The 115343-nt window shown below is 32.7% G+C and carries 85 protein-coding genes and 14 tRNA genes (2 of these 99 only partly in view); 43 read left to right on the top strand and 56 right to left on the bottom strand.

Going from position 1 to position 115343, the window contains the following annotated elements; genetic code table 11:
• From H526_RS0124195 to H526_RS0124165, 7 genes are all read left to right on the top strand, one after another.
• Positions 1–297, top strand: the 3' portion of a protein-coding gene (locus H526_RS0124195) for a hypothetical protein (protein WP_118387456.1). It extends 606 nt beyond the left edge of the window; 297 of the gene's 903 nt are visible here — the last part of the coding sequence; the start codon falls outside the window, past its left edge; its stop codon occupies positions 295–297.
• Between the two features lie 53 nt (positions 298–350).
• On the top strand, positions 351–605 hold the full coding sequence (locus H526_RS0124190) for a hypothetical protein (protein ID WP_155839768.1): 255 nt from the start codon (positions 351–353) through the stop codon (positions 603–605).
• Between the two features lie 136 nt (positions 606–741).
• A complete protein-coding gene (locus H526_RS0124185) occupies positions 742–2124 on the top strand; it encodes a cytochrome-c peroxidase (protein WP_027395308.1) in 1383 nt (460 codons plus the stop codon).
• Between the two features lie 176 nt (positions 2125–2300).
• Positions 2301–3671, top strand: coding sequence for a cytochrome-c peroxidase (locus H526_RS0124180; RefSeq protein WP_027395307.1), 1371 nt, complete (start codon positions 2301–2303; stop codon positions 3669–3671).
• 491 nt (positions 3672–4162) lie between these two features.
• Entirely contained in the window at positions 4163–5047 is an 885-nt protein-coding gene (locus H526_RS0124175; RefSeq protein WP_027395306.1) for a methyltransferase domain-containing protein, read from the top strand.
• A gap of 39 nt (positions 5048–5086) precedes the next feature.
• On the top strand, positions 5087–6391 hold the full coding sequence (locus H526_RS0124170; RefSeq protein ID WP_027395305.1) for a hypothetical protein: 1305 nt from the start codon (positions 5087–5089) through the stop codon (positions 6389–6391).
• A 19-nt stretch (positions 6392–6410) separates the two neighbouring features.
• On the top strand, positions 6411–7715 hold the full coding sequence (locus H526_RS0124165; protein WP_027395304.1) for a hypothetical protein: 1305 nt from the start codon (positions 6411–6413) through the stop codon (positions 7713–7715).
• On the opposite strand, the gene H526_RS0124160 is transcribed toward H526_RS0124165, so the two are convergent.
• The 9 genes from H526_RS0124160 to H526_RS0124120 all read right to left on the bottom strand — a co-directional run bounded on the left by H526_RS0124160 (position 7707) and on the right by H526_RS0124120 (position 18922).
• A complete protein-coding gene (locus tag H526_RS0124160) occupies positions 7707–8615 on the bottom strand; it encodes a 2OG-Fe dioxygenase family protein (RefSeq protein ID WP_027395303.1) in 909 nt (302 codons plus the stop codon). The two genes, H526_RS0124165 and H526_RS0124160, sit on opposite strands and share 9 nt — an antisense overlap.
• On the bottom strand, positions 8612–11329 hold the full coding sequence (locus H526_RS0124155) for a DEAD/DEAH box helicase (RefSeq protein ID WP_027395302.1): 2718 nt from the start codon (positions 11327–11329) through the stop codon (positions 8612–8614). The genes H526_RS0124160 and H526_RS0124155 overlap by 4 nt, the downstream gene beginning before the upstream one ends.
• A 12-nt stretch (positions 11330–11341) precedes the next feature.
• Positions 11342–13246, bottom strand: a complete 1905-nt coding sequence (locus tag H526_RS32245; RefSeq protein ID WP_211237857.1) for an AAA family ATPase — start codon at positions 13244–13246, stop codon at positions 11342–11344.
• A 21-nt stretch (positions 13247–13267) separates the two neighbouring features.
• A complete protein-coding gene (locus H526_RS30060) occupies positions 13268–13798 on the bottom strand; it encodes a hypothetical protein (RefSeq protein WP_035086350.1) in 531 nt (176 codons plus the stop codon).
• Between the two features lie 74 nt (positions 13799–13872).
• Positions 13873–14682, bottom strand: a complete 810-nt coding sequence (locus H526_RS0124140; protein ID WP_027395301.1) for an ABC transporter ATP-binding protein — start codon at positions 14680–14682, stop codon at positions 13873–13875.
• Position 14683: 1 nt separating this feature from the next.
• Positions 14684–15652 carry an ABC transporter permease gene (locus H526_RS0124135; RefSeq protein WP_027395300.1) on the bottom strand — a complete coding sequence of 323 codons (969 nt, stop codon included), beginning with the start codon at positions 15650–15652 and terminating at the stop codon, positions 14684–14686.
• Positions 15652–17205, bottom strand: coding sequence for a phosphate ABC transporter substrate-binding/OmpA family protein (locus tag H526_RS0124130; RefSeq protein ID WP_027395299.1), 1554 nt, complete (start codon positions 17203–17205; stop codon positions 15652–15654). Before H526_RS0124130 ends, H526_RS0124135 begins: the two co-directional genes overlap by 1 nt.
• A gap of 22 nt (positions 17206–17227) precedes the next feature.
• Positions 17228–18241: a hypothetical protein gene (locus tag H526_RS0124125; protein ID WP_027395298.1), complete on the bottom strand. Its 1014-nt coding sequence runs from the start codon at positions 18239–18241 to the stop codon at positions 17228–17230.
• Positions 18242–18922 carry a hypothetical protein gene (locus H526_RS0124120; protein WP_027395297.1) on the bottom strand — a complete coding sequence of 227 codons (681 nt, stop codon included), beginning with the start codon at positions 18920–18922 and terminating at the stop codon, positions 18242–18244. It abuts the gene before it with no gap.
• Between the two features lie 1459 nt (positions 18923–20381).
• Here H526_RS0124120 and H526_RS0124110 point away from each other — a divergent pair.
• From H526_RS0124110 to H526_RS31970, 12 genes are all read left to right on the top strand, one after another.
• Positions 20382–20454, top strand: a tRNA-Lys gene (locus H526_RS0124110).
• A gap of 6 nt (positions 20455–20460) precedes the next feature.
• Positions 20461–20547 (top strand) — tRNA-Ser (locus H526_RS31985).
• A 7-nt stretch (positions 20548–20554) separates the two neighbouring features.
• Positions 20555–20627 (top strand) — tRNA-Asn (locus tag H526_RS0124105).
• A 4-nt stretch (positions 20628–20631) separates the two neighbouring features.
• Positions 20632–20704, top strand: a tRNA-Cys gene (locus H526_RS0124100).
• Between the two features lie 9 nt (positions 20705–20713).
• A tRNA-Tyr gene (locus H526_RS0124095) sits at positions 20714–20796 on the top strand.
• Between the two features lie 16 nt (positions 20797–20812).
• Positions 20813–20886: transfer RNA gene (locus H526_RS0124090), tRNA-Trp, on the top strand.
• A gap of 45 nt (positions 20887–20931) precedes the next feature.
• Positions 20932–21004, top strand: a tRNA-Asp gene (locus H526_RS0124085).
• 73 nt (positions 21005–21077) lie between these two features.
• Positions 21078–21164: transfer RNA gene (locus H526_RS31980), tRNA-Ser, on the top strand.
• Positions 21165–21172: 8 nt separating this feature from the next.
• A tRNA-Pro gene (locus tag H526_RS31975) sits at positions 21173–21246 on the top strand.
• Between the two features lie 250 nt (positions 21247–21496).
• Positions 21497–21569 (top strand) — tRNA-Leu (locus tag H526_RS0124070).
• Positions 21570–21696: 127 nt separating this feature from the next.
• A tRNA-Arg gene (locus H526_RS0124065) sits at positions 21697–21768 on the top strand.
• A 132-nt stretch (positions 21769–21900) separates the two neighbouring features.
• Positions 21901–21972 (top strand) — tRNA-Ile (locus H526_RS31970).
• Positions 21973–22012: 40 nt separating this feature from the next.
• Here H526_RS31970 and H526_RS0124060 read toward each other — a convergent pair.
• Positions 22013–22870: a bile acid:sodium symporter family protein gene (locus H526_RS0124060; RefSeq protein ID WP_027395295.1), complete on the bottom strand. Its 858-nt coding sequence runs from the start codon at positions 22868–22870 to the stop codon at positions 22013–22015.
• A gap of 82 nt (positions 22871–22952) precedes the next feature.
• Here H526_RS0124060 and H526_RS0124055 point away from each other — a divergent pair.
• The 11 genes from H526_RS0124055 to H526_RS0124000 all read left to right on the top strand — a co-directional run bounded on the left by H526_RS0124055 (position 22953) and on the right by H526_RS0124000 (position 33981).
• Positions 22953–23030 (top strand) — tRNA-His (locus H526_RS0124055).
• 3 nt (positions 23031–23033) lie between these two features.
• A tRNA-Phe gene (locus tag H526_RS0124050) sits at positions 23034–23106 on the top strand.
• A 21-nt stretch (positions 23107–23127) separates the two neighbouring features.
• Complete coding sequence (locus H526_RS0124045; protein ID WP_027395294.1) at positions 23128–23448, top strand: hypothetical protein; 321 nt, start codon at positions 23128–23130, stop codon at positions 23446–23448.
• Between the two features lie 27 nt (positions 23449–23475).
• A complete protein-coding gene (locus H526_RS31965; RefSeq protein WP_155839767.1) occupies positions 23476–23640 on the top strand; it encodes a hypothetical protein in 165 nt (54 codons plus the stop codon).
• 159 nt (positions 23641–23799) lie between these two features.
• Complete coding sequence (locus H526_RS0124035; protein ID WP_027395293.1) at positions 23800–24126, top strand: DUF6331 family protein; 327 nt, start codon at positions 23800–23802, stop codon at positions 24124–24126.
• Positions 24127–24815: 689 nt separating this feature from the next.
• Positions 24816–25916: a slipin family protein gene (locus H526_RS0124025; protein WP_027395292.1), complete on the top strand. Its 1101-nt coding sequence runs from the start codon at positions 24816–24818 to the stop codon at positions 25914–25916.
• Positions 25917–26373: 457 nt separating this feature from the next.
• On the top strand, positions 26374–26964 hold the full coding sequence (locus H526_RS0124020) for a DUF3575 domain-containing protein (RefSeq protein ID WP_027395291.1): 591 nt from the start codon (positions 26374–26376) through the stop codon (positions 26962–26964).
• 69 nt (positions 26965–27033) lie between these two features.
• Positions 27034–27546, top strand: coding sequence for an RNA polymerase sigma factor (locus H526_RS0124015; RefSeq protein WP_027395290.1), 513 nt, complete (start codon positions 27034–27036; stop codon positions 27544–27546).
• Positions 27547–27603: 57 nt separating this feature from the next.
• Positions 27604–28512, top strand: coding sequence for a FecR family protein (locus H526_RS0124010; RefSeq protein WP_027395289.1), 909 nt, complete (start codon positions 27604–27606; stop codon positions 28510–28512).
• Positions 28509–31160, top strand: coding sequence for a TonB-dependent receptor (locus tag H526_RS0124005; protein WP_027395288.1), 2652 nt, complete (start codon positions 28509–28511; stop codon positions 31158–31160). Before H526_RS0124010 ends, H526_RS0124005 begins: the two co-directional genes overlap by 4 nt.
• A gap of 187 nt (positions 31161–31347) precedes the next feature.
• Positions 31348–33981, top strand: coding sequence for a TonB-dependent receptor (locus H526_RS0124000; RefSeq protein ID WP_027395287.1), 2634 nt, complete (start codon positions 31348–31350; stop codon positions 33979–33981).
• Positions 33982–34035: 54 nt separating this feature from the next.
• On the opposite strand, the gene H526_RS0123995 is transcribed toward H526_RS0124000, so the two are convergent.
• The 19 genes from H526_RS0123995 to H526_RS0123905 form a co-directional block, all read right to left on the bottom strand.
• Positions 34036–34461, bottom strand: a complete 426-nt coding sequence (locus H526_RS0123995; RefSeq protein WP_027395286.1) for a lipocalin-like domain-containing protein — start codon at positions 34459–34461, stop codon at positions 34036–34038.
• 858 nt (positions 34462–35319) lie between these two features.
• Entirely contained in the window at positions 35320–37398 is a 2079-nt protein-coding gene (locus H526_RS0123990) for an alpha-ketoacid dehydrogenase subunit alpha/beta (RefSeq protein ID WP_035086339.1), read from the bottom strand.
• Between the two features lie 56 nt (positions 37399–37454).
• Entirely contained in the window at positions 37455–38528 is a 1074-nt protein-coding gene (locus tag H526_RS0123985; RefSeq protein WP_035086337.1) for a branched-chain amino acid aminotransferase, read from the bottom strand.
• 74 nt (positions 38529–38602) lie between these two features.
• Positions 38603–39889 (bottom strand): dihydrolipoamide acetyltransferase family protein, encoded by a 1287-nt coding sequence (locus H526_RS0123980; protein ID WP_245591232.1) that lies wholly within the window; start codon positions 39887–39889, stop codon positions 38603–38605.
• A 105-nt stretch (positions 39890–39994) separates the two neighbouring features.
• Positions 39995–40594, bottom strand: a complete 600-nt coding sequence (locus tag H526_RS0123975) for an acyltransferase (RefSeq protein WP_027395282.1) — start codon at positions 40592–40594, stop codon at positions 39995–39997.
• Between the two features lie 46 nt (positions 40595–40640).
• Positions 40641–41393 (bottom strand): enoyl-CoA hydratase/isomerase family protein, encoded by a 753-nt coding sequence (locus H526_RS0123970; protein ID WP_027395281.1) that lies wholly within the window; start codon positions 41391–41393, stop codon positions 40641–40643.
• An 18-nt stretch (positions 41394–41411) separates the two neighbouring features.
• Positions 41412–43907, bottom strand: coding sequence for a phenylacetic acid degradation bifunctional protein PaaZ (gene paaZ / locus H526_RS0123965; RefSeq protein WP_027395280.1), 2496 nt, complete (start codon positions 43905–43907; stop codon positions 41412–41414).
• Positions 43908–43910: 3 nt separating this feature from the next.
• Positions 43911–45122, bottom strand: coding sequence for an acetyl-CoA C-acyltransferase (locus H526_RS0123960; protein ID WP_027395279.1), 1212 nt, complete (start codon positions 45120–45122; stop codon positions 43911–43913).
• 42 nt (positions 45123–45164) lie between these two features.
• Complete coding sequence (locus tag H526_RS0123955; RefSeq protein ID WP_035086335.1) at positions 45165–45713, bottom strand: hypothetical protein; 549 nt, start codon at positions 45711–45713, stop codon at positions 45165–45167.
• A gap of 23 nt (positions 45714–45736) precedes the next feature.
• Positions 45737–46144: a PaaI family thioesterase gene (locus H526_RS0123950; protein WP_027395277.1), complete on the bottom strand. Its 408-nt coding sequence runs from the start codon at positions 46142–46144 to the stop codon at positions 45737–45739.
• Between the two features lie 20 nt (positions 46145–46164).
• On the bottom strand, positions 46165–47367 hold the full coding sequence (locus tag H526_RS0123945) for a 3-hydroxyacyl-CoA dehydrogenase NAD-binding domain-containing protein (protein ID WP_027395276.1): 1203 nt from the start codon (positions 47365–47367) through the stop codon (positions 46165–46167).
• Positions 47368–47370: 3 nt separating this feature from the next.
• Entirely contained in the window at positions 47371–48150 is a 780-nt protein-coding gene (locus H526_RS0123940; RefSeq protein ID WP_027395275.1) for an enoyl-CoA hydratase-related protein, read from the bottom strand.
• A gap of 45 nt (positions 48151–48195) precedes the next feature.
• Positions 48196–48564, bottom strand: a complete 369-nt coding sequence (locus H526_RS0123935; protein ID WP_035086333.1) for a VOC family protein — start codon at positions 48562–48564, stop codon at positions 48196–48198.
• A gap of 1 nt (position 48565) precedes the next feature.
• Positions 48566–49069 (bottom strand): 1,2-phenylacetyl-CoA epoxidase subunit PaaD, encoded by a 504-nt coding sequence (gene paaD / locus H526_RS0123930; RefSeq protein ID WP_027395273.1) that lies wholly within the window; start codon positions 49067–49069, stop codon positions 48566–48568.
• Positions 49070–49138: 69 nt separating this feature from the next.
• A complete protein-coding gene (gene paaC, locus H526_RS0123925; protein WP_027395272.1) occupies positions 49139–49894 on the bottom strand; it encodes a 1,2-phenylacetyl-CoA epoxidase subunit PaaC in 756 nt (251 codons plus the stop codon).
• A gap of 63 nt (positions 49895–49957) precedes the next feature.
• Positions 49958–50242, bottom strand: a complete 285-nt coding sequence (gene paaB / locus H526_RS0123920) for a 1,2-phenylacetyl-CoA epoxidase subunit PaaB (RefSeq protein ID WP_027395271.1) — start codon at positions 50240–50242, stop codon at positions 49958–49960.
• Between the two features lie 64 nt (positions 50243–50306).
• The gene (gene paaA, locus H526_RS0123915) at positions 50307–51263 is read right to left on the bottom strand and encodes a 1,2-phenylacetyl-CoA epoxidase subunit PaaA (protein WP_027395270.1); all 957 of its coding nucleotides are present in this window, start codon (positions 51261–51263) and stop codon (positions 50307–50309) included.
• A 66-nt stretch (positions 51264–51329) separates the two neighbouring features.
• The gene (paaE, locus tag H526_RS0123910) at positions 51330–52403 is read right to left on the bottom strand and encodes a 1,2-phenylacetyl-CoA epoxidase subunit PaaE (protein WP_027395269.1); all 1074 of its coding nucleotides are present in this window, start codon (positions 52401–52403) and stop codon (positions 51330–51332) included.
• Between the two features lie 78 nt (positions 52404–52481).
• Complete coding sequence (locus H526_RS0123905; RefSeq protein WP_027395268.1) at positions 52482–53051, bottom strand: TetR/AcrR family transcriptional regulator; 570 nt, start codon at positions 53049–53051, stop codon at positions 52482–52484.
• Between the two features lie 144 nt (positions 53052–53195).
• Here H526_RS0123905 and H526_RS0123900 point away from each other — a divergent pair, with 144 nt between their 5' ends.
• A complete protein-coding gene (locus H526_RS0123900) occupies positions 53196–53624 on the top strand; it encodes an META domain-containing protein (RefSeq protein ID WP_027395267.1) in 429 nt (142 codons plus the stop codon).
• A 5-nt stretch (positions 53625–53629) separates the two neighbouring features.
• Here H526_RS0123900 and H526_RS30055 read toward each other — a convergent pair whose 3' ends face one another.
• Positions 53630–55294, bottom strand: a complete 1665-nt coding sequence (locus tag H526_RS30055; RefSeq protein WP_051336315.1) for a T9SS type A sorting domain-containing protein — start codon at positions 55292–55294, stop codon at positions 53630–53632.
• A gap of 207 nt (positions 55295–55501) precedes the next feature.
• Here H526_RS30055 and H526_RS0123890 point away from each other — a divergent pair, with 207 nt between their 5' ends.
• A complete protein-coding gene (locus tag H526_RS0123890) occupies positions 55502–57262 on the top strand; it encodes an aromatic amino acid hydroxylase (protein WP_027395266.1) in 1761 nt (586 codons plus the stop codon).
• A gap of 157 nt (positions 57263–57419) precedes the next feature.
• On the opposite strand, the gene H526_RS0123885 is transcribed toward H526_RS0123890, so the two are convergent.
• The 4 genes from H526_RS0123885 to H526_RS31960 form a co-directional block, all read right to left on the bottom strand.
• Positions 57420–57830 (bottom strand): phage holin family protein, encoded by a 411-nt coding sequence (locus H526_RS0123885; RefSeq protein WP_027395265.1) that lies wholly within the window; start codon positions 57828–57830, stop codon positions 57420–57422.
• A complete protein-coding gene (locus tag H526_RS0123880; RefSeq protein WP_027395264.1) occupies positions 57823–58251 on the bottom strand; it encodes a TIGR02594 family protein in 429 nt (142 codons plus the stop codon). Before H526_RS0123880 ends, H526_RS0123885 begins: the two co-directional genes overlap by 8 nt.
• Positions 58252–58674: 423 nt before the next feature.
• Positions 58675–61908 carry a M14 family zinc carboxypeptidase gene (locus H526_RS31235; protein WP_051336314.1) on the bottom strand — a complete coding sequence of 1078 codons (3234 nt, stop codon included), beginning with the start codon at positions 61906–61908 and terminating at the stop codon, positions 58675–58677.
• Positions 61909–62212: 304 nt separating this feature from the next.
• Positions 62213–62368: a hypothetical protein gene (locus tag H526_RS31960; protein WP_155839766.1), complete on the bottom strand. Its 156-nt coding sequence runs from the start codon at positions 62366–62368 to the stop codon at positions 62213–62215.
• A 289-nt stretch (positions 62369–62657) separates the two neighbouring features.
• Between H526_RS31960 and H526_RS0123865 the strand changes: the two genes are divergently transcribed.
• On the top strand, positions 62658–63461 hold the full coding sequence (locus H526_RS0123865) for a S24 family peptidase (RefSeq protein WP_027395263.1): 804 nt from the start codon (positions 62658–62660) through the stop codon (positions 63459–63461).
• A 184-nt stretch (positions 63462–63645) separates the two neighbouring features.
• Entirely contained in the window at positions 63646–64065 is a 420-nt protein-coding gene (locus H526_RS0123860; protein ID WP_027395262.1) for a hypothetical protein, read from the top strand.
• A 34-nt stretch (positions 64066–64099) separates the two neighbouring features.
• Here the strand turns inward: H526_RS0123860 and H526_RS0123855 are convergent, their stop codons facing one another.
• Positions 64100–65047 carry a GSCFA domain-containing protein gene (locus H526_RS0123855; RefSeq protein WP_027395261.1) on the bottom strand — a complete coding sequence of 316 codons (948 nt, stop codon included), beginning with the start codon at positions 65045–65047 and terminating at the stop codon, positions 64100–64102.
• A 50-nt stretch (positions 65048–65097) separates the two neighbouring features.
• A complete protein-coding gene (gene alaS, locus H526_RS0123850; RefSeq protein WP_027395260.1) occupies positions 65098–67728 on the bottom strand; it encodes an alanine--tRNA ligase in 2631 nt (876 codons plus the stop codon).
• Between the two features lie 174 nt (positions 67729–67902).
• On the opposite strand from alaS, the gene H526_RS0123845 reads away from it, so the two are divergent.
• The 3 genes from H526_RS0123845 to H526_RS0123835 are packed head-to-tail and all read left to right on the top strand — an operon-like array spanning position 67903 to position 70336.
• Positions 67903–68880 (top strand): M23 family metallopeptidase, encoded by a 978-nt coding sequence (locus tag H526_RS0123845; protein ID WP_027395259.1) that lies wholly within the window; start codon positions 67903–67905, stop codon positions 68878–68880.
• A gap of 5 nt (positions 68881–68885) precedes the next feature.
• Positions 68886–70004: a CapA family protein gene (locus H526_RS0123840; RefSeq protein ID WP_027395258.1), complete on the top strand. Its 1119-nt coding sequence runs from the start codon at positions 68886–68888 to the stop codon at positions 70002–70004.
• Between the two features lie 2 nt (positions 70005–70006).
• Positions 70007–70336 (top strand): MerR family transcriptional regulator, encoded by a 330-nt coding sequence (locus H526_RS0123835; protein WP_027395257.1) that lies wholly within the window; start codon positions 70007–70009, stop codon positions 70334–70336.
• A gap of 22 nt (positions 70337–70358) precedes the next feature.
• Here H526_RS0123835 and H526_RS0123830 read toward each other — a convergent pair whose 3' ends face one another.
• The 5 genes from H526_RS0123830 to era all read right to left on the bottom strand — a co-directional run bounded on the left by H526_RS0123830 (position 70359) and on the right by era (position 80295).
• Positions 70359–70967 (bottom strand): hypothetical protein, encoded by a 609-nt coding sequence (locus tag H526_RS0123830; protein ID WP_027395256.1) that lies wholly within the window; start codon positions 70965–70967, stop codon positions 70359–70361.
• Between the two features lie 10 nt (positions 70968–70977).
• Complete coding sequence (gene der, locus H526_RS0123825; RefSeq protein ID WP_027395255.1) at positions 70978–72285, bottom strand: ribosome biogenesis GTPase Der; 1308 nt, start codon at positions 72283–72285, stop codon at positions 70978–70980.
• Between the two features lie 248 nt (positions 72286–72533).
• Entirely contained in the window at positions 72534–74060 is a 1527-nt protein-coding gene (locus H526_RS0123820) for a choice-of-anchor I family protein (RefSeq protein WP_027395254.1), read from the bottom strand.
• 155 nt (positions 74061–74215) lie between these two features.
• Complete coding sequence (locus H526_RS0123815; protein WP_027395253.1) at positions 74216–79024, bottom strand: collagen-binding domain-containing protein; 4809 nt, start codon at positions 79022–79024, stop codon at positions 74216–74218.
• 389 nt (positions 79025–79413) lie between these two features.
• On the bottom strand, positions 79414–80295 hold the full coding sequence (era, locus tag H526_RS0123810) for a GTPase Era (RefSeq protein ID WP_027395252.1): 882 nt from the start codon (positions 80293–80295) through the stop codon (positions 79414–79416).
• A gap of 311 nt (positions 80296–80606) precedes the next feature.
• On the opposite strand from era, the gene H526_RS0123805 reads away from it, so the two are divergent.
• Positions 80607–82547 carry an OmpA family protein gene (locus H526_RS0123805; RefSeq protein ID WP_035086326.1) on the top strand — a complete coding sequence of 647 codons (1941 nt, stop codon included), beginning with the start codon at positions 80607–80609 and terminating at the stop codon, positions 82545–82547.
• On the opposite strand, the gene H526_RS0123800 is transcribed toward H526_RS0123805, so the two are convergent.
• Positions 82531–83880, bottom strand: a complete 1350-nt coding sequence (locus tag H526_RS0123800; protein WP_027395250.1) for an alanine/glycine:cation symporter family protein — start codon at positions 83878–83880, stop codon at positions 82531–82533. The two genes, H526_RS0123805 and H526_RS0123800, sit on opposite strands and share 17 nt — an antisense overlap.
• 92 nt (positions 83881–83972) lie before the next feature.
• Entirely contained in the window at positions 83973–84443 is a 471-nt protein-coding gene (locus H526_RS0123795) for an RNA methyltransferase (RefSeq protein WP_027395249.1), read from the bottom strand.
• Positions 84444–84640: 197 nt separating this feature from the next.
• Here H526_RS0123795 and H526_RS0123790 point away from each other — a divergent pair, with 197 nt between their 5' ends.
• The 3 genes from H526_RS0123790 (at position 84641) to H526_RS0123780 (ending at position 89291) form a co-directional block, all read left to right on the top strand.
• Complete coding sequence (locus tag H526_RS0123790; RefSeq protein ID WP_027395248.1) at positions 84641–85207, top strand: hypothetical protein; 567 nt, start codon at positions 84641–84643, stop codon at positions 85205–85207.
• A 282-nt stretch (positions 85208–85489) separates the two neighbouring features.
• Positions 85490–88534: a ligand-binding sensor domain-containing protein gene (locus H526_RS0123785; RefSeq protein WP_027395247.1), complete on the top strand. Its 3045-nt coding sequence runs from the start codon at positions 85490–85492 to the stop codon at positions 88532–88534.
• Between the two features lie 7 nt (positions 88535–88541).
• Entirely contained in the window at positions 88542–89291 is a 750-nt protein-coding gene (locus H526_RS0123780) for a LytR/AlgR family response regulator transcription factor (protein ID WP_027395246.1), read from the top strand.
• A gap of 66 nt (positions 89292–89357) precedes the next feature.
• Here H526_RS0123780 and H526_RS0123775 read toward each other — a convergent pair whose 3' ends face one another.
• The 6 genes from H526_RS0123775 to H526_RS0123750 all read right to left on the bottom strand — a co-directional run bounded on the left by H526_RS0123775 (position 89358) and on the right by H526_RS0123750 (position 100061).
• Positions 89358–89822, bottom strand: coding sequence for a hypothetical protein (locus H526_RS0123775; RefSeq protein WP_027395245.1), 465 nt, complete (start codon positions 89820–89822; stop codon positions 89358–89360).
• A 1014-nt stretch (positions 89823–90836) separates the two neighbouring features.
• Positions 90837–92123, bottom strand: coding sequence for a KamA family radical SAM protein (locus H526_RS30035; protein WP_051336313.1), 1287 nt, complete (start codon positions 92121–92123; stop codon positions 90837–90839).
• A gap of 19 nt (positions 92124–92142) precedes the next feature.
• Entirely contained in the window at positions 92143–94380 is a 2238-nt protein-coding gene (locus H526_RS30030; RefSeq protein WP_051336312.1) for a TOMM precursor leader peptide-binding protein, read from the bottom strand.
• Between the two features lie 9 nt (positions 94381–94389).
• Positions 94390–95025 carry a hypothetical protein gene (locus H526_RS0123760; protein WP_027395244.1) on the bottom strand — a complete coding sequence of 212 codons (636 nt, stop codon included), beginning with the start codon at positions 95023–95025 and terminating at the stop codon, positions 94390–94392.
• A 25-nt stretch (positions 95026–95050) separates the two neighbouring features.
• A complete protein-coding gene (locus H526_RS0123755; RefSeq protein WP_027395243.1) occupies positions 95051–99061 on the bottom strand; it encodes a TOMM system kinase/cyclase fusion protein in 4011 nt (1336 codons plus the stop codon).
• Between the two features lie 40 nt (positions 99062–99101).
• Positions 99102–100061 (bottom strand): FHA domain-containing protein, encoded by a 960-nt coding sequence (locus H526_RS0123750; protein ID WP_027395242.1) that lies wholly within the window; start codon positions 100059–100061, stop codon positions 99102–99104.
• A gap of 1231 nt (positions 100062–101292) precedes the next feature.
• Between H526_RS0123750 and H526_RS30025 the strand changes: the two genes are divergently transcribed.
• Positions 101293–102903, top strand: a complete 1611-nt coding sequence (locus tag H526_RS30025) for an isocitrate lyase (protein ID WP_035086323.1) — start codon at positions 101293–101295, stop codon at positions 102901–102903.
• A gap of 106 nt (positions 102904–103009) precedes the next feature.
• Here H526_RS30025 and H526_RS30020 read toward each other — a convergent pair whose 3' ends face one another.
• The 3 genes from H526_RS30020 to H526_RS0123730 all read right to left on the bottom strand — a co-directional run bounded on the left by H526_RS30020 (position 103010) and on the right by H526_RS0123730 (position 108076).
• Positions 103010–104188, bottom strand: a complete 1179-nt coding sequence (locus tag H526_RS30020) for a PepSY-associated TM helix domain-containing protein (protein ID WP_035086320.1) — start codon at positions 104186–104188, stop codon at positions 103010–103012.
• Between the two features lie 193 nt (positions 104189–104381).
• Positions 104382–105665 (bottom strand): DUF4374 domain-containing protein, encoded by a 1284-nt coding sequence (locus H526_RS0123735; protein ID WP_027395241.1) that lies wholly within the window; start codon positions 105663–105665, stop codon positions 104382–104384.
• A 26-nt stretch (positions 105666–105691) separates the two neighbouring features.
• Positions 105692–108076, bottom strand: coding sequence for a TonB-dependent receptor (locus H526_RS0123730; protein ID WP_051336311.1), 2385 nt, complete (start codon positions 108074–108076; stop codon positions 105692–105694).
• 103 nt (positions 108077–108179) lie between these two features.
• On the opposite strand from H526_RS0123730, the gene H526_RS0123725 reads away from it, so the two are divergent.
• Positions 108180–109190: a helix-turn-helix transcriptional regulator gene (locus H526_RS0123725; protein ID WP_245591231.1), complete on the top strand. Its 1011-nt coding sequence runs from the start codon at positions 108180–108182 to the stop codon at positions 109188–109190.
• 30 nt (positions 109191–109220) lie between these two features.
• Here the strand turns inward: H526_RS0123725 and H526_RS30015 are convergent, their stop codons facing one another.
• The 4 genes in view from H526_RS30015 to H526_RS0123705 are tightly spaced (at most 19 nt apart) and all read right to left on the bottom strand, a layout consistent with a single transcriptional unit that may run on beyond the window.
• Complete coding sequence (locus H526_RS30015) at positions 109221–110321, bottom strand: heparan-alpha-glucosaminide N-acetyltransferase domain-containing protein (RefSeq protein ID WP_051336310.1); 1101 nt, start codon at positions 110319–110321, stop codon at positions 109221–109223.
• 19 nt (positions 110322–110340) lie between these two features.
• Positions 110341–112791: a GNAT family N-acetyltransferase gene (locus H526_RS30010; RefSeq protein ID WP_051336309.1), complete on the bottom strand. Its 2451-nt coding sequence runs from the start codon at positions 112789–112791 to the stop codon at positions 110341–110343.
• A 13-nt stretch (positions 112792–112804) separates the two neighbouring features.
• Positions 112805–115252, bottom strand: coding sequence for a GNAT family N-acetyltransferase (locus H526_RS0123710; protein ID WP_027395238.1), 2448 nt, complete (start codon positions 115250–115252; stop codon positions 112805–112807).
• 10 nt (positions 115253–115262) lie between these two features.
• A protein-coding gene (locus H526_RS0123705; RefSeq protein WP_245591230.1) for an MFS transporter crosses the window boundary here: on the bottom strand, positions 115263–115343 show its 3' portion. The gene runs 1101 nt beyond the window's last position; only the last 81 of its 1182 coding nucleotides appear in the window; its start codon lies off the right edge, out of view; its stop codon occupies positions 115263–115265.

Raw genomic sequence — 115343 nt, 5'->3', positions numbered from 1 at the left:
ACTCTTTTTAGTGCTAAACTTGGATACTATAACAAATGGTTTTATGCACATGCAAAAGTTGGAACTCAGAATTCATTAGATGGATTAGATATAGGAACGCCCGAGTTTGCTGCTGCTGGTGGAGCTGCTGCATTACCAGAAACAGAAGTAGATTACACTAATTTTTATCTTAACCTCTATGTCCCAATATATAAACAAAGTATAGGGATATCTTCTGGATACACAACTAATATGAGTGGAAAAAACTACGATCGAGCTTCAGGTTTCTCTCTAGGATTAGTATACAAAGCAGAGTAAACCCATATTCAATTAATTTATCTTAAAATAACCTATTAATAAAAATTTACCCCGTGAAAAAAATACCCCTACTTATTGCCCTTATGACCTTGATTTCTTGCGAAAAAGATGATTTTATATTACTAGAAAAAGAAATAATTGAGTACAAAACTGATAATGTATCTCAAAATACTGAAATGCTAGCAGAAAATCTTGAAGAACGTTTTAATTATATAGAACCAACTAAAACTGAAATAATCAATCTTGTACCATTTAAAGGAAATAGCTTAAGAGATATCAATGTGTCAATTGATATCTCTACTCCATAAAAAAATAAATACTCTTTCTTGACTAAAGCTCTTATATCAAGAATAAATTTTTGTTGCAACTAGAAAATTATTTCTCAAAATGATTATTCAAGATATAAAACGAAAAAATATAACATTTTAATTTAAACTTATTTTCATGAAAAAGATATACTTACTTATCCTTATTTTGGGACTATTTTCCTGTGAAAAGGATGATTATATATTACTAGACAAAGAAGTAGATCAAACATCATTTTCTAAAGCACCTTTAGGGCCAACTGGATTAGACAAACAAGTCTTAGATCAATTAGAAATCATTTCTGGTGGGATTGGAGCAGCTTATTTTATACTTCCTGATAGTAATCAATTTAATAATATTCCTCAAGACCCATTAAACCCAATAACTCCTGAAAAAGTAGTTTTAGGAAAGCTTCTATTTCATGAAACCGCCACTGGAGGAAATCCTACAACTGCTTCTAATTTATTTACATATTCATGCGCATCTTGTCATCATGCTGCCGCAGGTTTTGCTGCTGGTATTAGACAAGGGATTGGAGAAGCAGGAATAGGTTTTGGAACTAGTGGAGAAGGAAGAACTTTTGATCCTAATATTGCAGTAAGTGATTCCGATATTCAACCAATTAAGTCACCAACTGTATTAAATGTTGCATATCAAGATATCATGTTATGGAATGGGCAATTCGGAGGTTCTGGAACAAATCTTGGTACCGAAGCAAATTGGACAAATATTCCTGAAAATTTTATTGGTTTTGAAGGTGTTGAGGTTCAAGCCATAAAAGGACAAGGAGTACATCGATTATTAGTAGACGATAATTTTGTTTCTAATTTTGGATATCAACAAATGTTTGATGATGCCTTCCCTGGTTCTCCAGTAAATGAAAGATATACTACTACAAATGCAGCACTGGCTATCGCCGCATACGAAAGAACCGTATTACCGAATCAATCTCCTTGGCAAGAGTGGCTTAAAGGAAACTACAGTGCTTTATCTAATGATGAGAAAAAAGGTGCAAAAGCATTCTTTGGTGATGGAAAATGTTATCAATGTCATACTGGACCAGCACTAAATGATAAAAATTTCTATGCCTTTGGTATGGGAGATTTTGATAATACAAGTGATGCGTTTGTTCTCGCAAATGTAAATTTCGAAGATGTTAAAAAAGGAAGAGGTGGTTTTACAAAAGTTGCTGCGGATAACTATAAATTTAAAACCCCTACTTTATATAATCTAACGGATAATGGTATTTACGGACATGGAGGAACTTTTACCTCTATAAAGGAAGTTGTTGAGTATAAAATTGATGGTGTCCCTCAAAGCAATGAAGTCCCATCAGAGAATCTTGCAACACAATTTGGTGATATCAAACTAAATAAAACTGAAATAGATAATCTCGTATCATTCATTGAAAATAGCTTAAGAGATCCCAATCTTACGAGATATGTACCTCAATCTATAAATTCTGGAAATTGTTTCCCTAATAATGATATAGCTTCAAGAGTAGATCTTGGATGCGATTAGAAAATTTTCTTTAAAAAATTAAATACCAAAACATAATATTATTTTACATCATGCTACAGCTCATTGATAACTATTTCCCCGAATAGATTGCTTAAAACATACATCAATGAGCTTATCATGATTATCCTTAATAATTATCCGTTTATCACTAACAATATAATTTGAACTCATTGCAAATGAAAAAAATAGTTTTTTTTATAATTGTCCTCATTTTCTTTTCTTGTGAAAAAGATGAATACTTCCCAATAAATGAATCTATCATTAAAACAACAACCAGTCCTTCTGAACTAGATATAAAACTTTTAACTAAACTAGATAGTGTAACAGATGGCGAAGGAGTTTCTTTTTTTATCCTCCCTGATAGTGACAATTACGAAAACATCCCACAAGACCCTTTAAACCCTATTACTTCGGAAAAGGTCGCTTTAGGAAAACTTCTATTTCATGAAACTGCCACAGGTGGAAATCCAAAAACAGCATCGAATTTATTCACGTATTCCTGTGCTTCATGCCATCATGCTGCTGCAGGTTTTAGTGCGGGCGTTAGACAAGGTATTGGAGAAGGAGGAGTAGGATTTGGATCAAAGGGCGAAAATCGAAGCTTTAATTCGATTATTCCCACCAATGATATCGATATACAACCCATACGTTCTCCTACCATACTAAATGTAGCCTATCAAGATGTAATGCTCTGGAATGGGCAGTTTGGCGGGACAGGAACAAATGAAGGAACCGAAGCTAATTGGACCGGTATACCAGAGAATGCTTTGGGGTTTCAAGGTGTAGAAGTACAAGCTTTAAAAGGACAGGATGTTCATAGATTGTTAGTCAATAAAAAATTTGCCAAAGACTTCAATTACAAAAAGATGTTTAACAAAGCATTTCCGGAAATCCTAAAAGAAGAACGCTATACAAGAGAAACAGCTGGATTAGCTATTGCAGCATATGAAAGAACCGTACTTCCTAATCAATCTCCTTGGCAAAAATGGCTTAAAGGAGATTACAACGCGTTAACAAATAAAGAAAAAAGAGGTGCAAAAATGTTCTTTGGAAAAGCAAAATGTTTTAAATGTCATAACGGACCAGCGCTAAATGACAAAAACTTTTATGCACTTGGCATGGGAGATTTTGATGATACTGATAGTGCTTTGGTACAGGATGACACTAATTTTCCTAATGTAAAAAGAGGAAGAGGAGGGTTTACAAATAAACCAAGAGATTATTATAAGTTCAAAACTCCTACGCTATACAACCTCATAGACAATGGCGTTTTTGGCCATGGAGGAACTTTTACTTCCGTTAGGGATATTGTAGAGTATAAGCTTAAGGGAGTTCCAGAAAACATTGAAGTACCTGAAGAGAGGTTACACAGATTATTTACAAATGTTCAGAGTTTAACAGAAAATCAAATAAATAACTTGGTTTTATTTATAGAGAATGGACTTAGAGATCCAAACCTAATGAGATATGTACCAGATACAATAAACTCCGGAAATTGTTCTCCTAATAATGATGTGGTGTCAAGAATAGATCTTGGCTGTGAATAGAAAATTTATTTTTATCATTTTTTAAAAAACAACACTGAACATTTCACGCAATCGTCATTTTTATATCATGCTCCAGCTCATTGAAGACTATTTCCCAAATAAAATAGCCTAACACAAATTGTACAATGAGCTTTGCATGATTTTTCTTATTCGGTTAGTAACATTATTTTACTATCAACTATATAATATCCGAATACTGATCACCAATATATTTTTTTAGAAAAAACGTCCCCTTTTCATCTAAATCAAAATTTATTAATTGGTGATCAGTTTATAAACAAATATTCATTCCCAATAAATGTATTCTATTTGCATTCGGAATTATGAATTTTACGTTAAGTAATTCGATCATATTAATAGAACGAATCTATAGAAGAACACCCTACCCCTATTTTTTAGATTTTTTAAAGTTTTTTCATTTTTATGTTTTCCAGCTATTCATATCTTTAGATCACTAATTACTATATTTACTAAAAACAATCATTAAAGGAATGAAAGACAAATTATTTGAGGAGGTAATTGATAATTACGATGCGTTAAAATATAGCTTACTAAAAGCGCAAACTTTTGATGAATCTCATTTTGGTTTTCCAGAAATCTATTATAAGATTATGGAAACTGACAAACAGCGAGTAGATGCTTTTCATAAAGCTTTTCAGCTTAATAATAATTTTAAAGACGCTATAGTTTGCGAGATAGGTGTAGGAACATTACCACTTACTAAACTATACATGCCTTTTGTAAAAAAAGCATATCTAATTGAAAACAATCCTGATCTGATTCCTTTTATCAATAAAGAAATTGCCAAATATCCTTGGGCGGATAAAGTAGAAGTAATCTATGCTGATGCGCTAACTGTAGATTTACCTGAAAAAGTAGATTTTGTTGTTGGTGAGTTAATGAGTATTTACTGTGCTAATGAATTTCAAGTACAGATTTTTCAGCATATGCGAGATTTCTTAAAACCTGGAGGAAAATTGTTTCCGAATCGAATTGTAAATTTTGCACGGTTATGCGAAGCTGAGATCGACTCGGATGTGCATCATTACCCGGTTAACTTTACTAGACATCAACCTATGTTTTTAACTCAGCAGTTTTTGGTTAACGAAATTGAATTATTAAAAGAAAAAAAACAAGGTGTAAAACTTAGTTTTTCTGTTCCAGTGTTATTCTCAGGAACTATAAATGCACTGTATTTAGAATCTTATGTAGAAGTGACAGAAGGCTCTAATTTTACAGGTACTGATAGTTTAATGCCTCCGACGGTATTAAAAACCACCAATACTCAAGAAGTAAAAGCAGGAGATTTGGTCCATATAGATTTTAGTTTTGATTATGGTTCTTCTTTGGATGATATTAGTTGTGTATTATCATAAAATTTATCCAAACTTTATTGAATAGTTTAAATAATAATTATGGGTAAAATTCTTTCTTTTCTTTTTGGGATTAAGGAATCTAAGTTTGAGATTACTAAAAAAGAATTAGAAGATATAACTAATAACTCTAGTAATAAAAAAAGTAAGCAAGAAGAAAATACTATTAACGTAGATACTACTCCTTTCTTTAAAGATAGCTTTTCTGCTTTATCAGATACTATTTTTAAAGAAGCTACAGAAAAATTTAAAATCAATAGATATAACTATTGGGCACCAAAATTTACAAGCTTAAAATCTTATAAATTTTTATCGGAACAGCAGGTTTCTTTTAAAAGGGATTTTCTTTATTGGATATCTAATGAAATTATTAAGTTAGAAACAACTCCTGAAGCCTCTGTAGATAGGTTAAAAAGACAGTACCTTGATGAAATGCTAAATCTATTATTAAGATCTAACTTGCATTTTAAGGAAAAAGATTTTAAATATTTTATGAACCTTTGGGTAGAATATCCTACTTATGTTACAATAGGTTCTATAACCTCTAGGTTACGAGCAAAATCTAAAAAGGATGATATCAGTGAAGAGTTTTATAATTATCTAAAAATATTTCTAAAAAGCCCAAGGTTTAACAATCATTTCTATTCCTATTACAAAACTGCTAGAAATACCATACAGAAAATACTCCATACATATACTAACGACAAAGAAGAAAACCACCCTTTATTTTTGTTAGTTTCAGACCCTTTTGCTGATTACATAAATAAATTTCTAAAAAATAGTAATCAAAAAGAACAAGATGCTTATTGCATAATATTCAAAATTTTCGAGACTAATAAAGAATTTTATAATCCATTTAAATTACTCGTTTTAGTTCAAAAACATATAGATGTAATTGGTGAGAATGTTTACAAAAGGCAAATAATAGAATTTATAAAAAAAGCTTCTATCTTTAAACCTAAGATGAGTAATTTAAGAGTCGAAAAAGTTACTTATAATTCTGGTTTAGAAGTTCAATACAATTGTCAATACATAAAAAAAGAAAATATCAGTATTTTAAAAAGTATGATTTTATCACTTGCGACTTTTAATAATAAAAAAAGTCTAATTCCTCATCTCTTAAAAATTATAAATCGTTCTTTTTCTAATGCAAAAGCCCTTAGATTAGGAGAAACTTCTCAATCTTTAGGGAAATTATGTATATACACATTAGCTTTTCAATACGATCAGAAAGGGAAGGAAGAACTGAATAAACTATATCAAGAAACTACCTATAAAGGTATTAAGAATGAAATATTAAAGTATTCGAAAATACTGGAAGAAAGTAATGGAATAGGTCTAATATAAAATAGTTTTACCATCATTAATGCCTAATAATATCAATAAAATACTATCGTTCTTTGGACTAAAAAAACCTCTACAAATAACAGAAGAAGAACTAGTACACATTAACTCTGACACACTAACTGACGAAAAAAGAATTGTAGAAATTATAGATTTGGATAGTATTAACACAGATATATCTCAAATTGAAGAATTATTGTTTGACATCTATGAAGAAGCTAAAATGATCTCTAATTATGAGGATAATGATCTTTATAAAATTGGTTTTAACTCATTAGAACATTATAAAAAATTAATCACATCACACCCAGAAATTAAAAAGCAGTTTTTCTATTTTATCACACCAGAGATATCCCAAAAAGATCGATCAAAACGCATAAGATTTATAGAAACTAAATCAGAGATTCCCGAAAATTTTAAACGCGCTCTTGGTCAACTTGTTCTTAATTCCAAAATGAGATTGAACAATACAGATTTTACGCATTTCTTTCAACTATGGAAAAATACTTATCCCTACTATTATCCGTTACGTCCTTTATTACGCCAACTACAAAAATATTCTTCAGATCATAAAATAAGTCCAGAACTTAATACTTGCTTACATTCTTTTTTACGTTCTAAATCCATACAATACTTACCTATCAAAGAGTATATGGAAGCTAAAAGTACTATTCATAGGATAATTCTAGAAAATAGTAAAATAAGCTTAGTTCCTTCGGCATATGTTTTTCAATTATTACCAGATTCATTCGGAACACATGTAAACAAACTACTTTCTGGCATGAATGAAAAATATCAACATAATTTTTCTAAAATTCTAAAAATTCTTTGCGATACAATCGACCAAAATACACTACAACAAATCAATACGTGTATTGATAATACAGACGAAAATAAATTTGATGTTTTTCTATATAATATCATTCGTAAATCTTCTTATCTAAAACTAAGAAGCGTTACATTAAGAAATAAAGTCTACAATTCTAAGGATGATATATATGGCACTTATGAACAAGTATATATAGAGAATATTGACATAATAAAGGGTTTAGTATCTCTTGCTGGTATTAGAAAACACCAAAAATGTGTCAAATTTATTACAACCATTTTAGAACGCTGTTTTGGTGTAACATTAGGTACTAATTATGGTACTACATCTCGATCATTAGGTATTATATGTATTCAGACACTTGCCAATAAATTCGATGTAGAAGGAAAAAATGAATTACGCAAATTATATCAAAAGACTAGTTTTAAACTTATCAAAAAACAAATAGAAAAAGAATCAAAAATACTAGAAGAGACAACTGGAGAATCGTTACTCTAAAATATCCATATCAAATCCAATAATATCTCGTATTCCAGGTTTTGAAATGTCTTCTGGTTCAATAGGAGTTACGTAATGCCAAAGGTCATTGCCGAAAGTAAATTCCTCTCCTGTATCCGCCTGAAAAATAAACTCTCCGGGATCTAAAACTTTATTATAAATAAGTTCATTGTTACTTGCATCTGTTTTTTCATAAATCTGACTCTCAGCACCTACTATGTTTTGTCTATTAACCACTAAAGCAGACATGATATACTGAGCACCATCTTCATGTACTCCTTCTGGGGAATTTTCCCCTTTTATCTTTTCTTTAGAAATAGTTCTCATAAAATGACTGGTGATCTGGATTTTTCTAACCTCTGGATGAATCTTTTTTACCAAACCAGCCATTCTTTTTAACAATTCAAAAAACAATTTGTTCTCTACAGCATTTCTACTAGCCTGTTTAAAAACACGTTTCCACACTCTAAAATCATCAACATCTTGTTCAAAACCTTGTTCCACTATTCTTTCTACAAAATACTGATCATCCCAAATTTCAATTAAAAAAGTAGCTATATTACGCTGTCTTGTTATTGTAGATAACCGATCAAATTCTTGTTTTTGACCCTCATCGAGTTGCTGTATCCAATATGCTAAAACATCTATCGACTTTGTACCTTCAAAGTAAGGTTTATGAAGTTTCTCAATAGCATCCGAGTCCGAAGAAAAACTTGCCTTCAAAAAAGTGATTTGTTTGCTTCTTACTAAATATACATCATCTTGTAATTGAGAAAAAAATGGTCTAAAAAAATGCAAAAAAGAACTTACATCTATTCTTAAGTCAGCAACACTGCCAACTCGAATAGGTGATTTAATAGTTCTGCCTATTTGCTTTGATATTTCTTTTTCAGTAATCATTTCTTAATTCTAACTTTCTTTGCAATATGACCCAAACATGCCTCCTTATTATGTAACCAGTAAGCATACGGTATCGTTATAATAGGTATTTGTGTTCTAAATAGTGTTTTGTATTGCTCTATGGAAAACGTTTTTTCTAAGGTTCCTGGATATCCAACCAAATCAATACATACCGTTCTTTGGTTAAAAGTTACTAAAATATCCATTATATATCCAGCTAATGAATAATTGACAATAATATCTTGTTCTTGGATTCCTAATTGAATCAATTCCTCGTGTACTTCTGTTGCGAAATTATCAATATATTCTTCCGCTCGATTATGTTGATGATGTATTCTAGTCTCTGATAAGTAATCAATTAATAAATGTTTATTCTTAAAATTCTTAGGATCAAAAGAATAATACAGAAACTGTTTTTGTTTAGCACGGGTTATACTTACATTAAATACATCTTCTCTATCTAAATATTGAAAAACAGAACTGCTTATGTTGTTATCAATGGTAAATGTGATATACATTTGATCACGTTCCTCTCCTTGAAATTCGAAAGGTGTTCCAACGGCTATTTTGTGTTTCTTTATCGCGGCAAGATCATATTCTTCTATCTTATTCTTTAGGTAATTTACCTGATCTCTAAAAGGAGAAAGAATACCTATGGTCGTTGCTACGCCAACCGCAACCTGAATTTCCTGATCAATTATTTGTTGTACATCTTCTAAAATCTTGTCAGCCTCGCTAAGGTTAGTCCCATCTTTTAGTTTTTCGCCTTCACAAAATATCCAATGTATAGCAGAAGATTTATGATGTATTTGTAAATCCGACATTACCTTTAGCTTATCAAAATAAAATCTCTGATTACTATATCGGATAATACTTGGGACACTGCGATAATGTTCATCAAGAAAATGAATATTATTGTTAGAAGGAAGTCGTTCCATGGCATAATCTAAGAAACTCGTTTCCCTGTAATTCATTACATCCTCTCCCTTTATTAGACCGTAATTATTGGCAGTATTTTCCATTACCTGTCTAGATAAAAAAGAAACATGTCTTAGTTGTTTTGGATCACCAACGACTACCACTTTTTTAGCTCTGGCCAATACAGGAATCATTGTCGTAATATCACATTGAGAAGCTTCATCTATAATGGCTACATCAAAAATATCATTTTCTAAAGGAAACACATCACTAACATCTGTTGACTTTGTAATCCAAATAGGTAAGCATTGTAATACTGATATAAAATTAATATCCTGAAATAAGCGATCTCTTTCTACAATATCCTTAGTTTTTACAAGCTTCAATAGTTGAGAAAAAGTTCGATCTTTTTGTAATAAATTAGAAATCTTATCCTGGTATTTTAAAGAAATGATTTCTTTAATCAGCTTATTTCTCTGGTGAATATAATGATCCAACAATTCTATTAGCTGCCAAAAAGGATATTCTTCTAATACTTTTTTAGAAACATATTTTCGCTTCAATCTTTTAAAAAAAGAAGGCTTGTGATCCAAAAACAGCTCAGCATTTTTAATTTCTCTACCCTCTCTTTCTTGTATTTCTTCGCTTATCTCCTTTATTTTATTTTTAGCATAATCAATTTCAGCTTGCTTTTTAGGAATAAAAAAATCTCCTCCAGATTTTCTAAACCTAGTAATTGATTCTATTTTCTTTCTTAAGGTAGCACGGTGACTTCTACCAGAACCTGCTCTAATAGAAAGACCTTTTACTCCTAAATCTTGTATTATTTTATCTTGGAGTACATCTATTGCTTGATCGGATTTAGAACAGATCAATACACTTTTATTATGATATACTTGATCTAGAGCTAATGAAGCAATGGTGTACGATTTACCAGTTCCTGGAGGACCAATTACTACAGTAACATCATTTGATTTTACGGCCTGAATAATATCTAATTGTGACTCACTAAGATTAGAAGGTACATATACAGCTTCTTTCGAATTGGTTTCTTTATCAACTTCTACTTTTCTTCTGGAAAAGAAACTTCTAAGTGTATCATTAAATAAATGTCTTTCCTTTATCTCATCGATTTCATGTAAAACATCTCTGCTGGATTTTGATTTCTCGACAATACCCAAAGCAATTGCGGGAAGTAACTTTAATGAAGGTGATTTTAAATGACTTCTTAATTTCTCTCCCGAAACAAGCTCAGGCAAATCTTCTAGGGCAATTGTATCAATTTTTATATGCTCTCCTAGCTTTCTGGCAACTTTGCGAATATCCTGTTTTTCCGGATCCTGATCATTAATCAATGATTTCATCTCCAAGACAAACGAATCATCAAGATTAAAATTAGATTTTAATAAATTTAGCAAAGCATCATTAGCTCTATTTTCTTCAAAATTATAATTGATATGATATAATGCTTCATTATTAATTTCTAATGACGCAGGAGTAATAATTAAGGGAGCACATATTGTTCTCTTTTTACCTAAAAAAGTTAGCTTTCCGGTAATAAAAAAACTACAGGCAACAAATGTCTTTTCTTTTCTATGGATCTCGAGATACTTATACAACTCTTCTCCAAAATCTGTTTTCATAAAGACGGAATCATCTTCACGATATAACTGATCAATACTACTTAGAAAGAATCGCTTGTGAACTTTTGTTCCTAAAAAATTTAATATATCATTATCTCTAAATTCTTGCTTATAACAATCCTGATAGTATGATAGTACTTTTTCTATATGCATATCCTACTAAAATTAAGCTTCTTCTTCGTCCTTCTGAAATCTTAAATAATCATCTACGGTTTGATTAATCGGTGGAATATCATCCTCTATGATTGTCTTTAATAATTCTTCGGTAAGTGGAGTTATTGATACAATACGATTCGCTTGGTATTCTATAATCTTTTCAAACAAATTTCTAGCAACTCTAGCATTACCAAAACTTTTATGTCTTTTTTCGTATAGTTTATCAAAAATAAACTCTAATTTTTCCTTTGCTTCATCTGCCAATACAAAATCATTCTTGCCACAAAACAATTCAAAAATACCTATGAGTTCTTTTGGCTTATAATGATCAAATGTAAAGTATCTATTAAATCGTGATTGTAATCCAGGGTTCGACTCTATAAATTCTTCCATCTCATCTGGATATCCCGCAGCAATAACAACCAATTGATCTCGATGATCTTCCATCTTTTTTAGCAATACCTCTACAGCTTCATTACCAAAATCCTTTTTATTATCCTTTGCCAGAGAATATGCTTCATCAATAAACAACACTCCATCTAGCGAAGTCTTTACTACCTCTTCTACCTTTAATGCAGTTTGACCTACATATCCAGCTACCATTCCTGTTCTATCTGTTTCTACAAGATGTCCTTTTTCTAAATATCCTAAATGTTTATATATTTTAGACACCAAACGTGCTACTGTTGTTTTACCAGTTCCCGGAGGTCCCATAAAAACCGAATGTAATGAGTTATTTACATTCTTAAGACCCTTTTCTTCTCGTAGCTTTTGTACCTTTAAAAAGTTAGATAATTCTTTTACAGAAGTTTTGATATTGTCTAGACCAATTAACTCATTCAATTCATCCATTACATCATCTAACGTTTCATTTTCATCGATCTCTGTTTGCTTTACTCCTTCTAATTTTTCTTTAGGATGTTGTAATTTACTATTGATCTTCTTCAGTAAGGTTGTCTCTTCCTCAGAAATTGTCCCATCCGCTTTAGTTATCAAAGAAGCTATTCTATATAAAAATGATGCAGAATTAGCAAAATGCTGGCTATCTAATCGTTTTAAAAGTGACGGTAATAAAAATTCATTCTTATATTCATTGCCTAAATCAAAAAGACTAGCCGTTTTAATTACTTCTATGTTTTCATCAAACTTTTCTGATTGAACAAATTTGTTAATCCGTTCTATAGACAAAGAAGCTATAATATCATTTCCCTGAAGCTTCTCGAACATAAATGCTAATAAAAATTTCACCTTAGCATCTGCAACCGTATTTTTTTTATCACTCAACGGATATATCATATTGAATACCCTAATGATATCCTGAAGAATTACATGTTCTGCCTTAAACTCAATAGCATCATCTGTTTTATGAACGATAGCGTTAATTGTATTAGAAAAACGCTTGTTATTATTTAAGTCTTCTGCCAAATTCTGAATCTTCTCTCCTTCGTTTTTTAGAATTTGTAGAAACTCATAATCGATATCAAAATCTTGAGTGGTATCTTCTTTTTGATTTACGAAATCTTTAAACTTATTGGTAAAATCAGAAAGATTTTTTTTCTCATCTTTCTTAGTTAATAACAAATCATCTACAAAATTATTAAGTAACGTAATCTGCTCCTTAGGAAAAGCACTAAACTTGACATCTAGAAACACATCCTTAACTAATGGAATCTTGTTATCCGCAAGATGGATATGTTGTGTAGTAATAATAAAATCTAATTCGTCAATTGAATCTTTTAAAGAATATAACACTAACAGATCTTCATCCTTTATTCTTAGCGTTGGAAATGCAGAAGAAATAGATAATATCTTTAACGGATTAACCGATTTTCCTTTAAAAAAAGAAGCTTTATGTTCCTGAGTTAATTTTGAAAAAAAATGATCTGTGGTTTTATGGTATTTTCTATTGGTCATAATACTCCTACACTATTTAATTTAGGATGATGATAATTGTTGTTCTTTCTTCTTTTTTGATTTTTTCTCGGATTCTATTGCAAATAATATAAAACTAAAAAACAAGGACAATAATGCTATTAAAATTAAAATCCCCCACAATCCATTATTAGGATAAACCGCTAAACCTCTCGGCACGGTAACTTTAGTACTTTTACCAGTATCTACCAATGTTTCTCGTAGTTTTATCAATACATTAGTCCGTTCTAAAGCACTATTAGATTTTAAATTTTGAAGTTCAGCTTGACTGGCTTTTAAATTTCTATACCAAAAACTAATATCTTCATCAGGGGTTTCCCATATCATAGAAGTATATCCACTAGTGATATTATTAGCTTCTAAATAATCAATAACTTTGGTCAGTTCTTCATGAGCAAGTTCAATAGTATTTGCATCTGCTGCTCTCTTTAAATATCCAGAAACATTCTGTTTAAACTGTATCTTTTTAGCGATTCGAACTCCAAAAATTGTAAATGATACTAGAATTAGCACAATACTGATTATATTTCTCATTTCTTCCTTTTTTTCGTTTTTATAATATAGTTTATAGATCACTAAAAACTATAAAGCAATACTAAAATTAAGAATTAACTCCCTGCATCAATCTGCATCATTGCATCTTCTACTTGATGCACCAATTCGTCAAAATGAGCTAATCGCTTCGTTTCTCTATTTCTATTAAACGGTAAATCAACATCTATATGCTTAACAAAATGAGACGGCGCATGTTTCATTATATAAATATCATCTGCTAAGTACACAGCTTCTTGTATATCGTGAGTAACAAATAAAATTGTAGGGCTAAACTTTTCCCAAATACCGATTAGTAAATCTTGCATTTGTAAACGTGTCTTAATATCAAGTGCTCCAAAAGGCTCATCCATCAATAAAATTTCTGGATTAGACATCAAACTACGAGCTATGGCTACACGCTGTAATTGTCCCCCAGATAATGTAGGATATTGTGCATACTTCTTTTGGTGCCCATCCAATCCAACCAGCTGGATCATTTCCATCGCTTTTTCATCACGTTCTTTCTTAGAAACACCTTTAAAACGTAACCCCAAACCAACATTATCCAACACAGTCATCCAAGGCAAAGATGAATATTGCTGAAATACCATGCTTACCCTATTTTCTTTACTTACTGGTTTCCCTTTGACTAACACCGTTCCTGCAGTTGGCTCTTGCAATCCCGCAATATATCTCAGTAAAGTTGACTTACCACATCCGGACATTCCTAAAATGACAGAAAACTGTCCTTGCATTGGTTTGTCCTCTACTAATAAATCTAAGTTTTCTATAATTTTAGTTTTTCCTCCATCGTATGATTGAGAAATCCCTCTAAGTTCTATAACATTAGGAGCCTGAGGAGTATCTGTAAACTGTAATGCCATATTAATGTTTGTTTCCTTTATTTATGTGTTTATATGGAAATAATATTCTATCGATCATTACAAACAATCGATCTTGTAATATCCCTATAACCACTATGATAATTAGTATAGCAAAAGCTTTATCTATTCTACTTTGTCGTTTCGCAGTCCAAATTAATTCTCCTATTCCTCCTCCTTTATTCAACATCTCTACAATAGTGATATATGTCCAAGAGATAGCTGTTAACACCCTAATATCATCAATAATCTTAGAGAATACATATGGAATATATACTGTTCTAATAGTTTGCCAAGATGTAGCTCCTAAGGTAAAAACAGTATTAAGATATACATTCTGGACTTCATCAATCCGCTGGATGACGACAGGTATCAGATATACTATAATACCGAATGCTAGAAAAGATACTTTCATATCACTTCCCAATCCCAGCCACATAATAAAAATCCCGGTCACCGCAGTCAACGGAATAAAACGATAAGAGTTTATAATCTGACTAAATAATCCTCGGAATAACGGAATCAAACCTAATAAAAAACCAATAGGTATAGATACAAGGATTGCTACCAGATATCCTAAAAAGTTTAATTTAATAGAATAAAAAGTATTTCCGATTACATCATCGTTTTTATTCAGATCAGGAAAAGCTTTAATAACCTTAATTGGTGATGGTAGCAAAGGATACACCTTATTTTTCTTTAACCCAAATGATGTCAGTTCTTCAAGACTCATTTGTTCTAAAGTATCGTAACTAGCAACTAAAAGAGAATCATTTTCATAGTACTTACGCTCATTTTGAGCAATCTTAGAAATATCTATCGATTCATCTTGTGTAATTACAGAGGTAGATAAAACTTCTGCTAACAAAAACCATAATCCAATTAGAATCAAAGCACCGATTACAGTAAGTATCGCTTTATCCTTTGATTCTAAGTTTCCCCTAAGTTCAAACAGTCTTTTAATCCCTACCATTAGTCTACTACCAGTTCAAAATCTGTTCTTCTGTTCTTAGACTTACAATCTGCATTTTGATTTCTTTCGCATCCAGGAACTGGTTTATCTGGACCATTTCCTAAAATAATAAATCTGTTCGTTGGCATGCTGTGTTGCTGGATCAAATAATCTGCAACTGATTGCGCTCTTTTCTTAGATAGTGCAACATTAGGACCTCTAGATCCAACATTATCAGTATTTCCTTCAATTCTAATACGTGCGTTCGCAAATGCTTTTGCGATTGGCGTAAACTGAAGATCTATTAATTGTTTAGAATTTTCATCTAATTGAAACTCTCCAGTTCTAAAACTAATACTTACTTTTTTTGACGAAAGCGATTCTTTTTTCTCCAATGTTTTATCAACTGCAGTAAACTGCTTTTGTTGTTCGGCATTATGAGAAGCACCAGATAGCGATGTTTTATTTACTAAATCCTTAGTAGAAAGTAATCTCCAACTTTTTGCACCAGCAGTACTATATCCAAGATTATTATATTTCACTTTCATTTTATTATACAAATCCTCTCCTGTAACACCTGTATAATTTGAGTTCAACCCAAAGAAATCTTTGTTATCTCCATGAGTAGCTAATCGTACATTATTTATAGCGTCATAACAGAAATCTTCTGGCTGCGACAATCCTTCTGCAAGTATCTTCGCCGCTTTTCTCTTATTGCTATCAGAATTGTTTAATTCTGAAGCTCCAATCATCCAACCTTCATATAAATCTTGTAATTGCTCTTTATGTGTTTCTATAAATTCTTTTTTAGAAACAAATACGTCAGCAATAATATGTGTTGCATTCTTAGTGCTTTCTAATACTTTAGAACCTGCTACTTTTGCTACACAATCCGCATCATCCGGACTCCAAACAACAGCGGCATCAACAGTATTACTTTTAAAAGAATCAGCAGCATCAATTGCACTTGGTACTTCTACCAACTGAACATCTTTGGTCGTCATATCACTAGCTTCCAATAACCAAATTAAAAAAGAATGTGATGGTGTCATTGGCGCTACGGCTATTTTCTTACCTCTAAGATCACTGACCTTATTAATTCCTCTTGCTGCTACAATAGCATCTCCTCCACGACTCCAATCTGCCTGGAACACAACTTGTGGTTGGTATTGCGATAACCCTTCTACTTCTGTCGGGAACGCATCAATTGTTGCCCACATTAGATCTATAGAACCATTTTTAAATGCATCTCTAGAAGCATCAAAGTCATCAATAACTTCGAAGTTTACCTTAAATCCATAATCTTTATAGAATCTCGATGCTGTATTGGCTTTAAATCCTTCGTTGAAATACTGTCCTCCAGCATATCCTCCCCAAGTTACTACCCCTACATTAATAACATCTTTATATCCTTCTTTTGTTTCTCCTTTATCAGAAGAAGAAGTTAGTTCTTCTATTTTTTCTTTAGCCTCTGGGTTATTTCTTACAAATTTATTTAGTAAAAAATATAGTCCTCCAATAATGAGCACTACAATTAAAATTTTTGAAAACGGTGTTAATCTTCCTTTTGCCATGATTTTTGATTAGTGTTATTTTTTAATCCTCAAAATTAAATAAGTCTGAGTATTGATTATTTTGGGTTTTAGTTTTAACTATAGGTGCATCCAGATCTACACTATGTTGATCATGCACTAACAGGTCTTTTTGATTTCCAAGAATAAGAGAAACTCCTTCATTCTCCCATTTCTCAAGTAATTCTAAACCTTCTTCTTCGAATATTCCATTCTGTAAATCAATAGAATCCATGAAGTTATTAGACATTTCCATAAAACGCTCCATCTCTCCTATCTTCATACTTACATCATCAGCTATTGCTTCTAATGCGCGATCAAACATTTCCTTCTTGTCATTATTTCCTGCAATAATGTTCATTGCAGATTTCATTGCAGAATGTCCAGCTCTTACTGCTTTTCTTTCTTGCTCCTTAACCATCACTTGATCCTCTATATCTTCCAATAATATCTCTGAATTCTCGTACATCTTAACTAAAACTCTATATAAGATTTCCATCTTCTTATAAAGTTCATCAAGTTTCATATTAGATTCTTTTAATCTACCAGCTTTTCTAGATTTAAGAATCATAATCCCTTTCTTATCTCTTTCTTTTGCAGCACTTGCTAGCTTTAGATTATTATTGATATTCTTCTTATTATCATATATAATGGTTTGCAAACGTTTCATCTGTCCTTTTAGAACAGCAATTTGCTTATTCATCTTCTTTAAGTTACTATGAAGATCATCAATATAACTTTTAAGAATCCCTATCGGATCAATCTGTATAAAAAGACCTGTTAACCAACGCATAAAAGATTTATACATATAGAAAATAAGGTTTCTCATCTTAGGATCTAATACAATATATATTAATGCCCCTAATACAGCTAATAAAACTCCTAGGTATAATGTATTTTCTACAATATTAATTAGAAAGGGAAGTACTTTATACAATCCGTATAATCCACCAGCTCCTAAAAGTCCCATAAATAACATCCCGGTTTTACCTTCGGGTCTTTTCCAAAATGTTTTTGGTTTCAATGAGTTGTTGTCCATTTATTTTAAGTATTTCTGCATTTTAACAATATCTTCTTCGAACTGAGCTTTTAGATGACTGTAAGATACTTTAAAATCATTTTGTGTTTTATTTATCTTACTATTACTCTCTTCTACCTTAGCTTTTAAATCACCAATCTGTTTTTGGTGTTTCGCAATTTCTTCTGTTAGCTTTTTAATTTGCTCTGATTTTTCTTTTATGATTGATTCAAACTGAGCAATCTCTCTTTCTCTACCTGATACCTTGCTGTCAAATTGATTTTTAAAAGCGCCTATAAACTGCTCATTTTCTTTATCTAAAACTCCTATATAAAAATTAGTAGTTTGTAAAAGCTTATCTAAGGTAACTCCCATTGTTGATGCAGTGGCAAATGCAGAACGATATTTCGTCGCTTCATCCATTGGCATTTTCTCCAACGCTTTTAGAGATTTTTTATATTCTAAATAATCAAAACCATCTAGATTATTTTTCTCTATAGCTTGTAATAACTTTTCTACGATTTTAGTGTCCAAAACTCCTTCTGAGGAAGAACTTATTGGATTATTAGGAAGCGGCGGTGGTGTTGAAGCGGCTGGCTTTTTATCCGAACTTACATCAGCTTTTTCAGATGATCCAGAAGTCTCTTTATTCTCTTCTTCAGAATCATCTACTATAAATAAGGACTTTAAATTTTTTAGCATGGTTAGTGAATTTAAACAAATTTAAAAAAATAAGTGTTTTTAGAAGGACCTAAGATAAGTATTTCCTTATATACCTTTATAATATAGGTATCATCTAGCATCAAAATGTTACAATTATTATTTTTTCAATCATTTTACTATACGGTCCCAAGCTATTTTAAGCCCAAATAATAAAGCCAAGAAAAACAACAGTAAATATTGAAACCTTCCTACGAAGAATACACCAAAAAACATTCTCTGTAGGACATATGTTATTATGAACGTTATTATAATAATTATGAATAGTCCTGATAACTTTCCGAAACCAGGAATTCGAGACATAGGGATCGTTTTATTTATAATAACTAAGGCTACAATCATGAATAATAATGGAACAAAGTATGTTACCAAATCAAGTTGTAATAAATTAATTTTTAGAAAGAAAAAACTATAAAGAAGTAAAACCAAAGATAACAAGCCTGGTATTGTTACCGCATAAATTAAAATTCCGTAGAAATAATTAATAGGTGGTTTAAAATTCGACGGCTTTACAAAAAGTAAGCCGATTAAAGTGCACGCTAAAATAATTGCAAAATAACCTAATAATAAATTAGGGTGATTGCTGAACCAATTTAAAAAGTCTTGTACTGTCATTATTGATAAAAATACAAATATAGTTTTATATAATACTTTTTTGCTTTTTAAAGAAAAATCGCTTAAATTCATTCTAAACTAGAGGATTAAATATAAAAAACGCAAATGAAATTTGGTTAATACCTCTAGATTATCCAATATTTGCATAACAAATGACAAGAAATAGAGCACATATCAACCCGAAATCGCTGTTTAGTCAGTGTGATTATCGATGGATAGTAGAATTATCCAATCGAAACCGGACGTTATGTGGCTATTTTAATCCTTAAATTATGAAGTGATTTAGATAAAACCTATATATAATAAAAAGCGTCCAAGAAATTGGACGCTTTTTTTATTAAAAAAAATCAAAAAATGTTTAAAAGTTAATTAGTACATAAAGAATAGCATTTGGAAAGTAAGCATCAGAGAGACAGACGATTGCCAAAATATCCAAAACTTGTTGAAAAACGAGCAGGGATTCCTATACCCAAAACAAACATAACTAACTGATTTTCAGTAAAATAAATTCAAAAAATGTTTGGAGATTTAAAAAAAGTTTTGATCTTTGCATCGTAATCAAAGTGCAACTAAATATCAATATTGATTACATAGTTACTAAAACAAATAAATTAAAATGATACCGAATAAGTTACAACATAGTATTACCCGTCTCTTTAGCAAGCAAGGAGAGTATTGTTCCGATTGGAATATATATGGTGTCTATTATATAGAAAGGAAACGTATGCGATTATAAACCGACATACATCCACAAGATATATAAAGGCGCCCGAATAAGGCGCCTTTTTTTATTTACATAGTTCATTGACATACTGAAAACCAAAATTGACACGTAGCTTAATTGGAAAAGCACTCGACTTTTAATCGAGGTGATGTGGGTTCAAATCCCTCTGTGTCAACTTTAAGGAGGATAGGCAAATATTGGTTTGTTGCGCTTGTCTGCTAAACAAGTCTGTCTAATCACAGTGAAGGTTCAATTCCTTTGTCCTCCGCAATACTGATACTATAGCTTAACTGGTAAAGCTAAGAGCTGTTAACTCTTAAGATGTGGGTTCAAATCCTACTGGTATCGCTAAGACAAGGTGGCTGAATGGTTAAGGCTACGGACTGCAACTCCGTTTTTTACAGGTTCGATTCCTGTTCTTGTCTCTAAAAAATGGAAGTATTGAGCAATTGGTTGGCTCACCAGACTGTAAATCTGGTCTCTTCGGAGCTTGTAGGTTCGAGTCCTACTACTTCCACTAAATATAATAATAAGCCGCTTTTAGTGTAATGGTAGCACAAAGGTCTCCAAAATCTTTAATCTGGGTTCAAATCCGAGTAAGCGCGCTAAATACAAATTATAAAATTAAAGACTCCTATCTATTTAGGAATATAGTATCGTAGCACAGTGGCTAGTGCACCCGACTGTCTCTCGGAAGGTCGCGGGTTCGAATCCCGTCGGTACTGCAAAGCAGGATTCGGGATGAGAAGTTTATCCTGAGCTAGGTGGAAGGGAATCCCGTCGATACTGCTAAAAAACGGAAGAGCAAGCCAATAGGTGGTGGCCGCAGTCTTGAAAACTGTTAGGAGCTAATGACTCGTGTGGGTTCGACTCCCACTTCTTCCGCTATAAATCTGGGAAGATAACGGTGGTTTTGTTTACTCGCCTTGGACGCGAGAGGTCGCAGGTTCGAATCCTGCTTCTCAGACAAATTAACTCATTTTGAAACTAACAATAATGAGTTCAAGCCTAGACTCTCTAAGAAAACAGAGACAACTCTGTTTCTCGGTCTAAAGTTATATCTATGGTGTAATTGGAAGCACAAGGGATTTCTAATCCCTAAGTCTAAGTTCAAGTCTTAGTAGATATACAAATGCTCTGTTCGTATAATGGTTTAGTACACCTCACTTTCTATGAGGAAATAGGAGTTCGATTCTCCTACAGAGTACAATTTTAATGCAGGAATGGCGGAACGGCATACGCGCTTGACTTAGAATCAAGATCTTGAGAGTTCGAATCTCTCTTCCTGTACGAATGCTCCGCTAGCCCAAATGGCAGAGACAGGCGAGAAAAAGCAACGCTTTATCGAAGATTGCGAGCGAAGCTCAGGTTTAAACCCGGTTCAGTCTAAGTTCGAATCTTAGGTGGAGTACAAGAAAGGCTCATGGTGTAAATGGAAGCACCCAAGGTTACGACCCTTGAAGTATAGGTTCGACTCCTATTGAGCTTACAAACTGACCTGTGATGTAACGGCAGCATCCAAGACTTTGACTCTTGGTGTAAAGGTTCGAAATGCCAAGCATTCACAAATACAAAATTATCAAATATTGACCTAATGAGTAATCCTTTCAGGTCATCAAACTAAGGTATAACTCAGTGGCAGAGTGCCGCGGCTATATCGCGGAAGTCTTGGGTTCGATTCCCAATGCCTTAGTTACTATCAATTCATAAAAAGAAGGTCAATATATAGTACTTTATTTTTTACTATTTCGAATACCAAAAAATATTGCGATCCCACCTGTAAAAAACATTAACAGACTATATACGGCTGGAGCAATTGCAAAAGAAGTATTATGAAGTATAGCAATTGCAACGGTTATCGCCAAAGTACCATTTTGAATACCAGATTCTATTCCGATAGATATGGCGCCTTTTTGATGAACACGAAATAGCTTTGCAGAATAATAACCGATAGCCATCGTCAAAATATTCAATAATAAAGCGACAAGACCAGCTTCTTTAAAATAAAAAATGAAATTGTCTTTCTCTTTAATAAGAATACCAACAATAACTAAACCAAGTACCAATGCTGAAGCTATTTTTACCGGTTTAGCCATCTTTAATGCAAAAGACTCATTATACTTTCTTATGATCATGCCAATAGCAACAGGTATAATAATTATAACTAAAATCTGAATAATAGTTTCAATTACATTTAATTGAATAGTTTGATCCTCTGATAAAAAGTAAAGTAACGAAAAATTAACTATGAACGGTATCGTAATTATCGTTATCAAACTACTAAATGCTGTAAGCGTTACAGATAATGCAATGTCTCCTTTAGCTAAATGAGAAATCAAATTAGAAGTCGCTCCACCTGGACAGGCTGCTAATATCATAATTCCAATAGCTATTTCCGGTTTTAGCGATAGCACAGATGCTAACAGAAAACCTACAAGTGGTAAGACTATAAGCTGATTCGCTAAACCAACCAAAATTGCTTTAGGATAAATAAGTATTCTCTTAAAATCATCTATAACAAGAGATAACCCCATACCTAACATTATAATAAATAAGGATGCAGCTAAAACAATGGTCGATATATTATCCATAAAACTTGTTTTCTAATCTTACGGACTAATATAAAGATTTATTTATCAATACTCTGAAAATCAAATACTCTAAAATTAGAAAATGGTGTCTCTAGCTTATCTGGTAAAGCATCTCACTGTGAATGAGAAGAACAGGGTTCAAGTCCCGGAGTACACCCTAAAAGGAATAGTAGCAAAGTTGGTCAATGCGTCGGATTGAAGATCCGAAGATATAGGTTCAAATCCTATCTGTTCCACTAACAATTAAACTTTAAACTATGAAAAACAATCTATTACAAAGGTTTTTATGTAAAACTGAAGACACGGGAAGGTTCATAGTTCAATCCAAAATTACTGGTATTACCTATTTCGTAGAACCAATCGATAATGGCAAACCAGATAAGCTTTGGGGTGATCTAGACCCTGCTACTAAAAAGCTTACTGGTGATTACGGAAATTCTAGAAGAGGAGCTGTTAAAAAAGAAGATTCATTAATTCTGAAAGAAAATGGATTTAAGAACATCTCCATTTTTAAAGGAAGCCCTCTCGGAGAAATAGATAGGCGTGATCACGAATATGAACAATTAAACAATCCATAAATAACAAATGATGTAAAAACTAATATCATGAAAACACAACCAACGATTATCAAAAGAAAGGGAACAAATGGCTTACAACATTTACTTTTAAAATGGGCTACTATGTATATCAATAGTATGACCAAAGCGCTGTATCCTGATACAGATACCCCAAGTAGTAAAAATGATCAAAATCGATTTTTTTACAAATAAATAATTACTACGCAAATACATTGCGCTCATATAATAAATATTTGCAGAGTAATTAAACAAACCCTCTTTTATAAGGGGTAAACAGATTAGGGTTTGTAGTAATGCCCTGCTATTAAGTGAGGGAAATAAATAGCAGGGCTTTTGATAAAAAACATGATTATGAGTACTAAAAAAATATCTAAAGTTATTGATATAGATCAATTCTTAGAAAACAATAAAGAATTTTGGAGAGATTTAGAAACATACTGTGTTGCTGAATGCTGTGGAATTGATGCTTTTGATTTTTCAAAAGAACATATAGAAAAAACTATTTCTTTTTATAATTCTAAAGACGTCCTATCCAATATAGATGAGACCATTTTATTTATAAATACAAATCCCTTAAAGCTTATGAGTAGTTCAATTTTGAACCATTGCGCTTCAAAAGAAAAATTTATTGAACTCTTTAAAAATATCAAGCAAGTCTTGTTGGGTGTTTCTGTATAGCACTATTGTATGAAGTATTGCAGTTTTGTATGATCACTTCATATCCAACTTGCCTTGAAGGTTTGACTATTAACCAAATAATAGTCTCGACTCTGTAGGTCGTGGGTTCGACTCCCACTCTGTCTAAGGCAGATAGTTCAGTGGTTAGAACAACAGACCAGTTGGTTGTCGCGGGTTCGATTCCCGTCAAAGCACCATTTGCTTTGTAGCTCAGTAGGTAGAGCACTACACTTTTAATGTAGCCAAAATGGACTCAAAATCCGTTTTCAAGAAGTTTGGGTTATCTTCTAAAACTAATCCACGGCTTGTCAGGCTGTAAAAATGACAAAAACGTTGACTAGTAGATCAGTTCTTATGCTACTCTAGGGATAAGAACAATCTTAAAGGTTCTTTGAGAAATTAAAAAGGTTGGTACTAAGAAGTAATTACTTTTTTGAGTCCAGATTTTAGAACAATCGTATTTTTTCTAATACTTATTCTTCTATCTCGATACTAAAAACTAATTGCAGAAAATATCACATATTATTTTCTCCGATCTGGAAAGATGATTTGCTGTCACCGTTTTTAACAAAAAAACAAACATCCTTAATACGTATAAAAGGAAATAGATAACACCTCCGTTACGGGATTATCGTCCAATTAATGTTGAATCTGTCTTTTTCAAATAAAAAGACATAAAAATGAAAAAAATGAAAAGAGTAAGAATCAATGCTGGCAAAGTAGGCTTGGTTTTCAGAAAAGGAGATTACAATCGTGTTATAACACAAGGAATCCATTGGTTAAGATTTAATGAGCGTGTTATTCAGTATGATTTATCTAAACCCTTTGCAGCTCCAATAGCACTGGAACTCTTATTAAAAGATACAGTGTTGGAAGATATGTTACACCTAATTGAGGTAAAGGACAATCAAATTGTATTGGTTTATGAGAATGGTAACTTTAAAAGTGTATTTTCTGCAGGTAGATACACACTTTGGAAAGGATTGTACGAATATGAGTTTACAACAGTAGATCTTAGTAAAATCTATATTACCGAGAAAATTGATAAATCTTTATTCAGCAATTACGCACTTAATAAATACATCCGAGTTTTTGAAGTTGCCGCGTATGAAAAAGCTGTACTCATTGTAGATGATGTATACGCTAAAACTTTAGGTAGTGGCACATATCGTTTCTGGAGAAATGATACAACTATCAAGATCGCTAAGGCAGATCTGCGTCAGCTACAGTTAGAAATAGCTGGTCAAGAATTATTGACAAAAGATAAAGCTGCTATTCGTATCAATTTCTATATACAATATAAAGTTGTAGATATTGAAAAAGCATTGCTTGATAATAAAGAATACGAAAAACAATTATACATCGCGATGCAATTAGCTCTTAGAGCTTTCGTAGGAAATTACACCTTAGATGAACTTTTGGAACGTAAAGATAGTATGGCAGAAGCTATATTGGAAACTACCAAAAATCAAACAAACAAACTAGGTGTAAGAGTATTGAATTGTGGTATTAGGGATATAATCTTAACTGGTGAAATGAAAGAAATCATGAACCAAGTACTAGTAGCACAAAAGAGAGCTCAGGCTAATATCATTACTAGACGTGAGGAAACAGCATCTACTAGAAGTTTACTGAATACAGCAAAACTAATGGAAGATAACGAAATGCTCTACAAGCTTAAAGAAATGGAATATGTAGAGAAAATAGCTGAAAAAATTGGTGAGATCACAGTTTCTGGTAATGGTGGAATGGTAAAACAATTGAAAGACATATTCTCTGTGAATAGGTAGGTGTGAAAAAAAATGCACTGGTTATTATAATCAGTGTATTTTTTATTTTTGATAGGTAAATCTAAACTAGTAATTTTTAAACTTTCAGGTAAAAAAATAAAGGAAAACAAAAAAGAGCGTCTCCACGCTCTTTTTCTTCACACAAATCATCTTAATTTAGGGGCTTATTCTAAAATTAAAACTCACTTTTTATAAATGTTTTCATCTTGGGGAAAATGAAAACGCTAACTCATTAACTCTGGTGTAAAGATACAGTTATTTTTCAATTCACCAAACTTTTTATGTATTTTATCTAAAAAAAATGTATTTAAACACGTTAAACTAATTTAAAAAACAATTTTTTGTAGTATTTTTCTTTCATTTTATTGTTTTGAAAAATATATTAAAATGTAGGTAGGGTATACTCTTTCTTTTTTGTTTTAGGGTTGTAATTTTTAACATATAAAGCAAAAAGTTGATGAGAAAAATAGTTTTAATCTTAACCTTTATGGTTTCATTACTACGTACTGGATACTCACAAGAAACGATTACGAGTAATCAAGATAAAATCGCAAGCGCTAATTATAAAAATAGTATCCGTTTACTTCCTCTATCAGCTTTATATGGAGAGATCAATTTTGAATATGAACACATCCTAAAAAATAATTTCTCTCTATTGTTACAAGCATACGGAGATTTTTCAAATACTGATGTTGTATCAAATGGTACTCTAGTTCCGGAAAGTAATATCACAGCGTACGAGATAGGATTAGAAATTGGAGGTAGGTATTATTTTTCAAAACGTAAAAATGCTCCAAAAGGTTGGTTTATTGGTGCCGGAATCATTGGTGGATATAAGGAAGTAGATTATAATGCATCTATATTTAACCCTAGAGATTATGACACGGTTATGATTGGAGGTTCTATAAAAGGAGGCTATCAATGGGTTTTTAAATCTGGATTTACTATTGGCGCGGCCAATCGCATTCAATATACGCAGGAACTTTCAGGACCAATGAATACATATATAGATGTTTTGCCAGAAATATCTATAGGTTATTCTTGGTAATATTGTTAAATTAACAACTTTATATATTATTCATTGTAATCTTATAATTGATCTAAAATTTTATAAAGAATGCCTGAAAATGTAATTAGCGTATGTGATGAGAAAGTATACGAACAACTGTATAGAGAACACGCAGAAAAAATATGCTACTATCTATATTATAAATATGGTGATATGGAAAAAGCTCAAGATATTGTACAGGATAGTTTTGCAAAACTTTGGACTAATTGCTCTAAAATTATTTTTGGAGCGGCTAAAAGTTTTCTATACAAAATAGCTAATAATGCTTCGATCAACGATTATAAGCATCAAAAAACCGTACTAAAATATAAATCAACTGAACAAAAAACCTACACCAATGAATCTCCAGAGTTTCAGATGGAAGAAAAGGAGTTCATGCACCGTTTAAATTCTGCTATTGGAGGATTAAAAGATGGACAACGAGAGGTTTTTCTTTTAAATCGGATTGAAAAGAAAACATATAAGGAAATTGCAGAAATGCTTGACATTTCTGTAAAAGCTGTAGAAAAAAGAATGCATTTAGCATTAGTAGTTTTAAGAAAAAAAATAGGTAACGTATAAATTACATTGGAAAGTATTAAAGTTTCCTGTTAAAGGTATAGTAATAATAAAAACATTATGGAAAAAGATAATTTTCTAGGAAGATGGCTGGTAGATGATATCTCTGAAGAGGAGAAGAAAGAATTCGAAAATTCAAAAGATTATCTTGCTTATAAAGATATTTTAAAAGGTGTTGACAAATTCGACCGCCCTGTTTTTGATCTCGATAAAGGACTTAAAAATCAAAAAGAATACAATAAAAGATACAAAAAGTCCTCTGGAAAGAAAGTAATTAAATTACGCCCATGGCTGTATGCAGCTGCAGCAGCTATAGTAGTTTTGTTTGGACTAAGAACAATATTCTTTTCAACTACAGAGATATATACGGAAATGGCAGAAACTAAAACCTTGACATTACCAGATAATTCATTGGTTACTTTAAATGCTGATTCTTCTGTTGAATATGACAAAAGATCTTTTGCCGAAACAAGGATTATCCACTTAAAAGGAGAAGCTTTTTTTGATGTAGCGAAGGGTTCTAGTTTTACCGTGAAAACTAAAAATGGAGATGTTACTGTATTAGGAACAGAATTCAATGTCTATTCTAGAAATGAGCATATAGAAGTACAGTGTTTTGAAGGCAAGGTACAAGTAAGTAACTCTAAAGAAACAGTAATTCTAACTCCTGGAAAAGCTATTAAATCTAATTCTGAAGGCGCATTATCTCCTAATGAAATCAAAGGATCTAAACCTAGTTGGATGCAGGGTAAAAGTACGTTTAATCAAGTTACTTTACAACAACTTATCCAAGAATTAGAAAGGCAGTATGACATTCGTATTACCACAAATGATATTGATACCAAACGCTTATTCTCTGGTTTCTTCGTACACAATGATCTTGATAAAGCGTTGAAAACTTGTTTTGAACCTATGAATATTAATTATACAGTCAATAATCAAAAAAATATATCGTTAAAAAATAAGTGAGATTATTTCAACTAACTACATTTTTAATTTGTTTCTATACTGCTTTAGGTTATTCACAAGATGTGATTCAATCAAAAGAACCTGATTATAAATCTCTAGAAGAGGTACTAAAAACTTTTGAGAATCAACAACAAATAAATTTCTCCTATGATGTAGATGCTATAAAAAATATAGTATTAAATATAGATGAAGAAAAACTATCAATTACATCATTGCAAAAAGCAATAGAACTTCAGACTTCTTATCTACTACAAAAAGTAGATAAAAATGATTACATTCTAATTAAAAATACTAGAGTTATAGATATCTGCGCTGTTGTCATAGATGCGATTTCTAAATTCGAATTACCGCACGCAGATATACTTTTAAATAAGAAAACTATTGGTGTTACTGATAAAAAAGGAATTTTTAAATTACAACTTAATCCTTCCGATACTATCTCCATTTCATATCTAGGTTACCAAAACAAAACAATTAAAACTTCTGCGTTAACCACCAATTGCGACACTATTAGGCTACAACCGGAAATACAAAGTTTGGGACAAGTTTTAGTAAAGGAATACCTTACTGGAGGTATCCAAAAAAATCAAGATGCATCTGTAAATATATCCACAAAAAAACTTCGTATCCTTCCTGGACTTGTAGAACCAGATGTCTTACAAAGTTTGCAATTATTACCTGGTATTAACAGTCCTACAGAAGATCCCGCTGGATTATACATTCGTGGAGGAACACCAGGACAAAATTTAGTGCTTTGGGATGGAATTAAAATGTATCAGAGTGGTCATTTTTTTAACCAAATCTCTACCTTTAATCCATTTATTACCAAAAATGTAACTGTATATAGAGGTGGTACCAGTGTTCGTTATGGAGATAGAATATCTGGTGTGGTTGCTATAGAATCTGACGATGATCTTTTGGAAAAAGTACAAACTGGAGGAGGCCTTAATTTCACACATGTAGATGCATATTTAAAAGTCCCATTATCAAAAAAAATAGGGTTTTTACTGGCCGGTCGGAGATCAACAACAGATGTCTATCAAAATATAGCCTATAATAATCTAATAAGAAAGGTATTCCAGAATACGCGATCTAACATTCCGGATAATGGCGAAACATCAACATCAGAAGAACGTAGTAGAGAAGATGATTTTTCTTTTTCTGATAGCAATTTTAAAATTCTTTGGAAACCTAATGATAATAACACAATAAAGTTCAGTTCTATCTTCGCAGAAAATAGACTTGATAATAATAAAACTGTCATCGTCTCAGAAGCTAATCTTGAAGCGAAAGTTCAAGATATACTTAAAATCAGAAATTTTGGATTTAGTTTAAATTGGGATAAAAAATATCTTGAAGGTATACATCAAAATGTGAACTTCTATTTCTCATCTTATGATCAAAGATATAACAATATTGAAACTCGAACTTTTGGTGATGATGTAACAGAAAGTCTAATTAACAATAATAAGGTACAAGATATAGGAGGAGAATACACTGTACATTTACCACTTAATAAAAAACAATCTTTAGATATTGGATATCAATTTACCTATAATCAAACAGAGTTTGAAACGAAAAACATTTTTTCTGATGAAACTGGGTTTGAGGAAGGAGGATCTATTATTGATGGAAATGGGACCAATCACACAATATATTCTGAATACAAATACAAGACTTCTAAAACATTTATAAATATTGGTTTGAGAGGATCACAAGTAAGTAACGCTAATTCATTTTTCATAGAACCACGTATGTTTTCTTCTTATGAATTATTGGATAACTTTACCCTCAACACTTCTGCAGAGCTAAAAAACCAACAACTTAATAACTATCTTACGTATAATAGTGCATTTGGAACAATTCCTACACTTCCTGTTGCTGATAATGTTTGGATTCTTTCTAATAACTCTTCAAATAATGAAAATGTAAATGTTCCTTTTATTAAAGTGGTAAAAAGTGCGCAATTTACGTTAGGAGCTCTATATACCTTCAAAGGCTGGAATTTTGACTTAGAAGGATATTACAAAAAAGTAACCGACATTTCTTCATTAAGTGATCTTGTACTAGATATAGCAGTTCCTGATGATGATGAAACTATTATTTTTTACGGAAAAGAAGAAAGAATTGGAGTTGATTTCTTAATAAAAAAAAGAATCAACAATTATAGATTTTGGGCTGGTTACTCACTAAGTAAAACCATTACATCATTTCCTTTTGTACAAAATTCATATTTTGATGGCAGTTATGATCAACGTCATGTGTTTAATCTTTCGCAGACCTTAGAAGTAAATCAATTTGAGTTTGCTTTGGGCTGGAATTATGCTTCTGGAAGGCCTTTTACTAAAATATTTAGAGACGATAACGACCTAGATGGTGGAGTTATTGACCCTAGAGGTATTAATTCTAGTCGATTTAAACCATATCATAGACTAGATGCCTCCGTGACCTACAGATTTCCTCTAAGTACATCAAAAAATACAAATGGAATGATTGGGATTTCACTAAGGAATATATATAACAGGAAAAACACCATTAGTCAGGGTTTTAGAGAAAATCAAGATGAGAATTTCAATTTTTATCTTGAGGGTTATGAAAATAAGTCTTTACGTTTTACTCCAGATTTTGTTCTTCGTTTTAATTTTTAATTTATCTAAAAAAATGACCGCGGATAATCGTAGATGCTACATTATTTATATGTTTTATTCATTACTATACTCTGATTAATATTTTAAAAAAAAACTCTGCGAGTATGATTCAAAAACTATAACATATACGAGAATCATTAATAATAGTTATATTTAAAAATTAAAAAAACCTAGCGCTAAGAACTAAGTGAGATTATTTAAACTAACTACATTATTTATATTTTTCTCTATCACTATTGGTTATTCACAAGAAGTGAAATTACCCGTAACAAATGAAAAACAACTTCTAACGGACATACTAAAAGCCTTTGAGAACCAACTTAAATTCAATTTTTCCTACGATGTTACGGCTATCAAGAATATATCTTTAGAACTCCAAAAAGCGAATCTATCTATAATATCGCTTAAAGAAATAATAGCCCAAAAAACTTCTTATGAATTACAAAAAGTAAGTGAGACAGATTTCATTTTAGTAAAAAACAAAAAAGTTATAGATGTTTGTGCTATAGTTGTAGATGCTATCTCTCTATTTGAACTTCCACAAGCAGATATTCACCTAAATAAAAAAACTATTGGTCTTACCGAGAATAATGGTGTTTTTAAGTTACAACTTCACCCTTCTGACTCCATTAGTATATCTTACTTTGGTTATAAAAACAAAACAATTACTATTTCAGAATTGACTAATAATTCTTGTGATACTATTAGATTACAACCAGAAATTCAGAGCCTAGGACAGGTTTTAGTAAAAGAATACCTTACTGGTGGTATCCAAAAAAATCAGGATGCGTCGGTAAATATATCTACAAAAAAACTTCGTATTCTTCCTGGACTTGTAGAACCAGATGTTTTACAAAGTTTGCAGCTACTTCCAGGTATTAATAGTCCCACAGAAGATCCGGCTGGATTATATATTCGTGGAGGAACACCTGGACAAAATTTAGTGCTTTGGGATGGAATTAAGATGTATCATAACGGTCATTTTTTTAACCAAATTTCTACTTTTAACCCTTTTATTACTAAAAATGTACAAGTATACAGAGGTGGAACCAGTGTTCGCTATGGAGATAGAATATCAGGAGTAGTCGTTGTAGAATCTGATGATGATGTGATAGAAGAAATAAAAACTGGTGGTGGTATTAATTTAACGCACGGAGATCTTTATTTAAAAATGCCTATCTCTAAAAATGCTGGTATCTTATTAGCAGGAAGAAGGTCTACAACAGATGTTTACCAAAATATTGCTTATAACAATCTGGTAAGAAAAGTTTTTCAAAATACTAGAGCAACAATTCCTGATGTAGGTGACGAGGTTACCTCGGAAGAAGAATCTAGAGAAGATGATATTTCATTTTCTGATGTTAATTTCAAACTCGTTTGGCATCCGGACAGTACCTCTACAATAAAGTTCAGTTCTATTCTTGCCGAAAATCGACTTGACAATAAAAAAAACATCATTATTGATGATAAACGAAATGAAACTCAGGATGTTCTAAAGCTAAGGAATATTGGTGCGAGCATAAATTGGGATAAAAATTATAATAATTCTATATCCCAAAATGCCAATTTTTACTTCTCATCCTATGATCAAAGGTATTCCTTTATATTAAATAAAATAGATGATAATATAGACGAAAGTACCAATATAGAAAATGCTGTAAAAGATATAGGGTTTGAATATTCTGTTCGGTTTCCTTTAGTTAATAATCATTCCCTTCATACGGGATATCAATTTTCGTATAATGAATCAAGTTATAAAGCATTATTCGATACAGGTTTTGGAGATGACCCAAACACTTTAGATGGCAATGGGACCAATCATACACTATACTCAGAATATCAATACAAAACACCTAAAACCTATCTTAATTTAGGGTTTCGAGCATCTCAATTAAGTAATGTAAAAGATTTTTTCATCGAGCCTCGTATGTTTGCTTCTTATGAGTTGTTTAAAAATTTCACTATAAATACTTCTGCTGAATTAAAGAATCAGCAACTTAATAATTACTTAACTTATATTAGTACTGAAGATGGGAGACTATCTACATTACCAGTTTCTGATAATGTTTGGATTCTTTCTAATAATTCTTCAAGTAATAATCCAGATACTCCTAGAATTAGAGTTTTAAAGAGTATGCAATTTACGGTTGGAGGCTTATACACATACGATGGCTGGAATTTTGATTTAGAGGGTTACTACAAAAAAATAACTGATGTTTCTTCTCTTAGTGATCTTATATTAGATATAGCTACCCAAGATGATGTTGAAACTGATATATTTTATGGAGAAGAAGAACGAATAGGTTTTGATTTGTTAATTAAAAAAAGAATCAACAATTATAGGTTTTGGGCTGGATATTCGCTGAGTAAAACAATAACTTCGTTTCCATTAGTTCAAAACACGTACTACAATGGGAATTTTGATCAACGACATGTTTTTAATCTATCCCAAACACTAACTATAAATAAGTTTGAAATTGCACTTGGTTGGAACTACGCTACTGGAAGACCATACACAAAAATTGTAGCAGATAGTGCTGCGATATTTGGAGGTACTATAGATCCAAATGGCATTAATTCTAGTAGATTTAGAGATTATCATCGATTAGATGCTTCTGCAGTTTATCGCTTTAAACTAGATAAAGAAAAGGATTGGAATGGTATGATAGGAGTTTCTATCAGGAACCTCTACAATAGAAAAAACATAATCGGACAAAGTTACAGCGAGTTTACAGACGTTAATTTTAATAGAACCTTAGAAACTTCCCAAAATGAATCTTTACGTTTTACACCGGATATTGTATTACGATTCAATTTTTAGTATAATCAAAAACAAAACTGTAAAAACATACAGTTTTGTTTTTGATTAAAAATATTAAACTCTGGTTAATATTTGTTTAAACTCACCATCTTCATCATTGGTTACTGCTGTCATTGTATTACCAGAAAAAGTAATGGTTGCTTCTACAGCTTCAGCTCCATCCATATCCGAAGTAATCTTGTATTTATTATCCCCTAAGTTTTCCCAAGTACCTGTAAATGTATCTTCCAATACACAAGTACCATTTTCCATAACATGACTGGTCCCACTAAATTTTTCATCTTCTGTTACTGTAAGAACATCCTGTAAGTCGCAGGTTTCGACAGTCACTTCTACTCCATCTTCAAACTCTTGAGTTATTTTCCAAACTCCAATAAATTTGTCCTGTGCATCTACTGGTCCAGAATTATCATCATCAGAACTACAAGATGTAAACATAATCGAAGTGGCTACGGTTAATAATAAAATGATTTTTTTCATGATTGTTTTTTTACGTTTTTAAAATTTTTACAACCCTAAAACATATATCTATCAAAACACCCTAAAAAAATATTCAGCAAAAATCAAATTAAATTACAAAAAATTGATAATCATTCGTTTAAAGAATAAAAAAAAATAATTAAGTTTAAAAAACAAGTAGTTTTACATTCTTGGAAGTATTAGCAGTATAGATAATTCAACCAATAAAGTTAGAAAAACAAAAAAGAGCGTCTCCACGCTCTTTTTCTTCACACAAATCATCTTAATTTAGGGGCTTATTCTAAAATTAAAACTCACTTTTTATAAAAACTTTCATCTTGGGGAAAATGAAAGTACTAACTCATTAACTCTGATATAAAGATACAACTTTTTTTAAATTTACCAAACTTTTTATGTATTTTATCTAAAATAAATGCATTTTAACATATTTAATAAAAACAAACACAATATTTTGTAGTCTTTTTCTTTCTTTTATTAAAATTGTAAATAACACACACTACAGTGTATTCATACAAAATACTGGAAAAACAAAAAAGAGCGTCTCCACGCTCTTTTTCTTCACACAAATCATCTTAATTTAGGGGCTTATTCTAAAATTAAAACTCACTTTTTTTAAATGTTTTCATCTTGGGGGGAATGAAAACGCTAACTCATTAACTCTGGTGTAAAGATACAGCTTTTTTTAAATCCACCAAATTTTTTGTGTATTTTATCTAAAATAAATGCGTTTTAACATATTTAAACATCTATGATTGCTATTTATGTAGTCTATTTCTTACTTTTAAGATTTAAACAAAAAAAATAGCCTCAACTGTTATGCAACAAATGAGACTATTATTTTACTTCCTATCTATATGATTAATACCTCAACAACTCTTCTATCTTAGTTTTTACTTTTTCTGTAGAAGGAATCATGGTCTGTTCTAATGTACTATTTAATGGGATTGCTGGCATATTCTCTGAACCAATAGTCATCACCGGTGCATCAAGATATCGGAAACATTCTTCCTGAATTTTTCCCGATAATGCTCTTGCGAAGGAATTATTAGTTGGTTCTTCTGTTACCACCAAACACTTCTTTGTCTTTTTTACTGATTCCATTATAGTTTCTTCATCTAATGGATATAGTGTTCGCAAATCTATTATTTCTACAACTTCTTTTAACTCCTTAGAAGCATTCAGCGCCCAGTGTACACCCATTCCGTAAGTAACTACCGTTAACGTCTCCTTCTCATCTTCAGGCCATATTTGTTGTACTACATTAGCTTTGCCAAAAGGTAGTATATAATCTTCTGCTGGTTCTATAGTTCTTGCAGCGTCTGTACCTTTTACCTTAGACCAATACAATCCTTTATGTTCTAAAATCACCACGGGATTAGGATCGTAATATGCCGCTTTCATTAAACCTTTTAGGTCTGCTCCGTTACTTGGATAAGCTATTTTAATACCTCTTATATTAGTAACAACGGATTCTACCGATGAGGAATGATAAGGTCCTCCACTTCCATATGCCCCTATCGGAACTCTTAGAATCATAGAAACAGGCCATTTACCATTAGATAAATAACAAGATCTACTTACTTCTGTAAATAACTGATTCAATCCTGGCCATATATAGTCCGCAAACTGTACTTCTACAATTGGTTTTAAGCCTACAGCAGACATTCCTACAGTAGACCCTACAATAAATGCTTCTTGTATAGGTGTATTAAAAACTCGTTCATCACCAAACTTTTGCGCTAATGTTGCTGCCTCTCTAAATACTCCACCTAATCTTCCTCCTACGTCTTGTCCATATAATAAACACTCTTTATGTTTCTTCATTAGCTCTTCTACTGCAAACAGAGCACAATCTACCATTACTACCTCATCCTTATCAGAAGGAGATCGTTCTCCTTTTTCTTCAGTAATTGGAGTAGGCGCGAAATCATGGGTAAACAAATCTTCTGGTTTTGGATCTTCTGCTTTCATTGCTTCCTGAAGATCTGTAGTAACGGTTTGTTTAGCCTCCTCTTCCAAACTATCTAACTCATCACCTGTAAAACCAGCTTCTAATAATTGATTTCGCAATACCGGATAAGGGTCTCTAGAACGAGCTTCTTCCAGGTCATCCCTATACCATTCCATGCGTACTCCAGATGTATGATGATTTAGTAAAGGTACTCTTGCGTGAACTAAAATTGGTCTTCGTTCTTCTCTTATAATTCGAATAGCATTTTGAACAGCTATATAACTCTCTGTAAAATTAGCTCCATCAATTGTAATCGCTTCTAACCCATGAAATCCTGCAGCATATTCGTACGCACTTTGTGCTCTGGTTTCTTTCTCATTGGCAGAAATATCCCATCCATTATCTTGTACAACGTATAATATTGGTAACTGCTTTAAAGCTGCCATTTGAAAAGCTTCTGCAATCTCTCCTTCTGTTACCGAAGCATCACCTAACGAACACACCACTAGTGGTGCTTTTATTATCTCACTCTTGCTGGAATCATTATGTGGAATATTTAATAACTCTTTATACTGCATTCCCAGTGCTACACCAGTAGAAGGAATCGCCTGCATACCTGTAGCAGAGGATTGATGAGGGATTTTTGGTTTATCATCCTCATTTAAACTTGGATGTGAGTAATAGGTTCTTCCACCAGAAAAAGGATCATCTTTCTTTGCTAACAGTTGTAACATTAAGTCATAAGGTCTCATCCCTATTCCTAATAACATTGAATCATCTCTATAATAAGGAAAAACATAATCTTGAGGCAATAATTGCATAGCTACTGCTATCTGAATTGCTTCATGACCTCTTGATGTCGCATGAACATATTTTGAAACTGTTTTAAAATTTTCTTCATATAGTTCTGTCATGCTTTTAGCAGTACAAAGTGTGCTAAATGCTTTTTTAAGAACTTCTTTTTCTATAGTTGTTGAGGCTACCATATATCCCTTATTTTTTTGATCTACAATCTACGAATCACCAGTATTGGCGATAACTATTATCCTACCTTCTCTGTTATTGATACCGGTATTATCCAATTAAACGTATCTTCCATTTTTTGAGTCTTGATATTATCAAGTGTATTTTTTACATCTTGGCTCACGGGGTTGTTGTCGGATAAAGTAAGTACCTCATCTTTATACCCTATAGCTTCTATCATAGCAATAGCTACTGCTGTTCCTGTACCAAAGGCTTCTTCTAATTGTCCTTCGTTAGCACATGTTATTAACTCATCAATTGTAATTGGACGCTCTTCTACCTCAAAACCTTTATCTTTCAATAAAGTGATAACACTATCCCTTGTAATTCCTTTTAATATAGAACCGTCTGTAGAAGGTGTAATAAATTTGCCTCCTATTTTGAAAAATATATTCATGGTCCCTACTTCCTGGATATACTTATGCTCGTTAGCATCTAACCATAATACTTGATCATATCCCTTTGCCTTGGCTTTTTCTGTTGGTAGAATTGCTGCTGCATAATTACCCGCAGCTTTTGCTTCTCCTGTACCACCATCTGCAGCTCTTATATACTCTGTTTCTGCATATAATCTTATCTTTTTTGTGAAAAATGGTCCTGCAGGAGAACAGATCACTATGAACTTGTAACTTGTAGCAGCTCTCATACCTATAAAAGGTTCATCTGCATACATGAAAGGTCTTAGATACAAAGCGCTTCCATCTTTTGGAGGAATCCAACTGTGTTCTACCCCAACAATTTGTTTTACCGCTTCTACAAATAAATCCACCGGAACTAAAGGCATTCCTAATCTCGCAGCACTATAATTAAAACGTTTTGCATTCTCTTCTGGTCTAAAAAGTAATGGTGTATTCTCCTTACCTACGGTAGCTTTCATTCCTTCAAAAATTGCTTGTCCGTAATGCAATGCCATTGCAGCAGGATGTGTTGGAATTAATTCTAATGGTTCTATTCTGGGATTGTTCCAAGCGCCATTTTCATATTCACAGATAAACATATGGTCTGTAAAAGTTGTTCCTAAAGGAATATTATCAAAATCAATATCCTTAAGTTTTGAATTTGCGGTTTTTGTAATTTTGATTTGTTGTTCCATTCTTATTTTATTTTAATCACACAAACTATTGGATAAACACTATTGTTGGGTATATGCTATCCATTGTGCATTTATTATATTTCTCTATTACTATCAAAAGCTTCTAATTCGTCCCCAACCTTTCTTAAAAAAGATCCTCCTAAAAACCCATCTACAACTCGATGATCAAATGATAACGATAAGTACATCATACTTCTAATTGCAATTTCATCTCCGCTATCTGTTGTAATAACTTCTGGTCGTTTCTTAATAATCCCCAAGGCTAGAATAGCTACCTCTGGTTGATTAATGATAGGTGTCCCCATGAGACTACCAAATGTTCCTACATTAGAAATTGTAAACGTACTTCCTCCTATTTCATCAGGTTTTAATGCATTATTTCTAGCATTATTCGCTAAATGATTTACACGTTGCGCTAAACCTAGTAAGTCTTTTTCATCAGCATTTCTTACTACGGGAACAATTAAATTACCACTAGGTAATGCCGTAGCCATACCTACATTAATATCTTTATGGACCACAATCTTCTTTCCGTCTACAGAAACATTAATCATAGGGTATTCTTGGATTGCTTTTGAAACTGCTTCTATAAAAATTGGAGTAAACGTTAACTTTTCTCCATGTTTTTCTAAAAATTCTAGTTTCATCTTATTACGCCAATTCACCATATTGGTAACATCCACTTCTATATAACTTGTTACATGTGGTGATGTATGTTTAGAATACACCATATGGTCTGCTATCATCGTTCTCATACGATCCATTTCTACAATGCGATCCTTTCCTTCTATATAGGAAATTGGAGGTGTGTTATATGATGGTTTTGGTGCAGTTGGTTGCGGTCTACTTGGTAAAGGATATTTTCTGTGTTTAAGGTACAACATAACATCACTCTTACGAATCCTGCCACCATCGCCAGTTCCAGAGATACTTTGAACCTCTTCTATTGTCAAGTTTTCTTTTTGAGCGATACTAATTACCAAAGGAGAAAGAAAACCATCATTATCTCCTGTATTTTGGATTTTAAAATCGGATTTAACATTCGGCTTAACCTCTGATTTAATTGATGATTTCGATTTTACATTAGGATTATTATTAGATAATTCTTTTACTTCTGATTGTGATTTTTTTTCACTTGATCCAGAATTATTATTAGAATCAATAACAGCTATTACTTTGCCAACTTCTACCACATCATTAGATTGAAAAAGTAATTCTGTAATGATACCATCACAAGGAGAAGGTACTTCAGAATCTACTTTATCAGTAGCCACTTCCAAAATAGTTTCATCTTCTTCTACAGTATCTCCTACATTCTTTAACCAATTAAGAATGGTTGCTTCTGATATACTTTCACCCATTTTGGGCATTTTTAGTTCTACTCTTGACATTTTAATTAACTAATGTTAGTTAGTTTGTTATTATTACTTCTTAGATATTTATACTATTTGTTCAACCCTTAGGGATCACTTTTTATCTTTAAATTCTTCTAAAGTTTTATAGAAAGCTTCTTGTGTTGGTCGATCTTTCGGAATCTCTCTTAAAGGCTCCACTTCTTCTAAATAATCAAAGCAATCTTCAGGTAATTGTTGGTACAACTTAGTCCCTTTTGTTTTCCACCCAATCATCTCATCGCTAACAGTTTTTATTACTTTCGCCGGATTTCCTACTATCAAACTTCTCTTTGGAAAAATAGTATTTGCTTTTACAAAAGACATTGCTCCAACAATACACTCATCACCAATCTCCGCATCATCCATTATCACTGTATTCATTCCTATAAGACAATTACGACCCAAATTAGCTCCGTGAATAACAGCGCCATGACCTACATGCGCACTTTCTTTTAACACTATAGATTTCCCAGGAAACATATGTACGGTACAGTTTTCTTGAACATTTACTCCATCTTCAAGAATAATCTCGCCCCAATCTCCTCTGATAGCAGCTCCAGGACCTATATAACAATTTTTACCTATAATAACATTACCTGTTACCGCTGCTAACGGGTGTACAAAACTACTTTCGTGCACTACTGGTATGTATCCTTTAAAACTATAAATCATTATTATATTATATGGATTCCAGCCTGAGCTGAAATAACAAAGCGTTTTATTTAAATCTTTTAAGCGTTTCTTTGGTAAAATCGCTTAACACTAATCTACCACTGATGATTGCTCTCTCTGCTAACAATGTATCCCAATGTTCTGTTCCTTCCCAAAATGCCTTTTTCATATCTTTCATCGCCTCGGGGTTATAGGTACATAAATGTTCGGCAAATTCTTTTACCGCAATATCCAATGCCTCTGTATCTTCAAAAACTTTAGTAAATAACCCTTTATCTCTTGCCCATTCTGCATCATAAAAAGAATTAGCATCAATGGCTATTTGCGTCATTGCTGACAATCCTATTTTACGTTCCACCGCGGGTCCCACAACAAAAGGACCTATTCCCACATTCAATTCACTTAATTTAATAGCGGCAAATTTTGTAGCCATACAATAATCTGTTGCAGACGCCACTCCAACTCCACCTCCTACAGTTTTACCTTGTACGCGTCCAATAATAAATTTTGGACAGGTACGCATTGCATTAATTACATTTGCAAAACCAGAGAAAAATATCTTACCAGTTTCTGCATCGTTAATATTTATTAACTCCTTAAAACTTGCACCTGCACAAAATGTTCTATTTCCTCCACTTTTCAAGACAATTACTTTAATATCATCATTATCTCCTGCTTCTGTTATAGTTTTAGCTAATTTGGCTAAAATATCACCAGGTAAAGAATTATGTGCTGGATGAAAAAACTCTATGGTTCCTACTCCATTTTCTGTTGTTATATTTACGTATGGTTGTGTCAATGTTTATTCTTAAATGTTTTACAATAATCCAAACTGTTCGAAATGATGATTCAAATGTTTTACATTTAACAAATCCCATTCAAACTTGTTCATCTCACCAAATACGGCATTTTTCGTAATCGCGTCAGGATTTTCTTTAAAATAAATTTCAAATTCATCCATTGCTTCCAACAACTTCTTTTTAGCAGTTATTAGATCTTCGTGAACTAACGCTTCCAACGAATCTTCTTTCATTAAAGGATGTTTATGACCTTTAGGCATTGGTTTATGGTTATACACCATTTCTTGTACTTTTTCTAAATACTGCTCTGGTGTAGCTATTTCAAAATCTTGAATCTCTCCGGCACCAATTCTAATGGTTTTCTCTATATGTTCTATCATATGCTGAGCGGTCATCAATCCCCATGTAGCTTTGGTATCCTCTTTTAGCCTTGCTAAATATCCCTCAATATTTGCTCGATTTACTTGTACAAATGGTGATTTTTTTTGTACCATCGTTAAAATCGTTGCGATAGCAGTCAACTCATCTTCTTGATCAAATACTTCTACAAACCACTTTACAATACCACTTGGCAATTCTTTTCCTCGATGATCACGATCAATTTTTTGTTTACAAGTTAATCTTACATACACAGTATCGTTATGATAAATTGGACGCAAGAATCTACATTCTTCTAATCCGTAATTCGCAGCAACCGGTCCTTTATTTGGATATACAAACAATCCAGCTGCTGCAGCAAGAATGAAATATCCGTGCGCAGTTCTTTTTTCGAAAATACTTCCATCAAGAGAAGTTATATCCGTATGTGCGTAAAAATGATCCCAAGTAAGATTACCAAAATTGATAATATCTGTATCTGTAATTGTTCTTTTATGAGTTTTAAGAGACATTCCTGGTTCGATATCTTCCCAATGATATGCAAACGGATGTTTATCCGACTCTTTATATTTAGAATTTGCTTGATAAATTCCAGTAACCTCTGTTAAAGTTGTTGGTGTTCCTTGTATTGCACAACGTTGCATGTAATGCTTGATTCCGCGCATTCCGCCCATTTCTTCTCCTCCTCCTGCTCTTCCTGGACCTCCGTGAGTAAGCATTGGTAGCGGAGAACCGTGCCCTGTACTTTGTTTAGCATTTTCTCTATTACCAATCAAAATACGTCCGTGATGAGAAGCTGCTCCTACTACGTATTCTTTCGCAATCTGATCATCATAAGTAAATATAGAGGATACTAAAGATCCTTTACCCATCTGAGATAATGTTATAGCATCATCAAGTGTATCATAAGGCATAATTGTAGAAACTGGCCCAAAAGCTTCTATCTCATGAACACCTTTATGCTGAAACGGGTTATCTTGTCTCATCAGAATTGGACTTACAAAAGCTCCTTTTTGTGCATCAGCACCAACAGTTTCTATTGTATCTAAATTTCCATAAACTATTTGAGCTGTTTTAGCTATTTCTGCAACATTATTTTTAAAGCTTTCGACTTGTTTTTTACTTGCCAAAGCCCCCATTCTCACTTCTTTCAATCTAGGATCCCCAATAGTTACCTTATCTAATTGTTTACCTAAAGCAATCTGAACATCTTCGACTAATTTTGAAGGAACTATGATTCTACGAATAGCAGTACATTTCTGACCTGTCTTAACGGTCATTTCTTTTCTAACTTCTTTTACAAACAAATCAAATTCTGGTGTTCCTGGTACTGCATCTTCTCCAAGCACACAAGCGTTTAGTGAATCTGCTTCCATAGTAAACGGTACAGATTCTTCTATCAACCTTGGGTGTGCTTTTAAAACTCTTCCAGTATGTGCCGAACCTGTAAATGTTACCACATCTTGTGATCCAACAGTATCTAAGATATTTTTAGTCATTCCGCTTAAAAGCTGTAATGCTCCTTCTGGTAAAATTCCTGAATCTACAATTACTCGTACCACTGCTTCCGTAAGGTAAGCAGTTTGCGGAGCTGGTAGAACTACTGCCGGCATTCCAGCCATCCAATTAACCGCACATTTTTCTAACATCCCCCAAATTGGAAAATTAAAAGCGTTAATATGAACTGCCACACCTCGTTTTGGCACTAAAATATGATGCGCCATAAACCTTCCTCCTCTCGATAAATCAATAGGATCTCCCTCTACATGATAAGATTGATTCGGAAATAATTTACGTAAAGATGCATTTGCAAAAAGATTACCAAAACCACCTTCAATATCAATCCAACTATCAACTCTAGTTGCTCCTGTTCTATAACTAAGCTCATAAAATTGCTCTTTTCTTTTAGTAAGATATAAAGCTAATGACTTTAGCATATTTCCACGCTCCTGAAAAGTCATTTTTCTAAGTACTTCTCCTCCTTTGGTTCTACCATAATGTAAAACTTCTGGAATATCTAGACCATCTGTTGTGGATGTACCAATTATTTCTCCAGTAACTGCATCGTTCATCACAATACCATCACCTGAACCTGTTACCCATTTTCCAGTTATATAGCTTTCTAGTGTTTTCATAAATTATAGATTCGTGTTTTCTATTACACAAGCATATCCTTGTCCTACACCTACACACATAGTGATTAATGCATATCTTTTATTTCGTTCTTGTAACTCTAAAGCAGCTGAATATGTGATTCTAGTTCCTGTAACTCCAAGTGGATGTCCAATTGCTATAGAGCCTCCATTAGGGTTGATTCTAGGATCATCATCTTTTAATCCCCATTCTCTTATACAAGCCAATGCTTGAGAAGCAAAAGCTTCATTTAATTCTATGATATCAATATCATCCATAGTAATACCTGCTTTTTCTAATGCCCTATTAGATGCCTGAACCGGACCAATTCCCATAATTCTGGGCTCTACTCCAACCACTGCAGAACTAACAATTCGTGCAATGGGTGTAAGGTTGTATTTTTTGACTGCATCTGAAGAAGCAATAATTGTAGCAGCTGCTCCATCATTTAGTCCTGAAGAATTTCCTGCGGTTACACTCCCATCTTTCTTAAAAGCAGGACGTAGCTTTGCTAAAACTTCTTTGCTCGTAGCAGGTTTTACAAACTCATCATTAACAAACTTAATAGGATCTTTTTTTCGTTGCGGTATCTCTACAGTAGTAATTTCTTTTGCTAATCTCCCAGATTCTTGCGCTTTAGTAGCTTTCATCTGGCTCCAGTATGCAAAAGCATCCTGATCCTCTCTAGAGATATTATACTTCTCTACCAAATTCTCAGCTGTATTTCCCATTCCATCCGTACCATATAACTCATGCATCTTTTGGTTTACAAACCTCCATCCAAAACTTGAATCATACATTTTGGAATCATTACCAAATGCCGAAGATGGTTTTGCAATTACGTATGGACCACGTGTCATATTCTCAACTCCTCCAGAAATAAAGATATCTCCATCATCAGCTTTTATAGCTCTGTTTGCATGTATTATTGCCGAAAGTCCAGAACTACAAAGACGATTTACTGTTTCTCCTGGAACTGTAAAAGGAAGTCCAGCTAATAAAGAACACATTCTAGCTACATTTCTATTATCTTCTCCTGCTTGATTAGCACATCCCATAATCACATCATCATAATCTTCCTTAGGAATATTTGGATTCTTTTTTACTAATTCTTTAATAACTAAAGCTCCTAAATCATCTGTTCTTACCGCAGATAATGTTCCTTTATAATTTCCAATAGGAGTTCTAACTCCATCTATTATATATGCTTCTTTCATTTTGATATGTGCGTATCTGGTTATAGTACTTTAATCACTATTTTATTCTTTCAATTTTGCCGTTACCACTGATTTTTCAATTAGTGGTAAGTATTTAGATTCTTCCTTTTCCATAAAATAGGAAGATATCATTATTGTTTTTTCTCCTGCAGGCATTGCATACATCATCATAATCATTTTATCACCTGTCTCGTCTAAAGTCATTGACTTCTGAACAAGTACTTTTTTACCTTCCAATTCAACTTCTTTAATTCCTAATGAAGTAACTCCATTTTGTTCTTCTGGTTCTTGCATCATCTTTACTTTAAAGGCATCATAAGATTGAGGAGCTACCATTTTCATAATTCCCGCAGACATATCCTCGTTCGCCCGATTAGTGCCATTATCGATAACAAAAACGGTTTCATCTACTTCCATTATTACTTGATCGTTAAAAAGATCACCCATAGCATTTTGAACACCCTCGGATATTTCTTCTTTAGTTTCTGTAACAATTGGTTCTGTGCCTTCTAAAGTTTCTTTTTTTGATTTCGTCTCTTTTCCACAAGAAAAAATTGACAAACATAAGATGGATACTAAAAATATTCTCATTGATCTGTGTATTAGTTGATTAATTATTGCCAATCTTTATTGGTTCTGTATACTACTCCTTTGAATAGTGCTACTATTTGATCACCTCTTTTAACCTCAACAATATTAAACCCTATTTTAGTCTTTGCTATATCGGTAACTGCCTCGGCAGTAAGATAATCTCCTTCTTCTAAAGCTTCAATATGGTTGATCGATGTTTCTATAGAAACTGCATACTTACCATGGGTATTTGCAGAAAAACCAAATGCTGTATCTGCCAAACTATATGATATCCCTCCATGAGCTTTACCCATACTATTAAGCATCTCTTTTCGTACCGTCATTCCCACTTTACATCTTCCTACTTCTACTTGTATAACTTCTATCCCTAACCATTGACTAAAAGGGTCTTGGTCTAGCATTTTTTGAGGTATTTTTTGAGAGTCAATCATAATCTTAGATCTTTTTCTAATTAATTAACTGGAAAAAATGTTCTATTCTCTCTATCCATTCTTCTTAATAATGGGCTACATCGATACCTATCTTCTCGGTATTCATCATATAATTTATCAAGTTTGTTTACACACCAGTCAATTCCTTTTTTATCGGCCCAAGCAAGTAAACCCTTAGGGTAGTTAACACCTTTAGTCATTGCATTATCAATATCTTCTGGAGAAGCGATATTCCAAAATAGTGCATCTGCAGCTTCATTAATCAACATCACTAATACACGATTAAATATATACTGTGAGAGTTCTTCTTTGGATAACTTTTCAGCTCCGTTGGGAGTAACTGAACTACCAATATTCGGAGATGTTATTTTTCCTTGTTCATCATAATTATAGTATCCTTTACCAGATTTTCTTCCAAGGTATCCTGCTTCTGACAGTCTTTTTTGAGTAAAGGATGGTTTGTATCTAGGGTCGTAGTAAAATGCTTTGAATACGGTTTCAGTTACCGTATAATTAACATCATTCCCTATAAAATCCATCAATTCAAAAGGTCCCATTCTAAAACCTCCCAATTCCTTTAAGCTACTATCTATGGTTGCTAGGTCTGCCAGTCCTTCTTCATAAATACGAAGTGATTCTCCATAAAAAGGTCTCGCTACACGATTCACAATAAAACCAGGAGTATCCTTAGCAATGGCTACTACTTTTTTCCAATCCCTAATAGTATCAGTCACTTCATTTATTACGGCATCCGACGTTTGTACAGCCGGTATCACCTCTACTAATTTCATTAAGGGAGCAGGATTAAAGAAATGAATTCCGATACAACGTTCAGGTCTTTTTAACGAAGAAGCTATAGAAGCTATAGATAATGAAGATGTATTTGATGCTATAATAGTATCATCAGAAACATAGGTTTCTAATTCAGAAAACACACGTTGCTTAATTGATAAATCTTCGATGATAGCCTCTATAGTTAGATTGGCATCACTCAACTCTTTTAGCTCGTTTACATATGTAATATTTGTTTGAATCCGATCCTTTTCTTCTTTATCAATCCTTCCTTTTTCAATTAAACGAGAAAGAATTTTTTCCAAAGCTTTTTGACTTTTATCAAGTGCTTCTTGTTTTGTGTCAAACACTTTTACTTTGCATCCGGCTGTTGCGGCAACTTGCGCTATCCCACTACCCATTGTTCCGGACCCTATAACTCCTACCACCATATCTTAATTTCCTTTAAAAACAGGTTTTCTTTTTTCTATAAAAGCATTTACTCCTTCTGCATAATCATTACTTTCAGCTGCTTCTATTTGTAGATCAGACTCCATCGCTAATTGCTGATCTAATGTATTTACCATCGATTGATTTAATAATCTTTTGGTAAGCCCTAAAGCCTTAGTTGGCATTTGCGCAACTTTACTTGCTAGTTTAAGAACTTGATCTTCAAAAGTGTCAACTGGAAATACCTTATATAACATTCCTAAATCTTCGGCTTGCTCTGCACTCACTTTATCACCCAACATCATTAGGGCTGAAGCTTTTTGAAAACCAATCAACCTTGGTAAGAAAAAAGTCCCTGCACTATCAGGAATTAAACCAATTTTACTGAAAGCCTGAATAAAACTTGCTACTTCTGATGCTACAACAATATCGCAAGCCAAAGCAATATTTGCTCCTGCTCCAGCAGCAACTCCATTAACGGCTGCAATAACTGGTTTTTCTATATTTCGTATTCTCTGTACTATTGGATTATAATGTTCTTCTAATATTTTTCTGAATCCTGGGTTTAGTTCCGGAGAGGTAACTTCATTTAAATCCTGACCCGCACAAAACGCTTTACCATTACCAATTAACAGTATCGCTCTGACCTCATCGTTAGCTTCACAAGTATCTAAAGTATCCTGAAGTCTTAATGCCATTTCTCTATCGAAACTATTAAAAGTTTCAGGACGGTTTAAAGTTATCTTAGCTATATTATTTTCTATTTTTAATTCTATTGAGTTCACACTTTATGTTTTTATTACCTTAAATACTACAACTTCTCTAAGGAATTATTTTTCTATTAATTTAAACTGCGGATTGTATATAATTCCGATAACATTGCTCCAAGGATCTTTTACCGAAGCAACCATTAATTCTCCTCCAACATTAGTTGGTTTTTCGTGTTCTATAGCTCCTAACTTTAGAAGTTTCTCATAGGTTTTATGAATATCATTCACTCCCCAATAAGAAAGCACATTATCGGTTTTGTTTTCTACTACATCCTCTTCTGGTAACAACCCTAATTCATATCCTCCAATATTGAAACCTACGTAAAAGGGTTCATCAAAATATTGTTTTGTATCAAAAGCTTTAGCATACCATTCTTTAGCTTTTTCTAAATCAGTTACTTTATATATAGTTGTTCTTAATCCTAGCATATTATTTAAGACATTTGAAATAATCAAAAGGTTCTAAACAATCATCACACTGAAACAAAGCTTTACAAGCAGTAGATCCAAACTGGCTTATCATCTTGGTATTATTAGATCCACATTGAGGACATTTTACTATTCGCTTATTCCCTAATAAAACTTCTTTATCAGCTTCTTCTTCTAAAGGAGCAGCAATCCCATAATCCTCAAGGGCTTTTCGTCCTCTAGGTGTTATCCAATCTGTAGTCCAGGCAGGAGAGAGTACTAATGACACCTTAGCATCCATCCGTTCTTTTTGAAAAGCACTTACAATATCATCTCCTATAACATCCATTGCTGGGCACCCACTATATGTGGGAGTAATATTAACATACACAGTATCATCAACGATTTTGGCAGATCTTACCACTCCCATATCCATAATAGATAATACGGGAATCTCTGGATCACTAACTTTCTGTAGAATCTCGTATAATTTTGGATCAATATGTTGTTCTAATGTGATTGTCATATTACTTTTAATATTACTCTTGAAAAACAACCCTTTTGATAAATCGTTTGAATGATGTCTAATATATCATCACCACTTCATATTTGGGTAAGTTCTCTGCATATACTGAAGATCTGAAAGAAGATATCCCATATGTTCACTATGAATTCCTTCTTTGCCTCCTTTTCTAAACCATTTTAGTTCAGGAATCACTAAAGTTGCTTCTTCTAAAATTTCGTTTATAACCTGGTAGTATTTTTCTTTTAAAAGACTAACATCCACTCCAACTTCATTTTCAAGCATCTTTTTATCATCTTCTGTCATATGAAATAATTCATCAGTAAACTTCCAAAGATCATTCACCGCCTCTTGAACCTTATTTCTACTAACCTCTGTTCCATCCCCCAATCTTTTGATCCAGTCCGACGAAAAACGTTGATGATAACTAACTTCTTTTATCGATTTTTTAGCTATCGCAGAAAGTGTTTCATCTTTACTTTTTTGTAACTCTTGTAGTAGTAACAAATGAAAAACATCGTAAAAAAACTGACGAGTGATAACATATCCAAAATTAACATTTGGTTGCTCTACTAGTAGTACATTTTTATATTGTCTTTCTGTTCTCAAAAAAGCAATATCGTCTTCTGTTACCTTATCTCCAGAAAGTTGTGCAGCGTATTGATAATAACTACGTGTTTGTCCTAATAAGTCTAATGCTATATTAGTACATGCAATATCTGTCTCTAAATTTGGCCCATGGCCACATAATTCAGAAAGTCGTTGTCCTAAGATTAGAGCATTATCCGCAATTCCGTAGATATATTGTATTAAATTTTCTTTTTCCATTTTAAAAAATCGCATTAATTAAGCAAATTGCCATTTTACAGATATACTATTGCCTTTTATGCATTACATATGCTTTACCTCATCCGGCAATGTATAAAATGTAGGATGCCTATATACTTTATCCTGAGCAGGCTCGAACAACTCTCCATTATTCTCTGGATTAGAAGCAGTTATATGTTTAGATTCTACAACCCATATACTAACTCCTTCGCTTCTACGAGTATATACATCTCTAGCATTTTCTAATGCCATTTCCTCATCAGCAGCATGTAAACTCCCGAAATGTCGGTGTTCTAATCCATTTTTACTTCTTACAAAGACTTCCCAAAGTGGCCAATTTTTTTTCATAATCATTAAGCCCTTATTCTCATTAATTCTCAAAAAAGAAAGAAGTGAGTTAATAAGGTATTTATTAAATTGCTTTCTTTATTTTATTATTCTGTTGTTTTTCTGCATAAGCCATAGCAGCATCACGTACCCATTCTCCTTCTTCCCAAGCATTGACTCTAGCTGACAACCTTTCTTTATTACAAGGTCCGTGACCTTTAACTACCTGCCAAAACTCATCCCAATCAATTTCTCCAAAATCATAATGCTTAGTTTTCTCATTCCATTTTAAATCTGGATCCGGTACCGTTAAACCAATAAGGTCTGCCTGAGGAACAGTTTGATCTATAAATTGCTGACGTAGTTCATCATTTGTTTTTCTTTTTAACTTCCATTTCATGGATTGTTCTGTATGTACAGATTCTGCATCGGTAGGACCAAGCATCATAAGAGATGGCCACCACCATCTATTTAAAGCATCCTGAGCTAATTCTTTTTGTTCTGGTGTTCCTTTAGCCAATGTCATCATAATTTCATATCCTTGACGTTGATGGAAACTTTCTTCTTTACAAACACGAATCATGGCTCTTGCATAAGGACCATATGAAGTACTACAAAGCGGTACTTGATTAATTATTGCTGCACCATCAACCAACCATCCTATTGCACCTATATCTGCCCAAGTTAATGTAGGATAATTGAAAATACTAGAATATTTAGCTTTTCCAGAGTGTAATTGCTCGTATAATTCCTCTCTAGAAATCCCTAAAGTTTCACAAGCACTATATAAGTATAATCCATGTCCAGCTTCATCCTGTACTTTAGCTAATAATGCTACTTTACGTCTCATAGAAGGAGCTCTAGATATCCAGTTACCTTCTGGTAGCATTCCTACTATTTCCGAATGTGCATGTTGCGATATCTGCCTTATATGAGTCTTTCGATACTTTTCTGGCATCCAATCTTTAGGTTCGATTTTTTCATCTCTGGCAATTCTTTGGTCAAAAAGTTCTTCCAGATTTTTTATTTCTTTTTCACTCATAACATTGGAGTTTTATTATTCTGAAACCAAGTTCAGTTTTCTTATCAGAACTACAAAATATCCTGATTACACATCAAAATCAACTACTACCTTTTCTGTAGTTGGCACTGCTTGACAAGATAACACTAAGCCCTTTGCCACTTCATCTTCTTCGAGTGCATAATTTATTTTCATTGCTACTTCTCCTTCTATCAATTTACATTTACAAGTACTACAAACACCACCTTTACAAGCAAATGGAAGGTCGGCTCCAGCAGCCAATGCTCCATCTAGAATATTATCATATTCATCATCCATTCCGAAATGGAATTCTTTTCCACCATCAATTATTGTAACTTCAGTCCCCTCGAACTTATGTTCTACAGCAATTGCAGCTTGTTTCTTATCTTCTTCTGAAGCTCCTGAAAAAAACAACTCGTAATGAATATTATCCTTAGATAGTCCCGCATCAACTAATTCATCTCTAATAAGAAAAATCATCTCTTCTGGACCACAAATAAAACACTCATCTACTTCAGGAACATTAATAATCTTATTAGTAAGTTCTTTTAACTTATCCGAGGTAAATCTTCCATTTAACAAAGGAATATCCCTATGCTCTTTTGTTAGAAAATAAAATATCTCAAACCTTCCAAAATAAGTGTTTCTCAATGCTTCTATCTCTTCTTTAAAGATAATAGATTTAACAGTTCGATTCAAGTAAAATAACTTGAATGTACTATCGGGTTCTAAAGCTAAATGAGTTTTTATGATCGAAAGAATTGGAGTAATCCCACTACCTGCAGCGAAAACAATATAATTCTTAGATCTTGTTGTATCTACGTCTGTAAAAAAACTCCCATTGGGAGGCAAGACTTCTAATTCATCTCCAGCTTTTAAAACATTACAAGCATAATTGGAAAAAAGGCCTCCCTCTATTCTTTTAACAGCAACTTTCCACTCATCATCAATAGGACTTGAGCATAAGGAATAGTTACGCCTTACATCTTGCCCATCTAATTCGGTTCTTAAAGTTAAATACTGACCTTGTTTATATGCAAATTCCTCCTTTAAACTTTGAGGAATGTCAAAAGTTATTGAAGTACAGTCCTTAGTTTCTTTAAGAACCTCAGCTATTTTTATGGTATGAAAATCACTCATGAAATATTATACTATAACGTTATAGTATAACAAAACTAACAATTGTTAGTTTGATAAGCAATTAATTAACAGTTAATTTTAAACTACACCTTTTAGTAATACTTCAATCATATCTTTTTTTAGTATCCCAGCATCAATATTTTTTTGCTTCGGATACCATAAATAAAGAGTTCTTAAGGTAGATAAAGTAGAGAATACTATAATTTCAATATTGTTGGATTTAATCTCTTTTGCATCCACTCCCTTTTTCACTATTCGTCTAAAATTTTCCTCATAATCATTTCGCATTTTTTCAAATGACAAAAGATTATCTTCTTCTAAATGCATCCAATCATTATTAAGTGATGCCAACCCATCAGCATTTCTTAAAGTAACATCGATATGAAGACTTATTATGTTTTCTAACTTCTGAATAGCATTTTGATCAGATTTTACTATAAGGTTCATTCCTGTAGTAAATTCTTCTGCAAGTTCAATAATAATTGTAGATAAAATTTCTTGTTTGGATTGGATATGATTATACAAACTAGCAGCTTTGATCCCCATAGCGGTTGCCAAATCTCTCATTGTAACCGCGCTATATCCTTTTTCTTTAAAAAGAATGGCTGCAGCGTTTACAATTTCTTGTTTTCTACTTTCTTGTTTCATTGGAAATGGGGTTTACTTATTGATAAAAACATTAAACTCTAACAAAAACCTTCTTTAGAGATTAAAGACTAAAAATATAATAAATTTGTTATATTGGAAACATTACTACATCTCTTTGATATTTTACACGAAATATAAATTACTATGAAATATGCAGGTTTATTTTTAATTTCTTTATTATTATTTGGCAACTGTAACACTATAAACGCTGTTAATTCTAATGATACTAAAGCAGTCACACAATCAGAACTCGAAGGTACATATGCCGTAACATCACTTTACGGAAATGATGTCTCTGAATACAAACTAACTTTAATTTTTAACCCTTCTAAAAAGACGCTTTCTGGTTTTGCTGGATGTAATTCCTACTCTTGCAATTACAATGTGGAGGGAAATTCTCTAACAACTAGTTTTCCAATTGGTACTAAAATACATTGTGAAGAAACTAGTGCTGTTGAAAAAGATTTTTTTAAGATCTTCTCTGATGAGAAAAACCCAAAACTAGATGGAAATACTCTTCATTTAATTAATCAAAATGATCAAAAAATTATTGTAGCAAAAAAAACCTTTTAATACTATTATCGTACTATCACTTTTTTAGTAAAGCTACCTCCGACTGAAAGATTTTCCATACACACAAAGTACATTCCCGAAGACATTGAAGATAAGTCTATTTCCCTATTATCGTTAACTTGTCCTTCTAAAACTAATTGACCAAATATATCAAAAACCATATAACTGAATTCACTTTCATCTCCATCAGAAATCATCAATACACCTTCTGTTGGATTAGGAAAAAGAACTATTTCTTCTGAAGTTTCTCCACCACCATCTCCTGGGTCATCCCCTTGCGAAAGTGCATTAAGTGTTGTCCTCCCAGTATTTTCTGGATCAAGCCAGTTGGACAACCTAGTACTATCCGTAGTTCCAAAATCCCAAGAAATACTAAATCTTCCATAAAAATCAGGCGCACCATTATCATTAGTTCCAAAACAGGCAGCACCTCCTCCAGCAAGCTGTCCCACAATTCGACCCGAAGGATCAAAAATAGCAGACCCAGAAGATCCTCCTTCTGTAACTCCCAAATCCCAATCATCTACTCTCCAAGTATCAACAGGATCTGGTATTCCTCCAATATTTATATTATCAGCGATAGTAGGGCTTATATTTTCTCTACACACTTTCATGATATCTCCATCAGGATGATGAATCCCAACAACAAAACTTGGAGTATTACCCGTTCTATCCCAACCTGCCCAATCAATATCCCAGTCTTCATCCAAACCACCTGTAATTTCTACAAGTTGCACATCAGATTCTGGGTTACTAGCTCTAGAAATAGCGCCACTAGTTGTTTGAAAATAATTAGATGGACCATTGTCGGTACTATTGTCGGAAGTTGCACAAACCGCATTTGTACTTATCCAATTAAATCGAAATGCCCAATTGGCATTGGCTGTTCCACAATGATTTGCCGTAAGAAAATAAGGAGCTTTATCATTACTAGTGTTATTAATTAAAGTTCCAGAACAAAATCCACTATTTCCAACAAGAGTAATTCCTACAGCTTTTTTGATGATATCTTTTATATTATCAAAATCTGATCCTACAGGGCAATTTACATCCTGATTACAATCACCGGATGTATTTAAACCCTTTTGATACGCTTTGTAATTACTAACACTTCTATATCCATGTACAACAGAACCTATATTTAACTTCCCTTCTCCTTTAACTGCCTTAGGCTCATAATACTCGACTATAATACTTTCTCCATCAGCAAGCCACGTACCAATTGTTTCATCAGGATTATTCATCTTATCCGTATAGGCTCCTAAATGAAATGTTTTCTCCTCATTATACAAATACACTTTACCTCCTTTTGGCAATCTAAAAGAATTAAAAACAAAATTTAGTGTGTTTGCACCTTCAGAGATAACATTTATTCTCCATATTCTATCGCCATTAGGCAAATCCGTCCATAATCCAGCATTTGTAATCCCAAGATCTACTTTAAACTCATGACCAAACCTATACACTTTCGACTTGTCCTTATCATTGATTTTATCTTCTTCTTTTAATTTTTGGAAATCAAAATACGGCATTCTAACTGATGGTACTTTAACCTCATTTATTGTTTTAACTAGATTAACATCTAAACTCTTAGGAAGTTCATTAGTTACTTGACCAAAAATGGCAGCATTAAAAAACAATATAAGAACATAAGAAATAAATTTTTTCATAATATTTGTCTAATCCATTAAATTGTTATGATTTTAAGATGTATTACTTTAGACGAGATAAAGATCTCAAAATCACTTGTAATAATAACAACATATCTGCTTAAAACCCTACACTATCTAAACAAAATTAGTTAATTAATTCTAATCTTAGCATTAAAACTAGTACTTTTCGGCTTGTAGAATTTAGCATCAAAATTTGATTTAAAAATGTCATCACAAATAGAATCCAATCCATTACTTGACAGGTTACCCCCACACCTCAAGCAATTTATCAAACCTCAGAATTACGATGAATACACTGCTATTGATCAAGCCGTCTGGAGATATGTGATGCGAAAAAACATAGTTTCATTAAGCAAAGTGGCTCATAAATCTTATTTAAAAGGGTTAGAAAAAACAGGAATTTCTATCGATGAAATTCCAAGTATGTATGGCATGAATAGAATCCTAAAAGAAATTGGCTGGGCAGCAGTTGCTGTAGACGGATTTATTCCTCCCAATGCTTTTATGGAATTTCAAGCATATAACATACTAGTTATAGCATCTGATATAAGACAGTTAGAAAACATAGAATATACTCCTGCTCCAGATATTATCCATGAAGCAGCAGGACATGCTCCCATTATTGCTAATCCAGATTATGCCGAATATTTGCGACGATTTGGAAAAATTGGCTGCAAAGCTATTTCCTCTAAGAGAGACTACGATATGTATGATGCAGTGCGGACATTGTCAATTCTTAAAGAATCACCAGATACCGATCCAGAAGCTATTAAAGACGCTGAAAACAGAGTAAATGAACTACAAAATCAAAAATCAGAGCCTTCGGAAATGGCTTTAATTCGTAATCTACATTGGTGGACAGTGGAATACGGTCTTATTGGCACTGTAGAGGATCCTAAAATTTATGGCGCAGGATTACTCTCCTCTATTGGAGAAAGCGAATGGTGCATGACTGATAATGTAGAAAAACTTTCTTACACACCTGATGCTGCGTTCCGTGATTTTGATATTACAAAACCTCAACCCCAATTATTCGTCACTCCAGATTTTGCCTATCTATGTCAGGTATTAGAAGAATTTGCGGATACCATGGCTTTAAGAAAAGGAGGGCATCGTGGACTAGCCAAACTTATTGAGTCTCAGAATTTAGGAACTATAGAATTAAGTACTGGTTTACAAATTTCTGGCGTTTTTACAAGAATGATCAAAAACGAAGATAATGAAGTAATTTATTTTGAAACTGAAGGTCCTACTGCACTTTCGTTTAGAGAAAAAGAATTAATTGGCCAAGGTATTGACATACACCCTAATGGTTTTAGATCACCTCTTGGTAAACTTAAAGGTATCAATTTAGCTATTGAAAACATGTCACCGAGAGATTTAAAAGCCTATAATTTCTATGATGGAGAATATATAGAATTTGAGTTCGAAAGTGGGATTACAATTGCAGGAATAAATATTACCGGAATGAGAAACATTAAAGGAGAACTTATTTTAATTCAGTTTAAAGAATGTACTATTAAATATCAAAATGAATATTTGTTTAAACCTGAATGGGGGACATTTGATTTAGCTGTAGGAAAAGAGATTCTTTCAGCATTCTCTGGACCTGCTGATGATTACTCATTTGACATGATTACTCATAACCCAGATATGAATACAATAAAACGAACATACTCTACAAAAGAGCAAGAATTACATTCCTTATATCAAGCGGTTAAAAATATACGAAATGGAGAAAATTCTAAATTTTCCCTAGAATCGGTATTTGACATTATAAAAAAAGATCATTCAGAGGATTGGTTATTATCTATTGAGATTTACGAATTAGTTCATGACAGAGAACCTAAATTTGCAACTGAAATATTAAATCATTTAGATCATATTAAAACAAAAAAGACAGAAATAAGACACCTAATAGATAGCGGGATTAAAATTATTAACCAAAAGACTTTAATAGCTTAACTTTAAAGTTTTACTTTTAGTCTAGTAAATAAGATATACTCTGATTATTTCTTGATTTTGACATTACCCAAGCATTCGTTTATCACGATATTATCAAAATAGCGGTTGTTGTAATTTTGATGAAGAAATAATCAGAATATACCAGTTTTTTATTTAATTACTTTTTTCCCTCTTTTGAGATAGCTCGTATTGTATCTGAAAGGTCTCCGGACTTTAATAAACTTACTAAAGCTCTAAAAAGGTCAAGACCATAAATTTTATTAAAATTTTCTAAAATAGATTTTATCTCTGTAATAGCAACAAAACCTGCTATTATCTTAAGAAAGGGAACCTCATTTACAATATACTCTTCTAATAAGAACGATGCTAGAATTACTAAGTTATATATAAAAAACTTAGAGATCGTATTCCCAATTCGTTCGCTACTTATTGGGATTTTATTTTTATAAGCCGCATACGAACCTGTAATAAAGTCTACCAAAATAAGGAAGACCATTGTCATCATTACTCCATTAACTGGTGAAAGAATCGTAAGCAACCAAAATACCATACTTATAATTTTATCCATGTTTCATTAATTTTTTGTAATCTAATACTCGATTTTTAGGATATGCTCTTATACATACTCTATTATCTTGATTTCCTCCCAGAACGTATACAAACCCTCTAGTTTCTTTAATAAAAAAACCTACATGACCTTTTCTACTGCACGGCTTTTCTTTCCACAAAACCACTATATCACCAGCAGTCGGTGTATCTGTAGATTCACCTACATTAAGCCAACTACGAGCATTAAGCTGTCCTGAATAGGAATATCCAGTCTTTTTTGCTACCCAATTAGCAAATGCACTGCACCAAGCAGTGTCATTACGTAATTGGGGACCGTCAAAACCAATTTCATTAAAATAAGAAACGATCTGTGGGTGATCTTTAGAACCATTAATCTCTGTAACGCCATACTGAGATAGCGCCATTTCTAAAATATTCATACGTTAAAAAAATTTGATTACCTCTACAAGAATTACTTTATTCGAAAAAACCTTTATCCATATAACTAAATTTCTCAGACTTTTTCTTGAATTTAAATCATCATCTAGAGCTTGATTAAGAGTACTAAAAGTTAAAATTCCAAGGCTTAATTATGAACCTGCAGGAACCCAGAATTTTTTTCTTTTTTGCACATAATTACAGTAAACCATTTGCACACTTTTGTCATAGATTTTACAATAAAACCAATACATACAGCGCGTTGAAAAGCATATATAAATATACGAAAACAGTAAAGATTTCTAAAGGTTTTTTATTGGCAAATACTGCAACTACGGGAGTAAAAAAGAAGGCTAAACTTTCGGAGGAAAACCTCTTGATTTAACCTTCTTATAATTTTATATTTTGTTATTTCAAAACTATATTTATTGAACTATAAATCTTTTCATTCTTTTATGATCATTGTTCCCTAATTGTAAAAGATATAATCCACTAGACAAACTACTTACATCAATATTACCATTAATGATTTTAGTATTTATTACTTTCTGTCCGGCATAATTATAAATAGTAACTTTTGACTCTTCATCAGAAACTCCTCTAACAAATAAAACTCCTTTGCTAACGGGGTTAGGATATAACTGTAATTTTTCATTCGTCCCAAAACTTAAAACATTACTTTCTCGGGAAGCAGTAGCTCCTCCAATATTTATAGTATAATCTTCTACTTCTCCATATGTAAAAGTCTCACAAGGTGTAGCTGTTGCATTATACTTTAAAGTTACTCGCATTCTTGTTGCTCCTGACAATGCACTAGAAGGTATCGTAAAATCATATGATTGATTTGCATCACTACGTGTAGATTCGGAAACTATTAACTCCGAACTCTCAAAAGCTCCATTTTTATTATAATCAATCCAAACATTCCAATATTCTGTATATACTGTCCCTGTATAATTAAGACTTAACACAATAGTATTTTGTCCATAAGACACAGCACCAGTTTGGCTTGTGTAATCCGTATATCCGCTCGTTGCAGCAGAAACATTATCTATACCTCCTATACCTACATAATCAATATATTCATCATTTACATTAGTACCTTGACTATTACAATATGTAATTACAACACCAGTTGTGGTAAAAGTCACAGAATCACTTGCAGAAGAACTATTCCCAGCAGCATCTTTTGCTATCACCACAAAAGTATATTCTGAATCTGGGTTTAATCCACCAATAGTAGTATTCGTAGCTGCCGAAGTTCCTATTAAAGTTGCTCCTTGATATACTTCATATTCAGAAACACCTATGTCATCAGTAGATGCATTCCAAGATAAATCCACAGTAGTTCCTGTAATATTAGACGCAATTAGATTCGTCGGTGTTGACGGAGCTTGAGAATCAGGTGTTGTGGAAATAATTTTTAAATCATCAATAGCTATATCACTTCGAAATCCATTTCCCGTAGTTCCCTTAAACCTGAGCTGCATCACCGAACCAGCATATGCAGAAATATCTAATGAGACCTGATTCCATTGATCTCCTTGACTTCCACTCTTACTCCAAATCGATGCATAACTTGATCCATCATTGTTACTAACCAAAACTTCTAAAGATCCCATATTAGTCCCATTCATATGATATCCAAACTCTAACGTTGCACCCGTTAATACCGAAAGGTCGACACAAGGACTATCAAATAACGCTATTTTCCCAGGATATCCAGTACCATTTCCTGAAGCTTCTATAAACATATAAAATGAGCCTTCTTGAGCAGAAGATGGTCCTGTTCCACTAGAAGGTGTTCCATTACTATCTCGAGTCCAATTAATATCATCATTAGTATTATTCGTCCATAGTCCAATATTCGACTCAAAACCTTCTGCATATGGAAATATAGTAATCCCAGTGCAAGCAGGTGTAGTAGTTGTAGTAAAGGATACAGAATCACTATAGGGAGAAACAATTGTTGCTGTACATATACTACGAACCTGAGCTTCGTAATCAGTATCGACCATTAAACCGGAAATACTAGTCGTACTAGTATTTACTGAAACTACCGTCCAATTAACAGCGCCTATCTCCCTATACCGAAGATCAAAACTAGCTCCGACACTACCTGACCAATTTAAATCAGCACTAGTCGATTGCACAGAAGAAACCGTTAATCCTGTTGGAGCAGTTGCTACTAATGGGGTAAGTTGAACATCTTGTATTACCGATTGACCATCTGCAATTACGACACCTGTTATAGTTTTTGACTCATAACATTCTGCTTCATAAAGAACGGTATACGTTCCTGCTTTAATTGGTCTATAATAATCCCCTTCTGGCAATTCGGTAGGTGTCCATGTTTCATACGCCTCTTTCCCAACAACAGTCACTTTTGCATCTATAGGTTGATTCGTTGCAGCATCAGTAACAATACCACGTATTCCATAATTTACTTGTTTTAAAAAACCAATAAGTGCTTCTTGATTATAATTCCAGAAATTCACTAATTGATTTGCAGGAGGAGTTTTTGCGTTAGAAAGCTCTACAGTTACTTCTCTCCCTTTATGAAAATGTATTTGATAATCCTGTCTTCCTCCTTGTACCTCATACCAATCATATCCATTAGTAACTCCATTATTTAAGGCATCAAAATATCCACTTGGACTATTCTGCTGACAGAAATCTCTATATTCTTCGGAAACATGAACAAAATAATCCTCATCAGGATGCGCTCCAGCATAAGTATCCCAAGGATAATTAATCAACTCAATACCGCCATGAAAGTTAGCTGACAGTACGAAGTGTGTTGATGCAGCAAAATTCATAAAATGTTGTGTTTCTATTTGATAACTATTTCCGTCAGGATTCGCTCCATCATCTGGATCAGGGTAATTACGATTAAGATCTACATTGTTAGCATTACCACGAGTAGCATTAGCTACCGATGTATTACTAGCACTATTTCTATACGTTCCATCAGGATTCGCTAATGGATTAATCCATACTTCATTATTATCCAAAAGCTGCTTAATTTCTACATGCCTTGGATGAGAGGTATCATTATAAGCAGTTAATAAAAAATCAATAAGATTAAGCATCATTGGATATCCAGCAATCTCATCTCCGTGCATAGAAGACGTATACATAACACGTGGCTCTTGTTCATTTGCACCTACATTATCAGACAATTTCACAAAAAGCAATGCTTTATCCCCTTCTGTGGTGGCGCCAATATTTTGGATTTGACATATCGTTGGGTTATTGGTAGCAAAATCATTCATCATACTCACATAATCAGCATATGTTGGGTAAGCAGTTAAAGGAAATGTTGCAGCTTTAATAGAAAGATCCGATGTCATTGTTCTATACCCGATGATATTATCATCTTCGGTTGTAGTAAAAGGAATCTCCTTATCTAGAAATTCATCAAATTGAGACTTATTAGCCATTAACTTTACAACACCTGTCACCTGATCATAATGGACAATGGATAATCCTTTTGTAAAGGTTTGTAGCTGAGACGGGCTTTCTATCTTAATATCGAATATCACCTCTCCTTTGAGGTTTATATACTCAATTGCCTGTTCTTTTTGAGTTTTCTGCGCAAATAGCGACACACCTAGGATCAGACAGACCCATAAGGCAAGTATTCGTTTGTTCTTCATGGTTTTAAGAGTGTTTGTGTAAGACATACTTTGGTTATAAGCAGTCTTTATAGTTAAATTGGTTTTAATAATTATAAAGATAAGTTAAAAAACATCAAAACAGTGATGCAAAATCAGATCTTTTCCCCTTTGTAATACTCCAGTTTATCAATAGATTAACTAGTAAAAAATATCCTAAACCAGTCCTTATTTTGATTTTCTATAAACCTAAAACGAACCTTCTTACAAAAGCATTATTTATATAATTTTGGAAATAATCTAATCTTAAATCTGCATTATAAGTTCTTAATATCACGACTCATCCTTAGTTTTTTAGAATATTATAAATTGTTTTTTCTGAAATAAAAAGTTGTTCTATCAACTCTTCTACAATAACCTTCATTTGTTTTTCCGAATTGCTTTCGACATAATTCTGAACAAACTGTTTACGCTTTTCTAATAACAGTTTACTTCGCTGCATAAGCCATTTAATTTTAAATTAAACATAAAAACACCACCTTATTCAAACAAAAGTTTGAATAGTTATCCTTCTAAAGTGACTCTAGCACGACGTCTTATGCTATGTTACCCGAAAATGTTGCAATAGAATTAACACAAATGTTTGATTATGAATAATTTTTCCTATTTTAGCAACTAATTATAGCACAAATATACAACATTTTACAGAAATTACCAACAAAATACAGATGTTTTATGTATTTTGTTTGAATTTATTTATTTTAGAAGTTTTAAATTAAAAAATCAACATAATGATAGCAATTGATGAAAAAATTAGGGAAATAATAGATTTTTTTAGTTTAAACAATCATTCTTTCGCTAAAAAAATAGGAGTCACCAGTACTACAATAGATAGTATTACTACAGGAAGACTCCAACCAGATGGCTCTAGAAAAAGGACCAAACCTGGTTACGATTTACTAGAACGCATTATTAATGAATTCTCTATTAACCCAGAATATCTTTTTGGAAAAAGCAGCAATATATTAATAAACAAAAAAGAGGAAACTACAACATATGGTGGAATCCCACAAGTAGTCGCTGTAAATCAAGAAGGAGATGAAAATGTAGTTTATGTCCCCATAAAAGCAAGAGCGGGATACCTAGATGGTTATGGTGACACAGAATATATAGAAACTCTTCCTACATTCAATATGCCTCATCTGAGTAACGGCACTTTTAGATGTTTCGAAGTACAAGGTAATTCTATGGTCAGAACATTTTTTGATGGAGATCTTGTTTTTGGAAAATATGTAGAAGACCTAAATGACATAAAAGATGGAAGGATCTACGTAATCGTTAGTAAAAATGATGGTATTGTTTTAAAACGAATTATCAATAGAATTGAAGAACGAGGTAAGCTTATTCTAAAATCTGACAATAAAGATGGCAATTACCCCACATATACTATAAATTCTGAAGAAATCATGGAAGCCTGGTATGTCACTATGTTTGCTTCTAAACAAATGCCTGAACCTGTTGATGTTTACGATCGTTTACATGACTTGGAAACTAAAATTGTTTTGTTAGAAGAAGAATTAAGAAGGAATAACTAAATAAAGATCGGGCATAACTTTTATAGTTATAACCCGATCTCACGTAAAAAAACCTCACAATAAAGTTTTCTATACATATATCTATCCCACACATTAGTGAGACTAACAATCAATAGGTTAACATTTTAAAACGTATATTTATGGAATGTTTTTTGATGCAATGAAGTAAATCAGTTTGCTAATTATGAAGAATTTTAAAATTTTACTTTCTGTTATTCTTTTTATGGGTTTTGGCGTAATATATTCTCAATCAATAAAGTCTCCGTCTTTAAGTAAGAAAAAGTCCCCTAAGACGTTGATCATAGACTCTATTCCAGTGGAAATCACTAAAAGCTATCATTTACCCGGAATTAATAATAAAAGTAATGATTACAGGTTGTTTTTTGGAATTTCTCGATTTACGGACTATCCTTCTTTTGGAATTTCCAGAACTCGCCCTTATTTAGTAGTAAGAAACAATGCATTCACTCATAAATCCCTATTTGATCCAGTAGCAAACATCTCATTACAAAACCAATCTTGGGATAATCCATTAAATTCTGACTCGTTCGGAGCAGGAGTAATAGCTGGTAGTTTACATTTACTATCTGGTTTCTTTAATTAAAAACCTCTTTGTTAATTATTCAATATCCTGAAGATCAGAATGTAATAAAAGCATATTCTTTTTGAATTTCTTTTTTTTTCTGTTCTAGTCTCTCAAGAAATTGCTGATGTTGCTGACTATTCGGATTAAAAGGTCTATGTGATATGGCACTTTGCACTTCTTTAACTTTGTTCATAACAATTAGTGCTTCATTAGAAATCCAAGTTTGTTTAAAGTATTCCCATATATAGTCAATTGTTACATCACTTGGATGAATCATATCTGCATTATAAAACCTATAATCCCTTAACTCATCCATCATTATTTCATAAGAAGGAAAATAAACAGCTGTAGTATCGTTTTTTATTACCTGATGAATCCCAGCGATTAAATGTGATTTACTAAGATTATTTTCTACAAAACCATCTTTACTATGTCTTACCGGAGAAACGGTAAATATCACTTTTACATTAGGATTCAGGCTTTTTATTAATCCAACACTGTTTAACAAACATTGAGTTACTTCTTCTACAGACAGGAGCTCTTTACTAAACTCCTTTTGAGATACTTTATGACAGTTTGCCACCACCATATCCAGCGATTGTAAACGATAGACCCAAGCTGTGCCCAAAGTAATATATATATGAGTTGCCGATTGAATCTTCATATACGTCTGTTCTAATGCTCCATTTAGAGATTGTAACAAATACTCCTTATCCGAATGACTTAATCTAGAATGCGCGTCAAAACAATGCCACTGTTCATTATGATAAAACAAATCCGTTTCTGTATACGACTCTCGTTGAGTAGCCATCCATAGAAAAGTTTCAATTGCTTTGGGATGAAAAAGTATTCCGAAAGGATTTACTAAAGATTTATATTTAAAGTATGAAAATTTTTCTCCAATATTTTCAGCAAAACAAGATCCTATCAACAATAACTCTGAGTTATAATCAATCTTCGGTTGCTGAGGCTTTAAGGGTATTTTGGTTTGTAAATTCATACATAGTACCAACTCTCACCTTAATTGGTAAGAGGGGTATTGGTTTTTAATTAAACATATTGTTTTGCTTTTTCTAAAGCTTCCTCAATTCCTTTTGGATTTTTACCTCCTGCAGTGGCAAAAAATGGTTGCCCACCTCCTCCACCTTGGATATACTTTCCAAGCTCACGAACTACTTGACCAGCATTCAATCCTTTTTCTTCTACTAAGTTTTTAGAAATGTAGCACGACAATAATGCTTTACCATTATTATCTGCTCCAAAGATCATAAAAGCATTTTCTATTTCTCCTCCTAGCTCAAAAGATAAATCTTTTATTCCTGCTGGGTCAAGATCTACTTTTTTACCTAAAAATTGAATTCCATTTATTTCTTCAAATTCTGATTTAAGATCTCCTTTTAGGTTTTTAGCCTTATCTTTCAATAATACTTCTATTTGCTTTTTAAGATTCGCATTCTCATCCTGTAAATTAGTTATTGCTTTAATAGGATCTTTAGGGTTTTTCAAAATTGCTTTTACTTCCGAAAATGCTTCAGATTGATTTGTAAAATAATCCTTTGCAGCATCACTAGTGATCGCTTCAACTCTTCTTATCCCAGCTGCAACTGCACTTTCGGATGTTATTTTAAAATGCCATATATCACTTGTGTTTTGGACATGAATTCCTCCACATAACTCCATAGATTCTCCAAAGCGTATTGCCCTAACATCATCTCCATATTTCTCTCCAAATAAAGCAATCGCTCCTTCTGCAATAGCCTGATCGTATGATATATTGCGCTTTTCTTCTAATGGCAACGCCTCTCTTATTCTAGCATTTACAAAATCCTCTACTTGTTGTAATTCATCAGAAGAAACTTTTGAAAAATGAGAAAAATCAAATCTTAAATTTCCACTATGCACCATAGAACCTTTTTGTTCTACATGCGTACCAAGAATGGTACGCAACGCTTGATGTAATAAATGAGTTGCTGTATGATTAGATGCTGTTCTAGATCGCTGTTTAACATCTACAACAGCCTTATGGGTTTCATTAATATGCTTTGGTAACGTTTTTGCAAAATGAATGATTAAATTGTTTTCTTTTTTAGTATCAACAATATAAACCACATCCCCATTAGCTACTTCTAAATATCCTTTGTCACCAACTTGCCCTCCACCTTCTGGATAAAAAGGGGTCTTATCTAGAACTAACTGATATAATTCTCCATCTTTTTTACTATTTACTTTTCGGTAACGAGAAATTCTCGTTTCTCCCGAAGTATGATCATATCCGATAAATTCTTCTGCAGCACCAGGAATTAATATTTCCCAATCTCCAGCTTTTACCTCAGAAGCTGCTCTAGAACGATCTTTTTGTTTCTGCAACTCAGCTTTAAACACATCTTCTTCATACTCATATCCTTGCTCAGATAATATCAATGCTGTAAGATCTTCTGGAAAACCAAAAGTATCATACAATTCAAAAACTTTTTCTCCAGAAACTACTTTACCCTTGGTACCTTTAATTACATTATCAAGCAATACTAGCCCTTGATCTAATGTTCTTAAAAATGAATTCTCTTCTTCTTTAATAACATTTACAATTAGGTTTTTCTGGGATTTTAATTCTGGAAAAGCTCCACCCATTTGACCACTAAGTGTATCTACCAGCTTATATATAAAAGGTTCTTTTGTATTTAAAAACGTAAAACCATATCTAATTGCTCTTCTTAAAATCCTACGTATTACATATCCAGCTCCAGTATTACTTGGCAATTGCCCATCCGCTATAGAAAATGATACTGCTCTAAGATGATCTGCAATCACCCGAATTGCTACACTAACTTTACCATTCTCATCTGTTGGTAAACTATCTTTATCATATGCAGCATTTGTAATCGTTTCTATTTCCCTAATTAAAGGTGTAAATACATCAGTGTCATAGTTAGATTTTACACCTTGTAAAGCCATACACAATCTTTCAAACCCCATTCCCGTATCCACATGTTGTGCTGGTAATTTTTCTAAAGAACTATCAGCTTTACGATTAAATTGCATAAATACGAGATTCCATATTTCTACCACTAATGGATCATCTTGATTTACCAAATCACGACCCGGTATTTTAGCTTTTTCTTCTTCCGATCTTAGATCTACATGAATTTCTGAACATGGTCCACAAGGCCCTTGATCTCCCATTTCCCAGAAATTATCTTTTTTATTTCCCATGATAATACGATCTTCTGGAACAATTTTTTTCCATAAATTATACGCTTCTTGGTCCATCTCTAGATTTTCATCTTTTGCTCCTTCAAAAACTGAAACATATAGAATGTTTTTATCTATACCGTAAACCTCGGTTAACAATTCCCAAGCCCACTCGATTGCCTCTTTCTTAAAATAATCACCAAAGCTCCAATTCCCTAACATCTCGAACATGGTATGATGATACGTATCCATCCCTACTTCTTCTAGATCATTATGCTTACCACTAACTCTAAGGCATTTTTGAGTATCGGTCAACCGATTATTCTTAGGAATTCCATTTCCTAGAAAGTATTCTTTAAATTGATTCATCCCGGCATTGGTGAACATCAAAGTAGGATCGTCCTTAATAACCATAGGCGCAGAAGGCACTATACTGTGTTTTTTGGATTCAAAAAACGCTAAAAATTGGTTTCTGATGTCTTGGGATTTCATTTTTTTATATTTTCTTTATAATCAATTAATTACCGCAAGCAACCTAAAGATGTGCTATCGATATTTGTCAGTTTTTTCTGGACTTTGTGACAATTTATTATATTTGTTCTCGCCTCAAAGTATAAACAAGCCTATTTTTGGCTAATATCCTGCAAAAATAGTATATTTTAGATTATGTCAAAGGTTAAATATTACTACGATAGCGAGACGCTATCTTATCGTAGAATTGAGCAAAAGAAAGGACGTAAATTTGGTTTCGCCATTTTAGGAATTCTTGGTGCTTTTTTGGCTGGTTTTGTGCTTTTATTAATCTATCTAAACATTCCTCAACTAGAAACTCCAAAAGAAAAGGCTTACAAAAGGGAACTGGATAATATGAAGCTGCAGTATGAGCTTATGAACAAACAGTTAAAAAAAGATCACGCTGTTCTTGCCGAAATTGCTGAAAGAGATGATAATATTTACAGATTATACTTTGGTGCGCCACCAATTCCTGAAGAAGTGAGAGGTGCTGGTTATGGAGGTGTTAATAGATATAAAGGCTATGAAGGTTATGATAATTCTGAAATGATTATCGAAAGTCAAAAACAAATAGACAAGCTTACAAAACAAATAGCTGTGCAATCTATTTCATTAGATGAAATTAAAAATTTAGCAGAGCAAAAAGAAGAATTACTATCAACAATTCCAGCAATCCAACCAATTCAAAATTCTGATTTAAAAAGAATGGCATCTGGATATGGATGGAGAAGTGATCCTTTTACTAAGGCTAGAAAATTTCATTACGGAATGGATTTTTCTGCCGCCACAGGAACACCAATATATGCATCTGGGAATGGAACAGTAACAAGAGCTGATGCAAATTCTAGCGGTTATGGTAAACATATTAGGATAGACCATGGCTTTAATTATGTAAGTCTCTATGCACATCTTAGCAAGTACAATGTTAAAAAGGGTCAAAAAGTAAAGCGTGGTGATGTTATTGGTTATGTAGGAAGTACGGGTAGATCGGTAGCTCCTCATCTTCATTACGAAATATTTAAAGATGGAGAACGTATTAATCCACGTAATTTTTATTATGGAAGTTTAACTTCTGAAGAATTTAATGAAATGCTAAAAGCTTCTTCTTTAATTAATGAAACTCTAGATTAATTCCTATGCGCAAAGCACTTCTTCTTGTATTTTTAATTGGTTTTAATTTTAGTATACAAGCACAGAAATTTTCTAAAGAAACTATTGACTCAATGATTACTATCGTTGAGGATTTCAAACTAGAAATGGAAAAACTTTCAACCCCCAAAAGCATTAAGCTAATGGCGGTTGGAGATATTATGATGGGAACTAATTTTCCTAACGAAAGTTATTTACCACCAAAAGATAAAGGTCCATTTGATGATGTTAATATTGTTTTACAACAAGCAGATATTCTTTTCGGAAACTTAGAAGGCACACTTACTGATGTTGGAGAAAATGCGAAACGATGTTCTGACCCTTCTAAATGTTACTCCTTTCGTTCTCCGGAGTATTTTGGTAAATATCTAGAAGAAACAGGTTTTGATGTAATGAGTATTGCAAATAATCATATTGGTGATTTTGGAGCCATTGGCATTAAAAACACAGCCAAAACTCTCGAAAAACATAACATTGCATATGCCGGTATTTTTGCACAAGAATCTACTATATTCGAAAAAAATGGAATCACGTATGGATTTTGTGCCTTTGCCCCAAATAAAGATTGCGTAAAAATTCATAACTTAACCAAAGCAAAAAGAATTGTTAAGGAACTAAAGGAGAAAGTAGACATTGTAATTGTTTCTTTTCACGGAGGAGCAGAAGGAGCTGATCACACACACGTAACAAGAAAAACTGAACGTTTTTATGGTGAAGATCGAGGTAATGTATATCTTTTTGCACATACTTTAATAGATGCTGGAGCAGATATTATTCTTGGACATGGACCGCATGTATCAAGAGCGTTTGAAGTATATAACAATAAGTTCATTGCTTATAGTTTAGGTAATTTTTGCACCTACTCTAGATTTAATCTAACTGGAATAAAGGGATATGCACCTATTGCTGAAATTGAAGTAGACCCTAAAGGTAATTTCATAAAAGGAAAACTGCATTCTGCAAAACAGATTGATGAGATATATCCTTTTATGGATGATAAGAAAAGAGCTTTAAAGGAAATTAAAAAATTAACTGGCGAAGATTTTCCTGAAAGTAATTTGGTTTTTGAACAAGATGGAACTTTTACTCAAAAAAACGAGAATTAACTATGTATGTTGACTTACCGAAAAAAATGTACTATGGTATTGGCGAAGTAGCCGATGCATTTGACGTGAATGCTTCTCTGATTCGTTTTTGGGAAAAAGAATTTGACATCCTTAAGCCAAAAAAGAACGCTAAAGGAAATAGAAAATTCACTCCAGAAGACATCAAAAACCTAGAACTGATTTATCATTTAGTAAAAGAACGCGGGTTTACCCTAGAAGGGGCCAAAATTCATCTAAAAGAACAAAAACAAGAAGCTTTAGACAGCTTTGATATTATTAGGAAGCTGGAATCTATTAGAGGTCAATTATTAAAGATTAAGGAACAACTTTAATTTTTCATACTACGAAAGTACTTTATTTCTCTATATAACCTAGAAATATACTTGACTCAATCGAAGTAACATCAGATTGCATTTGTGTGAGTTTTGTTATACTTGCTACTAACGGAAAATCCTTAAAATTAAACATTAACCAATCCCTTCTTCTACCATCTCTATCACGCACTTGTCCAGTACTTAAAGCATTAGTTATTTCGGATTTTAATTCAGATGTTTCTGCCATTATCAAAAGTGTTTCTCTAAGTTGATCTATTTTCTCAACAAACTCTTTCCCTTTTTCTGAAAAACCGTTTCCCGTAAAAAAAATAGTATTTGGTTCCCCCATTAGTTCATAATTCTGAGGGTCCTTTTCACCTAACATCTCCTGTTTTATGGACTCTATATATTCTTTAAAACTAGTTGTTATAGAATCTACACGTAATGCTTTAACCAAAAGTTCTTCATTCTCTATTAATGCTAATAAAGAATCATTGTTTTTTTGAACTGAATAATTCTTTTGTTGCAAAGCTTCATCCATTTTACCGAATGCAGAAACAACATCTCTACTACTCTTAACCACAAGAAAACTAATCCCTGAAATTATAAATATTAGCAACAATAGTATTATCAAAAGAGGTTTTTTCATATTCAGAACTTTACTTCTTTCTAAAATAAACCGCTACGGGCACTCCATGAAAATCAAACTCTTTACGCAGTTTATTTTCCAAAAATCGTTTATATGGTTCTCGAATATATTGAGGCAAATTACAGAAAAACGCAAATTGTGGTTGAGGTGTAGGTAACTGCATGCAATACTTTATTTTTACATACTTTCCCTTATATGCTGGAGGTGGATTCCTCTCTATAATAGGAAGCATTGTATCATTCATTACACTCGTTTTGATCTTTTTAGAACGATTTTTATATACATCTACAGCAGTCTCTATAGCTTTGAAAAGCCTTTGTTTAGTTAATGCTGAAATAAAAACAATAGGTACATCTGTAAAAGGCTCTATCTGCTTACGGATGTACTTCTCAAAATCTTTTAAAGTATTACTTTCTTTATTTTCGATTAAATCCCACTTATTCACTAAAATCACAATACCCTTGCGGTTACGTTCTGCTAACCAAAATATATTTTGAACCTGAGCATCAAATCCGCGAGTAGCATCCACTAGTAATAAACATACGTCACTATGTTCTATAGCACGAACGGATCTCATAACAGAATAAAACTCTAAATCTTCTTTGACCTTAGATTTACGCCTTATTCCAGCAGTATCTACTAAGTTAAACTCAAAACCAAAACGATTATATTTAGTATCAATGGCATCTCTAGTGGTTCCTGCAATATCTGTAACGATGTATCGATCCTCGCCAATAAGCGCATTAATAAAAGATGATTTTCCTGCATTAGGTCTTCCTACTACTGCAAAACGCGGTAATTCCGAAACTTCTTCTTCTTCCTGTTCTGGCAGGGCCTCTACCAAAGCATCTAACAATTCTCCTGTACCGCTTCCATTAATGCTAGCAATCGTATAATACTCTCCAAGACCCAGACTATAAAACTCTACAGCATTTTCAGCTCTCTTACCATTATCTACCTTATTCACTGCTAAAAAAACTGGCTTATCAACTTTACGAAGCAAATTAGCAACTTCTTCATCCATACCTGTTACACCTGACTCCACGTCTACCATAAAAATGATTGCATCCGCTTCATCAATAGCTAGCTCAACCTGTTTATCAATTTCAGCCTCAAAAATATCATCACTTCCTACTACATAACCACCTGTATCTATAAGTGAGAACTCTTTACCATTCCAATCACTTTTACCATAGTGACGATCTCGAGTAACGCCGCTAACCGCATCTACGATTGCTTCTCTTCTCTGGATCAGTCTATTAAAAAAAGTAGATTTTCCTACATTAGGTCGCCCTACAATTGCCACTATATTGCTCATTATCCTGAATTCTAAAATTTGTGCAAAATTAGTCTTTTTATTCTTCCTAAACTATTGAACCGTAATATGAAGTAAATAAAAATAAAGAGGAAGGTAATAAAAACGAAAAAGCTCAACGGTCAGCGCATCGACCTATTGAACTTTTTCATAATTGATAGTCAGTCAGTGAAATAATTACTTATTTCAAAGATAAAAACAATTCTATATAAGTTGGTTACTGTAAAACAACAAACTTTTTATGGACGTGATTACTTCACTTCATAAATTGCTACTGTATTAGAAACTTCGTTAGTAACTATTACTAATGCTTCGCCTGTTGGACTATCTTCGGCTTTTATAGTGATTAAACCTTCTGGTGAGATATCTGACGCATCTCTTAGCCATTCTATAAACCTAGGATTAACTGGATTAGAGATATCATATACCATGATCCCTCCTGTTCTCTCTAAACCTACAAATAACAATGTACTTCTACCTATACTCAAGGTCTCTACCGCTTCTGGTTCTGCACCTTTATCATCTGATCTATTATCTACTCCATCACCCTCGTTACTATTAAATGTGCTAGGATCTAATTCAAATACAGTTTTTGCTATTTGATCTCCACTATCGTATACCTTAACTCCGGTGGTGGACCAAATTGTAAAAGACCTTCCTCCATAAGCATAAATTTGATCTACATCACCATCACCATCTATATCTCCATTAGCGGTTGTAGTCTTTAGTCTTCCTAAATTTTCATCTAACTGTAAAGTTTCTGCATCGGGATATGCAGTAGGATCTAAAACTAAGTCCTTTACTCTTTCTTCTTCTGAATATCCATCATAATCTCTTGCATCTCCTTCATTAGCAGTAATTAAAAATCTAGCTCCTTGTATTGTAGTAAAAATCATGGCATCAGGATGATAGTATCCCAATACAGGCCAATTTTGGAAATTCCCTACAATATCATCCCTATCGCTAGCATCTATTTGATTTTCTGGAAGGGCATAATTTTTTACCCCTAAACCTGTAATATCCCTAAGTGTTTTAGATCTTAAATCTATTGTCGCAATACCATTATTTTCTTGCAATGCAACATAAGCAGTTTTAGAATCATCTGAAACTGCAATATACTCTGGTTCTATATCCTGAGCTAACGTTGCCCCAGGACTAAATACTCTAAAGTCATTACCTATAGTCCTCCCATTAAAGCCGGTAAAACTTACTTGATTTACTTCTCCAGTACGGACTTCAACTATTGTAACCGATCCCTCTGGATCAAAAGTATATTCATCATTAGGCTCTCCTTCATTAGCTGCAACAATATATTTACCATTAGGGCTAAAAGTCACCATATCAGGTAGTGCTCCTGCAGGATAAGTATTTAAAAGAGTTTGTGATGCTGCATCATAGGTTACAATCGTACCATTTGCTTGTTTATTAGCTGCATTTTCTAGCGCGACAGCCACAATTCCTTCATGCACAGTTACACTATTTGGAATTCCATTTAAAGCAATATCTGTCCCCGCTATAGGATTGGAAGGGTTAGATATATCCCAAACAGAAAGTTCCACATCATTTGGGTTTACTACAAATAACTTAGCTGTCTCTGGATCAAAGGCAGAAATTTCTGCAAAACCTTCGTCTCCGGTTCCATTTATAAAACCTCCGATTTTGTTAAACGTAAGATCATCAGTACTGCTACCTCCCCCTTGATAATCATCAAGATTACAAGAATAAAATAACCCTAAAGCCCCAATTACAACTAGACTTGATTTGTTAAAGATTTTCATTATTAATTTGATTTGCGTTAGCTAGCTAAATTCAATAATGTATATATCTTTAATGTTATGAAAAGAATAAATTATAAATAACTTAAACTTCAAAAAAAACTGTCTAAAGAATACTCTTTAGACAGTTTTATATTAAATTATTTTAAAAATACTATTTATTTGACAATAAACTTCTTGTATTCTGTTCCTTCTTCTTTATCAATCTTCATTAAATACATACCTGAAGGCATTGAACTTAATGTATCAAAAGTTAACGATGTTTTACCCTTCTTAATTTCATTCTCAGCAGTTTCAGGAATCATAGTTGAACCAGACAAACTATAAAAAGACACATATACTTTTTGATCTTTCTTAGATGCTACATCAACCGTCAGTGTTTCTCCTGATCTCAATACTGTTGGATATACAGTGGATGATATAATTGATTCATCACAATCTTGAACAAAAACTGTTACTTCATCCATATCACTACAACTACCTACAGTAATAGTTAATGTATAAGTTGTGGTAGTACTTGGTGACACCACAATACTTCTTGTTGTCTCTCCTGTTGACCATAAATAGGTATCAGCAATAGTAGAAGTTAAAGTTGCTTCTTCTCCAAAACCTTCACATAAAAATTTATCTCTTCCAGCATTCACTTCTACAATAGTAACTCCAACAACAACCTCATCTATGGCTTCACAACTACCACTTGTTAAAATAACAGAATATGTAGTTGTTTCCGTAGGTGATACAGTTATACTTGTTGTAGTTTCTCCAGTAGACCAAAGAACATCTCCTTCTCCTGCCACTGTAAGCACTACTTCTTCTCCCAAACATATTTCTTGATCATCTCCAGCATCTGCAACAAGAGTACAACCTTCTACCGAAACAGTCACTTCATCCTCAGCAGAACATCCATTTGCGGAAACAGTAACAGTATATGTAGTAGTTTCTTCTGGAGAAACCTCAATTGTCGCAGTAGTTTCTCCTGTTGACCACACATAAGTGTCACCTCCTGTAGCGGTAAGCATAGTAGCCTCTCCTACTGCAATAGTTTGATCATCGCCAGCATCAGCAGTTACCGATTTTACTGTAACAGTTACCTCATCTGCAGCAGAACAACTACCGTTTGTAACTTCTACAGTATATGTAGTAGTATCAGATGGCGAAACTTCAATAGTAGCAGTAGTCTCTCCTGTTGACCATAAAACATCACCTTCTCCAACTACTGTAAGCGTTGCGGTTTCTCCTTCACAAATATCTTGATCATCTCCCGCATTTGCAGTAGCAGAATTTACAGTTACAACCACTTCATCTGCAGCAGAACAATTACCATTAGTCACTTCTACAGTATATGTTGTAGTCTCTAATGGTGAAACTTCAATAGTAGGTGTAGTCTCTCCTGTTGACCATAAAACATCACCTTCTCCTACTACTGTAAGCATTGCTGTTTCTCCTTCGCAAATATCTTGATCATCTCCCGCATTTGCTGCAGCAGAACTTACAGTTACAACTACTTCATCTTCTCCAACACAATCAGTACAACTTGTAACAGTTACAGAATAGGTTGTATCTTCTTCTGGGGATACAGTAATACTTTGTGTAGTTTCTCCGTTAGACCACAAATACTGAACCTGCCCTTCTTCTTGAGAAATACAATCTCCTATGTTTATATTAAAATCTCCAAAAGAATCAGGATCTCCTTCTAGATTAAACCATCCTGAAGCTCCATAAACTTGAGGTGTATATTCAAACACATTAGCTCCATTTCCTACTTGAAATGCCTCTCCTCTTCTAGAAATATCATAACTTAATGTGCCTCCAATTTGAGTAATAGTTCCACTAATTTCTGTGTAATACTCCCAACCGGTTGCATCTTCTGATTGACAAAAACTATCTTTAGGACTATCAACAGGTGGAGTATTAGTTAAACCAGAGAATGTAGCATCCACTAAGAACGATGTATTTGTAGAATTATACTCAAATACTTCACCTTTTAATGTAGCTGTTCCATCTGTGGTATTATCATTCCAAACAAGATCTACATTTCTAAACCATAGTCTGGTACCATTATCATTTATAAAAACAACAAATTGATGCTGTCTTCCTCTACAATAGTCTGTATCTTTAACACCATACTCTACACAATCACCACAATTAACACCTGTGGCCTGAGCAGTCAATGTAACCTCTTCTCCTAAACATATTTCTTGATCATCTCCTGCATCTACTATAACTGGATCATTTACTACAACAGTAACTGAATCAGATGCCTCGCAACTACCGCTTGTTGCAGTAACTACATATGTTGTTGTTTCAGTTGGAGATACTGTAATTGTTTCAGTAGTTTCTCCGTTAGACCAGCTAAATGTACCTTCTCCAATAGCAGTTAATGTAACTGTTTCTCCTAAACATATATTTTGATCATCTCCAGCGTCAACAACAGCGGATTTAACGGTTACCGTTACTTCATCTGTTGCAGAACAACCATTACAATTAGTTACTGTTACAGAATATGTTGTATCTTCTTCTGGCGATACAGTAATACTTTCTGTAGTCTCTCCATTAGACCATAAGAAACTAGTATTATTTGTCTCGGAAGTAATGCAATCTCCAAAATTAAAATTGAAATCTCCTACTGGATATTCACTATCATTAGTATCAAACCATCCACAAGCTCCAAACTTACCTAATTCTTTTTCAGTTTGGTTAGCTCCATTACCCATCTGGAATGCTGGCCCCCTTCTAGTTAAAGTAGTAGACCAAGATCCATCCTCACTAGTAATAGTTCCAGTAAACTCTGTGTAATATTGCCAAGCTGATTCATCTTCATCATTACATAAATGTGATTTTGGACTATTGGCAGGAACAATTGCTGTTTTCCCTGTAAACACTGCATCAACTTCATAGTTTGATTGTGTATTTGTATAATCAAAAACAGTACCTTTAAGAGTTGCAGTTCCATCTGCAAGTTCGTTCCACTCTAAATCTACATTAGAAAAGAATCTTCCGCCATCTAACCACAACACATAGTTTTGATTCCCCTTACAATAGTCAGTATTTTGTATACCATATTCGATACAGCTCTCACAACTTTCATTTCCATCAGTAATAGCAGTTAAAGTAACCTCATCTCCTAAACAAATCTCTTGATCTTCTCCAGCATCTACCTGCGGAACATCATTTATTATAACCTCTACCGAATCTGACGCATCACAATTTTCGCAATCCTTAACTGTCACTGTATAAATTCCTCCTTCACTTACCGTAATAGACGGAGTAGTTTCTCCAGTAGACCATAGATAGCTTACCTCTGTTGTTGAAGTTGTAACACAGTCTCCAAGGTTAAAGTTAAAATCTCCTCTATTATACTGATTATCTGTGGTGTTAAACCAACCACAGGCTCCGAATTTCCCTTCCTCAGTTTCTGTAACATTAGCTCCATTTCCTAATTGAAAAGCAGGCCCTCTTCTTGATAAATCAATTGACCAAGATCCATCAGAGCTTGTTACAGTACCCGTTAATTCTGTATAATAAATCCAAGCAGATTCGTCTTCATTATTACATTCGTGTCCTTTTGGGCTATTTGTTGGTGTGGTATCTGTTCTTCCTGAATAGATCGCATTTACTTCGTATGTAGTTTGTGTTAAGGTATGATCAAAAATTGTTCCTGTCAATGTTGCTGTACCATCTGACAATTCATTCCATTCTAAATCAACATTAGAAAACCATCTTGGATTATTACCATCCGTTAACCACATTACGTAGTCTTGATCTCTTTTACAATTATTAGTGTTTAATACACTATATTCTCCTATGCAATCTACACATTCCGATGCTCCAGAAACTATTGCAGTAAGTGTTACTTCTCCTTCTCCGCAAAATTCTGAATCATCACCAGCTTCTACTGTTAAAGCACAACTTACATCATCTTCCGTACAAGAATCAAATATATGTTGATGTAACTCTCCTTGAACATGGTGATAATTTGCTGCGATAACCTGTCCATTAATATTTCCTGAGGAATCCTTTATCACATCTGATTTAGGAGCAAATAAACTACCTATGATCGTTGAACCTCCTTTTAATGTTATACTTGAATTATTATAAAAATTCCAAATAATAAAGGCTCCTTGCTGATCCCCAATTCCACTAAGATTTAGAATATTCCATTCAAAATCACCTGCCGCATCAACATTTATAATTAATGGCGTATTCTGACTTGGAGTATTCTCAAAAGTTAGGTAAGGAAGGTTCTGCAACTCTGTCCCAGTAATATGCAAAACGTTTACTGTATTTTCAGAAAGTAACATTTTATTATCACTACTTATTTGGACATTAGATAGCATATTACTATAAGAAATAGACTTTGATTCGAACAATGCAAAAGCTGCTTCAAAATCAATCAAATTAGCCTGACCAACTGAACTTTGACCTTGTTTTCTTTGCACTTGAATCCTTGGCTTAGCGTCGTAATCTCCAGCAGTAACTCTTGTATTAACTGATGCTAAATTAAAATCTACATCAAAAACTGAAGAGCCATTTAAATCACCTACTTTGGTGTATCCTTGATTAAGATGTATTCCTTCTCCTGAGGTGTAAATTACTTTACCATTCACTACTAAGGATGAAGCTTGGTCATCTCCATTAAAAAAATTAGTTCCTGGCGTTTGAGCAGCTATTGTGATGATTCCATCAATCGTCAAATCTCCTCCTAATGCAATAGGACCTTCCGTATCTCCGCCATTAACTGTAGTATTATATCTAACAAATGCATTATAACCCAATGCTTTTTCTAATGGGTTATTACAAACAGATGTTGTTGAATCAAAACTTTTTTTATTCTTATCAACTGCGGTATTAAACCCCGAAGTCAACATAAAAATGACGATCATTGCTAAGCTAAGTAAAGAAGAACTAATAGAAGTCACTCTCCCTTTACCGCTCAATGAGTTAAGCTTGTTAGTAGTTTTAGACATTGTGTAGTTGTTTTTTCGTTCGAGTTTCAGAAGCTCAAACTGGTTAATTTATTTTGGGTTTTAAAAATAAATACACGGGACAGGAAATCACATATTGATTCCAGACTACAAGAGTCAACAAATCCTTTGTAATTTATTTAGATTTTAGAGTTAAGCGTTTATTAAAAAGTGTGTGAAGATAAAGTATTGTTCATATCATATTTTAGGGCGTTTTAAATATGTTAGCTACGCAAAACTATATGTTTCCCTCTAAAAAAACACAAAAAAAGATGTAAAAACGTTTAACTGTAGCATTTTATCTTCCAAATACAGTTTTCCCGTAATTGTCGAAATTTAAAAACTCACAAAAATCCTACAAACAAAGTAAGGGAAAATTTTATCTAAAAGAATTAACGGTTGTAACCAAAACGTTTTAATTGACGTTCATTATTTCGCCAATTTTTATTAACTTTTACATAGAGCTCGATATGAATTTGCTTTCCAAAAAACTTCTCTAATTCCTTTCTAGCTTCTACTCCAACTCTTTTAAGTGCCGATCCTTTATGACCTATAACAATACCTTTTTGAGACTCTCTTTCTACCATAATTACAGATCTTATTCTGATAATTTTTTCGTCTTCAAAAAACTCTTCAGTCTCTACCTCTACGGAATATGGAATCTCTTTTTTATAGTGCATTAATATCTTTTCGCGAATCGCTTCGTTTACAAAAAATCGCTCTGGTTTATCGGTCAATTGATCCTTTGGATAAAAGGCGGGTGAATCTGGTAATAACTCTACAATTCTTCCAAAAACTTCTTTAACATTAAAGTTTTCTAAAGCAGAGATTGGATATAATTCTGCATTAGGAACTTTTTCTGCCCAAAACTGCACTTGCTGCTCTAATTGCTCTTGGTTAGATTTATCTATCTTATTTAATAATAAGAAAACTGGGATTTTAGCACTTGTAATCTTATTAAAAAATGCTTCGTCTTTCAGCTCCTTTTCACCTATCTCAACCATATAGATAAGAATATCTGCATCCTCAAAAGCCGACTTTACAAATCCCATCATAGATTCTTGTAATTCATATGCTGGTTTTATAATTCCTGGAGTATCAGATAAAATAACTTGAAAATCATCTCCATTTACAATTCCCAAAATCCTATGCCTAGTTGTTTGCGCTTTAGACGTGATTATGGACAACCTTTCTCCAATGAAAGCATTCATCAATGTTGATTTTCCAACATTTGGATTACCAATGATATTTACAAAACCTGCTTTATGAGCCATATATATGATTTTGTTGCAAAGTTAGTCCATTATTACACAAAATTGTCCAATCTAGAGAAGGAATATTTTATACTAAAATAGATTTAGACATACAATTTCAGCTTTACAAAACAGTATTTAAGACACATGAAAAATATTATATCCGTAAACCTTTTGTTAATTTTTCGTAAATTTAATTCCAGTATGTTTTTAAAACCCCACAAAAACAGATAATTTATTTTATAAATACTGGGATTATTTTGGGAAATTATTCTATCTCTTTTTTAACTATTTCGAAAACATATCACACCATACGCACATGTGTATCTGTGATGGTACTACTCATGTTATCACAGTTCAGTTTTGCACAAAACACAGATAAACTGCTTACCAAGGCTGACGAAAGTTTTGAAGCATTAGCTTATATAAACGCTCGTGACATCTATCTAGATGTTGCAAAACAAGGATATTCCTCTTCAGATCTTTATCGAAAATTAGCAGACTCCTATTATTTCACAGGAGAACCAGAAGAATCTATTCAATGGTACGAAAAATTAATCTCAAATTTTTCTGAAGAAATAAAACCGGAGTATTTGTTTAGATATGCTCAAAGCCTTAAAAGTACAGAGCGATATAATGAAGCAGACGATGTTATGGAAAGGTTTAATACAATTACAGGAAATGACAAAAGAGCAAAATCTTTTATAAATAAACGCGATTATTTAGATTTCATAGAAATGCAATCTGGTAAATATGATTTATACACTCTTATCATAAATTCTGAATATTCTGATTACGCTCCAAGTTTTGATCACAAAGGAAACATAGTATTTGCTTCCTCCAGAAGTAAAAACTCCAAGCTTCATGAATGGAATAAAATGCCATTCTTAGATCTTTTTTCTTCAAAAATAAATAACGATAATATTTCTACACAAGAATCAAAAAAATTAAAAGGTAAAATAAATACCAAATTTCATGAATCTTCTACAAGTTTTACTAAAGATGGAAAGACAATGTATTTTACACGAAATAATTTCACCAATAACAAACTTGGTAAAAGTAGAAAAGGAGTTGTTTTATTAAAATTATATAAAGCTACTCTTTCTAACGAAAAATGGTCTAATATTGAAGAACTCCCTTTTAATAGTGATAATTACTCAGTTTCCCACCCTGCCTTAAGTCCTGATGGTAAACAATTATATTTTGCTAGTGATATGAAAGGAACTAGAGGGAAGTCTGATTTATTCGTAGTAAATATACTTCCTAATGGAAAATACGGGAAACCCAAAAACCTAGGAGACAATATCAATACAGAAGGTAGAGAAACTTTTCCATATGTAAGTGAGAGCGGAAGATTATATTTTGCAAGTGATGGTCACGTTGGACTAGGTGGATTAGACGTATTCGTTGCTATTATTAAAGACACAGGGTTATATGAAATATTCAATGTAGGGAAACCAGTAAATAGCCCAAAAGATGATTTCTCATTTGTATTAGATGAAGAGAACAATACGGGTTATTTTGCAAGCAATAGAAGGGGTGGAAAAGGAAATGATGACATCTATAGTTTTAGACAAACAGAGGAATTAATTACTGAGTGTAGAGAATTCTTAAGTGGTATTATCACAGATAATGAAACAAATGAAACTATTGCTAATGCTAATGTAACATTATTAGATACTGATGGGAACATCATAAATGAAATTAAGTCCGATTATGATGGAGCCTATAATTTTGAGGTTGATTGTGACAAGCAATATATTATTCGTGTCTCTATAGAAGGATTTAATCCCAATGATATTATTTTTAAATCAAAAAATACTTTTGAAACTATTAATAATGTCCAGATACCTTTTAAGAAAGAAAAACTATTGTCTACTACATCCGAACCGGTTAATATAGGTGATGATATTGTCGCCCCGTTGCAGTTACGAACTATTTTCTTTGACCTAGATACTGACGAGATTAGACCAGATGCAATTGCTGATTTACAGAAGGTTATTTCTGTTATGAAACAGAATCCTAATCTAAAAATTGAAGTGCGTTCTCATACAGATAGTAGATCTAGTTATTGGTATAATAAAAAACTTAGTGTAAAGCGGATGCGAGCTACAGTAAGATATATCATTCGTAAAGGAGGAATCAATTGGAGACGTATTAAAGGAAAAGCTTATGGAGAACGAAGACTCATTAATAAATGTGCAAACGGTATTCCTTGTACAGAAGAAGAACACCAAGAAAATAGAAGAAGTGAATTTATCGTAAGGAAGTAATTTTCTGAAAGTAAACCTTAGCTTGAGCGTTAACTTTAGGCGCTAATAGTAATCCAGAAATTACTGTAGGTATAGCCATTAATGCAAAAGCACTATCTATTAAATTAATAGCAAAATCGATCTTCACTACAGCTGAAACAATAATAGATCCTATATAAATATAATTATAATATTTACCATATTTGGGTTTAGTTAAAAAACCTAAACATGTTACTCCATAATAAGAAAATGAAAACAATGTTGATAAGGCAAAAATAAGAACCATAACAATCACTATACCATCTCCCATCCCATAAGGTAAAACAGAATTAAAAGCCTCTAAAGTAAGTGAAATACCATTACCGTCAGAATGTCTCCATACCCCAGTAGATAAAATTGCTAATGCAGTTAGTGTACATATAAGAAGTGTATCGATAGCAGGACCAATCATAGCTACAAGTCCTTCTCTAACAGGCTCATCAGTTTTAGCTGTCCCGTGCATCATAGGTGCAGTACCAATTCCTGCTTCATTAGAAAAAGCAGCTCTTTTCACTCCCGTTTTAATCAAATACCCCAAAACTCCCCCTGCAGCAGCCTCCCCAGAGAAAGCATCCGAAAAAATTAAAACAAACATCTCGGGTACATAATCCATACGTAAAATCAATATGGTAAAGACTGTAATAAAATACAAAACCACCATAAAAGGGACTAACTTACTAGCTACTAACCCAATCCTCTTAATCCCTCCAAGAATAACAAATGATGCCATTATAGCCAAAACGATCCCTATATATAATTTAGCTTCTTCGTTCCAATCCAAAACATCAACTAAAGTTTGAGTAAGTTGATTTACAGTAAAAGCAGGTAATGTCCCTACTAAACCAGCTAATGCAAAGAAAATGGCTAATGGTCTCCAATGACGTCCCAATCCAGCTGTAATAACATACATTGGGCCACTAAGCGTCTTACCCTCTTTACTCTCTGATCTATACATAACAGCAAGAGTGCACGTATAGAATTTAGTAGCCATACCAATTAATGCACTAATCCACATCCAGAAAATTGCTCCTGGACCGCCCATTACTAATGCTATAGCGACTCCACTAATATTCCCCATGCCGACTGTTGCCGCAATCGCTGATGATAATGCCTGAAAATGAGTCAATTGACCTGGATCATTTTCATTATCATATTTACCTCTTAAGATGTTTATTGCGTGTCGGAAATATAAAAATGGCGCAAAACGAGAATAGATAAGAAAAAATAAGCCTCCTCCAACTAATAGAATAAGTAATGGCCAATCCCATATCCATGAACTAAATACTGCAACACTCTCTTCTATTTTTTTAAACATAGGCCTTGTAAGTATGCTAAAGGTACTATATATTTCTAATTACAAATGAATAGTAAATTATTATAGTAAAATAACCACTTTACTCAAAACTATTATGTAGCTCTTATAAATCTAGGTTTATTAATTCCCCTATCATACATTACGATACTTCCTGCCACAGCAACATTAACACTTAATTCTGACTTAAACTTAATTAAGAAATGTGACTTTTCTACAGCAGTTTTAGATAATCCATGATCCTCAGCTCCTAACAAGTAGACACATCTTTTAGGGTGATTAAAAGTTTCTAATGGCACCGCATCATTCGTTAATTCAACACCTACTAGCATTGCTCCTTTTGGAAGATGTTTATAAAAATCTTGAAAAGTATCATAATGAAAATATGGCATAGATTTTACCGCATTATGTGTATCACTTGCTTGTTTTGCATATCTGTTACCAATTGTAAATATATAATTCGCTCCCATATTCTGAGCAGTTCTCCAGAGGACTCCTAAATTCTCAGGAGTTTTTCCATTCTGAATACCGATACCAAAAAATTCATTTTCAAAATTATCTATCATATTACAAAAGTAAATAGTAACACTTTAATAGCAACAAAAAATGATTCATACTCCAACCCAGACACCTCAATTATGTTAAAACCGTAATGAGATGTACGAATTCTAAATTGATCCTAACGAATTCTAAAACCAACTTATTTTAACCGTTTATAGCATATAAATTTGTACAAAATAATCAACCTCAAAATAATACTGTTATGAAAAAGATCATTGTTTTTTTCATCCTAATATTAGGATTTCAGTTTATGAAAGCACAAAGTTTTCAGAAGACGGGAAAGTACACAGCAGTTACCGAAATTAAAGAGAATGGTTCAGAACAACCGACTTGCATTGTTAATCTGATTCGTTTGGGGGGAATTTCGGAAAACGTATTTACTTTCACACTCAATGATATTGAGCTTTTTGAGGACATCTTTATCACCACCTTAGAGAACCCTGGTCTGGAAGGGATCTCTGAGGTGATTAAGATGGAAGTGGAATACTTAGCTTGTTGTGCTCAGGTAGAATCACATTACTTTATGATAACAGACAAAAATGAACTTGTATCCTTACCACAATTAACAAATGTTTATTGTGAGAATTCAGATACAGATTCTCAATATACTTTTCCTAATCAACAATATGGTATAGAAGGAAACATTCTTGAAACCGAAACTTTATATAAAGAAACAGCAGAAATTAAATACGTAAACCTAAAACAAAGCTTTACCTGGAATGACAACAAAGTTAATACTCCAAAGAATACAGCAATCACCAGTTACTAGAATATTTGGTGTAGAAAATAACACTATTTATTATTCAATTATTCTATTGTACTGTATCGCTTTATTTTTTTTCACAATCCTAGTAAGTTTTAATATTTTCTAAAAAAATAAAACTATTGTATACGGCAGGCGCGTCCAATTATTTCCAATTTGTTTTTTCCCAAAAAAACTGCCTGCTTGTATACGGTTTTACTCAACATCATTTTCATCAAATTATTTAATGGGAGTACACATAACAAGAGAATCAGTTTGATTATATTTGTTATCAAACCATAGTTTTTTATGAGCCCCAAATGCTTTTCATATCTACTATCCTTTTCAATTATATGGATAAGTGCTATTCATTTATTATCTGCTCAAAATAATGGCCTTAGGGCATATACATTAGAAGACGGGCTTCCTCAATCTCAAGTATATGATATTATACAAGATGATATTGGTTATTTGTGGCTAGGTACACGTGGAGGTGGAATAAGTAGATTTAATGGAGAAGAATTTGAAACCTGGAACGAAGATGATGGCCTCTTATCCAACTACATACACTCCTTACTCTTTTCTAATGACAGTTTATTCATAGGAACTAGAAGAGGATTATCGATAAAAACAAAAAAGAAATTTCATAATTTCGAAGGATTACAAGTAAACAAAATATTTAGGATCCACAATAAAACTTATCTAGCTACTAATGTCGGCATCTATATATATAACCGCAGTGATGGATTAAAAAAAATACAATTAGATCCTAAAATAAATACCAGCATTGTAAATGGAATTGTGTTTGATGGTAAGTTATTCTGGATAGCTACAAATAAAGGTCTTTGGAAATTAAATAAAATTCATAAAGATGCTAGCATTATGGTACGTCATAGTGCATATAATTTTACTTCGGCATTATATCACAAAACAAAAGTATTTGCGGCAGCTATAAATCAAGGAATTTTAGTTTTAAATACAAATGCTAAAAGTTATGGTAATAAATGGATCCAAAAACCATTAAATGTCAATAACATTTCAGTTCTAGATACAGAATTATGGTTCTCTACGAATAATGAAGGAATTACTGTATTGGATGCCAATAATTATCGATTAAAGAAAAAAATAAATCGAAAAAACGGTTTAGCAGTTTCTACTATTAGAAAAACCATTTCGGATCGTCAGTCCAATATTTGGATTGCAACATCTGGAGGAGGGTTCTATAAATATTCTCAAAATAATTTTACCCACTATAATCAAGATACTGGACTAAAAGGTAATCGCGTATATGCTGTTCATAGTTTTAACGAAGAAATCTGGGCCTCAAACTCGGAAGCTGGATTAATAAAAATTGATTCTACGGGAATAGTTCAAGTCAAGCAAGACAAAAGGTTATCTGAAATAAAAATCAAAACTATCACGCATGATAGCAAAGGAAATATCTGGGCAGGTACCGAAGGAAAAGGAATCTTATTTAAAGAAATTAAATTTAAAGACAGCATCGTAACTCGTAATAAGAAGTCCAAAAAACGGAGAAAGGATACAATAACCAAAGAGGTTATCAAGAACTACATCATTAATAAAAGAAGAGGTTTATCTTCTAATTGGGTTCGATCTATACATATTTCTGGAGACACTATTTGGGCAGCCACTTATTCTTCTGGAATTACCAGATTTATATATGATTACAAGAAACACAAAGTAAGATCTGTTAGACGATTCACTAAAAAGCGTGGCATAAAAGACCTTGAAATTAAACATATGGCCTCTGACAAAAAAGGCAAAATATGGTATGCTACAGAAAATGGAAGTATTGGATTTATTAAAAGGAATAAAGTTACACATCTTAGTAATGTACTCAATCAGAAAGTTGCGATCAATTGCTTTCTTTTTAAAAATAATAACTTGTATCTAGGTACAGCTGGACAAGGCATTTGGTGGGCCAGTTTAAAGGAAGAGAAACTCTCTTTTAAAAAAATAAAAGGAGAAAAGAATTTATACTCAAACAATATCTATCAAATGATATTTGATAATGAGGATAATTTATGGGTTGGTACTGAAAGGGGTGTAGATCGAATAGAAATCAACCTAATAAACCAAATTACAGATGTTTTTCATTTTGGGCGTAATGATGGCTTTTTAGGTATAGAAACTTGTCTCAATGCTATAAGTAAAGATATTGAAGGAAACCTGTGGTTCGGAGCCATATATGGACTTACTAAATATGAACCAGGAGAAACTGACAAAACCACTGTAAAACCAGAAATCCATTTTGAAAATATAGAAATCGCATACCAAACATTGGATTCTATAAATCCCGATATATGGGCCAAAAATGACAACGTTCTACAGCTAACCCCAGAACAAACCGAGCTTTCATTTAACTATAAAACTATTGATCTAGATCATCCAAATGACATAGAATATCGTTATAAACTAAATAACACAGCTTGGAGTCCATGGTCATCAGAAAAAAAGCAAAATTTAGCTGGATTAGCATATGGTGCTCATTCATTTTCTGCACAATCCAGAAACTATAGATGGGAAGAAAGTGAGCCTATTACTTTTAAAATATTCATAGATAGCCCTATTTACAAAAAACTCTGGTTTCAACTTGCTACACTAGGGATTATTCTTCTGGTACTTACAATAATTACATTGTTATATATTAGAAAAGTAAAGCTTAAGAATAAAGAAGAACGAGAAAAATTGCAAATGCAAAATCACTTGCTTTCTTTAGAACAAAAGGCATTAAGATTACAAATGAATCCGCATTTCATTTTTAATGTACTTAATGGGATTAAAGCGATGGGAACGAGTAACCCATCCAAAATGAATAGTACTATTAACACTTTTGCCACTTTATTAAGAGAAACATTATATAACTCCAGAAAAGACAATATTACATTAGATCAGGAAATGAAAACCCTGAAACATTATATTGAGGTAGAAAAACTAATGGCAAATAAGCCTTTTGAATATACCATTTCTATCGATTCGGAATTTGATCCAGAAGAAGTATTAATTCCTCCAATGCTCATACAACCATTTGTTGAAAACGCAATACGACATGGGATCCTAAAAGGAAATAGAGATGGAAAACTAAAAGTATTTTTTGATACTAATGAAGAATTCTTACATTGTAAAATATTAGATAACGGAATGGGTATTTTCCAGTCCCAAAAAACCAAAACCAAAACGGATCATCAATCCATGGCATTAACAGTAACTAGAGAAAGGCTGGAGTCTATCTCTGGAAAAGATGCATTACAGATAAAAGAAATTCTAAATGAAGACTCTTCTGTAGAAGGAACTGAGATATCGTTTAAAATACCATTATTAACCGATTATTAAAGACACTATGCTTACAGCGATTATTGTAGAAGATATGCCAGATGCACTTCAACTTTTAAAAAGTGACCTGGAAACAAATCATCCCGAAATAAAAATTATAGATACAGCAAGAAGCGTAGTAGAAGCTGCAAAATCCCTTAGAACCAATGTTCCTGATATTTTATTTCTGGATATTATGCTAGGAGATGGTACAGGTTTTGACGTATTAGAGATATTTCCAGAATTAAAATCTAAAATTATCTTTGTAACTGCGAGTGATGAGTATGCTATAAGAGCTTTTAAATTTGCAGCTATTGATTATGTTCTAAAACCATACTCTAATGAAGAACTAGCACAAGCAATATCCAAAGCTAAAGAACAAATTCAGCCTAATAAAGAAAGACTCAATATTCTTAAAGATACATTATCTGCACCAGAGCAAAAACCTGATAAAATATCTTTACACACTTTAGACAAAATTATTATTGTAAGCTTAGATGATATTGTTAGATGTGAATCCGATAGTAATAATACTATTTTTTACCTACAAGATGGCCAAAAGGTATTTGTAACGAAAACTTTAAAATATTTTGCTGATATGCTTAAAAACTATCAATTTTTACGTGTACACCAAAGCCATTTAATTAACCTCCAATGTATTAGTGCTTTTATTAAGGCAGATGGCGGTTATCTAATGCTTAAAAATGGAGAAAATGTTCCAGTTTCTGTTAGAAAAAAGGTAGAAGTAATGGAGATCTTAGATCGCATGCATAGATAATGTAGAACAAGCAACTGTTTTATAGCGAAATACGTTTTACTACTATTCTATCCTTTAGTCCATATTTTAACTAAAAATTTGGGCATATTGTTCTACGAATGTATAGCTGATTTGCTTTTTAATTTTACCAAGGTTTTTCCATATACCTGTAATATCAAGCGCATTCCAATTTTTGGATTGTACCGTATAGCAGTCTAAAATTTGATCATATATTGTTCTAACTCCTAAAGAGCCCATATCTGCTTTTATCTTTACATGTATAGCAATGTAATTACCTTCAGAACTACAATTATATATTTCGACTTTTATACCTGGTTCATTGTTAATTTGCGTTTTAACATACCCATTACAAGGCACTTTAATTTTTTCAATCTTTCCTGTATTTATATTATTGAATTCACTTGAGTAATACACTCTGTAATAATCATCCCCCAAATTTACTAACTGAAGCTTTGTTTTTAAACGCTTTTGAAATGGCCAACTACCAAACTTCACTTTTTGTGTCTTTGTATTAACAACAGAATATTTCATACTTTCAAGTTTTACGTTAATAATTATACAGTATCAAATCATTGAGGTAAAACTAAAAAATACCTCTCTTCAAAACTATTTCATCATATTTCATCGGGTTCAGATATATCATTTAGAAACTACATAAAATGCCAAGTGCTATAGAATCTACCCCATTGATTCTATAGCACGATTATCTTGGATTATCTGCTTGGCTTTATGAACATCAAATCACTTTCACAAGTACTAATTTCCCTTGTGGTTAATTTGATGTAATACTTCTTAATATTTTGACTTTACCTAACAAACAATAAGAATATTCTAACCATCCAAAATGCTAAACTTTTTTTATCTGAGTTTTGTGTGTTTCCAGTCATTATTTTATAGTATATGATTAATTCTTAATGTTTGATGAAACAAATATATATTGAACATATACGAAATAATATTTCATCATATTTCATTGCTTCATTTATTAATCAAAAGCTACAAATACCAAAAGAGCTGTAGAATCTACCCCATTGATTCTACAGCTCAATAATCTAACCTATTATTCTGGCTATTCACCAAAAATTATAACCTTTCAAATACATCTTAATTTCACAATTAATCTACTTGATGTATTTTCTAATTATCTATTGTTTGATGAGACAAATATATACCGAACACTTAAAAAATAATATTTCATCATATTTCACAAAGCCCTCTAATTACTTTAGTAGAACACATAAAAAATGCCAAAATCCGTAAAGTCTTTCCCCTTCGACTTAACGGATTCTAGCTTTTCTTAACATCAAATCGTTTTCCCTACTTATGTTTACCCCCAGTATAGATTGATCTGATGTTATTCCTAATAATTGTTTACAGTTATTTTGCTCTGATGAGACAAATATATGCCTAACACTTAAGGTATAATATTTCATCATATTTCATGCCAAAAAGTAGTCTTTAATTAGACTACTACTTATTCTATATTATTCGGCACTATTTTTAAGAAGTATCGCTACGATACGAAAAAAAGATCTTATTATGAACCTAATATACCGAACTCACTTCTAACTTATCTTCTTTGAATAATTCAAATAAGTCACCTGCATCTTTGGTGTGCTCATCAAAAGGAATAAGCTTGATTTTTCCCTCTCCATTAGTTTCTGGAGGAGATTGTAGACTTTTAAGAACAAAATATTTTTCTCCGTTAAGCTCTGTTATTCCATCTAAAAGAACTCTATTAAGGTCATTCATAAACACAGGACCTCTAACAGTTCTGGCTAAGCCTGAAGTTTTTTTCTGAGCTTCTTGAAAAACATGAAGTGCTCTTGCTAAAGGAACACGAAAACAAGATTCTGGATTATGATCTGCCTCTACAAATAAATAATAAGGTATTAAGCCATTGGCTATTTGTTCTTTCCATAGTGCTATAAGATCTTCTGGTGTATCATTAATCCCTTTAACTAAAGGTCCTTGGCAACGGATTACAGCTCCGGTTTCTTTTATTCGTTGTATTGCTTCTTTTACCACTTCATTTTCTAATTCTCTGGCATGAGTAAAATGCGCACAGAAATTAAGATGTTTACCCTTTGATTGTATATATCGAAAAAGTTCTAATAATGCATCAGCATCTTTATCCGTTGTAAAACGATAAGGCCACCAAGCTAATGCCTTAGAATTAATTCGTATTACCTGTACAGACTCAATTTCCAAAACAGGATCAATATATTTTTTTATTGCAGACGCTTTTAGCACCAAAGGATCAGCTCCAGTAAATAATACATCTGTAATTTCTGGATTTTCTTTTAAATATGGAATTGGATCATATGGATCTCTATAAGCTGTTTTTTTCTGTGCTTCTGTATTATCAAATGCAACCCATCTAAAACAATATGAACAATAGGCATGACAGGTCTTTACCATTGGATCTGGAAATAGATTTAATATAGTTGGAAAATTCCTATAGCCTCCTGTAATAATTTTACCATCCATCTTAGGAAAACCAGTTTCTGCATGTTTTACTTCTGGATGCATCTTTTTTTTTACAGATTGAACAAAACCAATTCTAGTTTTTTCATCCAGTCCTATTTTAAATAATTGCTTTAATTTTTCATAATCAAAAGCACTTAGCATTTCTTTCCTCGGAAAAATTAATCTGTATATAGGATCTTCTGGAATGGCTGCCCAATTAATCAAATGCTCTAACACATAATTATTTACCTTAAAATGAAAAACACTTGATAGTATATCGAATATCTCGCGTTCTTCTTCTGGTAAAATGTTATAATACTCTGTTTGTTTAAAAGACTTATTATTATAGGATCTAAATAACATAAATAATTGAGTGAATTTTTTAAATAAAAATACTTTTAGGGTTGAGTTCGTTTTCTAACAATTTCTCATCCAGCCATCCCATTTTTACTGGAACATCATAGAGTCTTCCTGGTCCTGTTCTTCTCCAAAAATGACGAAGTCCAGGTGCTATCACTTTAACAACTGGCAATCCGATATCACCTTTTGTTAAATCCAAGAATAACACTTCTAGGTCATTTCTTTTTGCTGTTTCTACACAAAAACTAAGTGCGCTTTCTATATTAGAATCGCACAAAATTGGATAATCTTTTTGAAGATTTTTCTTTTCTACTTTTTTAGGCACTAAATATTGATCAGTTTTAAATGTTGCCATATCCAACCAATCTATAAAAACCTTATCCTTCGTTAAATAACTTTCTGATTTCACAATAGGAAGTAACTGATTTAATTCAATTACAGCTCTTTCTATAGCAATATTAGCGTCAACATGTGAGCCAAAAGCATAAATAATATTACTTTTTGAAGTCTTATTTATCAAAGAAGAAATAGCCACAAAAGTCGGAATATTAAGATCAGAAGTAATATCTAAAACATAAATAGTGCGTTGTATACTTTTGTAATACTTCTCTATAGTTTCAATATAAGGGTTTTCCGAAGTTGACAAATCTACTTCTGGCATTCTAATTCTATTATACCACCATATTGCTGCAGCATCTCTTTCTACTAATTCAAAAAAACCTTGCAAAATAGCCTCTTTAATGGTATTTCCCGCAGCACAACCATTAGAATCAGGATAAGAATACAATTTTTGTTCATCATTAGCAGGATATTGAGAGTAACTAAAGCAGGATGGTACATGCTTATATTTTAGATATGTCAAAGAATAGAATGAAGTCCACTCCATCTTCTCATTTATATCAAAAGGTTGTGGTATAAAAGCATAAAACTTCGATGTATTTTTATTAATCTCTTCTCTTTTTTTAAATTGAGTTTCACTAAAATTCATACATTCATTAGGTAAGATAGCATCTTCCAAATCCTCATAGCATGCAGTAAAACTATACTCATCACCATGATACATTAAACTATAACGCTCAATTGCCTCACATAAGGCTCCGGTTTTTGCTTGTATACTATTTTTACCTTTTCCACCATTACCACTTCGCAAATGATGATTTAACCAAAATAAAGAGGTGCTTTGCAAGGCACGGTTTCTTCCAGAAGCAAAATTAAATATAGGAGCTCCTTCTTTTTTATGATAAGGTGATACTTTTGGTACAACTCCAGATAGGTTACTTATGTGTTTTTTATATTTTTCAAATGTTTCTTCTGCTGACACCGTTCTATAACCACCTAGCTTATTACTTATAGTAATTTTCTCACCTATTGTGATCGGAGCACTCCTCTTTTTAAATATATTTTCATCACCACAAGTCCTACATTGAGGTCTTTTAGTTACCGAATGATGAGAACTATTCATAACACTTACATCTAACGAAATTATAGTATCTTCAAGTATATGTTGTTTTTCAGAATATAACCATTTTATAATTTCTAAAATAGCCATATTACTAGCTATATGACTTGAAATAGTATGATTAGACTTTACCTGATTTTCTTGTTCAAAACCAATTGATTTACAAAACTGTTTAAATGGTTGATTAATTGTTAATCTATGATATAAACAATCCCAACAAGCAGTATTATCAGGAATAAAAAGTGGACCAATTAAAATCTCATTACTATTCGGTTTTATTAACAACCACTTTTTTTGTTCACTAATAAACTTACAGTTTAATTGATTCAAAGACTCATTACTGTAATCATCTGTTAAAACAATATTAAGTGTAGGATTATCATTAGTAATTTGAATACCTGTTTCTATACAAGCATTCCGAAAAACAGTATCATCAATATTTCCAACATTATAAATCTTAATTGATTTATGGTCTAATACTTTTTTTAGTTTTTTAACATCAAAACCTAACTCTTCCCAATAAGCAGTTTCTCGAACCGAATAAGGAGAATCATCTTCTCGAATAAATCCTCTCCATTCTAAAGATGAAATAATTTGAAAAGTAGAAATAAAATCTGATCTGTCTAAAAAAGACTTAGCTAGTTCTTGTGTCGATAATGTGCCTTTATTTATTTCTTGTAAAATATCAATCTCTAATGGATCTGATACCGGAACTATATCTTGATCAGAAATTACATAGAGTAATTTCTGATCAATTTTTGTGATATAAATATTAGACTTTAGCCTAGGGTTTTCAATCATATATTTTAATTAGCAGCAGGTCATAATAATCTCTGCATCTGCCTTTTCATTGGCTTTTATGGTTAACAACATATCTGTATTCGGTATGTAGTTTGGCATAACCAACGTTTGATTATAATCATCCAAGTTATCTATCCCAAGATTCATCGTTGCTGTCGGGGCATCCTTATTAACTTTTGCTACTGTTTGGCTTTCTCCTCTGTCACTTAAAACTACTTTTTCCACCACCATTGGTGATTCTTTTATTGAAATGATTTTTTGTTTCTCATCATCCGCAATTTTATCTTTTGGAGTGATTAATAAAGTTGGCCAAGCTGTATGATGATCTAGAACAATTTCTAACCCTTGTTTTGGAAGGATCATACCAACACCTTCAAAAGGTATTTTTTCTTCTTGATCAAAATAAAACACATATTTACTTTCTCCGTGTAATTTACCATCTGTTAAAAAAGCAATAGTATTTTTCGGATTTGTGAAAGAATCGTATAAATCACTATCCTTAGCACAAGCTAAACACAATTCATAATATTTTTTACAAATTTCAAAGATCTTTTCCTGATCATCTCCCCAAGATATTTTTTTCGTTATCGTTGGTTCAGTTTTGTTAATAATATTCTGCAATTGATCTGTTGTTACGTTTCCCATTTTTAGTTAATTTAGGTGTGAATATTTATTTAAGCAATTGTATCTGTATAGATATTGTTTGTTTTTTTTGTTTATCTTCAATCCAATTTTTGTATGCTTCATATGCTTGCAATTCAAAAATTCGAGCTCCTTGATCTTTTGCAATTTCTACAGAAGTTTCAAATAGTTGAATTTCATTATCAGATAATTTTTCATTCTTAGAACACATAGCTATCGCAAGCATTCGATATAAAGGAGATAAAAAGACCATCTCTTTATTTTCTTTAGCCCATTTTATAGCCTTTTCTGATGTTTCAATAGCTTGGTCATACAATTTTTTGTTGATTAAAGTATCTACTAAAACCCCTTCCAAATAAGAATGCAAATATGTTTGTTTAGAAACTATTCTCATTTCAGAAAAACCTTTTTGTGGATCAATATTTCCTATTCTCCAATAATTATATACATTAGAATATTCTGCCAAAAATCCCATTTCCGGATATTCTTCAAAAAATGCAGAATTGATATTATTCAATTCTTGTATCCATTTCTCATCTTTAATCAACCATGCAATCTGCATAAAATAAACATTAGTAATCGCTATAGAGGGCACATGCTCTATTTGCAAAGCCCAATCACGGCCTTCTTTTAAATGGTGTTTTGCCTTTTCTATATTTCCTTTTAATGCAAGATTAAAAGCATAATTGGCATGCGTATGAGTTTTAGGATCAATTCCATTTCTAAAAGCAATCTCTACATCTAAGTCCTTATCATATAATGATAGTGCTTCTTCAAAATAAGAAGAAGCATCAGACAGAAAACCGTCAGTTGAAACAAACATACCCATAAGAGGTAAGCTATCTAATATGTTTTGTCTGTTTTTAGTTTTCCGAGCTTTATGTATAATCGATTTACATAAATACAAGGCTTCCTTTCTGTTAGATCGCATATGGTGGTATTGTGCTAATCCCCAGTTACTAGTATGATCAGCACCACTAGACTGGAATGTCTCCATAAAATCAACATCATCCTTAAGTAGTTCTTCTAATTGCATTGCTTTTTTAGAAAAAACTTCGATTTGTTCACTTCCATAACCTTCTAATACCATTAAAGCAGGTATGATAATTCGATTAAGTTCTAACTCTTGTTTCCAGGATGTTATTCCCTCTTCACATTCAGCTATCCACTCAAGGCATTTTAATGATTCATTATATGCTTCTTGATTTAAAGATCGACGTATCGAAAAGTTTGTTTTTTTCAGACCATAAACAATAGCTTTTTGGTAATCTTTGGCACTCGCATAATGTTCTGCTATTTCAAAAGGATTATCCCTAACAATATCTTCAAAATCATTTTCTATGGTTTCAGCAATCCTTCCGTGTACTTCTTGTTTTAATAAAGATACCATACTATCATAGGCAGCATCACGAATCAAAGCGTGACGAAATATATACTTTTCATTCTGTACTCTACGATGATGATAGATAAGGTTTGCGTCCATTAATGCCGTAAGATTGTTTTGCACCATAGCCTCGTCGTGTAACGATGATTTCACCAACAAATCATAAGTAAACTCTCTTCCGATTGCTGCTGCTAGCTGTGCTGTTTCTTTAGCAAAACCTATATGATCTAATCTAGCATTTAATAATCCTTTTAAAGTCACTGGAACTGATGTAGCATCAAAGTTTTTTGATAACGCATAGTTTTCTCCTTCAAGTACCAAATATTTCTCTTCTAACAACATCCTAGTAAAATCCTCTATAAACAAAGGAATCCCATCAGTTTTGTCTGTAATATAATCAAGTGCTATTGGTTCAATTGATTTTTGCTGCAAGATATCTTTAACTAAGGATTCACTTGCCGTCTCATTAAGGGTTTTCAAGAGTATCTCCGAGTAATTTTCAAAATCCCATTCTGGACTAAACTCAGGACGAGCAGTTAATAATAAAAAGATACTTTCTTGATCTATTTTAGATAAAACAGCCCCTAAAAAATCTAAACTCGTAGGGTCAATCCAATGTAAATCTTCTATAATAAGTGTGAACTTTTTATCCTTATCAATATATAGAATAAGTTGCCCTAAGCCTTCAAATAAAATCTCTTTCTGTTCCGCTGGAGAAGCCTCCGAAATCTGATAATTATCTCCTAAAGGGATAGAAAACCAAGAACATATTACTGGTATCACTTTTTTTGGTGAACAATCAACCTTCTCCAAAGCCTCCTCTAATTGGGAGATAATAGTTTCATTATCATGAATTCCAATATGCCTTTTTAGCATTTCAAAAATAGGATGCAATGCGTTATTTTGATGCTCAGGAAGACAACGACACTCTCGAACCTTAAACCCACCATTGATAAATTGTTTTTTGGTTTCGTAAATTAATTTGGACTTTCCTATTCCTGCTTGTCCTTTTATAATTATCGCTTTTCCGTTTTTAGCATCAATGGACTCCCAAGTCTCAAAAATCTTACTTTGTTCTTTTTCACGACCAATCATTTTTTGATCAGCACTACGTGGACTTAAATTAGAAAGTGCTTCTGTCTGACGTTCTCCTGTAAGTAAATATACATTTGTAGTATTTATAAAACCTGAAAAATCTGGCATTGTAAACTCTTCAAATTCTAAATGCGCATCTAATAATTTTCGAGTAGTTTCTGTCGCTAAAATCTGTCCTGAGGGAGCAGAATATAACAAATTAAAAGCCGTATTTGTTACCAAACCTTCTGGAGCAGTATTATGTTTTATAAGTACTGTCCCCGAATTCATTGCAATTCTAATATCTAATCCTACACCATGTTTTGCAAAAAGTAACGTATTTCTCTTTTGTAATTGTCCTATAAGTTCTAACGCAGTTCTACCCGCTCTACGCGCATCATTATCACTACCTTGAGGATATCCAAAACACATTACGATTGTATCCGCAATAATTCCTGAGATATGAGCCCCAAAACGAACACCAACTTCTTTACATAAATACAACTGATCTTTTTGGATGGTTTCTAAGGTTTCCATTTCCATAACAGCATGGTCCGATACGGATAAAATTAGCTTTGCACAAAGCACTGTAATTTGTCTTTTCTCACTATGAGCACTGCGCCAAACTAATTGATTGACTTCTGTAGCATCTTCAGACTTTAGTAATAGCTCATTCTGCGGTTGTATATCTCCAACTATGGTATTAAAATTAATTTTAGAAAATTCTTCATAAACCAATTCTGCAGTAGCAATTCTTCTATTATGATTTTTGTCTAAAACACGACTTAATACTTTCCCTAAAGAATGACCAAAAATAGAAGGAGGTAAAGGCACATCCGATGGATTTAGTTGCTTCTGAAAAACCTCTGCAACGCTTGAACCCTGAATTGCAGGTTGCCCTATTAAACATTCTAATACAATAAGTCCCCAAGCATACAAATCTGATTTTACTGTAGGAGGATCTCCCCTTAATTGTTCTGGAGCACTATACGCAGGAGTTCCAATGACTTCATGAGTAAGTGTGATATCTTTATAATCACTGGTCCTAAAATCGTGAGTAAAAATTCCAATTCCAAAATCTAATATCTTTATATGTGACCTAGTTCCTGTTTTGGTCACCATGATATTATGAGGTTTAAGATCCCGATGAATAATCCCTTTAGCATGTGCTGACACTAAAGCGTCTAGAACTTGTCCCATTAGAAACCCTGTTTCTTCTGCAGAAATTCCGTTATGAAGTGTAATTAAGTCCTTTAATGTCTGTCCAGAAATATACTCAAAAACAGCAAAAGGTTCTTGATTGTTAGTATATCCTTTATCTAAAAGCTTAACAATATTAGGGTGATTAATTTCCGCACATAATTTAGTTTCTCTATCAAAGCGTGCTGTCTGTTGTTTTATAGATTTCTGATCTAGTACTTCTTTAAACTTAAGTATTTTGATTGCTACTGATTGACCCGTACTTACTTGGATCGCTTTGTACACAATACCATATCCTCCTTCTCCAATCTTTTCGAGTATTGTATAATTTTCTAAATGAATATCGACATTTGGGGCATTTTTAGTCGAGGGGTTTTCCATGATTAGGTTTTATAGTTGTTTTATGTATAAATCTTTAGTTTTAATTAGCTATTGCGAGCACTTCGCCAATGCATCGTTCTTCTTTTAAAATTTGAAAAAATCTGTGAGCAAACCGAATTTCACCATATCGCCTTTCAACACTATTAGCAAAAAGATATCCATACGGTTTTGTTTCCAACAATAATTTTCTGATTCGATAAATCTTTAAATTCAAGTAATACGCATCTAACTCTTTACCAAATTCTTTGCTCATATCGTTTAATAAATCATCAATTGCCATCCAGCCTTGATCTCCAAAAACATATCCATTTTCTACATCCATTAATCTTTTACGGGCAAGTGCCAGAAGTATATAATTATGAACTCTTTCTCCTAAATCTAATTCTAAGTTTTGCGTAATTATCTTAATACGGATATGCTCCTCATCCGAACTGAGAACAAACTGGAAATAAGCATTATTAACTATATGTCCATTATCCATAGTATCCTCTAATACTTGATTTTCTACAAAAACATATTCCTCATTATCAAATACATAAATTCTGTTTTGAACCAAATTGTCAATCACTCCATTTTTCTCTAATTTCCATGCTGCATCTTCTGGATAAATAAGAACTTCAGGTTCTTCTTCATTAGGAAATGCATGACCTGTAGTAAGTTCTATTATTTTATTTTTATTTTTTAACGATTTGAGATAACTAGATGGAGGATCGAGGTTTACTATTACCCATAAGGTTGAAGTATTTTCACCAAATTGAATCTTAAAGCCTTGTGCTAGTTTTATAGCTGTATTATTTATATACTCCCCATTTACTATAGTACCATTTCTACTATGATCTTGTATATACCAATTACTACCTCGCCAAGATATTAATGCGTGCGATTGAGAAATATCTTTTTCAGGAATATATGTATGAGCAGTGTTTTGGTTTCTCCCAAAAGTATGTTGTGTATTTAAACATACTATTTCCGCTGTTTCATTATTTTTGATAATAGCCATGTTTCAACTATTTCATTTATAAAATTATAAGTGATTAATTTCAAAATAAGTTTAACACTAATGATCTATACATTTACTAATTTAGATTATAACTATTATTAATAATTATATATCTAAATTTCGAAACAACCATATTAAACTACACTCTGAAGTAAAAATCACTAGACTCTTTTTTTTACAACATCACTGAAAACAAATAGCTTTCTATCCTTATAGAAAGAAGCTACCTAACAAAGTGTTGTCTAAAAACCATAGATCTTAGAATATCTGAACACGTATTTTGGGGAGAGGGGAATAGTAGTAGTATCATTACGTTAGTTTATTAATAAGTAATATTGTGCTTCTCAAATATATAAAAAACAAGATTGCTTTTTCCCATTAAAAATCAATTAAATCGGTAAATATTTTATAAAACATTGACGCAATGCGGCTATGCCATATTCAAGTTATTGTTTTACCCTTTTATTGTAAAATAATAGACCATTTTAATTTTTGAATATCAAATTTCTATTGAAAATCAAACATCTTAGGTTTATGTTCTTGACCTATAACCTGATATATTTTACTAGTATTAATGTGTAATTATTAGTGATCAAAAAATAAAGCTCCTAAAATTTAGATGTAAAAACAACTCATAACTAATCTCAAAACTTATGAATTTTTATAGTAAACCATTACAATAAAAGCCCCTTAATTTTTCAGAAAACATAAAAAACTCATATCATTTCTAAAACATCCCATCATCTTAAAAAATTAATTGAAGTCATATTTTAATTATAAAAGCACCTCCATATTTCCACAAGGATACAAGTTTTAATATCTGATTATCAATTAATTAAATCAAAAAATAACATCGTTTAATAGGTGCTAAAATAAATCAATAAGGCATATTGCGAACTATTAAAATTTTAGAATTTTAATATTTTTAGCGAACGTTCGCTTTTTTAATCAAAAACTTTTTTATAATATTGTCCTGTAATTAATTTACAACAAATAGTAAATCGTATTACTAAAAAAGGAATCTGGAAGACGCTACGAAGTAGCAATTAGAATTCGAATTATTAATTAAAAGATCTAAGAAGATGAAATCTCAAGTAAAAACTAAAACACTGGTTACCAATTGGGCTATTAATAACACGATTGATTACAATGCGTACGTCTACAGCCTACAAAAAACAAACAACTCAAAATAAAGACTTTATCCTTAAAATAAAATATAAAACATTACATTATGACTACTTATAATTCGGCACTTGATACGGTACGTACTCTAAAAGCTAAACACGGAAGTACTTGGGCAACCATAAGCCCAGAAAATGCAGCGCGTATTGCTATACAAAATAGATTTAAAACAGGATTAGATGTTGCCAGATATACAGCCTCTATTATGCGTAAAGATATGGCTGAATATGACGCTAACAGTGTAAAATATACACAATCATTAGGTTGTTGGCATGGTTTTGTTGCCCAACAAAAAATGATCGCTGTAAAGAAACATAAAGGCACTACCGATAAAACATATTTATATCTTTCTGGTTGGATGGTTGCTGCATTACGTTCTGAATTAGGACCTTTACCAGATCAATCTATGCACGAAAAAACTTCGGTTCCTAAGTTGATTGAAGAAATCTATACCTTTTTACGTCAAGCAGATGCCGTAGAATTAAATGATCTTTTTCGTCGTTTAGATCAAGGAGAAGATGTGCAGAATGAGATTGACAATTTTGAAACACATGTTGTACCAATCATTGCAGACATTGATGCAGGTTTTGGTAATGAAGAAGCAACATACCTATTAGCCAAAAAAATGATTGAAGCAGGAGCTTGTGCACTACAAATAGAGAACCAAGTATCCGATGCTAAACAATGTGGTCACCAAGATGGTAAAGTTACAGTTCCGCACGAAGATTTTATCGCTAAGCTAAATGCACTTAGATATGCTTTCTTAGAATTAGGCGTAGAAGAAGGTGTAATTGTAGCAAGAACAGATTCCGAAGGTGCTGGTTTAACACAAAAATTACCTGTATCAATGGAAGAAGGTGATCTAGCTTCTCAATATATGGACTTTGTTGAAGCGGAAGAAGTTCTAATTACCGAAGTAAATGAAAATGATGTATTATTTAAACGTGATGGTAAATTAGTTCGCCCAGTGAGATTACCTAATGGTTTATATAAATTTAAAGAAGGCTCAAATATTGATCGTGTTGTATTAGATTGTATTACAAGTTTAGAGAATGGTGCAGATTTATTGTGGATAGAGACACCAACTCCAAATGTCAAGCAAATTGCTCATATGGTAAATCGCGTAAAGGAAAAGGTGCCAAATGCTAAATTAGTTTACAATAATTCGCCATCTTTTAATTGGACAATCAATTTCCGCCAACAAGCATTTGATCTTATGACCGCAGCGGGAGAAGACACATCAGCTTATAATCGCGAAGAATTGATGGATGTAAAATATGACAATACCGAGTTGTCTAAAAAAGCAGATGAAATGATCCGTATGTTCCAAGCAGAAGCATCTCGTGATGCTGGGGTATTTCATCACCTAATTACATTACCAACATATCATACGACTGCACTACATATGAATGATCTTGTAGCAGGGTATTTTGGAGATAGAGGAATGTTAGAATATGTAGATTCTGTTCAACGTCAGGAAATACGAAAAGGAGTATCGTGTGTAAAACACCAACGTATGGCAGGCTCAGATTTAGGAGATGACCATAAAACGTTCTTTGCTGGTGAAAAAGCTCTGAAAGCTGGTGGTGAGAAAAACACGAGTAATCAGTTTGAAGTTAAAACAAATACAAAAGAACCTGCAATGGCCTTAGATAAATAAGACTCATATTTGAATTAAATAAGAAAGGTGACCCTATAATAGGTCACCTTTTTTGGATACATAAAAAATTAAACTTTGGTATATGATCTCTAAACAATCATAACGGTTATTTCACACTAACTAGTTTTCTAGGAAGCTCGTTTCTGGTTTTGGCTTTATACTTTCTTCCATACCAAAGCAAAATCCCACTAACGGGTAATGATGCACAAATTAAGCTCACTAAAAAGGCAATGATCTTGCCTACTATTCCTCCGATCGCCCCAATATGGATATCATAATTCATTCGAATTACTTTATCTGCAAAATTGGTATTTTTATATTTACCATAAATACTATTTGTTTCTATTTCTTCTAAAGTATTTTGATCAAAAAACAGATAATCCATATTATAATACAATCCTTCTGAATTACTAACCTCAACAAGAATTGAAGTAGAATCATTTTCTGGATAATGTAATTCAAAACTATGCGCATCTTTATAGCTACGTTGTAAAATAGGAATCAACTTATCATATTCAAAACCAGTAGTTTCCTTGGATACTATTGCTTGTTCGCTCTCTGGAATCACAAACCGAGGGTCTTTATCGCCACCTGTAGCTTTATAAGCTATAAAATAAAACCAGTTAAAAGCCATCACACATCCAGTAAAAGCTAATATCAAACCAAACGATGAGATATAAAACCCTGTTACTGTATGGAGGTCAAAATTTTTCCTTTTCCATCTGGTTTTTTTATTCCAATCAAATTTTAATCTTTGTTTCCAATTCTTCTTATTTCGTGGCCACCAAAGAAAAAGACCACTTATGATGATAATCAAAAAAAGCAATACGGAATAAGAAACCACTCTAGAGCCGATAGCATCAGGTAACCATAGTCGTAAATGTCCTTTTAATATAAATCCAAAAAAACCTGCATCATTATCTATTCTTTTAATGAACTCGCCAGAATATGGATTTAAAAAAACACTTTGATAAAATATCTCTGGTTCTGCTTCATAAAAAACAACCTCAATCGCTTCATCTGGTTTCCCATAGATAACCCCATGAATCGTCTTTTTAGGAATCACGTTTTCTGCTAATTCTTTAATCATAGAGGCTTCTAAGAACTCTTGATCTTGAGGGGTAACATATTTATGATCATCATAAAAACTTTCTATTTCTTCTTTAAAAACCCATAAACAACCAGTAACAGAAACAATAAAAAGCACTACACCTGTAACTAATCCAAGTATTTTATGAAGTTGTAAAATTCTTTTACGTCTATTATTTCTTTTTTTTCTTGTCATTTATGGATTTATTAAATGCATGGGTCTGAAAAACCTCTACTTAGTCCTTTTACTCTGAACAAAATCACTAAATAAAACACAACTACTTATTAATTTGACTTTGATCTTTCTGAGCTTCAAATGGGGGTATAAGCGTCAGAACAAAAGTTTTTGAAATTTCTCAGAACCCATATTTACATAGAGTCTAGTTGAGTTAATTACTAATTTTAAAGATCCCTTTAAGTCCTAGTCCAAGAACTTTAGCACCTTGTGTTGCAGTTGCGGTTTCAGGATCTACTATATACACATACGTATCTGTATCAGTAGAACTACTAATATACGCTTTGCCATCTTCTACAAACATAGGAGACGTATATCGATGACCGTGAGTTGGCACTCCAGCTATATCCGTAACAGTTTGGTTTATTAAATCTATTACTACCATTTTAAATACATCTTTTTTAAAGAATGCACCCCATTCTCCAGCTCCATTAGTGTCATCTACAATTATTCTTGCAATTGCCTTTCCGTTACCGACATAATCCATCCAGAACAACTTTCCGCCATTAATAGCTTCTTCTACATTAAAGAAATAACTTGAATCAAACTCAGTGGTTCCATTGTTAATTCTTAAAATCCCCGAAGGCTTTGAAGCTGCAGTAAAACCAGCACTCAATGCAGATGTAGAGAAAGAATAAATATCTCCATTTTCTGTTTGTTCAATACCTGTACTATGACCGTTTACCCCAATTGGACTGGTTCTATCATCTTCAATTATTTTTTCTAATTCGAACTCTGGATAGTTAAATACTGCCACGTAAGCACGATCTACATCTGGAGTAATAAAAGAACCATCAGCCAACCACTTATGATATGAAACAAATAATTTTCCATCCCTAAGTACCATACCAGTTACCCAAGGAGTAGATCCTGGATTCGCTACAGTTCCATCACCCATATCGATATCTACAGGGTGTTCTTCAATCTTTTCTAATAAACCCGTCTCGGCATTTACAATATGAAAACGTTTATCAGAAAGCCCTCCATACGTTAATTCCACAGCCAATAATGTGTTCTCGTCTAATGCTGCATAATTATCTAGTGTAGATTGAAAAACAAAATTTGCTTTTTCTTCTAATGTTCCCTCTTCATTTAAATGATAAGCAATACAAGTATCATCATCAGAATATCCCGCGGTAAATATCGTATTACCTGCTCCGTGGAAAAATCTCCAACCTTTTAATGGAATTCCTTGACCTTCTACCGAAATTTCACCGGTTGTTAAAGATTCTAATGATGGTAATTCCAAAATATAATCCACAGGACTTGCATCTCCAACAGGAAATGCCTCAAATCCTACAACATATTTAGATACTGCAATTGGATCCGGATCCGGATCAATAGGTGTATCTCCATTATCATCACTGCTACATGATATAACCATTGCGGTTATTGCTAAAAGTAGCATTACATTTTTTATCCATTTTATTGTTTTCATTTTATATGATTTTTGATGTTTAATATTTAATTTGATATATAGTATCGTAGTTTTACATAAAAGGCTCTTCCGGGTTGTTGTATTTCGAAATTGTCATAAATTTTTGCATCCAAGATATTCCTGGCCGAAACAGCAATGTTGTAACGCCCTTCATTAAATGAATATCCAAGCTCTACATTATGCGAAATTTGTTCGGGAATAATATCTCTATCTTCTGGATTTCCTTCTACAAAAGATGTAAGCGGATAATCATGCACATAATAGGTGTTCCAGGAAACGTTTAATTGATCATTTACAGCAAGTATATTATTGAATTTACCTCCAATACGAGCATTTCCAAATACATATGGAATATTTGCTATTCGTTGATTTTTCAAAAAATCAACACCTGCATTTTCTCCAGCATTTCTATCAATGATGTTTTGATAGGTGGCATTCAGATCCAAAAAGAATGCATCATACAACATTCTTATTTCTCCTTCTACACCTGTACTTCTAGCATCAGCAGTATTGAAGTATCTAGAAAAGATTCCTTCGGATCTAATAGCTATAAAATTCTCAGATTCTCTAAAAAATACATTGGTATCAATCTGAAGTTTTAACCCATTAATATCTGTATTAAAAAGAGCTCCTAGATTGGCGTTGTAACTTTCTTCTGGTAATAACGCTGGATTAGATTTCAATAAAAATCCATCCCCAAATACCTCATAACCTTCAGGAATTCTAAATGTTTTTTCAAAAGATCCTTTAATCTGAAAATTATCAAGGATTTTATAAGTAGTAGCAAAGCCATATCCCAGTTCTTCAAAAGTATTTTCGAACCTGGTAAACCGATCTTCTTCTACATTGGTAAATAGGTCTTCCAAAATTCCTTCTGAGTTTAGAAGATATCCTTTAGAAAAAAAAGAAGTACGCCATCGTGTATCTAAAAGATCAATATCGTAAGAAAGACCAAGTATATTTTTATTAACTATATGAGGGTCCCGAAATGCAATTCTTCCAGTTCTGGCATCATCTTCTCCTCTACGGCGAATATAATTTTTGGTATAGTTAGCGCTTAGAGAATGTACGTCATTAAAGGTGTATGTGGCTAATGCGTTTATTAAATGTAGGTTATCTTTAAACTTAAATAATGTCTTACTGGCTTCAAATTCTCCCAGCGTTTGATCTCCTCGTTCTATAAAATTTCCAAACCAATCATATTTCCTAGAAGAAGTATCTACGACCCTTTCATTATTTTCTGTTAGAGCACCATAAATTTTTAGTTTCAACTTTTCATTAAAAAGATTGTTTTTTTCAAACTCAATAGATCCCGAAATAATATCATTTTCAGTAAATACTTCCCCAAATGGATTCTGCGGATCAATAGGGTGCTGTATTTCGTTTTCGTTTGCAGATGCAGTAAAACCTAAAATTAATCTATCTGCGTATGATCTATCAACTAATCCAGTTTGTATCCGTATCATCTGAGAATTATATGCATCATGAAATCTTTCTACATTATCTCTGCGGATACCGGTATCATTTCCTAATTCATCCCTAACCTCAATATCATCAATAGTATAGTTATTATCAGAATAATTATAAAATGAGGACAACTGAAACATCCATCCATTTTTATTATAATGTTGTCCATTTATAGTAGCACGATGTGTATTAAAAGATCCTATATCATAAGACACATCAAGAAAATCCTTTTTACGTTGATTAGTAATAATATTAACTGCACCGCCTAGTGCATCTGCTCCTAAATGTATCGGAACTACGCCTTTAAAAACTTCTGCTCTTTCTACGAGTGTAGCAGGAAAATTATTTAGAGATAAAGAGCTCCCAAAATTCTCTATTGGAATACCATCGATAAAAAACTTTACTTGCTTCCCTGATAATCCATTTAAAGAGAAATCAAACGCAGCCCCTAATCCTCCTCTTTGACGAACATTTACTCCTGGTATCGTTGTTAAAATAGCATTGATATCTACACTACTATTTTTTAATCCTTTGGTTTCTATAACTTCCACTTCAAAAGCCTTTTCTTTTACCTTTTGAGCAGCAGTTTTCCCTTTAACAATTACATCATTTAATTCTTCTACATTTTGTTTTAAAACAATACGGATATATTGTTCCTTAGAAGCATTCGTAGTAATCTTATAGAAACGAGTTTGAAAACCAATAAAACTAGTTTTTAGTGTATATGTTCCTTCTGGAAGTGAAAGGGTAAATTCTCCATCAAAATTAGTAATTACGCCTACGTTTTCTAATTCTACTACTTGGATAGCTGCTTCGGGTATCGGATTAGAATTCTGATCCACAATGACACCTTTTATTGCCTCTTGACTCTGACAAAATAGAGTAATCAAAAGCATCAAAAAGACACTATTTTTTCTTTTTAAAATAACCACTGACTGTAACATTTTTTTATTTATTTTTGCGACCTAAATATTTATTATTTATAATTAGTCTAAATAAATTTAAAGTGCAAAATTAGTATCTAAGGGAAGAGAAAAATGACGCATTATGGATAAAAAAAGACGCAAAAAGACGTCAATTAAAACCGAAATACAAGACCCTAAAAAAACAGTTAGCTTATCTACTGTTACAGAGCTAATAGGTTCTGGCGAACGTTGCGGAATTATTACTAAAAAATTCCAATTCTTACCTCAATATGGTATAGGTTATTATCAGACACATAAGTTTGAAGGTCTATCTATTACTATCTATGATGTATTATTAGAAAAAAATCTAATAGTAGAAGGTAAGCTTTATGACAATTTCTTAGAAATGTCCTTCCTGATTGAAGGCGAGCAGATCATTAAAATTGAAGGAATAACTAAAGATCTAATCTACGAAAGTCAAGAGTGTTATCTATTGTATCTAGAAAATATAAAAGGTTCTATCTCATATCACAAAAGAAAGCGGCTTAAGGAAGTTAAAATTAGAATGAGTACAGATTTTATAAAAAGGCATAAACTAGATGAAGAATATAATATCTTAGAAAAACATTCTTTGTTAAAACTACAAAGCAAATTTTTAAAACCATTATGTTCAAAAACTCAAAATATTCTTTCCGAAATTTTGTCGGATCAAAGGAAAGGGTTGTTAAAACGATTATTTTTAGAATCTAAAGTCCTTGAATTAGTAACTTTAAAAATAGACACTGCAACTACTAATATTATAACTAATAACATTCCTCCCATTGATAATTTGGTAAAGAAGCTATACCAAGTGCAGCATATGATTTCTTCAGATCTTTCTGTTCAATATCCAATTCATCAGTTATCCAGAGAAATTGGATTAAATGATTTTATATTAAAAAAAGAATTTAAAGCTCTATTTGGCAAAACAATTTTTGAATATGCTACCAAATTACGAATGGAAAAAGCAAGGCAACTCCTGTTACATAGCAAAAAACCCATTTATGAGATATCAGAATTAGTTGGTTATAAAAACTCTACACATTTTACTGCAGCGTTTAAAAAAATAGAAGGAACTACTCCAAAAAAGTATCGTAGTAATCTAGAGAACTGAAAATTCAGTTCTCTAGTAGTCATTCTATTTCTATGATGTCAATCTTCCTTTAGGAATTGTTTTACCTGACCTATAAATATTCCTGATTTTACCCACGGAGAAGTGAATTACAAATGTTAATCCCATAAATATTGGCATTAATAGTATTGTACCGAGTTCACTTTTACTTTGAAAACCAAAAATCACCATTCCCCAACAAATCAAAACCCATTGGATCACATATAATGATGTTACATGTTTACTACAATAGTAGAAAGTTTTATATAAGAAATTGTCTTTGGTTTTCGATAATATCCAATGGAATATTGATAACACTGTAAAGTTCCATCCCGCCAGATAAATTACTCCCCCAGGTCCTAAATGAAAAAAATCATTAAAATGATATGCTTCATTCATAAATACCAATGGGGCTCCAACAGCAATAAATAGTAAACCTACGATACACATTCGTTTAAATAACTCATTCTGATCATATCCTTTTTCCACATACCATTTCCCAAAAAACATCCCTAATAATATAAATGATATCCAAGGAAAAACAGGAAAATAAACCCAATAACCATCACTCCATAACAATTGAGTTATATAGTTTAACCCGAATATTTCTGATTGAAAGCCTCTTAATTCTGGAGATATGAATGCTATTAAAACAGCTAGCCCTAATAGGATAAATTTATTTTTTAAATATGCTCTGATCAGTGCTAATACAATCAATGATATTCCAGCTAATTGTAATATATCACCTGTTAATAATAAATATGTGTATTCTTCTAAATTCAAGGGTATTTCCCATTCGTAAGCGGCTATAAAACTATCAGGCATTAACCCTATAAGTATAGGTGCTAAAAACTTGAGAAAATTCATTAAATAAGCTACTCCCAGAATCGTTATACCTCTTTTTACTGCGCTTTTTATATCTTGATTCCTTGATATCATAAAAGATACTCCCATTGTTATCAAAAAAACTGGTGTACCTCTTCCTACAAAATGAATAAAATGTCCTAGAAAAGTATCGGATTGCACATCTTGTCTAGCATGAATCCACAATGTATGAACCATAATCATAGCAATAACGCTAAATCCTCTTCCAAAATCTATGGCTAAAATTCTACTTGGTTTTATAGTTGACATAAAGTATTTTTTATGAATATTAGTTATCTTCAATAAGTTCAGACTTTCGATTATTTAAATTTATTTTCTTAAACTTAGCAATAGGGTTTTCTAGTGTTCCCTCTAGAATTAAGCTAGCCATGGGATCCGTTAGATTCAACATTTGTTGAGTGTTTTTCAGTTGTAATCTATTTAAGCAACACCTATCAAACTCTGATACAAAGAGGTCATATCGATCAAACTCTGATTGTAATTCTGGATGTTCCGTTTGATATGAATAAATACATAAGGCTACTTCTTGCCAAAAATCATTCTCAGCATACTGGAGATCTCTTTCTAAAATCGGAGTTAGAAATCTAAAAATGCAATCAAAAACATCTGTAAAGATTGATAATACTTTCATTGTATCAGAAGTTTCTGTATATAATCGTTTTACTTTTTCTGGTAATTCCAGTTTCTCATTAAAAACAATCACTTCTTCTGTGATATCTTTCATTAAGATTTTTACCGGAATATGATTCTCCAACACCATAATGATATTTTCTCCGTGTGGCATAAAAACAAACCCATATGTATAAAAACAGTGTAGTAATGGTGATAAATATGCGTCCAAGTATCTTTTGACCCAACTACTGACATCACAAACAGAAGCTTTGATTAATGCTCCTATAAATGAATCACCATCTCCATCCAAATGAAGCAATGCAGCCATTGTCATTAATTGTTGACTCTTCTTTATTTTTGCATGCGGACTTTCTCTCCATAAAGCTGATAGCATCTTATTATGAGCATTTGTTTTTCCTAACACTTCATAGAAAGTGTTCTGGAAACCAACGGTAGCAACTTCTCCTAACATAGTGAAACCTTTTTGCTTTAGATATACATCCTTACCTAATAAATCCGTTATCCATTCCGTAATATGTGGTGTGCTCTTCATATAAGAAGGAGAAAGTCCTCTCATAAATCCCATATTTAGAATAGACAAAGCCGTTTTGGTATACATTTTCTCAGGATTGCTTTTATTGTAAAGTGTCCTAATTGATTGCTGAGCAGAGAAATAGTCATCACCTTCACCTAAGAATACCAAATTTTGATTCGCAATATCGGCAGCAAATACCTGAAGTATTTTATTATTCCATTGCCAAGGATGTACAGGAATAAAAATATAAGAACTGGTATCTAATCCTAAGGATTCCAATTTGGTATTAAATTTTGAAATTAACTGAACCCCTAACTCTTTTCGCATTAAAGATTTGTATTCAAATTTGTGTACAGAAGTAAAAGTGGTTTTACTTTTATGACCCGCTAACCAATATATTTTAAAAGGTAAATTGGTTTCTGGAGCATATTGCAAATAATCCTGACCATCAAAACCTATTCTTCCGTTATTTGCAACAAAACAAGGATGTCCTTCTGTCATTGCATGCTCTATGACCTGGAAAGAGCTATCTACTAGTTCGCTTGATGAAAATGAATGATGACCTTTCTTATACGCAGCACCGGATAATGTACTAGATATTTCTTCTAAGTATACAGGAAGTAAATGTTTTGGTATTTCTAAGGTATACACAAACTCTACGATAAACGTTAATGCATCGATTGGAACCTGAATATCATTTACTTTTTTAATAATAGAGCTTTTATCAATATCCCAATGATCAAGCTTATATTTTTGCGCAGTAAATTCATATGTTATTCCAGGAGTATCGGCAATTAGCACATATTTATTCCACTTTTTATTAGTTGTTTCTTGTTGAGGTTTAAAAAGTAATTCGTGTGAAAATTCGCTAATTGCTTTGCTTACAAGAGCTCTATTTACACTTTTCCAGTTAGATGGATTAAGGTGAGCGTGAGATACTCTTAATGAATCAGATATATTTAAGTTGGTCATTGGTTTTATTTTTTCTCTAAAAGCATTTTTGGCTTTTTTATAATCTTCTGGTTCACAAAAAGCTAATGCTGCAGTTTTTTCCGGTAATTCGATTTCTTTTTGGTATACAAACCCAGCTTTTTTATTAAGGGTATGAATCTTTTGATTTCTAACATCTGGCTCTACCACTATTCTTTCTACATCGGGTAATTCAAAGAAATATTCAAGAACTGTAGTAAATACATTCCAGGTAAATCCAGTGATTTTATAATCTGATGGCGCTACCAAAATATGCATGCCGTAATCAGTATCTTTAGCAGAATAATAGTCAGAAATCCTATCTGTTGCTGCTTTGTACTTTTCCATTAAAAAGATGGGAACTCCATTATATACACCTATAAAAACATCATAGTCTTTTCTGGAAACTAGCGCCGAATATTCTGAGCGTACTTCTTCTATAGAACTTTCTAGCATACCCCAATATGTAGCATACTCTTTTGTTACCCATTTATGAATAGTAGAAATATCATAATCAAAATCTAAATGGCGTAAATGTATAGTTCCAAAATTTTCAATTGTTCTTGAAAAAACTATGTTTTGTGAGATTTCAGTATTTTCCATAATGCTCGTTTAATTATGAAGTTGTACCTACTAAATCTTTTCTAAAAGCAGCAATGGGATTCTCTAGTTTACCAGCAAACTGAAGCAATGCTACAGGGTCATCTAAATCAATCATTTGTTTGTGATTATTTAGTTGTAATCTATTTAAACAAGACAATTGAAATTCTGGAGCAAATAAATCATATTGCTTAAATTTTGCTTCTTTTTCTGGATAACGATCCTGATATTCTTGAATTACATCTGCAACCACTTTCCAAAATTCTTCTTCTTTGAAATTAGCATGTGCAACTAAAATATGAGACATAAATCGGAAAAAACCGTCGAATATATCTGTGAAAATTGAAAGTAATTTTACATCTTCTGGAACTGGAGCATACATGCGTTTTAAATGATCTGGCAGCTCAACTTCTGGATTTAGAATACAAGCTTCTTCCGTAATATCTTTTAAGAAAGATTTCACAGGAATTTGATCTTCTAATACTATGATAATGTTCTCTCCATGAGGCATAAAAACCAGGTCAAAATGATAAAAACAATGCAATAGTGGGCTTAAATATGCTTTTAAATATAAACGCAACCAATCCGTTATAGTTAGACTAGATTTTTCAATAATTTTTGGTAATAAAGCTTCTCCATTTTGATCTACATGCAGCAATGCTGCCATAGTCATGGCTTGTTGGTTTCCATTTACATTGGCAATGGGGCTTTCTCTCCAAAGGGATGCTAACATCTTATTATAATCGTTGTGAGGACCAAACTCTTCAAAATAAGGGTTCACATAACTTATCGAAGCAATCTCACTTAGCATCCTAAAACCCGTTTCCTGAATATAAGAGTCATTATAAAGTAACTCTTCTAACCAAACTGCCATTTTAGGAGCAGTCCCAAGATAATACAGCGGAAGCCCGCGCATAAACCCCATATTTAGAATTGAAAGCGCTGTTTTGGTATAGAATTTTTTAGGATTCGTTTTATTGAATAATGTTCTAATAGATTGTTGAGCAAGGTATTGATCCGGACCATATCCTAAACATATTAGGTTTCCGGTAGCAAGTTCTGGCGAAAATATATTAGCTAATTTATTAAACCATTGCCATGGATGCATAGGAATAAAGAAGTAATCTTCCGGATCAAAACCTTTATTTTTTATAATCGTCTCAAAAGATGTTATCGTCTCATTATCTAATTCTTGCTGTATTAAAGTATCATAAGATAATACCTCGGTTGCTGCATATACAGCTCTGCTTTTATGACCTGCCAACCATATTAATGAAAAAGAATTACCAGCTTCGGGAGCATACGACCTATAATCACTACTATCAAAACCTATACGGCCATTATTAGCAACAAAACCAGGATGTCCCTCTGTCATGGACTGTTCAATAGTTTGAAAATCGGCGATCGCTAGCTCCTCTGAAGTTGGATTACCTTTTAAAAATTTAAATGCGCTGCCATATAAGGTACTAATGATCTCTTCTAAATATAATGGCATTTGAGTATCCTTAATACCGAGCTGTTTTCTAAATTCCTTTATAAATAAAACACCGTCTATGACAACGGATTCACTTTCTTCATATTTTTTGATCGATCCTGATTCAATATATAAATGGTTTAACGCTAATGGTTTTGCGCTAAATTGATATTGAATGGTAGGATTATCTGATTTTAAAATATAACTATTCCAACCGTCCTTTAATTTTTCTAGAACAACTGGTGTGATCAGAAGTTCATGACTAAATTCGCAAATTGCTTTGGTTACAAAAAGAGTATTTACTTTAACCCAAACTTCGGGTTGTAAATGAGCTATAGATTGTTGGGGCGAAACAGCATTGTCTAAAGTATTCATAGCACTTCTTTTATTAATTTTTGAAATTGATGTAAAATCTTGATATTGTTTTTTGTCTAAAAATGCTATTTGAGCAGTCTTATTTGGGAGTTCTATAATTTTATCGAGCTGAAAACCTATCCGCTGACATAATGCAAACATCTTTTTATTACGGATATCAGGTTCTACTAGGATTCTATTTACGGAGGAATCTTTAAACACAAAATCCATTATAGCCGTAAATAAATACCATGTAAAATTTGGGATCTTAACACGTGGCGGAGCAACGATGATATGAATCCCACAGTCTCCTTTTTCCACGCTATAGAGTGTACTTATAATATCTTCTTTGGGATTATATCTTTCTAATACAAAAACCGGTTTACCTTTAAAAACACCTACAAAAACATCATAATGTTCCGGCTCCATCAATTTTATATATTCTTGTCGTACCTGTTGTAAATCGTACCCTTGCATTCCCCAAAAAATAGCATAGTCCATATTTACCCATTTGTGCAATATCTCGCTGTCTTCAGATATCCTAAAAGGTCGTATCTCTATGGTCCCAAAATCAGAAAAGCTTTTTGAATAAATTTTATGATACTGATGCTGTATGTTATTGGCTATTTTTTCCATTCAGAATTTCTTATGACTTAGCTAATTGTTTAGAAGTGAGTTTTGGAGCAACTTTAAAAATTAAATAATACAGCAATAAAGTGATACTAAA

Origin of the sequence: Aquimarina latercula DSM 2041 (assembly GCF_000430645.1) — a bacterium.
GTDB classification, from domain to species: Bacteria; Bacteroidota; Bacteroidia; order Flavobacteriales; family Flavobacteriaceae; genus Aquimarina; species Aquimarina latercula.
The sequence above is the reverse complement of the archived record's forward strand: the minus strand, read 5'-3'. Positions and strand labels throughout refer to the sequence as shown.

Coding starts and splice junctions, on each gene's coding strand:
- H526_RS0123945 (WP_027395276.1), bottom strand. CDS start 47,367: ATGGTGGTAGGAGTTATAGGGTCCGGAACAATGGGTAGTGGGATAGCG.
- H526_RS0123835 (WP_027395257.1), top strand. CDS start 70,007: ATGTATGTTGACTTACCGAAAAAAATGTACTATGGTATTGGCGAAGTA.
- H526_RS30025 (WP_035086323.1), top strand. CDS start 101,293: ATGACTACTTATAATTCGGCACTTGATACGGTACGTACTCTAAAAGCT.
- H526_RS0123960 (WP_027395279.1), bottom strand. CDS start 45,122: ATGAAAGAAGCATATATAATAGATGGAGTTAGAACTCCTATTGGAAAT.
- H526_RS0123820 (WP_027395254.1), bottom strand. CDS start 74,060: ATGAAAATCTTTAACAAATCAAGTCTAGTTGTAATTGGGGCTTTAGGG.
- H526_RS0124170 (WP_027395305.1), top strand. CDS start 5,087: ATGGGTAAAATTCTTTCTTTTCTTTTTGGGATTAAGGAATCTAAGTTT.
- H526_RS0123845 (WP_027395259.1), top strand. CDS start 67,903: ATGTCAAAGGTTAAATATTACTACGATAGCGAGACGCTATCTTATCGT.
- H526_RS0123780 (WP_027395246.1), top strand. CDS start 88,542: ATGCTTACAGCGATTATTGTAGAAGATATGCCAGATGCACTTCAACTT.
- H526_RS0124020 (WP_027395291.1), top strand. CDS start 26,374: ATGAGAAAAATAGTTTTAATCTTAACCTTTATGGTTTCATTACTACGT.
- H526_RS0124175 (WP_027395306.1), top strand. CDS start 4,163: ATGAAAGACAAATTATTTGAGGAGGTAATTGATAATTACGATGCGTTA.
- H526_RS0124185 (WP_027395308.1), top strand. CDS start 742: ATGAAAAAGATATACTTACTTATCCTTATTTTGGGACTATTTTCCTGT.
- H526_RS0123805 (WP_035086326.1), top strand. CDS start 80,607: ATGGTACTACTCATGTTATCACAGTTCAGTTTTGCACAAAACACAGAT.
- H526_RS0124135 (WP_027395300.1), bottom strand. CDS start 15,652: ATGGTAGGGATTAAAAGACTGTTTGAACTTAGGGGAAACTTAGAATCA.
- paaC (WP_027395272.1), bottom strand. CDS start 49,894: ATGGAAAAAGAAAATTTAATACAATATATCTACGGAATTGCGGATAAT.
- H526_RS0124130 (WP_027395299.1), bottom strand. CDS start 17,205: ATGGCAAAAGGAAGATTAACACCGTTTTCAAAAATTTTAATTGTAGTG.
- H526_RS30010 (WP_051336309.1), bottom strand. CDS start 112,791: ATGGAAAATACTGAAATCTCACAAAACATAGTTTTTTCAAGAACAATT.
- H526_RS0124140 (WP_027395301.1), bottom strand. CDS start 14,682: ATGGCATTACAGTTTACAGATACTCCTCAGGCTCCTAATGTTATAGAA.
- H526_RS0124165 (WP_027395304.1), top strand. CDS start 6,411: ATGCCTAATAATATCAATAAAATACTATCGTTCTTTGGACTAAAAAAA.
- paaB (WP_027395271.1), bottom strand. CDS start 50,242: ATGAAAAAAAATTGGCCACTTTGGGAAGTCTTTGTAAGAAGTAAAAAT.
- H526_RS0124180 (WP_027395307.1), top strand. CDS start 2,301: ATGAAAAAAATAGTTTTTTTTATAATTGTCCTCATTTTCTTTTCTTGT.
- alaS (WP_027395260.1), bottom strand. CDS start 67,728: ATGAAATCCCAAGACATCAGAAACCAATTTTTAGCGTTTTTTGAATCC.
- H526_RS0123855 (WP_027395261.1), bottom strand. CDS start 65,047: ATGAATTTACAAACCAAAATACCCTTAAAGCCTCAGCAACCGAAGATT.
- paaA (WP_027395270.1), bottom strand. CDS start 51,263: ATGAGTGAAAAAGAAATAAAAAATCTGGAAGAACTTTTTGACCAAAGA.
- H526_RS0123735 (WP_027395241.1), bottom strand. CDS start 105,665: ATGAAAACAATAAAATGGATAAAAAATGTAATGCTACTTTTAGCAATA.
- H526_RS32245 (WP_211237857.1), bottom strand. CDS start 13,246: ATGACCAATAGAAAATACCATAAAACCACAGATCATTTTTTTTCAAAA.
- H526_RS30020 (WP_035086320.1), bottom strand. CDS start 104,188: ATGACAAGAAAAAAAAGAAATAATAGACGTAAAAGAATTTTACAACTT.
- H526_RS0124155 (WP_027395302.1), bottom strand. CDS start 11,329: ATGCATATAGAAAAAGTACTATCATACTATCAGGATTGTTATAAGCAA.
- H526_RS31960 (WP_155839766.1), bottom strand. CDS start 62,368: ATGCAGCGAAGTAAACTGTTATTAGAAAAGCGTAAACAGTTTGTTCAG.
- H526_RS0123775 (WP_027395245.1), bottom strand. CDS start 89,822: ATGAAATATTCTGTTGTTAATACAAAGACACAAAAAGTGAAGTTTGGT.
- H526_RS0124060 (WP_027395295.1), bottom strand. CDS start 22,870: ATGGATAATATATCGACCATTGTTTTAGCTGCATCCTTATTTATTATA.
- H526_RS0124010 (WP_027395289.1), top strand. CDS start 27,604: ATGGAAAAAGATAATTTTCTAGGAAGATGGCTGGTAGATGATATCTCT.
- H526_RS0124045 (WP_027395294.1), top strand. CDS start 23,128: ATGAAAAACAATCTATTACAAAGGTTTTTATGTAAAACTGAAGACACG.
- paaZ (WP_027395280.1), bottom strand. CDS start 43,907: ATGAAAACACTAGAAAGCTATATAACTGGAAAATGGGTAACAGGTTCA.
- H526_RS0123815 (WP_027395253.1), bottom strand. CDS start 79,024: ATGTCTAAAACTACTAACAAGCTTAACTCATTGAGCGGTAAAGGGAGA.
- H526_RS0123785 (WP_027395247.1), top strand. CDS start 85,490: ATGAGCCCCAAATGCTTTTCATATCTACTATCCTTTTCAATTATATGG.
- H526_RS0123710 (WP_027395238.1), bottom strand. CDS start 115,252: ATGGAAAAAATAGCCAATAACATACAGCATCAGTATCATAAAATTTAT.
- H526_RS0124015 (WP_027395290.1), top strand. CDS start 27,034: ATGCCTGAAAATGTAATTAGCGTATGTGATGAGAAAGTATACGAACAA.
- H526_RS0123830 (WP_027395256.1), bottom strand. CDS start 70,967: ATGAAAAAACCTCTTTTGATAATACTATTGTTGCTAATATTTATAATT.
- H526_RS0123840 (WP_027395258.1), top strand. CDS start 68,886: ATGCGCAAAGCACTTCTTCTTGTATTTTTAATTGGTTTTAATTTTAGT.
- H526_RS0123935 (WP_035086333.1), bottom strand. CDS start 48,564: ATGCTAGGATTAAGAACAACTATATATAAAGTAACTGATTTAGAAAAA.
- H526_RS0123985 (WP_035086337.1), bottom strand. CDS start 38,528: ATGGAACAACAAATCAAAATTACAAAAACCGCAAATTCAAAACTTAAG.
- H526_RS0123790 (WP_027395248.1), top strand. CDS start 84,641: ATGAAAAAGATCATTGTTTTTTTCATCCTAATATTAGGATTTCAGTTT.
- H526_RS30055 (WP_051336315.1), bottom strand. CDS start 55,294: ATGAAAAAATTTATTTCTTATGTTCTTATATTGTTTTTTAATGCTGCC.
- H526_RS0123900 (WP_027395267.1), top strand. CDS start 53,196: ATGAAATATGCAGGTTTATTTTTAATTTCTTTATTATTATTTGGCAAC.
- H526_RS0123995 (WP_027395286.1), bottom strand. CDS start 34,461: ATGAAAAAAATCATTTTATTATTAACCGTAGCCACTTCGATTATGTTT.
- H526_RS0123750 (WP_027395242.1), bottom strand. CDS start 100,061: ATGGCTATTATCAAAAATAATGAAACAGCGGAAATAGTATGTTTAAAT.
- der (WP_027395255.1), bottom strand. CDS start 72,285: ATGAGCAATATAGTGGCAATTGTAGGGCGACCTAATGTAGGAAAATCT.
- H526_RS30015 (WP_051336310.1), bottom strand. CDS start 110,321: ATGTCAACTATAAAACCAAGTAGAATTTTAGCCATAGATTTTGGAAGA.
- H526_RS0123980 (WP_245591232.1), bottom strand. CDS start 39,889: ATGGGTGAAAGTATATCAGAAGCAACCATTCTTAATTGGTTAAAGAAT.
- H526_RS30035 (WP_051336313.1), bottom strand. CDS start 92,123: ATGTTATTTAGATCCTATAATAATAAGTCTTTTAAACAAACAGAGTAT.
- H526_RS0124160 (WP_027395303.1), bottom strand. CDS start 8,615: ATGATTACTGAAAAAGAAATATCAAAGCAAATAGGCAGAACTATTAAA.
- H526_RS0124025 (WP_027395292.1), top strand. CDS start 24,816: ATGAAAAGAGTAAGAATCAATGCTGGCAAAGTAGGCTTGGTTTTCAGA.
- H526_RS0123905 (WP_027395268.1), bottom strand. CDS start 53,051: ATGAAACAAGAAAGTAGAAAACAAGAAATTGTAAACGCTGCAGCCATT.
- H526_RS0123950 (WP_027395277.1), bottom strand. CDS start 46,144: ATGATTGACTCTCAAAAAATACCTCAAAAAATGCTAGACCAAGACCCT.
- H526_RS31965 (WP_155839767.1), top strand. CDS start 23,476: ATGAAAACACAACCAACGATTATCAAAAGAAAGGGAACAAATGGCTTA.
- H526_RS0123975 (WP_027395282.1), bottom strand. CDS start 40,594: ATGATTTATAGTTTTAAAGGATACATACCAGTAGTGCACGAAAGTAGT.
- H526_RS30060 (WP_035086350.1), bottom strand. CDS start 13,798: ATGAGAAATATAATCAGTATTGTGCTAATTCTAGTATCATTTACAATT.
- H526_RS0123730 (WP_051336311.1), bottom strand. CDS start 108,076: ATGTTACAGTCAGTGGTTATTTTAAAAAGAAAAAATAGTGTCTTTTTG.
- H526_RS0123760 (WP_027395244.1), bottom strand. CDS start 95,025: ATGGGAAACGTAACAACAGATCAATTGCAGAATATTATTAACAAAACT.
- H526_RS0123890 (WP_027395266.1), top strand. CDS start 55,502: ATGTCATCACAAATAGAATCCAATCCATTACTTGACAGGTTACCCCCA.
- H526_RS0124035 (WP_027395293.1), top strand. CDS start 23,800: ATGAGTACTAAAAAAATATCTAAAGTTATTGATATAGATCAATTCTTA.
- paaE (WP_027395269.1), bottom strand. CDS start 52,403: ATGAGTGATTTTCATACCATAAAAATAGCTGAGGTTCTTAAAGAAACT.
- H526_RS0123990 (WP_035086339.1), bottom strand. CDS start 37,398: ATGGTAGCCTCAACAACTATAGAAAAAGAAGTTCTTAAAAAAGCATTT.
- H526_RS0123865 (WP_027395263.1), top strand. CDS start 62,658: ATGATAGCAATTGATGAAAAAATTAGGGAAATAATAGATTTTTTTAGT.
- H526_RS0123800 (WP_027395250.1), bottom strand. CDS start 83,880: ATGTTTAAAAAAATAGAAGAGAGTGTTGCAGTATTTAGTTCATGGATA.
- H526_RS31235 (WP_051336314.1), bottom strand. CDS start 61,908: ATGAAGAACAAACGAATACTTGCCTTATGGGTCTGTCTGATCCTAGGT.
- H526_RS0123755 (WP_027395243.1), bottom strand. CDS start 99,061: ATGGAAAACCCCTCGACTAAAAATGCCCCAAATGTCGATATTCATTTA.
- H526_RS0123885 (WP_027395265.1), bottom strand. CDS start 57,830: ATGGATAAAATTATAAGTATGGTATTTTGGTTGCTTACGATTCTTTCA.
- H526_RS0123860 (WP_027395262.1), top strand. CDS start 63,646: ATGAAGAATTTTAAAATTTTACTTTCTGTTATTCTTTTTATGGGTTTT.
- H526_RS30030 (WP_051336312.1), bottom strand. CDS start 94,380: ATGATTGAAAACCCTAGGCTAAAGTCTAATATTTATATCACAAAAATT.
- H526_RS0123955 (WP_035086335.1), bottom strand. CDS start 45,713: ATGAGAATATTTTTAGTATCCATCTTATGTTTGTCAATTTTTTCTTGT.
- H526_RS0123725 (WP_245591231.1), top strand. CDS start 108,180: ATGGATAAAAAAAGACGCAAAAAGACGTCAATTAAAACCGAAATACAA.
- H526_RS0123795 (WP_027395249.1), bottom strand. CDS start 84,443: ATGATAGATAATTTTGAAAATGAATTTTTTGGTATCGGTATTCAGAAT.
- era (WP_027395252.1), bottom strand. CDS start 80,295: ATGGCTCATAAAGCAGGTTTTGTAAATATCATTGGTAATCCAAATGTT.
- H526_RS0124125 (WP_027395298.1), bottom strand. CDS start 18,241: ATGGACAACAACTCATTGAAACCAAAAACATTTTGGAAAAGACCCGAA.
- H526_RS0124120 (WP_027395297.1), bottom strand. CDS start 18,922: ATGCTAAAAAATTTAAAGTCCTTATTTATAGTAGATGATTCTGAAGAA.
- H526_RS0123880 (WP_027395264.1), bottom strand. CDS start 58,251: ATGAATATTTTAGAAATGGCGCTATCTCAGTATGGCGTTACAGAGATT.
- paaD (WP_027395273.1), bottom strand. CDS start 49,069: ATGACAATCACATTAGAACAACATATTGATCCAAAATTATACGAGATT.